Annotated in this window: 96 protein-coding genes, 1 tRNA gene, 3 rRNA genes and 1 pseudogene (1 of these 101 running past the window's edge); 71 read left to right on the top strand and 30 right to left on the bottom strand. The window is 72.3% G+C overall.

What is annotated here, in order from left to right; genetic code table 11:
* The 6 genes from dapE to BN3788_RS08955 all read left to right on the top strand — a co-directional run.
* Positions 1 to 1,073: the 3' portion of a succinyl-diaminopimelate desuccinylase gene (gene dapE, locus BN3788_RS08975; RefSeq protein WP_066586928.1), read on the top strand. 10 nt of this gene lie to the left of the window's left edge; 1,073 of the gene's 1,083 nt are visible here — the last part of the coding sequence; the start codon falls outside the window, past its left edge; it ends in the stop codon at positions 1,071 to 1,073.
* Positions 1,074 to 1,130: 57 nt separating this feature from the next.
* Positions 1,131 to 1,955 carry an LOG family protein gene (locus BN3788_RS08970; protein WP_066584777.1) on the top strand — a complete coding sequence of 275 codons (825 nt, stop codon included), beginning with the start codon at positions 1,131 to 1,133 and terminating at the stop codon, positions 1,953 to 1,955.
* A complete protein-coding gene (gene folP / locus BN3788_RS08965) occupies positions 1,952 to 2,881 on the top strand; it encodes a dihydropteroate synthase (protein ID WP_066584775.1) in 930 nt (309 codons plus the stop codon). Before BN3788_RS08970 ends, folP begins: the two co-directional genes overlap by 4 nt.
* A 34-nt stretch (positions 2,882 to 2,915) precedes the next feature.
* Positions 2,916 to 4,196, top strand: a complete 1,281-nt coding sequence (locus BN3788_RS19275) for a hypothetical protein (RefSeq protein WP_066584773.1) — start codon at positions 2,916 to 2,918, stop codon at positions 4,194 to 4,196.
* A gap of 157 nt (positions 4,197 to 4,353) precedes the next feature.
* Entirely contained in the window at positions 4,354 to 4,521 is a 168-nt protein-coding gene (locus tag BN3788_RS18610) for a DUF3117 domain-containing protein (protein ID WP_082812748.1), read from the top strand.
* Positions 4,522 to 4,583: 62 nt separating this feature from the next.
* Complete coding sequence (locus BN3788_RS08955; protein ID WP_390619918.1) at positions 4,584 to 6,143, top strand: leucyl aminopeptidase family protein; 1,560 nt, start codon at positions 4,584 to 4,586, stop codon at positions 6,141 to 6,143.
* 98 nt (positions 6,144 to 6,241) lie between these two features.
* Here BN3788_RS08955 and BN3788_RS08950 read toward each other — a convergent pair whose 3' ends face one another.
* The gene (locus BN3788_RS08950; RefSeq protein ID WP_066584759.1) at positions 6,242 to 6,874 is read right to left on the bottom strand and encodes an O-methyltransferase; all 633 of its coding nucleotides are present in this window, start codon (positions 6,872 to 6,874) and stop codon (positions 6,242 to 6,244) included.
* Between the two features lie 189 nt (positions 6,875 to 7,063).
* On the opposite strand from BN3788_RS08950, the gene sigE reads away from it, so the two are divergent.
* The 7 genes from sigE to BN3788_RS08915 all read left to right on the top strand — a co-directional run bounded on the left by sigE (position 7,064) and on the right by BN3788_RS08915 (position 13,214).
* Positions 7,064 to 7,669, top strand: coding sequence for an RNA polymerase sigma factor SigE (sigE, locus tag BN3788_RS08945; RefSeq protein WP_066584757.1), 606 nt, complete (start codon positions 7,064 to 7,066; stop codon positions 7,667 to 7,669).
* Entirely contained in the window at positions 7,666 to 8,631 is a 966-nt protein-coding gene (locus tag BN3788_RS08940; protein ID WP_066584756.1) for a zf-HC2 domain-containing protein, read from the top strand. The genes sigE and BN3788_RS08940 overlap by 4 nt, the downstream gene beginning before the upstream one ends.
* Entirely contained in the window at positions 8,628 to 10,019 is a 1,392-nt protein-coding gene (locus BN3788_RS08935) for a S1C family serine protease (protein WP_066584753.1), read from the top strand. The genes BN3788_RS08940 and BN3788_RS08935 overlap by 4 nt, the downstream gene beginning before the upstream one ends.
* Before the next feature lie 21 nt (positions 10,020 to 10,040).
* Positions 10,041 to 10,439 (top strand): twin-arginine translocase TatA/TatE family subunit, encoded by a 399-nt coding sequence (locus tag BN3788_RS08930; protein WP_066584743.1) that lies wholly within the window; start codon positions 10,041 to 10,043, stop codon positions 10,437 to 10,439.
* 34 nt (positions 10,440 to 10,473) lie between these two features.
* Positions 10,474 to 11,529, top strand: coding sequence for a tryptophan--tRNA ligase (gene trpS, locus BN3788_RS08925; RefSeq protein ID WP_390619915.1), 1,056 nt, complete (start codon positions 10,474 to 10,476; stop codon positions 11,527 to 11,529).
* Positions 11,526 to 12,167: a 2'-5' RNA ligase family protein gene (locus BN3788_RS08920; RefSeq protein ID WP_066584737.1), complete on the top strand. Its 642-nt coding sequence runs from the start codon at positions 11,526 to 11,528 to the stop codon at positions 12,165 to 12,167. Before trpS ends, BN3788_RS08920 begins: the two co-directional genes overlap by 4 nt.
* A 129-nt stretch (positions 12,168 to 12,296) precedes the next feature.
* On the top strand, positions 12,297 to 13,214 hold the full coding sequence (locus BN3788_RS08915; protein WP_234346578.1) for a YihY/virulence factor BrkB family protein: 918 nt from the start codon (positions 12,297 to 12,299) through the stop codon (positions 13,212 to 13,214).
* 80 nt (positions 13,215 to 13,294) lie between these two features.
* On the opposite strand, the gene BN3788_RS08910 is transcribed toward BN3788_RS08915, so the two are convergent.
* The 4 genes from BN3788_RS08910 to sdhC form a co-directional block, all read right to left on the bottom strand.
* Positions 13,295 to 14,062 carry a succinate dehydrogenase iron-sulfur subunit gene (locus tag BN3788_RS08910; RefSeq protein ID WP_066584734.1) on the bottom strand — a complete coding sequence of 256 codons (768 nt, stop codon included), beginning with the start codon at positions 14,060 to 14,062 and terminating at the stop codon, positions 13,295 to 13,297.
* The gene (sdhA, locus tag BN3788_RS08905; RefSeq protein WP_066584731.1) at positions 14,062 to 15,972 is read right to left on the bottom strand and encodes a succinate dehydrogenase flavoprotein subunit; all 1,911 of its coding nucleotides are present in this window, start codon (positions 15,970 to 15,972) and stop codon (positions 14,062 to 14,064) included. The genes BN3788_RS08910 and sdhA overlap by 1 nt, the downstream gene beginning before the upstream one ends.
* A 79-nt stretch (positions 15,973 to 16,051) precedes the next feature.
* Positions 16,052 to 16,504, bottom strand: a complete 453-nt coding sequence (sdhD, locus tag BN3788_RS08900) for a succinate dehydrogenase, hydrophobic membrane anchor protein (protein ID WP_066584728.1) — start codon at positions 16,502 to 16,504, stop codon at positions 16,052 to 16,054.
* Complete coding sequence (gene sdhC, locus BN3788_RS08895) at positions 16,504 to 16,884, bottom strand: succinate dehydrogenase, cytochrome b556 subunit (RefSeq protein ID WP_082812747.1); 381 nt, start codon at positions 16,882 to 16,884, stop codon at positions 16,504 to 16,506. The genes sdhD and sdhC overlap by 1 nt, the downstream gene beginning before the upstream one ends.
* A gap of 184 nt (positions 16,885 to 17,068) precedes the next feature.
* Here sdhC and BN3788_RS08890 point away from each other — a divergent pair, with 184 nt between their 5' ends.
* The 12 genes from BN3788_RS08890 to deoC all read left to right on the top strand — a co-directional run bounded on the left by BN3788_RS08890 (position 17,069) and on the right by deoC (position 29,936).
* The gene (locus BN3788_RS08890; RefSeq protein ID WP_066584727.1) at positions 17,069 to 18,184 is read left to right on the top strand and encodes a mannose-1-phosphate guanylyltransferase; all 1,116 of its coding nucleotides are present in this window, start codon (positions 17,069 to 17,071) and stop codon (positions 18,182 to 18,184) included.
* 58 nt (positions 18,185 to 18,242) lie between these two features.
* Complete coding sequence (locus BN3788_RS08885) at positions 18,243 to 19,436, top strand: amidohydrolase (RefSeq protein WP_066584724.1); 1,194 nt, start codon at positions 18,243 to 18,245, stop codon at positions 19,434 to 19,436.
* Positions 19,437 to 19,674: 238 nt separating this feature from the next.
* Positions 19,675 to 20,766 (top strand): BMP family lipoprotein, encoded by a 1,092-nt coding sequence (locus tag BN3788_RS08880; RefSeq protein WP_066584710.1) that lies wholly within the window; start codon positions 19,675 to 19,677, stop codon positions 20,764 to 20,766.
* Between the two features lie 122 nt (positions 20,767 to 20,888).
* Entirely contained in the window at positions 20,889 to 22,481 is a 1,593-nt protein-coding gene (locus BN3788_RS08875; protein WP_066584708.1) for an ABC transporter ATP-binding protein, read from the top strand.
* On the top strand, positions 22,478 to 23,740 hold the full coding sequence (locus BN3788_RS08870) for an ABC transporter permease (protein ID WP_066584706.1): 1,263 nt from the start codon (positions 22,478 to 22,480) through the stop codon (positions 23,738 to 23,740). The genes BN3788_RS08875 and BN3788_RS08870 overlap by 4 nt, the downstream gene beginning before the upstream one ends.
* On the top strand, positions 23,737 to 25,035 hold the full coding sequence (locus BN3788_RS08865; protein ID WP_066584700.1) for an ABC transporter permease: 1,299 nt from the start codon (positions 23,737 to 23,739) through the stop codon (positions 25,033 to 25,035). Before BN3788_RS08870 ends, BN3788_RS08865 begins: the two co-directional genes overlap by 4 nt.
* Positions 25,036 to 25,055: 20 nt before the next feature.
* A complete protein-coding gene (locus BN3788_RS08860) occupies positions 25,056 to 25,469 on the top strand; it encodes a cytidine deaminase (protein WP_066584698.1) in 414 nt (137 codons plus the stop codon).
* Positions 25,466 to 26,758: a thymidine phosphorylase gene (locus BN3788_RS08855; RefSeq protein ID WP_066584695.1), complete on the top strand. Its 1,293-nt coding sequence runs from the start codon at positions 25,466 to 25,468 to the stop codon at positions 26,756 to 26,758. Before BN3788_RS08860 ends, BN3788_RS08855 begins: the two co-directional genes overlap by 4 nt.
* Positions 26,755 to 27,705, top strand: coding sequence for a hypothetical protein (locus tag BN3788_RS08850; RefSeq protein ID WP_147525093.1), 951 nt, complete (start codon positions 26,755 to 26,757; stop codon positions 27,703 to 27,705). The genes BN3788_RS08855 and BN3788_RS08850 overlap by 4 nt, the downstream gene beginning before the upstream one ends.
* Positions 27,706 to 27,817: 112 nt before the next feature.
* Positions 27,818 to 28,123: a hypothetical protein gene (locus BN3788_RS19270; RefSeq protein WP_066584691.1), complete on the top strand. Its 306-nt coding sequence runs from the start codon at positions 27,818 to 27,820 to the stop codon at positions 28,121 to 28,123.
* Positions 28,124 to 28,158: 35 nt separating this feature from the next.
* Positions 28,159 to 29,265: an adenosine deaminase gene (locus BN3788_RS08840; RefSeq protein ID WP_066584689.1), complete on the top strand. Its 1,107-nt coding sequence runs from the start codon at positions 28,159 to 28,161 to the stop codon at positions 29,263 to 29,265.
* The gene (deoC, locus tag BN3788_RS08835; RefSeq protein ID WP_066584687.1) at positions 29,262 to 29,936 is read left to right on the top strand and encodes a deoxyribose-phosphate aldolase; all 675 of its coding nucleotides are present in this window, start codon (positions 29,262 to 29,264) and stop codon (positions 29,934 to 29,936) included. Before BN3788_RS08840 ends, deoC begins: the two co-directional genes overlap by 4 nt.
* A gap of 92 nt (positions 29,937 to 30,028) precedes the next feature.
* Here deoC and BN3788_RS08830 read toward each other — a convergent pair whose 3' ends face one another.
* Positions 30,029 to 31,915 carry a phospho-sugar mutase gene (locus BN3788_RS08830; RefSeq protein WP_066584685.1) on the bottom strand — a complete coding sequence of 629 codons (1,887 nt, stop codon included), beginning with the start codon at positions 31,913 to 31,915 and terminating at the stop codon, positions 30,029 to 30,031.
* Positions 31,916 to 31,920: 5 nt separating this feature from the next.
* A complete protein-coding gene (locus BN3788_RS08825; protein WP_066584683.1) occupies positions 31,921 to 32,784 on the bottom strand; it encodes a purine-nucleoside phosphorylase in 864 nt (287 codons plus the stop codon).
* Positions 32,785 to 32,881: 97 nt separating this feature from the next.
* On the opposite strand from BN3788_RS08825, the gene BN3788_RS08820 reads away from it, so the two are divergent.
* Positions 32,882 to 34,330, top strand: a complete 1,449-nt coding sequence (locus BN3788_RS08820; protein ID WP_066584680.1) for an NAD(P)H-quinone dehydrogenase — start codon at positions 32,882 to 32,884, stop codon at positions 34,328 to 34,330.
* Between the two features lie 16 nt (positions 34,331 to 34,346).
* Here the strand turns inward: BN3788_RS08820 and BN3788_RS08815 are convergent, their stop codons facing one another.
* The 4 genes from BN3788_RS08815 to BN3788_RS08800 form a co-directional block, all read right to left on the bottom strand.
* Positions 34,347 to 36,311, bottom strand: a complete 1,965-nt coding sequence (locus BN3788_RS08815) for an endonuclease/exonuclease/phosphatase family protein (RefSeq protein WP_234346577.1) — start codon at positions 36,309 to 36,311, stop codon at positions 34,347 to 34,349.
* Positions 36,312 to 36,464: 153 nt separating this feature from the next.
* A complete protein-coding gene (locus tag BN3788_RS08810; RefSeq protein ID WP_066584674.1) occupies positions 36,465 to 36,962 on the bottom strand; it encodes an NUDIX hydrolase in 498 nt (165 codons plus the stop codon).
* Between the two features lie 4 nt (positions 36,963 to 36,966).
* Complete coding sequence (locus BN3788_RS08805) at positions 36,967 to 38,760, bottom strand: acetyl/propionyl/methylcrotonyl-CoA carboxylase subunit alpha (RefSeq protein WP_066584669.1); 1,794 nt, start codon at positions 38,758 to 38,760, stop codon at positions 36,967 to 36,969.
* 191 nt (positions 38,761 to 38,951) lie between these two features.
* Complete coding sequence (locus tag BN3788_RS08800) at positions 38,952 to 39,641, bottom strand: Maf family protein (RefSeq protein WP_066584652.1); 690 nt, start codon at positions 39,639 to 39,641, stop codon at positions 38,952 to 38,954.
* 159 nt (positions 39,642 to 39,800) lie between these two features.
* Between BN3788_RS08800 and BN3788_RS08795 the strand changes: the two genes are divergently transcribed.
* A complete protein-coding gene (locus tag BN3788_RS08795; RefSeq protein WP_234346575.1) occupies positions 39,801 to 40,478 on the top strand; it encodes a vitamin K epoxide reductase family protein in 678 nt (225 codons plus the stop codon).
* Positions 40,479 to 40,558: 80 nt separating this feature from the next.
* Here BN3788_RS08795 and BN3788_RS08790 read toward each other — a convergent pair whose 3' ends face one another.
* The 4 genes from BN3788_RS08790 to BN3788_RS08775 are packed head-to-tail and all read right to left on the bottom strand — an operon-like array spanning position 40,559 to position 44,753.
* Positions 40,559 to 42,280 (bottom strand): DUF885 domain-containing protein, encoded by a 1,722-nt coding sequence (locus BN3788_RS08790; RefSeq protein ID WP_066586920.1) that lies wholly within the window; start codon positions 42,278 to 42,280, stop codon positions 40,559 to 40,561.
* Positions 42,281 to 42,316: 36 nt separating this feature from the next.
* Positions 42,317 to 42,610, bottom strand: coding sequence for an acyl-CoA carboxylase epsilon subunit (locus tag BN3788_RS08785; protein WP_234346574.1), 294 nt, complete (start codon positions 42,608 to 42,610; stop codon positions 42,317 to 42,319).
* The gene (locus BN3788_RS08780; protein ID WP_066584647.1) at positions 42,607 to 43,140 is read right to left on the bottom strand and encodes a hypothetical protein; all 534 of its coding nucleotides are present in this window, start codon (positions 43,138 to 43,140) and stop codon (positions 42,607 to 42,609) included. The genes BN3788_RS08785 and BN3788_RS08780 overlap by 4 nt, the downstream gene beginning before the upstream one ends.
* The gene (locus tag BN3788_RS08775) at positions 43,137 to 44,753 is read right to left on the bottom strand and encodes an acyl-CoA carboxylase subunit beta (protein ID WP_066584644.1); all 1,617 of its coding nucleotides are present in this window, start codon (positions 44,751 to 44,753) and stop codon (positions 43,137 to 43,139) included. The genes BN3788_RS08780 and BN3788_RS08775 overlap by 4 nt, the downstream gene beginning before the upstream one ends.
* A gap of 128 nt (positions 44,754 to 44,881) precedes the next feature.
* On the opposite strand from BN3788_RS08775, the gene BN3788_RS08770 reads away from it, so the two are divergent.
* Positions 44,882 to 45,751 (top strand): biotin--[acetyl-CoA-carboxylase] ligase, encoded by an 870-nt coding sequence (locus BN3788_RS08770; protein ID WP_066584641.1) that lies wholly within the window; start codon positions 44,882 to 44,884, stop codon positions 45,749 to 45,751.
* 15 nt (positions 45,752 to 45,766) lie between these two features.
* Positions 45,767 to 46,849 carry an adenylate/guanylate cyclase domain-containing protein gene (locus BN3788_RS08765; RefSeq protein WP_066584638.1) on the top strand — a complete coding sequence of 361 codons (1,083 nt, stop codon included), beginning with the start codon at positions 45,767 to 45,769 and terminating at the stop codon, positions 46,847 to 46,849.
* A 42-nt stretch (positions 46,850 to 46,891) separates the two neighbouring features.
* Here BN3788_RS08765 and BN3788_RS08760 read toward each other — a convergent pair whose 3' ends face one another.
* Positions 46,892 to 47,632, bottom strand: a complete 741-nt coding sequence (locus BN3788_RS08760) for an SOS response-associated peptidase (RefSeq protein ID WP_066584635.1) — start codon at positions 47,630 to 47,632, stop codon at positions 46,892 to 46,894.
* An 82-nt stretch (positions 47,633 to 47,714) separates the two neighbouring features.
* On the opposite strand from BN3788_RS08760, the gene BN3788_RS08755 reads away from it, so the two are divergent.
* Both BN3788_RS08755 and BN3788_RS08750 read left to right on the top strand, forming a co-directional pair.
* On the top strand, positions 47,715 to 48,992 hold the full coding sequence (locus tag BN3788_RS08755) for a multidrug effflux MFS transporter (RefSeq protein WP_082812886.1): 1,278 nt from the start codon (positions 47,715 to 47,717) through the stop codon (positions 48,990 to 48,992).
* Between the two features lie 55 nt (positions 48,993 to 49,047).
* Positions 49,048 to 49,674 (top strand): DUF1349 domain-containing protein, encoded by a 627-nt coding sequence (locus tag BN3788_RS08750; RefSeq protein ID WP_066584632.1) that lies wholly within the window; start codon positions 49,048 to 49,050, stop codon positions 49,672 to 49,674.
* A 39-nt stretch (positions 49,675 to 49,713) separates the two neighbouring features.
* Here BN3788_RS08750 and BN3788_RS08745 read toward each other — a convergent pair whose 3' ends face one another.
* The 4 genes from BN3788_RS08745 to BN3788_RS08730 all read right to left on the bottom strand — a co-directional run bounded on the left by BN3788_RS08745 (position 49,714) and on the right by BN3788_RS08730 (position 55,274).
* Positions 49,714 to 49,842, bottom strand: coding sequence for a molybdopterin oxidoreductase (locus BN3788_RS08745; RefSeq protein WP_066584627.1), 129 nt, complete (start codon positions 49,840 to 49,842; stop codon positions 49,714 to 49,716).
* A gap of 130 nt (positions 49,843 to 49,972) precedes the next feature.
* Positions 49,973 to 50,332, bottom strand: coding sequence for a hypothetical protein (locus tag BN3788_RS08740; protein ID WP_066584626.1), 360 nt, complete (start codon positions 50,330 to 50,332; stop codon positions 49,973 to 49,975).
* Between the two features lie 379 nt (positions 50,333 to 50,711).
* A complete protein-coding gene (adhE, locus tag BN3788_RS08735) occupies positions 50,712 to 53,477 on the bottom strand; it encodes a bifunctional acetaldehyde-CoA/alcohol dehydrogenase (protein WP_082812746.1) in 2,766 nt (921 codons plus the stop codon).
* Positions 53,478 to 53,642: 165 nt separating this feature from the next.
* Positions 53,643 to 55,274 (bottom strand): Na+/H+ antiporter, encoded by a 1,632-nt coding sequence (locus BN3788_RS08730; RefSeq protein WP_159066878.1) that lies wholly within the window; start codon positions 55,272 to 55,274, stop codon positions 53,643 to 53,645.
* Positions 55,275 to 55,460: 186 nt separating this feature from the next.
* On the opposite strand from BN3788_RS08730, the gene BN3788_RS08725 reads away from it, so the two are divergent.
* Positions 55,461 to 56,972: a mechanosensitive ion channel family protein gene (locus tag BN3788_RS08725; RefSeq protein WP_066584622.1), complete on the top strand. Its 1,512-nt coding sequence runs from the start codon at positions 55,461 to 55,463 to the stop codon at positions 56,970 to 56,972.
* 5 nt (positions 56,973 to 56,977) lie between these two features.
* Positions 56,978 to 57,859 (top strand): D-hexose-6-phosphate mutarotase, encoded by an 882-nt coding sequence (locus tag BN3788_RS08720; RefSeq protein ID WP_066584620.1) that lies wholly within the window; start codon positions 56,978 to 56,980, stop codon positions 57,857 to 57,859.
* A gap of 19 nt (positions 57,860 to 57,878) precedes the next feature.
* Here BN3788_RS08720 and ppk2 read toward each other — a convergent pair whose 3' ends face one another.
* From ppk2 to BN3788_RS08690, 6 genes are all read right to left on the bottom strand, one after another.
* Positions 57,879 to 58,784, bottom strand: coding sequence for a polyphosphate kinase 2 (gene ppk2 / locus BN3788_RS08715; protein ID WP_066584619.1), 906 nt, complete (start codon positions 58,782 to 58,784; stop codon positions 57,879 to 57,881).
* Positions 58,781 to 59,185, bottom strand: a complete 405-nt coding sequence (locus BN3788_RS08710) for a ribosomal maturation YjgA family protein (protein ID WP_066584618.1) — start codon at positions 59,183 to 59,185, stop codon at positions 58,781 to 58,783. Before BN3788_RS08710 ends, ppk2 begins: the two co-directional genes overlap by 4 nt.
* A gap of 37 nt (positions 59,186 to 59,222) precedes the next feature.
* Positions 59,223 to 60,656, bottom strand: a complete 1,434-nt coding sequence (locus tag BN3788_RS08705) for a cellulose binding domain-containing protein (RefSeq protein WP_199824760.1) — start codon at positions 60,654 to 60,656, stop codon at positions 59,223 to 59,225.
* A gap of 174 nt (positions 60,657 to 60,830) precedes the next feature.
* On the bottom strand, positions 60,831 to 61,301 hold the full coding sequence (locus BN3788_RS08700) for a hypothetical protein (RefSeq protein ID WP_066584617.1): 471 nt from the start codon (positions 61,299 to 61,301) through the stop codon (positions 60,831 to 60,833).
* A 105-nt stretch (positions 61,302 to 61,406) separates the two neighbouring features.
* A tRNA-Arg gene (locus BN3788_RS08695) sits at positions 61,407 to 61,482 on the bottom strand.
* A gap of 68 nt (positions 61,483 to 61,550) precedes the next feature.
* On the bottom strand, positions 61,551 to 62,204 hold the full coding sequence (locus BN3788_RS08690; RefSeq protein ID WP_066584615.1) for a FadR/GntR family transcriptional regulator: 654 nt from the start codon (positions 62,202 to 62,204) through the stop codon (positions 61,551 to 61,553).
* A gap of 231 nt (positions 62,205 to 62,435) precedes the next feature.
* On the opposite strand from BN3788_RS08690, the gene argS reads away from it, so the two are divergent.
* The 23 genes from argS (at position 62,436) to BN3788_RS19755 (ending at position 86,042) form a co-directional block, all read left to right on the top strand.
* On the top strand, positions 62,436 to 64,115 hold the full coding sequence (argS, locus tag BN3788_RS08685) for an arginine--tRNA ligase (RefSeq protein WP_066584613.1): 1,680 nt from the start codon (positions 62,436 to 62,438) through the stop codon (positions 64,113 to 64,115).
* Entirely contained in the window at positions 64,112 to 65,509 is a 1,398-nt protein-coding gene (gene lysA, locus BN3788_RS08680; protein WP_066584610.1) for a diaminopimelate decarboxylase, read from the top strand. Before argS ends, lysA begins: the two co-directional genes overlap by 4 nt.
* A 222-nt stretch (positions 65,510 to 65,731) precedes the next feature.
* Entirely contained in the window at positions 65,732 to 67,015 is a 1,284-nt protein-coding gene (locus tag BN3788_RS08675) for a homoserine dehydrogenase (RefSeq protein ID WP_066586909.1), read from the top strand.
* Positions 67,016 to 67,020: 5 nt separating this feature from the next.
* Positions 67,021 to 68,112, top strand: a complete 1,092-nt coding sequence (gene thrC / locus BN3788_RS08670; RefSeq protein ID WP_066584607.1) for a threonine synthase — start codon at positions 67,021 to 67,023, stop codon at positions 68,110 to 68,112.
* Positions 68,113 to 68,119: 7 nt separating this feature from the next.
* Entirely contained in the window at positions 68,120 to 69,058 is a 939-nt protein-coding gene (thrB, locus tag BN3788_RS08665; RefSeq protein ID WP_066584604.1) for a homoserine kinase, read from the top strand.
* A gap of 287 nt (positions 69,059 to 69,345) precedes the next feature.
* On the top strand, positions 69,346 to 71,427 hold the full coding sequence (rho, locus tag BN3788_RS08660) for a transcription termination factor Rho (RefSeq protein WP_066584602.1): 2,082 nt from the start codon (positions 69,346 to 69,348) through the stop codon (positions 71,425 to 71,427).
* A 167-nt stretch (positions 71,428 to 71,594) separates the two neighbouring features.
* Positions 71,595 to 71,807: a 50S ribosomal protein L31 gene (rpmE, locus tag BN3788_RS08655; RefSeq protein WP_066584595.1), complete on the top strand. Its 213-nt coding sequence runs from the start codon at positions 71,595 to 71,597 to the stop codon at positions 71,805 to 71,807.
* Between the two features lie 108 nt (positions 71,808 to 71,915).
* A complete protein-coding gene (prfA, locus tag BN3788_RS08650; protein ID WP_066584593.1) occupies positions 71,916 to 73,001 on the top strand; it encodes a peptide chain release factor 1 in 1,086 nt (361 codons plus the stop codon).
* Between the two features lie 2 nt (positions 73,002 to 73,003).
* Positions 73,004 to 73,948 (top strand): peptide chain release factor N(5)-glutamine methyltransferase, encoded by a 945-nt coding sequence (gene prmC, locus BN3788_RS08645; protein ID WP_066584584.1) that lies wholly within the window; start codon positions 73,004 to 73,006, stop codon positions 73,946 to 73,948.
* The gene (locus BN3788_RS08640) at positions 73,945 to 74,703 is read left to right on the top strand and encodes an L-threonylcarbamoyladenylate synthase (RefSeq protein WP_066584581.1); all 759 of its coding nucleotides are present in this window, start codon (positions 73,945 to 73,947) and stop codon (positions 74,701 to 74,703) included. The genes prmC and BN3788_RS08640 overlap by 4 nt, the downstream gene beginning before the upstream one ends.
* Positions 74,700 to 75,818: an MraY family glycosyltransferase gene (locus BN3788_RS08635; RefSeq protein ID WP_066584578.1), complete on the top strand. Its 1,119-nt coding sequence runs from the start codon at positions 74,700 to 74,702 to the stop codon at positions 75,816 to 75,818. Before BN3788_RS08640 ends, BN3788_RS08635 begins: the two co-directional genes overlap by 4 nt.
* A complete protein-coding gene (locus BN3788_RS08630; protein ID WP_066584575.1) occupies positions 75,815 to 76,300 on the top strand; it encodes a hypothetical protein in 486 nt (161 codons plus the stop codon). The genes BN3788_RS08635 and BN3788_RS08630 overlap by 4 nt, the downstream gene beginning before the upstream one ends.
* Before the next feature lie 91 nt (positions 76,301 to 76,391).
* Positions 76,392 to 77,207, top strand: coding sequence for a F0F1 ATP synthase subunit A (atpB, locus tag BN3788_RS08625; RefSeq protein ID WP_066586906.1), 816 nt, complete (start codon positions 76,392 to 76,394; stop codon positions 77,205 to 77,207).
* Between the two features lie 94 nt (positions 77,208 to 77,301).
* Positions 77,302 to 77,541: an ATP synthase F0 subunit C gene (gene atpE / locus BN3788_RS08620; RefSeq protein ID WP_066584573.1), complete on the top strand. Its 240-nt coding sequence runs from the start codon at positions 77,302 to 77,304 to the stop codon at positions 77,539 to 77,541.
* Positions 77,541 to 78,128 carry a F0F1 ATP synthase subunit B gene (locus BN3788_RS08615; protein ID WP_066584570.1) on the top strand — a complete coding sequence of 196 codons (588 nt, stop codon included), beginning with the start codon at positions 77,541 to 77,543 and terminating at the stop codon, positions 78,126 to 78,128. The genes atpE and BN3788_RS08615 overlap by 1 nt, the downstream gene beginning before the upstream one ends.
* Positions 78,128 to 78,943: a F0F1 ATP synthase subunit delta gene (locus tag BN3788_RS08610; RefSeq protein WP_066584568.1), complete on the top strand. Its 816-nt coding sequence runs from the start codon at positions 78,128 to 78,130 to the stop codon at positions 78,941 to 78,943. Before BN3788_RS08615 ends, BN3788_RS08610 begins: the two co-directional genes overlap by 1 nt.
* Positions 78,944 to 79,021: 78 nt before the next feature.
* Positions 79,022 to 80,650 carry a F0F1 ATP synthase subunit alpha gene (gene atpA, locus BN3788_RS08605; protein WP_066584566.1) on the top strand — a complete coding sequence of 543 codons (1,629 nt, stop codon included), beginning with the start codon at positions 79,022 to 79,024 and terminating at the stop codon, positions 80,648 to 80,650.
* 2 nt (positions 80,651 to 80,652) lie between these two features.
* Positions 80,653 to 81,546, top strand: a complete 894-nt coding sequence (locus tag BN3788_RS08600; protein ID WP_066584565.1) for a F0F1 ATP synthase subunit gamma — start codon at positions 80,653 to 80,655, stop codon at positions 81,544 to 81,546.
* A 61-nt stretch (positions 81,547 to 81,607) separates the two neighbouring features.
* Entirely contained in the window at positions 81,608 to 83,089 is a 1,482-nt protein-coding gene (gene atpD / locus BN3788_RS08595) for a F0F1 ATP synthase subunit beta (RefSeq protein WP_066584558.1), read from the top strand.
* 43 nt (positions 83,090 to 83,132) lie between these two features.
* Positions 83,133 to 83,423, top strand: a complete 291-nt coding sequence (locus tag BN3788_RS08590) for a F0F1 ATP synthase subunit epsilon (protein WP_066584556.1) — start codon at positions 83,133 to 83,135, stop codon at positions 83,421 to 83,423.
* 12 nt (positions 83,424 to 83,435) lie between these two features.
* Entirely contained in the window at positions 83,436 to 83,846 is a 411-nt protein-coding gene (locus tag BN3788_RS08585; RefSeq protein ID WP_066584553.1) for a DUF2550 domain-containing protein, read from the top strand.
* 1 nt (position 83,847) lies between these two features.
* A complete protein-coding gene (nucS, locus tag BN3788_RS08580; RefSeq protein ID WP_066584549.1) occupies positions 83,848 to 84,543 on the top strand; it encodes an endonuclease NucS in 696 nt (231 codons plus the stop codon).
* 77 nt (positions 84,544 to 84,620) lie between these two features.
* Positions 84,621 to 86,042 (top strand): N-acetylglucosamine-6-phosphate deacetylase, encoded by a 1,422-nt coding sequence (locus BN3788_RS19755; protein WP_147525092.1) that lies wholly within the window; start codon positions 84,621 to 84,623, stop codon positions 86,040 to 86,042.
* A gap of 380 nt (positions 86,043 to 86,422) precedes the next feature.
* Here BN3788_RS19755 and BN3788_RS08570 read toward each other — a convergent pair.
* Positions 86,423 to 88,831: pseudogene (locus BN3788_RS08570) on the bottom strand (beta-glucosidase); the annotation flags it as partial.
* A gap of 382 nt (positions 88,832 to 89,213) precedes the next feature.
* Here BN3788_RS08570 and BN3788_RS08565 point away from each other — a divergent pair.
* From BN3788_RS08565 to BN3788_RS08555, 3 genes are read left to right on the top strand one after another with little or no spacing between them, the layout of a single operon-like run.
* Entirely contained in the window at positions 89,214 to 90,887 is a 1,674-nt protein-coding gene (locus BN3788_RS08565; RefSeq protein WP_066584539.1) for an extracellular solute-binding protein, read from the top strand.
* Positions 90,884 to 91,891 carry an ABC transporter permease gene (locus tag BN3788_RS08560; protein ID WP_066584536.1) on the top strand — a complete coding sequence of 336 codons (1,008 nt, stop codon included), beginning with the start codon at positions 90,884 to 90,886 and terminating at the stop codon, positions 91,889 to 91,891. The genes BN3788_RS08565 and BN3788_RS08560 overlap by 4 nt, the downstream gene beginning before the upstream one ends.
* On the top strand, positions 91,888 to 92,883 hold the full coding sequence (locus BN3788_RS08555; protein ID WP_066584533.1) for a carbohydrate ABC transporter permease: 996 nt from the start codon (positions 91,888 to 91,890) through the stop codon (positions 92,881 to 92,883). Before BN3788_RS08560 ends, BN3788_RS08555 begins: the two co-directional genes overlap by 4 nt.
* Here the strand turns inward: BN3788_RS08555 and BN3788_RS08550 are convergent.
* Positions 92,873 to 93,898, bottom strand: a complete 1,026-nt coding sequence (locus BN3788_RS08550; protein ID WP_066584531.1) for a LacI family DNA-binding transcriptional regulator — start codon at positions 93,896 to 93,898, stop codon at positions 92,873 to 92,875. The two genes, BN3788_RS08555 and BN3788_RS08550, sit on opposite strands and share 11 nt — an antisense overlap.
* A gap of 287 nt (positions 93,899 to 94,185) precedes the next feature.
* Here BN3788_RS08550 and BN3788_RS08545 point away from each other — a divergent pair, with 287 nt between their 5' ends.
* The 6 genes from BN3788_RS08545 to BN3788_RS08520 all read left to right on the top strand — a co-directional run bounded on the left by BN3788_RS08545 (position 94,186) and on the right by BN3788_RS08520 (position 102,335).
* On the top strand, positions 94,186 to 96,243 hold the full coding sequence (locus BN3788_RS08545; RefSeq protein ID WP_315969750.1) for a beta-galactosidase: 2,058 nt from the start codon (positions 94,186 to 94,188) through the stop codon (positions 96,241 to 96,243).
* A complete protein-coding gene (gene yicI, locus BN3788_RS08540; protein WP_066584528.1) occupies positions 96,240 to 98,519 on the top strand; it encodes an alpha-xylosidase in 2,280 nt (759 codons plus the stop codon). The genes BN3788_RS08545 and yicI overlap by 4 nt, the downstream gene beginning before the upstream one ends.
* A gap of 162 nt (positions 98,520 to 98,681) precedes the next feature.
* Complete coding sequence (locus BN3788_RS08535) at positions 98,682 to 100,136, top strand: glycoside hydrolase family 1 protein (protein WP_066584525.1); 1,455 nt, start codon at positions 98,682 to 98,684, stop codon at positions 100,134 to 100,136.
* 84 nt (positions 100,137 to 100,220) lie between these two features.
* Positions 100,221 to 100,529 (top strand): hypothetical protein, encoded by a 309-nt coding sequence (locus BN3788_RS08530; protein ID WP_066584524.1) that lies wholly within the window; start codon positions 100,221 to 100,223, stop codon positions 100,527 to 100,529.
* A 63-nt stretch (positions 100,530 to 100,592) separates the two neighbouring features.
* Positions 100,593 to 101,411, top strand: a complete 819-nt coding sequence (locus tag BN3788_RS08525; protein WP_066584522.1) for an HAD family hydrolase — start codon at positions 100,593 to 100,595, stop codon at positions 101,409 to 101,411.
* A 93-nt stretch (positions 101,412 to 101,504) separates the two neighbouring features.
* Positions 101,505 to 102,335: an alpha/beta fold hydrolase gene (locus BN3788_RS08520; RefSeq protein WP_082812744.1), complete on the top strand. Its 831-nt coding sequence runs from the start codon at positions 101,505 to 101,507 to the stop codon at positions 102,333 to 102,335.
* Positions 102,336 to 102,364: 29 nt separating this feature from the next.
* Here BN3788_RS08520 and BN3788_RS08515 read toward each other — a convergent pair whose 3' ends face one another.
* Positions 102,365 to 102,796, bottom strand: a complete 432-nt coding sequence (locus BN3788_RS08515; protein WP_066584519.1) for a hypothetical protein — start codon at positions 102,794 to 102,796, stop codon at positions 102,365 to 102,367.
* 26 nt (positions 102,797 to 102,822) lie between these two features.
* Positions 102,823 to 105,063: a hypothetical protein gene (locus tag BN3788_RS08510; protein ID WP_187138373.1), complete on the bottom strand. Its 2,241-nt coding sequence runs from the start codon at positions 105,061 to 105,063 to the stop codon at positions 102,823 to 102,825.
* A 213-nt stretch (positions 105,064 to 105,276) separates the two neighbouring features.
* Here BN3788_RS08510 and BN3788_RS19265 point away from each other — a divergent pair, with 213 nt between their 5' ends.
* From BN3788_RS19265 to rrf, 6 genes are all read left to right on the top strand, one after another.
* Positions 105,277 to 107,253 (top strand): hypothetical protein, encoded by a 1,977-nt coding sequence (locus BN3788_RS19265; RefSeq protein WP_066584516.1) that lies wholly within the window; start codon positions 105,277 to 105,279, stop codon positions 107,251 to 107,253.
* Positions 107,250 to 108,248: a hypothetical protein gene (locus BN3788_RS08500; RefSeq protein WP_066584514.1), complete on the top strand. Its 999-nt coding sequence runs from the start codon at positions 107,250 to 107,252 to the stop codon at positions 108,246 to 108,248. The genes BN3788_RS19265 and BN3788_RS08500 overlap by 4 nt, the downstream gene beginning before the upstream one ends.
* A gap of 28 nt (positions 108,249 to 108,276) precedes the next feature.
* A complete protein-coding gene (locus BN3788_RS08495) occupies positions 108,277 to 109,224 on the top strand; it encodes a tetratricopeptide repeat protein (protein ID WP_066584506.1) in 948 nt (315 codons plus the stop codon).
* Between the two features lie 839 nt (positions 109,225 to 110,063).
* Positions 110,064 to 111,587: ribosomal RNA gene (locus BN3788_RS08490) — 16S ribosomal RNA — on the top strand.
* A gap of 404 nt (positions 111,588 to 111,991) precedes the next feature.
* Positions 111,992 to 115,106 (top strand): 23S ribosomal RNA (locus tag BN3788_RS08485).
* 78 nt (positions 115,107 to 115,184) lie between these two features.
* Positions 115,185 to 115,301, top strand: a 5S ribosomal RNA gene (gene rrf / locus BN3788_RS08480).
* The 16S, 23S and 5S rRNA genes sit together here, the layout of an rRNA operon.
* Positions 115,302 to 115,343 lie beyond the last annotated feature (42 nt).

Genomic DNA, 115,343 nt, shown 5'->3' with positions numbered 1-115,343 from the left:
TGGACCTGCACGCCGACCTGGTCACCCTCACCCGCGCGCTGTGCGACATGCCCTCGCCCAGCGGGCAGGAGCGGCCGCTGGCGGACGCGATCGAGGTGGCGCTGACGGCCGTCCCGCACCTGGAGGTGCTGCGCGACGGCGACGCCATCGTGGCGCGGACGCGGCTCGGCCGCCCTGCCCGGGTGGTCGTGGCAGGGCACATCGACACGGTTCCGGTGGCGGACAACCTGCCGACGCGGCTCATGGGCGAAGGTCTGCACGCGGAGATCTGGGGCCGTGGGACTGTCGACATGAAGGGCGGCGTCGCCGTCCAACTCGCCCTCGCGGCGCGGCTCGCGGAGCCGGCGCGCGACGTCACCTGGGTGTTCTACGACCACGAGGAGGTCGCCGCCGACCTGAACGGGCTGGGCCGGGTGGCCCGCTCGCACCCCGAGTGGCTGGACGGCGACTTCGCGGTGCTGTGCGAGCCCACCTCGGCGGGCATCGAGGGCGGCTGCAATGGGACGCTGCGCGTCGAGGTGCGGGTGCCCGGCGTCGCGGCGCACTCGGCGCGGTCCTGGACGGGGACGAATGCGATCCACGGCGCAGGCGAGGCGCTGCGGCGCTTGGAGGCGTACGAGCCCGCCGCCGTCGAGGTGGACGGGCTGGTGTACCGCGAGGGCCTGAACGCCGTCGGCATCCGCGGCGGCATCGCGACGAACGTCATCCCGGACGAGTGCGTCGTCACCGTCAACTACCGCTTCGCCCCGTCCCGGAGCCTGGCCGAGGCCGAGGAGCATGTCCGCGAGGTCTTCGCGGGTTACGAGGTGACGGTCACTGACGCCGCCGCCGGCGCCCGGCCCGGCCTGGACGACCCGACTGCCGCCGACTTCGTGGAGGCCGTGCTCGCGCAGACCGGCGGCGCCCCCGCCCCGAAGTACGGCTGGACCGACGTCGCGCGCTTCGCCTCGCTGGGCATGCCGGCCGTCAATTTCGGCCCCGGGGACCCGCTGCTCGCGCATAAGGACGACGAGCGCTGCCCCGCCTGGCAGCTCCAGGCATGCCACGACGCGCTGGGCGCCTGGCTCAGCTGAGCGGCTGGTCTGCCGGAGGCCTCCGCATCCCCCGGCAGACCTCCTAGAGTCGAGACCATGAGAAGTCACGACCGCGGAGCCAATGGCTCCGTCTACCGCAAGGGCCCGCTCCAGCTGCGCCGCGACCAGATCCCCGCCACCACCTCGGATGAGCGGCTGCTCTCCGGCGCCGACGGCGCCGGCTGGCTGCACGGCGACCCGTGGCGGGTGATGCGGATCCAGAGTGAGTTCGTCGAGGGCTTCGGCGCGTTGGCCGAGGTCGGGCCCGCGGTGAGCGTCTTCGGCTCCGCCCGGGTGCCGGCCGGGTCGCCGGACTACGTGATCGGCGAGGCCGTGGGACGTGGGCTCGCGGAGGCCGGCTACGGCGTCATCACGGGCGGCGGTCCCGGGATCATGGAGGCCGCGAACAAGGGCGCCAGCGAGGCGGGCGGCCTCTCCGTGGGCCTCGGCATCGAGCTCCCGTTCGAGCAGGGCATGAACCAGTGGGTGGACCTCGGGGTCAACTTCCGCTACTTCTTCGCCCGCAAGACGATGTTCGTGAAGTACGCCGAGGGCTTCGTGGTGCTGCCCGGCGGCTTCGGCACGTTCGACGAGCTGTTCGAGGCGCTCACGCTGGTGCAGACCCACAAGGTCACCGAGTTCCCGATCGTCCTGATCGGCACCGACTACTGGTCTGGCCTGCTCGAGTGGCTGCGGGGGCCGGTGCGCGAGCGCGGGATGATCGCTGCCGCCGACCTCGACCTGATCAACGTGGTGGACGACGCCGACGAGGCCGTCCGGATCGTCTGCGAGCGAGGCGCCGAGCTGCGCGCCGCCGAGCTCGCGGCCGTCGAGCAGACGACCCGCGCCGAGCGGGAGGCCTCCGAGAGCTCGGTGTCATGACCCTGGCGGGTGTGCCCGGCGCCGGGGCTGATCTGCGGCTGCGCGATCGGACGTTCGGCCCGGGCCACCCGCTGGTGATGGCGGTGGTCAACCGCACGCCCGACTCGTTCTACGCCGCTGCCCGGTTCGACGATGCGGGCGCCGACGCCGCGGTGGAACGGGCCGTCGAGGAGGGCGCGGACCTCGTCGACCTCGGCGGGGTCCGCGCCGGCCGCGGGCCGCGGGTGGGCGCCGACGAGGAGATCGCCCGCGTCATACCCCTGGTCGAGCGGGTGCGCGCCCGCCACCCGGACCTGCTGGTGAGCGTGGACACCTGGCGCGCGGATGTCGCGCAGGCCGCCGCGCGGGCGGGCGCCGACCTGATCAACGACACCTGGGCCGGACACGATCCCGCCCTCGTGGAGGTCGCGGCCGAGCATGGCCTGGGTGTCGTGTGCTCGCACACCGGGGGAGCGGCGCCACGCACCGACCCGCTGCGGGTCGCGTACGGCCCGTCGGCGGGCGCGGACCCGAGCGACGACCCGCTGGACGGCGTGGTGGACGACGTGGTCGCGACGCTGCGGGCGTCGGCGGCCCGCGCCGTGGCCCTCGGCGTCGACCCCGCGTCGGTGCTGGTCGACCCGACGCACGACTTCGGCAAGAACACGTGGCACTCGTTGCACCTGGTCCGTCGCACCGAGGCGGTGGTGGCCCTCGGCTACCCGACCCTGATGGCGTTCTCGCGCAAGGACTTCGTGGGGGAGGCCCTGGGGCTGCCGGTGGAGGAGCGGCTCGAGGGGACGCTCGCGGCGACCTCGGTGGCCGCGTGGCTGGGCGCCCGGGTGTTCCGGGCGCATGACGTGCTGGCCACCCGGCGCGTGCTCGACATGGTCGCGGCGATCCGGGGCGACCTCGCGCCCGCGCACGCCGTGCGAGGGCTGGCATGAGCGGACGACTGGCGCGCACGAGCGGAGAGGCTGGATGAGCGCAGACCTGACAGCACAGAGTCCCGGACGCGTGGCCGACGAGGACTCGGCGGCCACACCACGGCGCCGAGCCCTGGCCGATCCGCGGCGCTGGCCCGGCTGGGCACAGGCGCTCGGCATCTACCTCGCCGCCCGCGCGTTCTCCGCGGTGGCGCTCATCGTCGTGGCGCGCGGCCAGGTCGAGAACTACTGGACCCCCGCCAACCCCTCGTACCTGCGGTTCACCGGCCTGATGTGGGATGCCGGCTGGTACCGCCAGATCGCCGAGACCGGGTACCCCGCCGAGCTGCCGCGCGGTGAGGACGGGCTCGTCCAACAGAACCCCTGGGCGTTCTTCCCGCTGTTCCCGTACCTGGCCCGCGGGCTCATGCGGCTCACCGGGGCCGAGTGGTTCGTGGTCGCCCCGCTGCTCGCGCTCGTGCTCGGCGCGGTCGCCGCGGTGGTGGTCCGCCGGCTCGTGGAGCGCGGCGCCCCCCGCGCGGTGGCTGCCCGCCCCGGGCTGCCGCTGGCCGCCGTCACGCTCTTCGCGGTGTTCCCGACCGCCGTGGTCATGCAGATCGCCTACACCGAGTCGCTCGCGGTGCTGCTCGTCGCGACGACGCTGCTCCTGGTGGTGGAGCGCCGGTACGCCTGGGCTTCCGTCGCGGTGCTCGCACTGGGCTTCACACGGGCGGTCGCGCTCCCGATGGCCGCTGTCGTCGTGGTGCACGCGCTGGTGCGCTGGCGGGCGAGCCGGCGCGGCGAGGACCACCTGGGCGTGCGGGATGTGGTGGGCCTGGGGGTGCTGGGCGCGACGGCCGCGATCTCCGGCGTCGCCTGGCCGCTCATCTGCGGCTGGGTCACGGGCGAGCCGGACGGCTACCTGTTGACGCAGGGCTCGTGGCGGGGGGTCCGGGAGATCGTGCCGTTCGAGCCGTGGGGATACGTCTCGCGGTTCTGGTTCGGCGACGCCGCGCCGTGGGTGCTGATCGGCGGCTTCGGCCTGTTGGCGGCGTGCCTGCTGGTCCCGGCCGCGTGGCGGCTGGGCAATGAGCTGCACGTCTGGTCGGCGGCCTATCCGCTGTACCTCGCGGCCGCCATCGAGCCGGGGTCGAGCCTGGCCCGGTTCCTGCTGCTGGCGTTCCCGCTGGGCGCCGTCACGGCGGGCGTGGTGCGCCGGCCGACGCTCGCCCGGCGGGCCTGGCTTGTCGCCGTGGTGCTCCTGATGCTGGTGCTGCAGGTGGTGTGGATCGACTCGATGTGGCGGTTCACACCGCCGTCAGGGTGGCCCCCGTGACCGGTTCCGCACACTCGGCGCGCTGACCTGCCCGTGTGTCGAGCCGGGTGACCTAGAATGATCGCGGACATCCGGCCCCGCAGCTCGCAGCGGCGCGTGCTTCGGCACTCGCGCGACGATGTTCGGTCGGTCAGGAACGACGCGAAGGAGAGCCCGAATGGCCGCGATGAAGCCGAGGACAGGTGACGGCCCGCTCGAGGTGACCAAGGAGGGTCGTGGCATCGTCATGCGAGTTCCCCTCGAGGGCGGTGGCCGGCTGGTCGTCGAGCTGAATGCGACCGAGGCCCAGGAGCTGGGTGAGGCGCTGACCTCGGTCGTCAGCTGACGTTGGTCCGCCGAGAATCCCCGGGCGCCGGTATGACGCCCGGGCGTGAACTTCCTGCTGTCGTGCTCGCCACCGGTGCGGTGGCGAGCACGGAGCTGCTGAACGACCCCCGGGTCGACGCGCTCGCCCTGCCGGTGGCCCCGGCGGCTCCTGACGAGACCGACTTGCAGCCGCGCGCCGGCACTGCCGACGCGGCGGCCCGCTACGGGCTCGACCTCGCCGAGGTGGCCGAGCGCGCGCGGCTGAGCGGCGCGGCTGGCGAGGCCTACACCCTGCAGCTCCCGCGCCCCATCGGACGCGGGACGGACCTGCCATGGGCGGGGCTCCCCAACCATGTGGTGCTCGTGGGCGTCGGCTCCGGCACTCCTGACGAGTTGCGCCGAGCAGGCGCCGCCCTGGCCCGCGCGACCCGTGGGCTCGATCGCGTGGTGACCTCGATGGCCTCCGAGGGCGGCCCCGGCGCGCCGAGCGCCGTCCGTGCGCTCGTCGAGGGGTACCTGCTCGCCGCATATGACGTGCCCACGTCCGCGTCCTCCACCGACGAGGCGACGGCGAGGCGGCGCCCGGCGCGGGAGCTCGTGCTGCTCGGCCGCCACGGTGTCCGAGTCGCGAACGCTGTCGAGGACGCCGTCCGCGACGCCGCCGCCACGTGGCTGGTGCGCGATCTGGCGAACACGCCGTCCAGCACCAAGAACCCGGCCTGGCTGGCCGAGCAGGCCGTCCGGCTCGGCTCCGAGGCAGGGCTGACCGTGCAGGTCCGCGGGCCGAAGGAGCTCGCCGCCGAGGGCTTCGGCGGCATTCTGGCCGTTGGCGCCGGCTCGGCGTCACCGCCGCGGCTGGTCACCGTCGACTACACCCCGTCGGGGGACGCGCCCGCGCGCGGCCGCCGCCACGTGGTCGTGGTCGGCAAGGGGATCACGTACGACACGGGTGGGCTGTCGATCAAGCCGCGCGAGGCGATGGTCCCGATGAAGACCGACATGGCGGGCGCCGCCGTGGCGTTGGCCACCGTGCTCGGCGCCGCCGCTGCCGGGAGCCAGCACCGCGTGACCGCTGTGCTGCCGCTCGCCGAGAACCACTTCGGTGGAGCCTCGTACCGTCCGGGCGATGTGCTGCGGCTGTACGGCGGGCGCACCGTCGAGATCGCGAACACGGACGCGGAGGGGCGGCTCGTCCTGGGCGACGCGCTGGCCTGGGCCGACGCCGAGCTCGACCCCGACGTGCTCATCGACGTGGCCACGCTCACGGGCGCCGCGAGCCTCGGGCTGGGCCGCCAGCACGCCGCGCTGTACTCGGCCGACGAGCGGCTGATCAGCGCGCTCGAGGCCGCTGCGGCGGAGTCGGGCGAGGCCGTCTGGCACATGCCCCTCGTCGAGGAGTACCTGCCCGCGGTGCGCTCGCACGTCGCGGACCTGCGGCACGTGCCGATCGACGGCTCGGAGTTCGGCGGCGGGTCCATCACCGCGGCGCTGTTCCTGCGCGAGTTCGTGGGGAAGCGCACCTGGGCGCACCTCGACATCGCGGGCCCGGCGCGCTCCACATCCGACAAGCACGAGGTCACCGAGGGCGCCACCGGTTACGGCGCGCGTCTGCTGCTGCGGTACCTGGCCGCTCTGCGCTGAGCAGCGCAGCGCTGAGCAGCGCAGCGCTGGTCGGTGCAGTGCTGAGCTGCGCTGGTCGGTGCAGTGCTGAGGCGCGGGCGGTCAGGCCGCTCCGCGGGTCAGCGCTTGACGGCGGTGAGCAGCCCGTCGCCGCTGGGGATCATCGCGGGCAGCAGTCGCGCATCGTCGCGCACCATGCGGCCGACCTCGCGGATCACCGTGGTCACCTCGTCGCGGCGGGCCGGGTCGGCCACCCGGTCGTGCCAGAGCGCGTTGTCGATCGCGAGCACGCCGCCCGGGCGCAGCAGGCGCAGGGCCTGCTCGACGTAGGCCGGGTAGGACTCCTTGTCCGCGTCGACGAAGACCAGGTCGTAGCCGCCATCGGTGAGCCGGGGGAGCACGTCGAGCGCGCGGCCGGAGATCGTGCGGGTGCGGGTGCTGCGCAGGCCCTCCTCGCTGAAGGCCTCCTTCGCGGCGCGCTGGTGCTCGATCTCGACGTCGATCGTGGTGAGCACGCCCTCCTCGGGCATGCCACGGAGCAGGTACAGCGAGCCGACGCCCGCGCCCGTGCCGATCTCCACGACCGCCCTGGCCTGCGCCGCCGCCGCGAGCAGCCGCAGGACTGCGCCCGATCCCGGCAGCACGGGCGTGCAGCCGAGCTGGCCCGCCCGCTCGCGGGCGCGCAGCAGGGTGTCGTCCTCGGTCAGGAAGCCCTCGGAGTACACCCAGCTCTGGGCCTTGTCGGTCGAGATGGCAGCCTCCCAGGGCTCGTTGGCGATGCTCGGTGGTGATCGCAGTCGAGCGCCAGCCTAGTGCCGCGTCGACGGGGGAGCGGGAGGCGCCCCCGGACGCGTGGCCCCGACATTCGATGTTTTGGCGCGAGCCTGGGACACTAGGGGTCCTCGCACGCCGCCCAGGTGTGACGACCAGGAGGGACCTCGATGACAGGCTCCACGACCGAGCAGCCGTGGCAGGCGCCGTCATGGGAGCAGATCGTCCGGGACCACTCCGCGCGGGTGTACCGGCTCGCCTACCGCCTCACCGGCAACCAGCACGACGCGGAGGACCTCACGCAGGAGGTCTTCGTGCGTGTCTTCCGCTCGTTGTCGACGTACACCCCGGGGACCTTCGAGGGGTGGCTGCACCGCATCACCACCAACCTCTTCCTCGACCAGATGCGGCGCAAGCAGCGCATCCGCATGGACGCGATGGGCGAGGACAGCGACCGCTACCCCGCCGCCGAGGGGCGCCACTCGCCGGAGCGGGCGTATGAGCACGACAACCTCGACCATGACGTGCAGCGCGCGCTCGACGCGCTGCCCCCCGAGTACCGCGCCGCCGTGGTGCTGTGCGACATCGAGGGGCTGTCCTACGAGGAGATCGCGGTGACGCTCGGCATCAAGCTCGGGACGGTGCGCTCGCGCATCCACCGGGCGCGGGCACGGCTGCGGGTGTCGCTCGAGCACCGCGCGCCGGGCCGGTCGGAGGGCGACCTCGATCAGCCGGTGCTCGGCCCCGACGTGTTCGACGAGGCGGTGGCCCGATGACCACGCACCTGGGGACCCGGATCTCGGCGCTCGTCGACGGCCAGTTGCCGCCCGGCGCGACCGAGCGCGCGCTGGCCCACGTCGCGGTGTGCCCGGAGTGCGCCGCCGAGCTCGCCGCGGCACGCACGGCGCGCAGCGCGCTGGCGCAGGCTCGTGACGTGCGCCCGGCGCCCGACCTCACGGACCGGTTGCTCTCCCTGGCCGCCGGGCAGCCCGCCGACCCGCCGCCACGTCGTGACCCGTTCGCCTCGCCGGCCTCGTTGGGCGCCGACGCCAGGGCGGCGGCGTACACCGCTCCGCACGCGATCACCGGCGACTTGGCGCGGCGTGGGCCGGTGCGGATCGTCGTCGCGGCCGTCGCCGGCGTGGGCGTCGCCTGCGGCGGGCTGTTCCTGTTGGGCGACCAGCCCTCGGTGCTCCCGTCGAGCCACCCCGCCCAGGCGTTGATGCTGCTCGGCCATGAGTCGAGTGAGCGCGCCACGAGCCTCGCGGCCCTCGCCGCGGGCGCCGCCGGCGCGACGTCGCTGGCCGACGGGGTCGCGGCGGACGACGTGCTGGCCTCCCTGCGCGCCGACGGGTGGCAGTGCCCGGTCACGCTGCCCGACGGCTGGACGGTCACCGCCGTGCAGACCAGCGAGGACGGCTCCCGCCTGGAGGTGGACCTGTCCGGGCCCGGGGTCAGCGCGGTCCTCACCGAGCAGCCGGGGCGGCTCGACGTCCAGGCGCTCGACGGCGTGACGCAGATCGTTCTCGGTGACCGGACGCTGTACGTGCTCTCCGAGCAGCCCTGGCACGCTGCGTGGCAGGCTGGCGACCTCGTGGTCGAGGTGGTGGCCGCCTCCGACTCGGAGACGGTGCAGTCTGTGGTGGCCGGGTTCCCCGGTGGACGTTTCGACGACGGCCTGCAGGCCAGGATCAGCCGAGGATGGGACACCGTGACCCAGGCGTTGCAGCAGCGATGACCCACCCCGAGCAGCCCTTCGCGGGCCACACGCCGCCCGCTCCGGCGCCTGAGCCGTTCGCGGCGCCCACGCCTGTGCGATTCGCGGCGCCCCCGGCGCCCCCCAACCCGTTCGCCGCGCCCTCGCACGTCACGGCGCCGTACGGGCCCCCTCCGCCATCGGCTCCCGCGGCTCCGGCGCCCGAGCCCGAGCACATGCCATCGCTCGACGGCGGCGCGCGCTGGCCCGGGGACGGCTGGGACCACGGCGCCCCGACGCCGCCGCCCCCGTCCAAGCCGGCTCGGACGCGCCGCAACGGGCTGCCGCTGGGCTGGGTCGTCCTGCTGATGGTGATCGCGCTCGTGGCCGGCGCCACCGGCGGCGTCGTCAGCAGCCAGCTGCTCGGAGACGGCCGCCTCGCCGACGCGGGGCTGCCCGTCACGGTGTCGACAGGCGCCGGGGACCGCGCGCCCGAGAGTGTCGCGGGCATCGCCGCAGTGGTGCTGCCGAGCGTGGTGTCCATCCAGGTGGTCGGCCCGAACGGGACGTCGACCGGCTCCGGGTTCGTGCTGCGCCAGGACGGGTACGTGCTGACCAACCACCACGTCGTCGCCGACGCGACAGCGGCCGGGGCCACGACGGTGGTGCTGTTCGGGGACGGCACCGAGGAGCCCGCGACGATCGTCGGGCAGACCGCCGACTACGACATCGCCGTGCTCAAGGTGGAGCGCACCGGCCTGGTGCCGCTCGCGCTCGGCGACTCCGACCTCGCCGTCGTGGGCGACCCGGTCATCGCCGTCGGCGCGCCGCTGGGCCTTGAGGGCACCGTGACCACCGGCATCGTCAGCGCGCTGAACCGCCCGGTCTCCGCTGGCGGGAGCGACACGGACACGGCCTTCATCAACGCGATCCAGACGGACGCGGCGATCAACCCCGGCAACTCCGGCGGGCCGCTCGTCAACGCCGCGGGCGAGGTGATCGGCGTGAACTCGGCGATCGCGCAGCCGCCGGGCTCGTTCAGCGGCGCGAGCGGGAGCATCGGGCTCGGGTTCGCGATCCCCTCGAACCAGGCCCGGCGCACCGCCGAGCAGCTGATCGAGACGGGGACGGCGACCTACCCGATCATCGGGGTGCTGCTCGACCAGCGGTATGTGGGCGAGGGGGTCCAGGTCGCCGCAGACGCGCAGGGCGGGACCGCCCCCGTGACGCCGCGTGGGCCCGCGGACAAGGCGGGGATCCGCAGCGGCGACGTGATCCTGGCCATCGACGGGCGCCCGGTCACGGACCCCGACGAGCTCATCGTGGCGATCCGCGCGAAGACTCCTGGGGACACCGTGGTGCTGAGGGTCCGCACGGGCGACGACGAGCGCGACGTCCGTGTCGTGCTCGACGAGTCCTCGGGCTCCTGAAGCGGCGGGTAGCCTAGCCTCGTGCTAGACATCAACGGCGGTGAGTTCATCCTCCTGCTCGTCGTGGCTGTCCTGGTGATCGGCCCCGAGCGCCTGCCGAAGTACGCGGAGCAGCTCGGCCAGTGGGCGCGCCAGGCACGCGGGTTCGTGCAGGACACGAAGTCGCGCGTCGACACTGAGCTCGGTGACGATCTCAAGGACGTCGACTGGGCGGCCCTCGACCCGCGTCGCTACGACCCGCGCCGCATCGTGCGCGAGGCGCTGCTCGACGACCCGCCGCCGGCCAAGCCCGCGAGCACGCGGGTGCGGGCCTCTGCGGCGCCGGTCGCGGCCGCCGGCACCTCCTGGCAGGCGTCGACGCGCGACCCGGCCGTCCCCGCCGCAGGAGCATCCACTCCGTTCGACGACGAGGCGACCTGACCGGGTCAGACCCCCAGCTCACCCTTCCCCTGGCATGTCTGTGAAAGAGAGAACCGGTCGAATGGCACCCGCGACGCAGCGCCCCCGCATCTTCTCCGGAATGCAGCCCACCTCGGACTCGCTCCACCTCGGCAACTACCTGGGCGCCCTGACCCAGTGGGTCGCGCTGCAGGACTCCTACGACGCCGTGTACTGCGTCGTCGACCTGCACGCGCTGACCGTGGCCCCCGACCCGGCGGTGCTGCGCGAGCGCACCCGCCGCACGGCGGCCCAGTACCTGGCGGCGGGAGTGGACCCCGCCCGGTCGATCCTCTTCGTGCAGTCGCACGTGTCCGAGCACGCGGAGCTCGCCTGGTTGCTGTCGTGCCAGACGGGGTTCGGCGAGGCCAGCCGGATGACGCAGTTCAAGGACAAGTCGGCTCGGTTCGGCCAGGAGGGCACGACGGTCGGGCTGTTCACTTACCCCGTCCTCATGGCGGCGGACATCCTGCTCTACGACACGGCGCTCGTGCCGGTGGGCGAGGACCAGCGCCAGCACCTCGAGCTGACGCGCGACCTGGCCCAGCGGCTCAACACGCGCTTCGGCAAGGGCACCGCCGTCGTGCCGGACGCGCACATCGTCAAGGCGACGGCCAAGATCTACGACCTGCAGGACCCGACCGCGAAGATGAGCAAGTCCGCGGCCAGCCCGAACGGGATCATCGAGCTGCTTGACGACCCGAAGGTGGTCGCGAAGCGCATCCGCTCCGCTGTCACCGACGCCGAGCGGGAGATCCGGTACGACCCGGAGGCCAAGCCGGGCATCGCGAACCTGCTGACCATCTACGCGGCGCTCACGGGCCGCGACGTCCTCGCGATCGAGGCCGACTACCAGGGCAAGGGCTACGGCGACCTGAAGAAGGACCTCGCCGAGGTGGTCGTGGAGTTCCTCACCCCGTTCCAGGAGCGCGTGCACACGTATCTGGCGGATCCGGCGGCGTTGGACGACGTCCTGGCGGACGGGGCCGAGCGGGCGCGGGAGATCGCGCGCGGCGTGCTCGACCGGGTCCACGACCGGATGGGACTGCTGCCTCAGCGGGGCCGGGCATGAGGTTGCCGGCTCGCAGCGGCGACCAGGTGCGCATCGGCGTCGCGATCACGATCCCGGAGCCGTACGGGTCGCTGCTGCAGGCCGCCCGCGGCCGGTTCGGGGATCCCGCGGCGCCGTTCATCCCGCCGCACATCACGCTGCTGGGGCCGACGGTGGTGGAGCCCGGCGAGCTCCCCAACGTCGAGCGGCACCTCACCGAGGCCGCGTCACGGCACCGGCCGTTCGTGGTGCACCTGCGGGGGACGGGGACGTTCCGACCCGTGTCACCGGTGGTGTTCATCCAGGTGGTGGATGGGATCGCGAGCTGCGAGGCGCTGGAGCGGGAGATCCGCACGGGCCCGCTCGCCCAGGACCTGAGCTTCTACTACCACCCGCACGTGACGGTGGCCCACGACGTCGCCGAGCCCGACCTCGACCGCGCGTTCGCCGAGCTCGTCGACTTCGAGGCGTCGTTCGTGGTGAGCGCGTTCCACTCCTATGAGCACGGCGACGACGAGGTTTGGCGGCCGGTGCGGGGCTTCCCGTTGACCGGCGCCCTCACCCCCGCCGCGTCGACGACCCCCGACGCCTCGACTGCGCCCGCCGAGGCAACCCGGCCCGCCCACTCTCAGGATGCCCCGCAGCCCATCGACTCCTAGGGTCGGGGGATGATCGCGCAGTCTGACCCCCATGCGCCGATCGGTGCAGGTCAGGCGCATGTCAAGGCGTCCGCCACCGAACTGTCGAAGGCCTCGGCGGAGGGCCCCGCACGGGGTTTGCGCGGTCGGGTGGCAGCCCTGACGGCCTGGGTCGCCCGGGTGATCGCGTGGTGGAACCAGACGCGTGCGGCGCGTGCGAACGCGCGCTTCGGCGCGGCCGGCGGCGGCGTGCTGACGGGCGGGATCGCCTACTCCACGCTGTTCTCCGTCTTCGCGGGGCTGACCATCGGCTACACCGTGTTCATGGCCGTGCTGGGCAACAACGACGTGCTGCGCGAGGACGTGCTGGACGCGGTGGCGGCGAACCTGCCGGGCCTGGTGGACACCGGCTCGGGCTCCGGGCTGCTGGAGCCGGACTCCCTGCAGCTCAGCACCGGGCTGAACCTCACCGGGATCATCGCCGCCGTGGTGCTGCTGGTCAGCGCGACGTCGGCCCTGTCCTCGCTGCGCACCGCCGTGCGGGCCATGTTCGACGCCGGGAAGATGCCGGAGAACGCCTTGCTCGGCAAGGCGCGCGACCTGGCCGGCTTCGTGGGCCTGGCTTTGGCGGTGCTGCTCTCCGCGGTGCTCAGCGTGGCCGCGTCGTCCCTGGCCGACAGCGTGCTGCGGTTCTTCGGGGTGACGGAGGGCGCCGGCGCCGTCGTGCAGGTGCTCGTCGTCGCGGCGGGCTTCGTGGTGGATGTCGGCACGTTCATGCTGATCGTCTGGGTGCTCGCCGGCCAGCGGCCGCCGTTCCGTGACCTGCTGGGCGGGGCGCTGATCGCCGCCGTCGGGCTGGGGGCGATGCGCGTCGCTGGAACGTCGCTGGTGGCCAGGGGAGCGGACCGGAACGCCCTGTTGGCCTCGTTCGCCGCCGTGGTGACGTTGCTGGTGTGGGTCAACCTGATGTCGCGCATCGTGCTGCTGGCGGCCGCGTGGACGGCCGACCCTCCGGCCCTGGCCACGCCAGCCGACGATGACGACGGGGCCGCCGCGGTCTCGGCCTGAGCCCTCCCACGCGGCTGGCCCTGAAGACGACGAGAGCGCGACCCCCGTGGGACGGCGCTCTCGTCGTCAGAAGGCGCAGGTCAGAAGGCGCGGGTGATCATCGCCCGCTTGACCTCCTGGATCGCCTTGGTGACCTCGATGCCGCGCGGGCACGCCTCGGTGCAGTTGAAGGTGGTGCGGCAGCGCCACACGCCCTCCTTGTCGTTGAGGATCTCCAGGCGCTGGGCCCCGCCCTCGTCGCGGCTGTCGAAGATGAACCGGTGCGCGTTGACGATCGCGGCCGGGCCGAAGTACTGCCCGTCGGTCCAGAACACCGGGCAGGAGGACGTGCACGCCGCGCAGAGGATGCACTTGGTGGTGTCGTCGAACCGCTCGCGCTGGGCGGCGGACTGCAGGCGCTCCTTGGTCGGCGCGTTCCCCTCGGTGATGAGGAACGGCATGATCTCGCGGTAGGAGGCGAAGAACGGCTCCATGTCCACCACGAGGTCCTTGATCACGGGCAGGCCCTTGATGGGCTCGACGATGATCGGCTTGCCGGGGTTGAGGTCCTTGAGCAGGGCCTTGCACGCGAGCCGGTTGCGGCCGTTGATGCGCATCGCGTCCGAGCCGCACACGCCGTGGGCGCAGGACCGGCGGAACGTGAGTGACCCGTCGTGCTCCCACTTCACCTTGTGCAGGGCGTCCAGGAGGCGGTCCGTGCCGTGGGCCGTGACCGTGAACTCCTCCCAGTAGGCGTCGTCCCCGTGGGTGTCGGGCAGGAACCGGCGGATGCGCAGCGTCACGTCGAAGCTGGGGACCGCGCCGATCTCGGTGGTCTCGGAGACCGCGGCGTCGAGGGTGGCAGTCATCAGTACTTACGCTCCATCGGCTGGTACCGGGTCATGACCACGGGCTTGTACCCGAGGCTGACGTCGAAGGCGCCGGGCGCGGCCGATCCGGGCCCGCTGAGGATGTCGACGAGCTCGCCGCCCTGGTCGGCGGTCAGCACGGCGCCCTCGGCGGCGGGCGTGGACGCGGCGGCGATGGCGACGGCCACCGGCTCGGACGGGGCGAGGACGCCGGGGCGACGGCGGTAGGCCATCGTGTGCTTCATGTAGCCGGCGTCGTCGCGCTTCGGGTAGTCCTCGCGGAAGTGGCCGCCGCGGGACTCGTTGCGGTTGAGGGCGCCCACGACCACGACCTCCGCGATGTCGAGCAGGAAGCCCAGCTCGAGCGCCTCAAGGAGGTCGGTGTTGAAGGTGCTGCTCTTGTCCTGCACCGAGACGTTCGTGTACCGCTCCTGCAGCTCGCGGACGTCGGCCAGCGCCTGGAGCAGCGACTCCTCGGTGCGGAACACCTGCGCGTTGGTGTCCATGGTCTGCTGCAGGTCGCGCCGCACGTCGGCCACGCGCTCGCCGGACGGGCGCTCGCGCATCTCCAGGAGCTCGGCGACCACACCGCTCTCGGGGTCGTCGGGGACCTCGACCCAGTCGGCGGTTGCGGCGTACTGGGCGGCGGCGATGCCGGCCCGCTTGCCGAACACGTTGATGTCCAGCAGCGAGTTGGTGCCCAGCCGGTTGGAGCCGTGCACGGACACGCAGGCGACCTCGCCGGCGGCGTACAGGCCCTTGACCACGTCGGTGTTGTTGCGCAGCACCTCGGCGGTGATGTTGGTCGGCACCCCGCCCATCGCGTAGTGCGCCGTCGGGTAGACGGGGATGGGCTCGGTGTACGGCTCGATGCCCAGGTAGGTGCGCGCGAACTCGGTGATGTCCGGGAGCTTCGCGTCGATGTGCGCGGGCTCCAGGTGCGTCAGGTCGAGCAGCACGTAGTCCTTGTTCGGCCCGGCGCCGCGGCCCTCGCGGACCTCCAGGGCCATCGACCGGGCGACGATGTCGCGGGGCGCGAGGTCCTTGATGGTGGGGGCGTAGCGCTCCATGAAGCGCTCGCCATCCGAGTTGCGCAGGATGCCGCCCTCGCCGCGCGCGGCCTCGGAGAGCAGGATGCCCAGCCCGGCCAGGCCTGTCGGGTGGAACTGGAAGAACTCCATGTCCTCGAGCGGCAGGCCGCGGCGGTAGGCGAGCGCCATGCCGTCACCGGTGAGGGTGTGCGCGTTGGAGGTCGTCTTGTAGATCTTCCCCGCGCCGCCAGTGGCCAGGACCACGGACTTCGCGCGGAACAGGTGGATCTCCCCGGTGGCCAGCTCATAGGCGATGACGCCGCTGACGGCCACCTCCTCGCCCTCGGGAACGTCGCCGTCGACGAGGTCGTGGGAGAGCAGCAGGTCGAGCACGTAGAACTCGTTGAAGAACTCCACATCCTGCTTGACGCACTGCTGGTACAGCGTCTGCAGGATCATGTGGCCGGTGCGGTCCGCCGCGTAGCACGAGCGGCGCACGGCGCTCTCGCCGTGGTTGCGGGTGTGGCCGCCGAACCGGCGCTGGTCGATCTTGCCCTCGGGCGTGCGGTTGAACGGCAGGCCCATCTTCTCCAGGTCGAGCACCGCGTCGATGGCCTCCTTGGCCATGACCTCGGCGGCGTCCTGGTCGACGAGGTAGTCACCGCCCTTGACCGTGTCGAACGTGTGCCACTCCCAGTTGTCCTCCTCGACGTTCGCGAGGGCGGCGCACATGCCGCCCTGCGCGGCGCCCGTGTGGGAGCGCGTCGGGTAGAGCTTGGAGATGACGGCTGTGCGGGTGCGGCCGGAGGACTCGAGGGCGGCGCGCATCCCCGCGCCACCTGCGCCCACGATCACGACGTCGTACTGATGGGTCTGCATCGGTGTCGATGCCTCCTGTGGCGGTTCGGTGCGAGACGCGCCGGCGCCGCCCGCCGCGAGGGGCGGGCGGCGCCGGCGGTCAGGCGGAGCAGAACGAGGGGAGCAGGTTCGCCGGGCTCTCGGGCGGGCACGGGTCGAACGTGAAGATGACGAGGGTGCCGAGCACCACCACGACGACGAGCGACGCGACCAGGGCGGCCTTGAGCGCGAGGCGCACACCATCCCGTTCGGCGTAGTCGTTGATGATGGTGCGCACCCCGTTGGCGCCGTGGATCATCGCGAGCCACAGCATGAGCAGGTCCCAGATCTGCCACAGCGGCGACGCCCACTTGCCGGCGACGAAGCCGAAGTCGACGGCGTTGATGCCCTCGCCCTGCACCAGGTTGACGAACAGGTGCCCGAAGATGAGGACGATCAGGACGACGCCTGACACCCGCATGAAGATCCAGCCGTACAGCTCGAAGTTGCCGCGGGTGCTGGTGCGCCCGCTCCGGCGAACCCGCGGGGACCGCGGCTCGGCGATGGTGGTCATCAGGCACCCCCGAAGACGTGGCCCAGGTGGCGCGGCAGGAAGCCGGCCATGGTCACGAGGAACAGCCCTAGCACGACGTACAGCATGACCCGCTGGTACTTCGGTCCCTTGACCCAGAAGTCGACGAGCATGATCCGCACACCGTTGAAGGCGTGGAAGACGATGGCGGCGACGAGGCCGGCCTCGCCGAGGCCCATGATGGGGTTTTTGTACGTGCCGATGACCGCGTTGTACGCCTCCGGGGAGACGCGCACCAGGGCCGTGTCGAGCACGTGCACGAGCAGGAAGAAGAAGATGAGGACGCCGGTCACGCGGTGCGCGACCCACGACCACATGCCTTCACGCCCTCGGTAGAGCGTGCCGGCCGGTGCGGTGGGCACGTGGAGAGCCTCCTGGCAGTCGGATGAGGGACAGCACTGTCCTTTTCGCTGTCCACTCTAGTGACACGACGTCGCCGGTCGGGCGTGTGCGGGCCGTGGCGCAGGGGGTTGTGACGCAATGTGATCAAATCCACAGCGACCCGGGCGCGGCCGTCGCGCCGCTGGTCATGGCTACCCTGACCCGATGACTGACGTGATCCCCGGCTTCCACGCCGTTGTCCCGGCGGGTGGCGCCGGCACCCGGCTGTGGCCCCTCTCGCGCGCGGGCGCGCCCAAGTTCCTGCACGACCTGACGGGCACCGGGCGCACCCTGCTGCAGGGCACCGTCGACCGGCTGCTGCCGCTCACCGGAGACGGCGGCGTCATGGTCGTCACGGGCGCCCGGCACCGGGCCGCGGTGCAGGCGCAGCTCCCGGAGGTGCGCCCGCAGGACGTGCTCGCCGAGCCGTCGCCCCGCGACTCCATGGCCGCGATCGGCCTGGCCGCGGCCGTGCTCGAGCAGCGGCACGGCGATGTCGTCCTGGGGTCGTTCGCGGCCGACCAGGTGATCGACGGCGCGCAGGAGTTCGGCAGGGCCGTGCGCGAGGGCGTCGAGGCCGCCCGCGCGGGGTACGTCGTGACCGTCGGCATCGCGGCGACGGGACCGTCCACGGCGTTCGGCTATGTCCGCTCAGGCGCCCCGCTGGGCGTCGAGGGGGCGCCGGGCGTCCGCCACGCCCAGGGGTTCACGGAGAAGCCCGACGCCGAGACCGCCGCGGAGTACCTCGCCACGGGGGAGTACCGCTGGAACGCGGGCATGTTCATCGTCCGGGCGCGCACGCTGCTCGACCACCTCGCGACGCAGCTCCCCACACTGCACGACGGCCTCCGCGAGATCGCCGCGGTGTGGGACACCCCGCAGCGCGACGAGGTCCTCGACCGGGTGTGGCCCACGCTCACCCGGATCGCCATCGACCACGCGATCGCCGAGCCCGTCGCCGCCGCCGGCGGGGTGGCAGTGGTGCCGGGCGACTTCACCTGGGACGACGTGGGCGACTTCGCGTCGCTCGCCGAGCTGCTGCCCGCCCAGTCCGACGCGTCCGGCCGCACGCTGGGCGAGGAGTCGCTGGTGCTGCGCATCGACGCCGACGGCACGCTGGTGGTGCCGTCCTCCGGCCGCGCCGTCACGGTGATCGGCGTTCCGGGCGCGGTCGTCGTCGACACCCCGGACGCGCTGCTCGTCACGACTCTGGAGCGGGCGCAGCAGGTCAAGGCCGGCGTCGACGGATGGCGCGAGCGGGGGCGCGACGACCTGCTCTGAGCAGTGTCGTCGTCGGCTCGCAAGGCGGGGTCCCAGCCAGGCGGACTACCCTCACGGCGTGCCCGAAGACGCTTTCCACCTCGCTGACCGTGTCGCCGCCCTGCGCTCCGAGCTCGTCGAGTTCCGGCGTGACCTGCACGCCCACCCCGAGCTGTCGCGACTCGAGCAGCGCACCACCGCCAAGGTCGCCGAGCGCCTGCGCCTCGCGGGGCTCACGCCGAAGCTCCTGCCGGGCACCGGGCTGATCTGCGACATCGGGCCAGGGCTCGCCGAGGGCGACCGGCGCCGCGTGGTGCTGCGCGCCGACTTGGACGCGCTGCCGGTGATGGACACCTCGGGCGTCGAGTGGGCGTCGATCGTGCCGCATGTGGCGCACGCCTGCGGCCATGACGTGCACACCACCGTCGTGCTGGGCGCCGGCCTGGTGCTCGCCGAGCTGGCGGCGGCCGGGCAGCTCAGCCGCGGGGTGCGGCTGCTGTTCCAGTCGGCCGAGGAGGTGCAGCCCGGCGGCGCCCTCGACGCGATCGCCGAGGGCGTGCTGGACGGCGTCAGCCGCGTGTACGCCGTGCACTGCGACCCGCGCGTGGACGTCGGGCGGATCGGCACCCGCATCGGCCCCATCACGTCCGCCTCCGACGAGGTCACCGTGACGCTGCGCGGCGCGGGCGGCCACACCTCGCGCCCGCACCGGACCGGCGACGTCGTCTTCGCGCTGGGCCAGGTCATCACGCAGGTCCCGGCCGTGCTGGGGCGGCGGCTCGACCCGCGCTCGGGGGTGAACCTCACGTGGGGGGCGGTGCAGGCGGGCTCCGCGCCGAACGCGATCCCGGCGACGGGCACGGCGCGCGGCACGCTCCGCTGCCTCGACGTGCGGGCCTGGGAGCAGGCGTCGGCGGTGTTCCAGGAGGCGGTGCAGCAGGTCGTCGCGCCGTACGGCGTCGAGGCCGAGGTGCGCCACCTCCGGGGGGTGCCGCCGGTCGAGAACGACGAGCACAGCGTGGCGGTCCTCGAGGCGGCCGCGCGCGACGTGCTGGGCGAGGACGCCGTGCAGCTGACGGAGCAGTCGCTGGGCGGCGAGGACTTCGCCTGGTACCTCACCAAGGTCCCGGGGGCGATGGCGCGGCTCGGGACGCGGACTCCGGGCGGCCGGTCCTTCGACCTGCACCAGGGGGACTTCCGGGTGGACGAGCGCGCGCTGGACTCCGGCGTGCTGCTGCTGGCCCGCACCGCGCTGTCCGCGGCGGGCGACTGACGCGCGAATTGCCGCACCCTGCCCGCCCGCTGGGACGAGGCGTCCCGCATCGCGGCGCTTGATCCCAACTCCGTAACGGAACCTGGTTGCCTACCTCTCGGTAACGTGCCGGAAAGACAACCTCCGTAGAATGCGCGTGCGGGTGTCAACGGCGTGCCCGCCCCCCTCGCAGACGAGTAGGTCGCAGGGCGGTGAAGTCACGGCCAGCAGCATCTCGACCCAACAACAGGAGTGTCGCGTGAAGAAGATCATCCGTGTGGCTGCGCTCGGTGGGGCGCTCGCCCTCACTCTCGCGGCATGTGGCAGCGCGCCGGAGGACGACTCGACCGCGTCCGCCGGCGCGGAGAACGCCGACTTCAAGGCCTGCATGGTCTCCGACGAGGGCGGGTTCGACGACAAGTCCTTCAACCAGTCCGGCGCGGAGGGCCTCGAGCGGGCCAAGGAGGAGCTCGGCATCACCACCGCGCTCGTCGAGTCGCAGGACGTGACGGACTTCGGCCCCAATGTCACAAACCTGGTGACCCAGGGCTGCAACCTCGTGATCGGCGTCGGGTTCATGCTCGAGGACGCGATCGAGGAGGCGGCAGTCGCCAACCCCGACATCGAGTTCGCGCTCGTCGACTCCGGCTTCAGCGACGCCGACTTCAACCCGGTGACGTACGACAACGCCAAGCCGCTCCTCTTCGACACGCAGGAGGCGGCCTACCTCGCGGGCTACGCCGCGGCAGGCATGTCCACCACGGGCAAGGTCGCGACCTTCGGCGGCATCGCGCTCCCCTCGGTCACGATCTTCATGGACGGCTACGTCGACGGCGTCGCCAAGTACAACGAGGACAACGGCACCGCCGTGGAGGTCTTCGGCTGGGACAAGGCCGCGCAGACCGGCTCGTTCACCGGTGACTTCTCGAACCAGGCCAACGGCCAGAACCTCGCCAAGGGCTTCATCGACCAGGGCGTCGACGTGATCATGCCCGTGGCCGGCCCGGTCGGCCTCGGCGCGGCCGCGGCGGCCAAGGAGGCCGGTGACGTCCTGATCATCGGCGTCGACGCCGACTGGTTCGAGACGGCGCCCGACTACTCGTCGATCATCCTGACCTCGGTCATCAAGGAGATCGGCCAGGCGGTCTTCGACACTGTCGACCAGGCCGTCGCCGGGGAGTACACCTCCGAGGCCTATGTCGGCACGCTGGCCAACGGCGGCATCGGCCTGGCGCCGTTCCACGACTTCGAGGCCAAGGTGCCGAGCGAGCTCGCGGACGCGATCGAGGCCCTGAAGGCGGAGATCATCGCGGGCGACCTGTCGGTCGACTCGCCGTCCGCCAACAGCTGACGGCATCACCACCCACCGATGGCCCGGGCGGACAACGCCCGGGCCATCGGCCTGACCACCCGGCACGCACCCGCACTGGTCGCTAGTGTCGACCACCACGAACTTTGAAGGAGCCGGGGCACGTGAAGCTGGAACTGCGAGGGATCACCAAGCGCTTCGGCAGCCTGGTGGCCAATGACCACATCGACCTGGTGGTCGAGCCCGGCGAGATCCACGCCCTGCTGGGCGAGAACGGCGCCGGCAAGAGCACGCTGATGAACGTCCTCTACGGGTTCTACGAGCCCGACGGCGGCGAGATCCTCGTCGACGACGCCCCGGTGACCTTCACCGGCCCCGGCGACGCGATGGCCGCCGGGATCGGCATGGTGCACCAGCACTTCATGCTTGTGCCCGTGTTCACCGTCGCGGAGAACGTGGCCCTCGGGCATGAGCCCGTGCGCGGCGCCGGGATCATCGACCTCGCCGAGGCCCGTCGGCGGGTCCGCGAGATCTCCGACCGGTTCGGCTTCGACCTGGACCCCGACGCGCTCGTCGAGGACCTGCCCGTCGGCGCCCAGCAGCGCGTCGAGATCATCAAGGCGCTGTCCCGCGACGCCCACGTGCTGATCCTCGACGAGCCCACAGCCGTGCTCACGCCGCAGGAGACCGACGAGCTCATCGAGATCATGCGGCAGCTCAAGGCCGCCGGCACCTCCATCGTCTTCATCACCCACAAGCTGCGCGAGGTGCGCGCCGTCGCGGACCGCATCACCGTCATCCGGCGCGGCGCCGTCGTGGGCAGCGCGGCCCCGACGGCCTCCGAGCCCGAGCTCGCCGCGCTCATGGTCGGCCGCTCGGTGGACCTCGGGGTCGCCAAGGCCCCGGCCACGCCAGGCGAGGTCGCCTTGCAGGTGAAAGACGTCACGGTGATCGACGTGGCGGGCGTGCGCCAGGTCGACGACGTCAGCTTCGACGTCCACCGCGGGGAGATCCTCGCCGTGGCCGGGGTGCAGGGCAACGGGCAGACCGAGCTCACCGAGGTGCTCATGGGGCTGCTCGAGCCCGTGGCTGGCTCGGTGCTGCTGGACGGCGCGGAGCTCGTGGGCCGCCCGGTCCGCGAGGTGCTGCGCGCCGGCGTCGGCTACGTGCCGGAGGACCGCACCGCCGACGGGGTGATCGCCGACTTCTCCGTCGCGGAGAACCTCGTCCTCGACCTGTTCGACCAGGCGCCCTACGCGCGGGGCATCGCGTTCGACCCCGCGAAGGTGGCCGCCAGCGCGCGTGAGCGGGTCGTCGAGTTCGACGTCCGCACGCCGTCGGTGGACGCGTTCGCGGGCACGCTCTCCGGCGGCAACCAGCAGAAGGTCGTGCTCGCGCGCGAGATGTCGCGTCCGCTGCGCCTGCTGATCGCCTCGCAGCCCACCCGCGGCCTCGACGTCGGCTCGATCGAGTTCGTGCACAGCCGAGTTGTCGCCGAGCGCGACCTCGGCACGCCGGTGATCATCGTCTCCACGGAGCTCGACGAGGTCCTGGCGCTGGCCGACCGCATCGTCGTGATGTACCGCGGCTCCATCGTCGGGATCGTCCCGGGCGGCGCCGACCGCGACGTGCTCGGCCTGATGATGGCGGGCGTGCCGCTCGACGAGGCGCAGGCGCAGGTCGCGACACACCACACCACACTCGGCCAGGCGGACGCCGCGGCTGACACCGACCCCTCCGAGGAGGACCTCACGTGAGCGAGTCCGCTCCGCTGCGGGACGCGGCCGTCCCGGTCCCGGGAGACACCGGGGTCGAGCGGCCCCCGTCCCGTGGCCAGAACGCCCTCCGCGAGATGCTCGAGAGCAGCTGGCTCGTCACTGTGCTGGCGATCGTGCTCGCGCTGGTGATCAGCGCGGTGCTCATCGCGGCGGCCGACGCCGAGGTGCAGGCCGCCGCCAGCTACTTCTTCGCACGGCCGATGGACCTGCTCACCGCCGCGTGGACGGCGGTGTCCCAGGCGTACACCGCGCTGTTCCAGGGCGCCATCGTCGACCCGGGCGCCACGACGCTCGCCCGGGCCGTGCGCCCGCTGACGGAGACCATGACGGTGTCCGTGCCGCTGATCTTCGCGGGCCTCGGGCTGGGCATCGGCTTCCGCGCCGGCCTGTTCAACATCGGCGCCCAGGGGCAGATCATCATGGGCGCCGTCCTGGGCGGCTACATCGGCTTCACCTTCGAGCTGCCCGTGGGGCTGCACCTGCTCCTCGCCGTGATCGGCTCGGCGCTGGGCGGGGCCATCTGGGCGGGCATCGCCGGTGTGCTCAAGGCGCGCACGGGCGCCAACGAGGTGATCGTCACGATCATGCTCAACAACATCGCGATCTACCTGGTGGGCTACCTGCTCACCACGTCGGCGTTCCAGCGCGGGAACAGCAACAACCCGATCTCGCCGCCGGTCGAGTCCAGCGCGGTGTACCCGCTGCTGCTCGGCACGGGCTTCCGTCTGCACGCCGGGTTCCTGCTCGCGCTCGCCGCGGCCGTGGGCGTGTGGTGGCTGATGAACCGGTCGACGATCGGGTTCCAGTTCCGCGCCGTGGGCTCCAACCCGCACGCCGCCCGCACCGCCGGCATGTCCGTCGAGGCCAGCTACGTGTGGGTCATGGTGATCGCGGGGGCGCTGGCCGGGCTGGGCGGATCAGCCCAGGTGCTGGGCACCGAGAAGGTGCTCACCGCCGGCGTCGCCGCCAGCTTCGGCTTCGATGCGATCACCGTCGCGCTGCTCGGCCGCTCCAAGCCGTTGGGCACCGTGTTCGCGGGGCTGCTCTTCGGGGCGCTGCGCGCGGGCGGGTACTCGATGCAGGCCCGCACGGGCACGCCCATCGACATCGTGCTCGTCGTGCAGTCGCTGATCGTGCTGTTCATCGCGGCGCCGCCGCTCGTCCGGGCCGTGTTCCGGCTGCCCTCCCCAGGCGCCGTCAGACCCGGCGTCCTCGCCACCAAGGAGGCCGCAGCGTGAGCGCCGTGACCGCCCCCTCGCGGCCCGCCGCGAGCCCCGCCCCCGTGGGCAAGCCGCTGCCGCCGATCAACTGGAAGGCGCCGATCGGCTATGGCGTGACGGCCCTGGTCGCGCTGGTCCTCTTCGGGCTGCTGCCCGCCAGTGGCCGGACGACGACGTTCACGTTCGCGACGTCGAAGGACTTCTTCCAGATCGAGCCGCTGACGGTGCCGTCGAAGTCCACGGCGATCGTGCTCTCGCTGATCGGGCTCGCCCTCGCGGGGGTGTCCCTGTGGCTCCCCCGCAGCCGCCGCAAGACGGGGGTGTGGCTGCCCGCGCTGTTCGGCGTGGTGGTCATCCTCGCGTTCCTCACCTGGGCCGTCGCGGGCAAGGCGCAGCCGCTGCCGATCACCGGGCTGCTGCAGGGCTCGCTGTTCCTGGCCATCCCGCTGGTGTTCGGCTCGCTGGCGGGTGTGCTGTGCGAGCGCTCGGGCATCATCAACGTCGCGATCGAGGGCCAGCTGCTCGCCGGCGCCTTCGCGGCGGCGGTCATCGCCTCGCTGACCCACAGCGCGTACGCGGGCCTGATCGCCGCGCCCATCGCCGGCGCGCTGGTCGGCCTGATCCTCGTGTACTTCTCGGTGAAGTACCTGGTCAACCAGATCATCGTCGGCGTGGTGCTCAACGTGCTCGTCGTCGGCGTCACGAGCTACCTGTTCTCCACTGTGCTCAAGGTGAACGCCGCGACGTGGAACTCCCCGCCGAAGCTGCCGACCATCGAGATCCCGCTGCTCTCGCAGATCCCCGTGATCGGCCCGGTGCTGTTCCGGCAGACGGCGCTCGTCTACGTCATGTACGTGGTTGTGGCGCTGCTGCAGGTGATGGTGTTCCGCAGCCGCTGGGGCCTGCGCCTGCGCGCGGTGGGCGAGCACCCGAAGGCCGCGGACACCGTCGGCATCAAGGTCAACCGCACCCGGGTCCGCGCGACGATGCTGGGCGGCGCGGTCGCCGGGCTGGGCGGGGCGTTCTTCACCGTGGCCGCCGGGCTCGCGTTCGGCAAGGAGATGACGGGCGGCAAGGGCTTCATCGCGTTGGCCGCCATGATCCTGGGCCGGTGGAGCCCGACGGGCGCCCTCGCGGCGGCGCTGTTGTTCGGCTTCGCGGACAACCTGCAGGTGGTGCTCGGCATCATCGGCACCCCGATCCCGAGCCAGATCATGCTGATGACCCCGTACGTGGTGACCATCTTCGCCGTCGCCGGCCTCGTGGGACGCGTCCGCGCCCCGGCCGCCGAGGGCATCCCGTACGTCAAGTGAGCGACAGTGGAGTGAGTGACATGAGCCAGACCCCCCCGATCGACTGGGACGCCCTGCGCGATGCCGCGCGCGACGTCATGACCCGGGCCTACGTGCCCTACTCGAAGTTCCCCGTGGGCGTCGCGGCCCTGGTCGACGACGGCCGCATCGTGGTGGGCTGCAACGTGGAGAACGCGTCGCTGGGCCTGACGCTGTGCGCCGAGTGCGCGCTCGTCTCCGGCCTGCACGTCAGCGGCGGCGGGCGCCTCGTGGCCTTCGCGTGCGTGGACCAGCACGGCAACGCGCTGATGCCCTGCGGCCGCTGCCGACAGCTCCTTTGGGAGCACGGCGGCCCGTCGCTGCTGGTGGACACCGTCAGCGGCATCAAGCCGATGACCGAGGTGCTGCCCGACGCGTTCGGGCCGGACGACCTCGTGGAGAGGGCAGCCCGATGAGCGAGCAGTTCGACGCCGTCGACGTCATTCGCACCAAGCGCGACCACGGTCGGCTGAGCGAGGGGCAGATCGACTGGGTCATCGACGCGTACACCCGCGGCGCCGTGGCCGAGGAGCAGATGTCGGCCCTCGCGATGGCCATCCTGCTCAACGGCATGGACCGCGCGGAGATCTCCCGCTGGACGGCCGCGATGATCGCGAGCGGCGAGCGGATGGACTTCTCCGGCCTGTCCCGCCCGACCGCGGACAAGCACTCCACGGGTGGGGTCGGCGACAAGATCACGCTGCCGCTGGCGCCGCTCGTCGCCGTGTTCGGCGTCGCGGTGCCGCAGCTCTCGGGCCGCGGCCTGGGGCACACCGGCGGCACGCTGGACAAGCTCGAGGCCATCCCCGGCTGGCGCGCCGCGCTCAGCAACGACGAGATGATGCGGCAGCTCGAGGACGTGGGCGCCGTCATCTGCCAGGCCGGATCCGGGCTGGCCCCCGCCGACCGCAAGCTGTACGCGCTGCGCGACGTCACCGGCACCGTCGAGGCCATCCCCCTGATCGCCAGCTCGATCATGAGCAAGAAGATCGCCGAGGGCACCGGCTCGCTGGTGCTCGACGTGAAGGTCGGCTCGGGCGCCTTCATGAAGGACCTCGACCGGGCGCGTGAGCTCGCCCGCACCATGGTGGAGCTGGGCGTGGACGCCGGGGTGCGGACCGTCGCGCTGATCACCGACATGGAGACCCCGCTGGGGCTCACCGCGGGCAACGGCCTCGAGGTGCGCGAGTCGGTCGAGGTGTTGGCTGGGGGAGGCCCCGCGGACGTCGTGGAGCTCACCGTGGCGCTGGCCCGCGAGATGCTCACCGCCGCCGGGCAGCCGGACGCCGACCCGGCGGCCGCGCTCGCCGATGGGCGCGCGATGGACGTGTGGCGGCGCATGATCGCGGCGCAGGGTGGCGACGTGGACGCGCCGCTGCCTGTCGCGCGGGACACCGAGCAGGTCCTCGCGGCCTCCGACGGCGTGCTGACCGGCCTCGACGCCTACGCCGTGGGCGTCGCGGCGTGGCGGCTCGGCGCGGGCCGGGCCCGCAAGGAGGACCCGGTGCAGGCTGCCGCAGGCGTCGAGCTGCACGCGAAGCCGGGCGACCGGGTGCGCGCGGGGCAGCCGCTGCTGACGCTGCACACCGACACCCCGGAGCGCTTCGGCCGGGCCCGCGAGGCGCTTGAGGGCGCCGTGCGCATCGAGGCCGACGGCGCCGAGGTGGCCGTGCGCCCGCTGCTCATCGACCGCATCGGCGAGTGACGCCCACGAGCATGCAGCTCACGAGCGTGCTGCGCGCGGTGCGTGGGCGCACGGTCCCGCTCGAGCCGGCGGCGGCTGGCCAGGATCCGGCCGCCGTCCCAGCGCCGCGTCGGCCGCGCCGTCCGGGCGCCGACCTCGTGCGCGCCCGCGCCGTCGGCGCCGGGCTCGCAGAGGACGACGCCGTGGAGCTGGTCGCGCGCGTCGAGCGGCTCTCCGACCGGGAGGCGTGGCAGGTCGTCGACCCGCGGCGCCCCGCACGCGGCGCCAGCGTGCTGCGGTTCGGCACGGCCGCCGCCCGCCAGGTCGACGAGACGTCCTGCGGCGCGGCGGTGCTGGCGATGCTCGCCGCCCACGGGAACCCGGCTGTGGCGCTGTGGCTGGTCACGGGTGAGCACATCGGCGAGACGCCTTCGGCGCTGGACGGCGTCGCGCCCGCCTCCGGGCCGGCCGGGCGCCTGGCGGGCCTGCAGGCCGCGCTGCATGTGCGCAGCACGCGGCGCGCGGTGCTGGGGGCCCTGCCCTGGCCGACAGCCCTCGGCACCCCGCCGTGGGGGGCCGCGCGCGTCGCCACCGAGCTGTGCTCCGGGGTCGGCGCTGTGCACGGCGTCGGAGGGACGGGGATCGCCTATCGGTCGGTGATGCTCGACGACACCCGGCACGACGAGGTGCGCGCCGTGCTGGCCCGCATCCGGCGCGCGCTCGCGCACGGGGTTCCCGTGCCGCTGTACACCGGGGGCGACGCCTCATCCGGGCTGGCCGCCGCCGTGCCCCGTCACGTCGTGCTCGTCACCGGTGCGGATGCCACCAGCCTGCGGGTCTATGAGCCGTCGACCGGCCAGGAGCACGTGGTGGCCGAGGACGCTGTGCTCGCCGGGGGGACGCCGCGCGCGGCCTACGGCGGCTGGTCGCACGTGTGCTGGGCGCTGCTGCCCGTGCGGCGCGCCTGAGGGCGCTACGTGCGCGTTCCGCCGGGAATGCCCACTCTGTCCTGTTGGCACAGGGCTCCGGGGCGGTCCACGATGGAAGCGCACGAGCCGTCCTCATCCCCCGGGAGGAACCATGAGCACCGTGCCCGGCCAGGACTCCTGGCGTGACGCAGGCCTGACGCAGCCCAAGTTGCAGGACACCACCGAGGCGGACCCGTCGCCGTTCGAGCTCGACGAGCTCGACGACGCGGAGGCCGCCGAGGAACTGCGCGACGACGAGGCGGGCACCGACGTGACTGTCGTCGACCCGGCCGCCGGCGTCGTCGAGGAGTACCGCCCCGACGCCCCGCGGCCCGACCTCGAGGACAAGGCGAACGTGGCGGACGTGACCGAGCAGGCCCGCGAGGTCCCGCCCGACGAGCGCGACGACTACCCCTGATCGGAGTAGTCCCCACCGACCACTACGGTGGGACCATGACCCTCGCCGCCGACCAGATCGCCGTGCTGCCCAAGGTGCTGCTGCACGACCACCTCGACGGCGGGCTGCGCGCCGCGACGATCGTGGAGCTGGCCCACGAGGCCGGCCACGAGCTGCCGGCCACCGACCCCGACGCCCTCGCGCGCTGGTTCGGCGAGGCTGCCGACTCGGGCTCGCTGGAGCGCTACCTGGAGACGTTCGCGCACACCGTCGCCGTCATGCAGACGGCGGACAACCTGCGGCGCGTGGCCCGCGAGGCCGTGCTCGACCTGGCCGCCGACGGGGTGGTCTACGCGGAGCAGCGGTACGCCCCCGAGCAGCACCAACAGGGCGGCCTGAGCCTGCAAGAGGTCGTCGACGCCGTGCAGGAGGGCTTCGCCGAGGGCGTCGCGCTCGCCGCCGAGGACGGCCGCGAGATCCGCGTCGGCACGCTGCTGACAGCGATGCGGCACGCCGACCGCGGTGACGAGATCGCGGCGCTCGCGCTGGCGAACCGCGACAGCGGCGTGGTCGGCTTCGACATCGCCGGCGCCGAGAAGGGCTTCCCGCCCTCGCGCCAGGCGTCCGCGTTCGGCTCTCTGCGCGCGGCCAACTTTCCCGTCACGGTGCATGCCGGCGAGGCGGACGGCCTGCAGTCCATCGCCGAGGCGGTGCACGTCGCCGGAGCGCAGCGGCTCGGGCACGGTGTGCGGCTGATGGACGACATCACGGTGACGACGGGCCCGGACGGCGCTCCCGACGCCCGGCTGGGCCGGCTGGCGCAGTGGGTGCTCGACCGGCAGATCCCGCTCGAGCTGTGCCCCTCGTCGAACCTCCAGACCGGCGCCGCGACGTCGATCGCGGAGCACCCGGTGACGATCCTGCGCTCCTTGGGCTTCGCGGTCACGGTGAGCACCGACAACCGCCTGCAGTCCGGCACGTCGCTCACGCGCGAGTTCGCCCTGCTGGCAGCGGAGGCGGGCTGGACCCTCGACGACATGCGTGACGTGACGGTCACCGCCGCCCAGAGCTCTTTCCTCGCGTTGCCCGAGCGGCGCGACTTGATCGACCGGGTGATCCTCCCGGCCTATTCGCAGAACGGCAGCGGGAGGCACCGCGCATGACCACGAACATCGACCCGACGACCCTGGCCCAGTACGTCGACCACACGCTTCTCAAGCCGGAGGCCACCGCTGACGACGTCGCGGCGCTCGTCGCCGAGGGGCAGCGCCTGGGCGTGTACTCCGTGTGCGTCTCGCCGTCGTTCCTGCCGCTCGACGCGGGCGACTTGAAGGTCGCGACGGTGTGCGGGTTCCCGTCCGGCAAGCACCACAGCGAGGTCAAGGCCGCCGAGGCCGCCCGTGCGGTGGCGGACGGCGCCGACGAGGTGGACATGGTCATCGACGTGGGCGCGGCGAAGGCCGGGCAGTTCGCGTCGGTGCAGGCGGACATCGCCGCCGTGCGCGCGGCCGCCCCGGCGCCTGTGGTGCTGAAGGTCATCATCGAGTCGGCGGCGCTGAGCGATGAGGAGATCGTCGCGGTGTGCCAGGCCGCCGAGGCCGCGGGCGCGGACTTCGTCAAGACGTCCACGGGCTTCCACCCGGCCGGGGGCGCCACCGTGCACGCCATCGAGCTGATGCACGCGACAGTGGGCGGCCGGCTCGGCATCAAGGCGTCGGGCGGGGTCCGCACCAGCGCCGACGCGCTCGCGATGATCGAGGCGGGCGCGACGCGCCTGGGCCTGTCGGGGACCGCCGCCGTGCTGGCCGGCCTGGAGGCCGACTCCGGCTACTGAGCCGGCGGCACGACGCACACGCGAAAGCCGGCGGCCCCCATCGCGGGGGACCGCCGGCTTCTCACGTCACGCCCTGGCGCGGAGATGGCCTGTCAGAGCCCGAGGGCGGCCTCGAGGTCGCGGCGCACCGCGTCGAGCCGCTCGCGCGCGTGCTGGCGCGCGCTCATCATCTTCGCCTCGCCGGCATGCTCGCCGACCTCGACGATCGCCTCGAGGTAGCACTTCACCTTCGGCTCCGTGCCGCTGGGCCGCACGATCGCCCGGGTGCCGTCCTCGGCGAGGAGCCGCAGCCCGACCGTCGGGGGGAGCCCGCCGCGCTCGGCGTCGGTGCCCGCCTCCAGGTCGACGACCTTCGTCACGGGAGATCCGCCCAGCGTGGCCGGGGGGTTGTCCCGCAGCCGGGCCATCGTCGCGGGGATCTGCGCGAGGTCCGTGAAGCGCGCCGAGAGCTGGTCGGTGACGTAGAGGCCGTGGTCGCGGGCCAGGTCGTCCAGCACGCCGATCAGGGTGCGGCCGTCGGCCTTGAGCGTCGCGGCGAGCTGCGCGATGACCAGGGCGGCGGAGATGCCGTCCTTGTCCCGCACATGCGCCGGGTCGACGCAGTAGCCGAGCGCCTCCTCGTACCCGTAGGACAGGCCGTCGACACGGGAGATCCACTTGAAGCCCGTGAGGGTCTCCTCATGACGTGCCCCGGCGGCCTGCGCGATCTGCGCGAGCAGCCGCGAGGAGACGATCGAGTTGGCGAAGACGAGCTCGCGGTCGTCCGGCGTGCCGGCCACGAACGTGCCGGAGCCGCCGATGGCGCCCGCGGCGAGCGCGCCCAGCAGCGCCCCCACCTCATCGCCCCGCAGCATCCGCCAGCCGTCCGCCGCGGCCGTGCCCGGCCCCCGGTAGGTCCGTGAGCCGGGATCGTCGACGGCCACCGCGCACCTGTCGGCGTCCGGGTCGAGGGCCAGCACCAGATCCGCGTCCCGGTCCCGCGCGAGGCCGAGCGCGTAGTCCATCGCTCCCGCCTCCTCGGGGTTGGGGAACGCGACGGTGGGGAAGTCGGGGTCGGGATCGGCCTGCTCGGGCACCAGCGTGACGTCGCTGAACCCGGCGGCGGCCAGCACCCGGTGGGCGACGGCCCCGCCCACGCCGTGTAGCGGCGTCAGCACGACCTTGAGGTCGCTCGCGCGGGTGCGGGCCTGCTCGCTCGAGTCGGCGAGCGTCAGCACTGCCGCGACGTACGCGTCGAGCACCTCGGGCCCTAGCACCGTCCAGCCCGAGTCGGCGCGCGGCACCGACGCGACGGACGCGACCCGGGCGATCTCGGCGGCGATCTCCGCGTCGGCGGGCGGCACGATCTGCGAGCCCTGCGCGCCGCCGGCGGCGACCCGGCCGCCGAGGTACACCTTGTAGCCGTTGTCCTGCGGCGGGGTGTGGGTCGCCGTGCCCATGACGCCGGCGTCGGCGCCCCGGGGGCGGGCCGCGAAGGCCCGCACAGGGGGCGGCAGCGGCGCCGGGGGCAGCAGTGCCTCGATGCCCGCGGCCGGCATGACGGCGGCGGGGTCCCGGGCGAAGGCGGCGGGGCGGTGCCGCGCGTCGTAGCCGATCACGACGCGCGGCGCGGGCCGGGCGGCGGGGAGCTGGGCGCGCAGGTAGCCGGCGAGGCCGGCGGCGGCCCGGATCACGACGGCGCGGTTCATCCGGTTGGGGCCGCCCGCGATGGCGCCCCGCAGGCCGGCGGTGCCGAACTGCAGGGTGCCCGCGAACCGGTCCTCGAGCTCGGCGCGGGCGCGCTCGACCTCGCTCACGAGCTGTTCCTGCTCGGGCGGGAGGTCGCTGCCGGGGACTCGCCCGGCCTCGACCTCCTCAAGGGAGCGGCCGGCGGTCGCGAGCAGCTCCGCGAGCTCGGCGGCGGTGGTGGGGTCCGGATCGTCAGCGATCCAGGCTCGCACCCTGTCCTGCACCTGGGGCCATGCGTCGGCGGTCGCCATGTCGCTCAATCTACCGACGGCGTCGCCGACGCGTCGTCCAGGCGTCGCACGATCGAGGCGAGGAGCGCGCTGATGCGCGGGCCCGCGGCCTGGCCGGCCTCGATGACCTCCGCGTGGGACAGCGGCACCGGGCTGATGCCGGCGGCGAGGTTCGTCACGAGGGAGAGCCCCAGCACCTCCATGCCGGCCTGGCGGGCGGCGATGGCCTCGAGGGTGGTGGACATGCCCACCAGGTCGCCGCCCATGCGGCCGGCCATCGTCACCTCGGCGGGGGTCTCGTAGTGCGGCCCGCGGAACTGGACGTAGACGCCCTCGTCGAGGCTCGGGTCGACAGTGCGGGCGAGGTCGCGCAGGCGCTCCGCGTACAGGTCGGTGAGGTCGACGAACGTCGCGCCCTCGAGCGGCGACGTGGCCGTGAGGTTGATGTGGTCGCGGATGAGCACGGGGGTGCCGGGCGCCCAGTCGGGGTTCAGGCCCCCGCAGCCGTTGGTCAGGACGATGGTGTGCGCGCCCGCGGCGGCGGCCGTGCGGACGCCGTGCACCACGCGGCGCACCCCGCGTCCCTCGTACAGGTGCGTGCGGGAGCCGATGACCAGGACGTGGCGGTCCGGTGCCCCGTCCTCCCCGGCGACCCGGATGGAGCGGGTGGTGCCGACGTGGCCGGGCACCGCGGGGGCGGAGAAGCCGGGGATCTCGTGGCTGGGGACCTCGGCCACTGTCTCGCCCAGGAGGTCGGCGGCGCCGCCCCAGCCGGAGCCGAGGACGAGCGCGATGTCATGGCGCTCGACGCCGGTCACCCGTGCCAGGTGCTCGGCCGCGAGGCGGGCCACGTCGAAGGGGTCGGTGCGGGGATCGTCGAGTTCAGACATGTGTCGAGGCTAGTGGCCGTCCGGCGGCTTCCCGTCAGCGACGCGGCGTGGGCGCCACCCGACCTGCGTGGATGGGCCAGAGCGGCACAATGGGGGCGTGAACACCCCCATTCATGACCTGCAGGCCAGCCGCGTCGTCGTCGTGGGAGGGGGCCCGGGCGGTTACGAGGCGGCGCTCGTCGCGCGGCGGCTGGGCGCGCAGGTCACGGTCGTGGAGCGGACCGGGCTCGGCGGCGCCGCGGTGCTCACCGACGCGGTCCCGTCGAAGACGCTGATCGCCACCGCCGAGTGGATGACGATCGCGGACCGCGCGCCCGACCTGGGCATCCGGCTCGACGTGCCCGGCGCCTCGGGCGCGGCGGCAGACGGCCCGAAGGAGTCGGAGCGCCACCGCGTCGACCTGGACGAGGTCAACGCCCGCGTCCTCGCGCTCGCCGCCGCGCAGTCGCAGGACATCCGCGCCCGGCTCGACCGCGAGGGCGTCCGGGTGGTGATCGGCAGCGCGCGACTGGACGGGCCGCAGCGCGTCGTCGCGCAGGAGGACGGCGGCGGGGAGCACGCCTTCGAGGCGGACGTGGTGCTGGTGGCCACCGGCGCCACACCCCGCGTGCTGCCGGAGGCGCGGCCGGACGGGGAGCGCATCCTCACGTGGACGCAGCTCTACGACCTGAAGTCGCTGCCAGAGCAACTCGTGGTGGTCGGCTCCGGCGTCACCGGGGCCGAGTTCGCCGGCGCGTACGTCTCGCTGGGCTCCGACGTGGTGCTGGTCTCCAGCCGGGACCGGGTGCTCCCGGGGGAGGACGCCGACGCCGCCGCGCTCATCGAGGAGGTGTTCCGCAGCCGCGGCATGACGGTCATGTCCCGCTCGCGCGCGCAGTCCGTCCGGCGCACCGCCGACGGCGTGCTCGTCACGCTGGCCGACGGCAGGACGGTCGAGGGGTCGCATGCTCTGATGGCTGTCGGGTCGACGCCCAGCACCACCGGGCTCGGGCTCGAGGAGGCCGGCGTGCGGCTCACGCCCAGCGGGCACATCGAGGTCGACAAGGTCTCGCGGACGTCGGCGCGGGGCGTGTACGCCGCCGGTGATGTGACGGGGGTGCTGCCGCTGGCCTCGGTGGCGGCCATGCAGGGGCGCATCGCCATGTCCCATGCGCTTGGCGACGCCGTGGTCCCGCTCGCGCTGCGCGGCGTCGCGGCGAACATCTTCACCGCGCCCGAGATCGCGACGGTCGGGTCCAGCGAGGCAGGGCTGCAGGCGAGCGGCACGCCCTACGTGACGAGCATGCTGCCGCTGACCCGCAACCCGCGCGCCAAGATGCTCGGCCTCAAGGACGGCTTCGTGAAGCTCTTCGCCCACCCCACCGGGCAGGTGCTCGGCGGGGTGGTCGTCGCGCCCCGCGCCAGCGAGCTGATCTTCCCGATCACGCTGGCCGTGTCGCACCGGCTCACGGTCGACGACGTGGCCAGCGCGTTCACGGTGTACCCCTCGATCACCGGGTCGATCGCCGAGGTCGCCCGCATGCTGCATCACGTGCAGGAGGGCTAGGGGGCGTTCGAGGGCCTCAGCCGGCGGCCCGGACGCGCGCCACGATCGGCAGGTGGTCGGAGGACCCCTCGCCGGTGAGCACCCGCACGTCGCTGAACTCGACGCCCGCGCCCAGCACCCAGTCGATGCGCACCTGCGGGTCGTCGCTGGGGAAGGTCAGCGCGTCGGGGTCGCCTGCGGAGTCCACGGCGCTGGTCCAGCCGTCTGCCGCGAGCAGCTCGATCTCCGGCCAGCCCGGCTCCGCATTGAGGTCGCCGGCGATCACCGCGGGCTCGTCGCCATGCGGCTCCGCGGCCAGCAACGCCTCGAGCTGATCGATGCGGGTGGGGGTGTTCTCGTCGCGGTGCTGCAGGTGCACCGACGTCACCCGGATCGGCGAGCCGTCGGCCAGCGTCACGGTGGCCGTGGCGGCGGAACGCTGCTGCGGCCCGGCGCCGATGGGCAGCTCGGTGACCTGCCGGTCCGTCAACGCCGAGCGCGACAGCAGCGCATTGCCCATCTGGGCGTCGGCGGCCGGCGAGTAGACGAACTCCATGCCGAGCCGGTGCGACAGCCAGGTGGCCATGTCGACGCCCCCGCCCAGCACCCACCCCCGGGAGACCTCCTGGAGGGCCACGACGTCGGGGTCGTGCTCTTCGATCACGGAGGCGATGCGCTCGAGGTCCACGGCCGTGGCCGGCTCGACGCCGTAGTGCAGGTTCCAGCTCAGCAGCACGAGCTCGTCGGAGCGCGCGCGGTCTTGGCTGGCGGACGCCGGGCTGGAGACGGCCCAGCCGACGAGGGCGAGCAGCACTGCCGGGATCACGAGCAGGCGGACGGCGTTCGCCCGCACGGGGTTGGCGCGGGGGGCAGCGGGCTCGGGCGCGGCGGTCTCAGGGTCGGTGCCCGGCAGCGGGGGCATCCGACGGCGTAGCCCGCCGCAGGCCAGCGCCACCCCGGCGGCCACGATCACCCAGGCGTTGTCGAAGCCCAGCGGCACGTCATAGTCGACGAGGTACAGCGCGAGCGGGATGATCAGCCCGAGCCCGACGAGGGAGGCCGCGAGGCTGACCCGCAGGCCGCCGCGCGGGGCGGGCCGGCGCACGCTGAGCGCTGTCACCAGCGTCACCGGGGCCGCGACGCCGAGGGCCCCGATGGCCACGAGCGTGCCCGTGCCCTGGGTGAGGAACGCCGCGACCAGGGCGAGTGGCACGGTGACGGCGGCCAGCACCCGGGTCTCGCCGTTGAGCCGCTGCGGGTCGAGCATCATCCACACCGCGACGGTCGAGGCGCCGACGACCACGAGGCCGGCGACGTCGAGTCGGGCGCCCGACTGAGATGCCGCGAACGCGGGGTTCGCCAGCACCATGACCGCGATCGCCAGGAAGGGGCCCAGCACCCACAGCCGTCGGGGGCGCGCCTCCACAACGTCACGGCGCACGACGCGGGCCACGGCGACGGCCCCGCCCACCAGCGCGATCGTGATCAGCCAGCCCAGCAGGCCGTGCCTCCAGTACACGTCCCACGTGCCGAGCACGAGCTGCAGTCCCGAGGCGAAGCCCGTGCCGACGGCCAGCGCCACCGCCGCCGCGCGCGCCCCGTGCGGGCGCCCGGCGACGAACGCCACGGCGAGCATGAGGACGGCGACGGCCACTGCCGCGGTGGCCAGGCCGACGGCGAACCGGGCGCCGCCGTCGAGGGCCTGCGCGGCGAGCCGGGCCACGGCCAGCACGAGCGTGCCCGCCAGCACCGTGCGGCCGGAGGGGGAGCCGGAGGTGAAACGCCGGGTCGCGAGCAGCAGTGCCGCGACGACCAGGCCGACGGCGGCGTAGGTGGTCAGCGCGGTGACGCCGGCAGTGACCACGCCCGAGGCGAACGCGCGGTCGAGCAACGGGCCGCTGGCGCGCACCGCCTCGATCGTCAGAGTGGACAGCAGGGCGATCAGGACGACCCGGGTGGGCGTCCCGACGTCGGGCGGGCTGGTGCGGTCGGGGGTCGTCACGGCCGCCACGGTACCCCGCGACGCGGGGTGGGCCTCGACTCTCCTCACGCCTGGGCGTCATGCCCGCAGCCCTCGCCATTGGCTCCCGCCACGCTGCGCCGTCCCTGGTCAGCCGCGCGGAGCGCCGCCCCGGACGATGGCGCGAGCTCCGTGTCAGCCGTCGAGGCGGCGGCGCAGCGAGGGCCACGCGCGGGCGAACTCCGGGAGCAGCGGCAGCAGGGTGACATCGTCCACGGGCGTCCAGCCGACCTCGAGGCTCTCGGAGTCCGTGGGGCGCGGCTCGACAGGGCCGACGGCCGTCGCCAGGACGGTGGTGTAGCTCCACGGGCCATGGTCGAGCACGTGCTCGTCGAGCACCCGCACCGAGGCCGGGTCGATGCCCGCCTCCTCCTGCGCCTCGCGCAGCGCGGCCTCGACGGCCGTCTCATCGGGCATCCGGGCGCCGCCCGGCACCCCCCAGGTGCCGCCCTGGTGGCTCCAGACGGCCCGATGCTGCAGCACCACGTCCGTCGCCAGGCCGTCAGGGCCCCGGCGTGCGAGCAGCAAGCCGGCCGCGCCGTGCAGCCCCCAGTGCCGACGGCCGCAGGCGCACTCGACCCACCCATCGCCAGGCTGCGGGTGGTGCGGCCTCCTGAGGTCGTCGGACCTCATGCGATCAGCCGACGATGTCGCAGATCGCGGTGCCGGCGCTGACGCTCGACCCGACGCCGGCGGACAACCCGGTGACCCGTCCGGCCCGGTGGGCCAGCAGCGGCTGCTCCATCTTCATCGCCTCGAGCACCACCACCAGATCGCCCGCGGCGACCTCGGCGCCGTCGGCCACCGCGACCTTGACGATCGTGCCCTGCATCGGCGACGCCAGCGTCACGCCATTGGAGCCGGTCGCGCGGGCGGCCGTGCGCCGCACCGGGCGCCGGCTCGCGGTGGACGGGCGCCCGACGCTGCGCGCCAGCGACGCCGGGATGACGACCTCGAGCCGCTTGCCGCCGACCTCGACGACCACGCGCTCCAGCGCGACTGCCTCGTCGCCGTCCTCCTGCGGGGAGCCGTTGGACGCGGCGGGGCGCTGCCCGACGAGGCCGGGCAGCCGGTCGGCGAACTCCGTCTCGATCCAGCGGGTGTGCACCTGGAACGGCGTGGACGGGGCGGCGGGCGCGAACGCCTCCTCCTCGAGCACCGCGCGGTGGAACGGGACCACTGTGGGGATGCCGACGATCTCGAGCTCGGCGAGCGCGCGGCGGGCCCGCTCAATGGCCTGCACCCGCGTGGCGCCCGTGACGATGAGCTTGGCGATCATCGAGTCGAAGGCCCCGGAGACGGTGTCGCCCTCGACCACCCCGGAGTCGACCCGCACGCCCGGGCCCGACGGGAAGCGGAGTGTGGACAGGCGTCCCGGCGCCGGCAGGAACCCGGCGGACGGGTCCTCGCCGTTGATCCGGAACTCGATCGAGTGCCCACGGGTCTCGACGTGGTCGTAGCCGAGCGGCTCGCCCGCCGCGATGCGGAGCTGCTCGCGCACCAGGTCGACGCCGCTGATCTCCTCGGTGACCGGGTGCTCGACCTGCAGTCGGGTGTTGACCTCCAGGAACGACACGGTCCCGTCGGCGCCCACGAGGAACTCGCAGGTGCCGGCGCCCACGTAGCCCGCCTCACGCAGGATCGCGACGGAGGAGGTCACGAGCTGCTCGCGCTGCTCAGCGGTGAGGAACGGCGCGGGCGCCTCTTCGACGAGCTTCTGGTGGCGGCGCTGCAACGAGCAGTCGCGCGTCGAGACCACCACGACGGTCCCGTGCTCGTCCGCGAGGCACTGGGTCTCCACGTGCCGGGGGGAGTCGAGGTAGCGCTCGACGAAGCACTCGCCACGGCCGAACGCCGCGGTGGCCTCACGCACGGCGGACTCGAACATCTCGTCGATCTCCGAGGCGTGGCGCGCGACCTTGAGGCCGCGGCCGCCGCCGCCGAAGGCCGCCTTGATCGCGACGGGCAGGCCGTGCTGCTGCGCGAACGCGTGGATCTCGCTGACGTCGGCCACCGGGTCGGGGGTTCCCGGCACCAGCGGGGCGCCGGCGCGCAGCGCGATGTGGCGGGCGCTGACCTTGTCGCCGAGCTGCTCGATGGCGGTGGGCGGCGGGCCGATCCACACCAGCCCGGCGTCGATCACCGCCCGCGCGAAGTCGGCGTTCTCGGCGAGGAAGCCGTAGCCGGGGTGCACCGCGTCGGCGCCGGAGCGGCGTGCCACGTCGAGGAGCTTGCCGATGTCGAGGTAGGTCTCCTGGGCGCGGGAGCCGTCGAGCGCGAAGGCCTCGTCGGCGACGCGGACGTGCAGCGACTCCCGGTCCGGGTCGGCGTAGACGGCGACGGAGCCGATGCGGGCGTCCCGGCAGGCCCGGGCGATGCGCACGGCGATCTCACCGCGGTTGGCGATGAGGACCTTTGAGATGGCGGGCACGGCTCACCGTAACGCGCGCGGCCCTGGCATCTCTGCCGTGCCACGCATCCCGGCGGAAGATTGGGGAACTGCCCAGCCAGGCCACGGGGCAGTTGTAGGGATCCCACGAGGACATGGGCGCGGTGTCCGCTCCGTCGGGTGCGGATTGTCAGATGCGGACAAACGCCCGGCTCAGGCAGGCCCCCGGTGGCTCAGGCCGGGATCGTGCCCGCCCGCCACAGCGACGGGATGGTCACGCCGACCTCGGCCAGCAGCTCGCGCAGCAGCGGCAGGCTCAGCCCCACGACCCCGTGGTGGTCGCCCTCCACCGCCGTGACGAACGGGCCGCCCAGGCCGTCGAGGGTGAACGCGCCGGCCACCGCGAGCGGCTCCCCGGTGGCGATGTACTGGTCGATCTCGGCATCCGACAGGTCCGCGAAGTGCACGACCGTCGACGAGACCGCCCCGAGCGTCCCGCCGGTGCCATCCCCGCCCTCGGACTGCGGCGTGCGCTCGTCGATCAGCCAGTGGCCCGTGTGCAGCTCGCCGGCGCGCCCGCGCATCGACCGCCACCGCTCCACCGCGTCCTGCGCGTCGCGCGGCTTGCCGAGCACCTCGCCGTCGACTTCGAGCAGCGAGTCGCAGCCCAGCACGAGCAGGCCGCCGGTCGCGTCGTCATCGGCTGCGCCGTCGTCGGCGAGCGCCCGGGCGACGTCCTCCGCCTTGGCCTGCGCGAGCACGAGGACCGCATCCGCCGGCTCCAGGTCCCCGAACCGCTCACGCGCCGCCGTGAGCACCGCGTGCTCGTCAACCCCGGAGACGCGGACGATCGGGTCGATCCCGGCGGCGGTCAGGGTCGCGAGACGGGCGGGGGAGGCGGAGGCGAGCAGCAGTCGGGTCACGGCCTGGGAGCCTAGCCGCCCCGCCTGCGCCCACCGCCGTCGCGGGGTCATGGTGGAGCACAGGCCCCATCGTTATCGTCTGGGGGCCGGCCCGCGGTCGAGATGGGGACGTACGTCCCCGTTCTGGCCGCCGGAACACCACAATCATCGGAGAGAGCCGTGCCATCCCGCCCCGACCCCGAGGACCTCGACGACATGAGCGACCTGATGGAGGCCGAAGCGCGGCCGGTGAACCGGCTGCGAGCGCTGCGCCACTCCCGTGGCTGGATCTTCGGCACGATGCTGTTCTCCGCCCTGATCAGCCTGACCGCGTCGTTCGTGCTCTCCGTCGACGCGATCGCCCTGGCCGCCGACCCGGGCGCGGAGCTGTCCTGCGACATCAACTCGGTGGTGAGTTGCGGGGCGGTCGGGCTGTCCTGGCAGGCCAGCCTGCTCGGGTTCCCCAACGCGTTCCTCGGGCTCATCGCGGAGTCCGTGGTGATCACCATCGCCGTGGCCAGCCTCGGCGGCGTGAGGTTCCCGCGCTGGTTCATGTTCTCGGCGCAGATCGTCTACACGATCGGCCTGGTGTTCGCGTACTGGCTGTTCCAGCAGTCGATGATGGTGATCGGCTCGCTGTGCCCGTGGTGCCTGCTGGTGACGCTGTCCACCACGCTCGTGTTCTCCACGTTGACGCACTACAACATCCGGGAGAACAACCTCTTCCTCCCGCCGCGCCTGCAGCGCAGCGCCAGGGAGTTCGTGGACAGCGACAACGACGTGATCGTCGTGGCCGCCTGGCTGGTGGTGCTGGTGGCGCTGGTGCTGCTCAAGTACGGCGCCGCGCTGTTCGCCTGACGGGCCGCCCTCCCCGGCCCGCATGACAGCAGCGCCCGGTCCCTGTGCGGGGCCGGGCGCTGCTGTGTGCGCTGGGAGTGTCAGACGAGGGCGGAGCGCAGCACGTCGAGCGGCAGTGCCCCCAGGCCCAGCGCCCGGGCGTGGAACTCGCGCAGGTCGAAGACCTCGCCGCGCCCGGTGGCCGCCTTCGCGGAGTCATCGCGGGCCTGCTCCCAGAGCCGCTGGCCGATCTTGTACGACGGCGCCTGGCCCGGCCAGCCCAGGTAGCGGTTGAGCTCGAAGCGCACGAACTGCTCGGGCATGTTGACGTTGGCCTTGAGGAACTCCCACGCCTTGTCGGCGTCCCACGTGCCGCCGCCCCAGCGCTCGGGGGCCTGCAGGCCCAGGTGCACGCCGATGTCGAGCACGACGCGGGCGGCGCGCATGCGCTGGCCGTCAAGCATGCCGAGGCGGTCGCCCGGGTCGTACATGAAGCCGAGGTCGGCCATGAGGCGCTCGGCGTACAGCGCCCAGCCCTCGCCGTGGCCCGAGACCCAGCAGCTCAGCCGGCGCCACGAGTTCAGCGTCGCCCGCTGGTGCACGGCCTGGCCGACCTGCAGGTGGTGGCCCGGGACGCCCTCGTGGAAGACGGTGGTCTTCTCGCGCCACGTGTTGAACGTGGTGACCTCGGGCGGCACGGACCACCACATGCGGCCCGGGCGCGTGAAGTCGTCGCTGGGGCCGGTGTAGTAGATGCCACCGTTCTGGGTGGGGGCGATCATGCACTCGAGCGTGCGCACCGGCGCCGGGATGTCGAAGTGGACCCCGTCGAGCGCCGCGATGGCCGCGTCGGACGTCTCCTGCATCCAGGCCTGGAGCGCCTGCGTGCCGTTGAGCCGCCGCGACGGGTCGGCGTCGAGGACGGCCACAGCCTGCTCGACGGTGGCCTCGGGGCCCGCGATCTGCGCGGCGACGCGCTCCTGCTCGTCCACCACCCGGGCGAGCTCCTCGAGGCCCCACTGGTAGGTCTCCTCGAGGTCCACCGTGGAGCCCAGGAAGTAGCGCGACCACAGCGAGTAGCGCTCGCGGCCAGCCGCGTCGGCCACGGGGGCCTGCGGCGCGAGCTCGTCGGCGAGGAAGGACGTGAGCGTGGCGTAGGCCTGGCGGGCGGCCTGCGCGCCGAGCTCGAGCTCGCCGCGGATGGCCTGGCACGCCGCCGAGCCGTCCAGCGCCGCGTCGACCGCCTGCCCCTGGACGAAGCTCGTGAAGAAGGACGTGGACGGGTCGGCGAGCTCGGCGGCCTGGGCGACGGCCTCGCGCACCTGGCGCACCGCGGCGACCTGGCCCCGGCTGGCGGCCTCGCGCAGCGACGCCACGTAGCCGTCGACGGCGCCGGGCAGGGCGTTCAGTCGCGCGGCGATGTTCTCCCACGCCTCCGGGTCGCCCGTGGGCATGAGGTCGAAGACGTCGCGCAGGCCCTGGACCGGGGAGGCGATGTTGTTGAGGTCGGCGAGGAGCTCCCCGGCGTCGTGCAGCTCGAGGTCGAGGCCCAGGCGCTCGCGCATCGCGGCGACCGTCACCTCGTCCACGGCGTCCGAGGGGGCGTGCGCGTCGAGGGCCACCAGCGTCGCCCGGGCCGCCTCGGCGCGGGCCTCGTGGCCGGCGGGGGACAGGTCGGTCATCTCATGGTCGTGGCCGGAGATGCCCATGGACGTGGCGCTGAGGGGGTCGAGCTGGGCGCCGAGCGCGACGTGCGCGTCCGCGATGGCGTCGATGGGAGACGGGTCGCGATGACCCTGCTGTCCGTTGAGCGAGGAGGTCATGGTCACCGCGGCACCTTATCGCGCAGCCGGCTCAGCTCAGGGGTGCAGGCTCCAGCGCCAGGCGTCGGCGCCGGGCGCCGATCCCCGCCCCGCGCCCCGTAGCGTGCGGGAGCGGTCGGCCCAGGCGGAGACGGCCGGGCCCACGCCCGCGTGCTCGTCGTGGGCGTCCTGCGACCGCGCGGCGGCGAGCCCCGCGACGAGCGCGGCCAGCTCGGACTCGTCCGGCTCGCCGCGCACCACGTGCACATGCGGCGCCGAGAGGACGAGCGTGGCCTCGGGCAGCACGGAGGGCAGCACCGAGGGCAGCCCGTCGGGCAGGGCAGGGCTCACGCGTCGTCGCCCTCGTCGTCCTCGTCCAGGTCGAAGACCACGGGCACGCCGCGCGAGGTGCCCCACTCGCTGACGTCGAAGCCGCTGCCGATCAGGCGCTGGGCGATCTCCTCGCCCGCGTCGTCGACGATGCCGAGCACCGAGTCCATCGACAGGTCGCTGGTGCCCTGCGGCGGGCCCACCACGAAGCCGAGGTGGAACGTGTCGGTGCGGGTGTGCGGCGCGGGCTCCTCGTCGTCGTCCCACGTCATGCCGGTGAGGTCGGAGTGCAGCCCGAGGCGCTCGTGCAGCAGGTCGTACAACGCGGCGTTGAGGCCCGCCACGCGCGACTCGAGGGCGAGGATGCGCGGGTCCTCATCGGCCTCATGCGCCCCGAACTCGGCGCGCACGCCCACGGCCGTGTCCACGTAGTCGCGCAACGCGGCGCCCAAGTCGTCGACCACGGCCCGCAGCTCGCTCGGGTCGACGCCCGTCAGCGGGTCGCTGCCATGCGCCGGGTGGTCGTGCTCATGTCCCTCGTTGCCGCTCACAGGGGGATGTTCCCATGCTTCTTGGGCGGCAGGCTCGCGCGCTTGGAGCGCAGCAGCCGCAGGGCCTTGGTGATCTCGCTGCGGGTCTGCGCGGGCGCGATCACCGCGTCCACGTAGCCGCGATCGGCGGCGTCCCACGGGTTCACGATCGCCTCCTCGTACTCGTGGGTCAGCCGGGCGCGCTCCGCCTCGACGTCGCCGCCCGCGTCCGCCACTGCCTTGAGGGCGCCGCGTTGCAGGATGTTCACCGCGCCACCCGCCCCCATGACCGCGATCTGCGCCGTCGGCCACGCCAGGTTCACGTCCGCGCCGAGCTGCTTGGACCCCATGACGATGTACGCGCCACCGTACGCCTTGCGGGTGATGACGGTCACGAGGGGGACTGTGGCCTCGGCATACGCGTAGATGAGCTTCGCGCCGCGCCGGATGATGCCGTTCCACTCCTGGTCGGCGCCGGGCAGGAACCCGGGCACGTCCACGAACGTCACGACGGGGATGTTGAACGCGTCGCAGGTCCGCACGAACCGGGCGGCCTTCTCGGCGGCGTTGATGTCCAGGGTGCCGGCCATGGACAGCGGCTGGTTGGCGACCACGCCCACCGGGCGCCCCTCGACGTGGCCGAAGCCGATGAGCACGTTCTGCGCGTACAGCGGCTGCACCTCGAGCAGCACGCCGTCGTCCAGCACGTGCTCGACGACGGTGCGCATGTCATAGGGCTGGGCGTCCGAGTCGGGGATGAGCGTGTCGAGCTCGAGGTCCTCCGCGGTGACGGACACCTCCGTCTCATGCGGGAACGACGGCGGGTCGGTGAGGTTGTTCTGCGGTAGGTAGGACAGCAGCGAGCGCACGTAGTCCAGCGCGTCGTCCTCGTCGGCGGCCAGGTAGTGCGCCACCCCGGAGCGGGTGTTGTGCGTGGTGGCGCCGCCGAGCTCCTCGAGGCCCACCTCCTCGCCGGTGACCGCGCGGATCACGTCCGGCCCGGTGATGAACATGTTGGAGGTGCCGTCCGCCATCACGATGAAGTCGGTGAGCGCGGGGGAGTACACCGCGCCGCCCGCGCTCGGGCCCAGGATCAGGGAGATCTGCGGGATGACGCCCGAGGCGGCGACGTTCCGCCGGAAGATCTCCGCGAACTGGGTCAGGGCCGCGACGCCCTCCTGGATGCGCGCGCCGCCGCCGTCGCTGATGCCGATCAGCGGCACGCCGGTGCGCAGCGCCAGGTCCATCACCTTGGTGATCTTCTGGCCGTGCACCTCGCCCAGGCTGCCGCCGAAGACCGTGAAGTCCTGGGAGTACACCGCGACCGGCCGGCCGTCGATCGTGCCGTGGCCCACCACTACGCCGTCGCCGGCGATGCGCCGCTTGTCGAGGCCGAAGTTCGACGAGCGGTGCCGCACGAGCGCGTCCATCTCGGTGAACGAGCCCGGGTCCAGCAGCGCCTCGACGCGCTCGCGGGCGGACTTCTTGCCGCGGGCGTGCTGCTTCTCCGCGGCGGCCCGCGCGGCGTCGTCACCTGCCTGCCGGCGCTGCTCGAGGTCGGCGAGGCGGGCGGCGGTGGAGCCGGGGACCTGGTCGGTCGTTGCGCCAGGCGAGGTCGGATCGGTCTGCGTCACCCGACCGAGACTAGATGTCCGCGCGTGTCCGGCACGTGCAGTCCGGTCACGGGGATGTGCGCGTCGTGTCGTCGGGTTCCCACAAGCGCCGTCTGGGCGCCCGCTGCCCGGCGAGACATGATGGCCCCATGGCTGAACAGACTGAGCGCCGGCCGCTGCGCGCCTCCGTCCTACGCGACCTGCTGCTGGCCCCCGCGGGCCCGCTGCGCCGCGTGGAGGTGGTGGAGCGCACCGGGTCGACCAACACCGACCTGGTCGCGGCGGTCCGCGCCGACCCCGCCGCATGGCCTGACGGCAGCCTCCTCGTGGCCGACCACCAGGAGCACGGCCGGGGCCGCGCCGGCCGCACCTGGGAGACCCCGCCGCGCGCGGCGCTGACGGCGTCGTTCGCGCTGCGCCCCAGCGGCCCCCCCACGAGCTACGGGTGGATCCCGCTGGTCGCCGGGCTCGGCGCCGTGCACGCGCTGCGCGCCACCGCCGGGGTGGCAGCGGCGCTCAAGTGGCCGAATGACGTGATGGTGCATGCGGCGGATGGCAGCGAGGTGCCGGGCTGGGGGACGCTGCGCAAGCTCGGCGGGGTGCTCACCGAGCTGGTGCGCACGCCCGAGGGCGACGTGATCGTGCTGGGCATCGGCATCAACGTCTCGCAGGCCGCTGATGAGCTGGTGGTGCCGAGCGCGACGTCCCTGCGGGTGGCGGGCGGCGGCGAGCAGGACCGCGAGCTGCTGCTGGTGGCGCTGGTGTCCTCGCTCGCGGACACGCTCGACAGGTGGCGCTCGCACGGCGGCGACGCGGAGGCCTCGGGGCTCGCCGAGGAGGTCGCCGCGGTGTGCGCGACGCTCGGCGACCGGGTGCGGGTCGAGCTGCCGGGCGGCCGCGAGGTGCTCGGTGTGGCCCGCCGCCTCGATCACGAGGGCGCGCTGGTGGTGGTGGACGACAACGGGGCCGAGCACCAGGTGCTGGCCGGTGACGTGCGTCACGTGCGCGCAGGCGGGTGATCTACTCTCGACCTCGTGGCGGGTGAAAGAGTCGAGCACGACGCAGTGGGAGAGCCGGGGCGTCCGTCGACGCTGGACGAGCTGGACGACGAGCTGCTCGGCGGCCCGCGCACGCTGACGCTGCGGGACCTCGCCGAGCAGGTCGGCATCGACCTGGACCTCGTGCGGCTGTACTGGCAGACGCTGGGCCTGCCGCACCCGTCGGCGGATGAGGTGGTCTTCACCCAGCAGGACGCGGCGGCCGTGGGCCGGTGGGCCGATCTGCAGCGCTTGCACGGGGTGGACAGGCGCACCGCGATCTCCCTGACCCGCGCGCTGGGCCACACGAGCGACCGCCTGGCGCTGTGGCAGGTCGAGGCGCTCGTGGAGGACCTCGCCCGACGGCACAGCCTCGACGACATCTCGGCGCGGCTGCTCGTGCTGGACCAGCTCGCCGACATCGCGCCGCTGCTCGAGTCGCAGCTCGTGCACTCATGGCGCCGGCAGCTCGCGGCGATCGCCGGGCGGCTGTCCGCGGAGTTCGCCCACCAGCGCGACGAGCGCCCCGACCCGGCGGCGCTGCCGCTGGCCCGTGCCGTCGGGTTCGCCGACATGGTGTCGTTCACGCGGCGCACCGCGGGCCTGGGCTCCACCGACCTGAGCGAGTTCGTGCAGCGCTTCGAGACGGTCGCGCGGGACGTGGTCACCAACGCGGGCGGCCGGGTGGTGAAGACCATCGGCGACGCGGTGCTGTTCGTCGCGGACGACGTGCAGACGGGCGCGCGGGTGGCCTTGGGCCTGGCCCGGGTGCTGGGCGGGGACCTCGACGTCGAGCGGGAGAAGGGCGCCGGCGGGCTGGCCGAGGGGGCGCGCGGGGTGACGCCGGTGCGCGTCGGGTTCGTGTGGGGGCGGGTGCTGTCCCGGTTCGGCGATGTGTTCGGGCCGTCGGTGAACCTCGCGGCGCGGCTCACGGACATCGCGGAGCCGAGCACGGTGCTCACTGACGGCTCGACGGCCGCGCTGCTGGCCTCCGACCCGCGGTTCGCGGCGGAGCAGCAGCCGACCCGGGACCTCGCGGGCATCGGGCCGATCGCGCCGGTGCTGCTGCGCGAGGCCTGAGCGCGCGAGGCTTGAACGCGAGGCTGAGCGCGCGACCGTCGGTCAGCCCTGCGTGGCGGACGGCTCCTCGGGCTCGATCAGCTCGGGCCCGTTGTTGCCCACCTTGTTGACGCGTGTGGAGACCTCCGTCGCCACGAGTGTCGGGGCGGGGGCCCGCAGCAGGTCGGCCGCGTCGTCGGCGCCCACCGCCGGGTCGAGCCACGCGTCCCACGCCTCGGGGCGCAGCATGAGCGGCTGCCGGTCGTGGATGTGCGCGAGCGGCTCGCTGGCGTCGGTGGTGATGACGGTGGTGGTCACGAGCCAGCGGCTCGGGTCGTCGGGGGCCTTGGCGGGGTCGCGCCAGAACTCGTAGAGGCCGGCGAGGGCGAGCGGCTCATCCTCGGCGGGGTGGATGTAGAACGGCTGCTTGGCCTTGGTCAGCGCGCCCGGCCCTGGACGCTGCCACTCGTAGTACCCGTCGGCGGGCAGCAGCGCGCGGCGCTGCGCGAAGGCCTTGCGGTAGGAGCCCTTGTCCAGCAGGGTCTCGGCGCGCGCGTTGATCATCCGGTTGCCGATCGAGGGATCCTTCGCCCAGGACGGCACGAGCCCCCACCGCGCCGCCTGGAGTTGGCGGCTGATCTCGCCTGTCTCGCGGTCCGCGCGCTCGACGACCATGCGCACCGGATCGGTGGGCGCGACGTTCCAGGACTCGGGGAGCAGGCGCGCGTCCTGTGCCACCTCGGCGATGCGGAACGCGTCTTCCAGCGCTTGGACCCGGCGGAAGGAGGCATATCGACCACACATCACCCCAGTGTGGCGGATGGCTCCGACACGAGCGGGCGAATCGATTCGCAAGAGGTCGGCCGTCGATGAGAGCATGGCCGCGATGACCAGCCGCTCCACCCCTGCCCTGCCCCCTGAGCCCACCGGCGCGCCCGCGGCGCCCGGAGGCGCGCCCGGCGCACCCGCCTACGTCCCCAACGCCAAGTACGTGCCCCTGCTCGGCGCGATGTGCGCGCTGCCGGCCGTGTCCACCGACCTCTACCTGCCGTCGCTGCCCGACGTCGCACGCGACCTCGGCGCCACCGCCACCGGCGCCCAGCTCACCATGACCGGCATGCTGCTCGGCGGCGCCGTCGGCCAGCTCGTCATCGGCCCCGCCTCCGACCGGCTCGGCCGCAGGCTCCCGGTGCTCATCGGCGTCGCGCTGCACGGGGTCACCTCCCTGCTGTGCGCCATCGCGCCCGGCATCGTGCCGCTCATCGCGCTGCGCGTCCTGCAGGGGTTCTTCAACGCGTCGGCCTCCGTCGTCGCGATGGCGCTCATCCGCGACCGCTTCGTCGGGTCGGACGCGTCCCGGCTGCTGTCCCGCCTCATGCTGGTCATCGGCGTGGCGCCCCTGTTCGCCCCGACGATCGGCGGCCTCATCGCCGGATTCGCCGGCTGGCGAGGGGTGTTCGTCGCACTGGCGGTGTTCGGGGCGGCGCTCTGGGTGGTGGTCTGGCGGCGGATGCCGGAGTCGCTGCCCGTCGAGCGACGCCGGGACGGCGGGCTGCGGGCCGCGATCGCCGGTTACGCGACGCTGCTGCGCGATCGGCACTTCGTGGCGCTCGCGGTGCTCCCGGGCCTCGGCGCCGCGGTGCTCATGAGCTACGTGGTCGGCTCGCCGTTCGTGCTGCGCGAGGGCTACGGCCTCAGCGCGAACCAGTTCGCGCTCGTCTTCGCCGTCAATGGCGTCGGGCTCGTGCTCGGCGCCCAGGTCAACGCGTCACTCGTGCGCAAGTACGCGCCGATCCGCATCATCCGGATCGTGCTGCCCATGTCGTTCGGGCTGACCGTCCTGCTGCTCGTGCTCGCGCTCACCGGCGCCGGCGGGCTGCCCGCGCTGCTCGTCGTGCTGTGGATGCTGCTCGCGCTGGTCAACTTCACCCCGCCCAATGCGTCCGCGCTCGCCCTGGGCCGGCACGGGGCGATCGCGGGCACCGCGGCGGCGTTCATCGGCGCGACGCAGGCCGGTGTGTCCGGCACCGTCAGCCCGCTGGTGGGCGTGCTCGGCGGCGACACCCTCGCGATGGCGATCGTCATGGCCGGCTCCGCGGCCGTGGCGCTGCTCGTGCTCGTGCTCGCCACGCCGGCCTACCGCTCGGGCGGCTGGACCACCTAGGAACCTCCCGCGCGGCGCCGTCGTGCGGTCCCCGACACCACGTGAGAGTGACCCCATGACCACAGCGCAGCACGTCCCCGGCCTGCCTTTCCCGCTGACGCCCTCGGCGGGCTCGTCCTGGGCCGTGGACAACGCGGCCGGCACGGTGCGGGTGACTGCCCTGCCGCACAGCGACATCTTCGTCGACCCCGGCTCCGGGTCCGCGCTGAACGCGGAGTCGATGCTCAACGCCGTCACGCTCCTGGGCGCGCCGCCCGCCGGCGACTTCCAGCTCAGCGCGCGCGTGAGCGTCGACTTCGCCGCCACCTTCGACGCCGGCGTCCTGCTGCTCTGGGTCGACGAGCGGCACTGGGCCAAGTTCTGCTTCGAGTACTCGCCCGACGCCGAGCCGATGGTCGTCTCCGTGGTGTGCCGCGATGTGGCCGACGACGCGAACGGGTTCGTGGTGGACGGGCGGTCGGTGTGGCTGCGCGTCTCCCGGATCGACCAGGCCTTCGCCTACCACGCGTCCCTCGACGGGGAGGTATGGCGGCTGATCCGCTTCTTCGCGCTCGACGACCCGGCTGGCGCGCTGCAGCTCGGCTTCGAGGCGCAGTCGCCCACCGGCGACGGGTGCGCCATCGCCTTCGACCAGGTGGCGTTCACCCAGGCGCGGCTCGGCGACCTGCGCGACGGCTCCTGAGCCGCGACGAGCAACGCCACGTGCTCACGGGCGTGGGCGCTAGACGCCCACGCCCGCCGCGGCGGTCAGGCCGCCCAGGACCAGCAGGCCGAGCGACAGCCAGGCGCTGAGCACCCACCAGTCGACGTGGCGCCGTCGTGCGACGCGCTCAGCCCGAGGGACTCCCATGCCCTCTGATCGGCAGGCGAGGGCGCTTCCGTGACACTTCGGGCCGCATGAGCGTGCACGCGTCTGGGTGAATCCGCCGCGGGCGGACGTCCACTGCGGCCACTGCGCGGTTGTGCTCTGGGTGCTCGGGCTACTGGGCGCTCGCCTGCTCGACCTTCTGGCGTAGCTCGTCGACCCGTGCGGACAACTCGTCCAGCGCCGCGCGCGCCGTGCCGTCGGCAGCCCCGGCGGCCTTCTCGACGTCAGCGCGGGCGTCCTCCAGTGCCGTCTCGGCCGCGGCGAGCTGCTCCTTCGCCGTCGCGGAGCCGTCAGTCGCCGCCTCGTCGAGCGCGGCGGACGCGTCGTCCATCGCCGAGCTCGCACGCGCCACCGCGTCCTGTGCGGAGTCGCGGGCGCTCGCGTCGAGCTGCTCGAGCTCGGCGCGGGCGTCCTCGGCGGCCGTGCGCGCCTTGGCGAGGCCGTCACGCGCGGAGTCGACAGCGGCGCGCACCTCGTCGACGGCGCCCTTCGCCTCCTCGACGGCGGTCTGGGCGCCGTCTCGCGCCTCGTCGATGGTGGTCGAGGCCTCGGCGCAGCCCGCGAGGGCGAGGGCGAGGACAGCAGCGGCGGCGGCCGCGAGCGGGCGGATAACAATGTCATGCTAAACAATGAGAGAGTCTCCTATAGCTTTGATTACGAATTATGACAAGTCGAACGGCAACTACTGGTGTCTGTATTTGGTGCGTGAGACGACTACATGGATGAATCGCGCGCGTGAGGACGTCGGCAGCGTCAGATGGATATAGGAGACAGGCACAGCGCCCCGCCGCGTGCGACACGCGGGCGGGGCGCTGTGAGGGTGACCGGGCGGGCCGGTCAGTGGCGCGTGGTCAGGAGGCGGCCGGCGCGTTGTCGGCTGCGGCCTCCGCCGCGGGCTCCTCGGCTGCCGCGTCCGCTGCCGCTGCCTTCGCGGACGACGCCTTCGCGGGCGCCGCCACCGGCTCGCGTCGGCTGCGGACCTCCTCCAGCGAGGTGCCGTAGTACGCCGCCGCCATGATGTCCTTCATGTCGGCGAGCATCGGCATCCGCGGGTTCGCCGGGGCGCACTGGTCCTCGTAGGCGCCCATCGCGACCTCGTCGAGGCGGCCGATGAACTCCTGCTCGTCCACGCCCTGCGCCTGGAACGAGGCCGGGATGCCGACCTTCGCCCGCAGCGACTCGACGGCCAGCGCGTACGACTCCACGCCCTGTTCCGGCGTCTCGGCCGGCAGGCCCAGCGTCTGGGCGATCTGCTGGAACCGCTCCGGGGCGACGTAGTGCTCGTACTTCGGCCAGCTCGTGAGCTTGGTCGGGATGGTGCCGTTGTAGCGGATCACGTGCGGCAGCAGGGTCGCGTTCGTGCGGCCGTGCACCAGGTGGAACGTGGAGCCCACCACGTGCGCCATGGCGTGGACGATGCCCAGGAACGCGTTGCCGAACGCCATGCCGGCGATCGTGCCCGCGTTGTGCATCTTCTCGCGGGCGTCGGCCGTGTCCGGGGCGCCCGGCTCGCCGTTCACGCTGGCGGCCAGGTTGTCGAAGATGAGCCGGATGGCCTGCAGGGCCATGCCGTCCGTGAAGTCGTTCGCGTAGACGCTGACGTAGGCCTCGGTGGCGTGCGTCAGGGCGTCGAAGCCGGAGTCGGCGGCGAGCGAGCGGGGCATCTTCGCGGTCAGCACCGGGTCGATGATCGCGACGGTCGGCGTGAGCGCGTAGTCGGCCAGCGGGTACTTCTTGCCCGCGTCAGGGTCCGAGATGACGGCGAACGGCGTGACCTCGGCGCCCGTGCCGGACGTGGTCGGGATGCACACGAGCTTGGCGAGCTCTCCCAGCACCGGGAACTTGAACGCGCGCTTGCGGACGTCGAAGAACTTCTGCTTGAGGTCGGAGAAGACGATCTCCGGGTGCTCGTACAGCAGCCACATGACCTTCGCGGCGTCCATGGGCGAGCCGCCGCCCAGCGCGATGATCGTGTCGGGGCGGAAGTGGCGCATCTGCGCGGCGCCCGCCTGGACGGTGCGCACGCTCGGCTCGGGCTCGACCTGGTCGATGATCTGCAGCGCGACCTTGTTGGGGCGGCGGTTGAGGACCTCGATAATGCGGTCGACGAAGCCGAGGGTCGTCATGGTCGAGTCGGTCACGATGGTCACGCGCTCGACGTCCGCCATGTCCGCGAGGTAGCGGATCGCGTTCGGCTCGAAGTACGTCTTGGCCGGGACCTTGAGCCACTGCAGGTTGTTGTTCCGGCGGCCGATGCGCTTGATGTTCACCAGGTTGACCGCCGAGACGTTGTTGGAGACCGAGTTGTGGCCGTACGAGCCGCAGCCGAGCGTCAGGGACGGGATGAAGGCGTTGTAGATGTCTCCGATCCCGCCCAGGGAGGACGGCGCGTTGGCAATGACGCGGATCGCCTTGACGCGGCTGCCGTAGACCTCGGTCAGCTTCTCGTCCTGCGTGTGGATCGCGGCGCTGTGGCCCAGCCCGTCGAACTCCACCATCTGCTCGGCGTACGAGATGCCCTGCTCGGTCGAGCCGGCGCGCAGCACGGCGAGGACGGGGCAGAGCTTCTCGCGGGTGAGGGGCTCCTGCGGGCCGACACCGCTGACCTCGGCCAGGATGATCGACGTCTCGGCGGGGACTGTGAAGCCGGCGTGCTCGGCGATCCAGGCGGGCGACTGGCCCACGACCGAGGCGTTGAGCTTGGCCTCGCCGCAGTTCTTGCCCTGCGCCTGCACCCCGAAGATGAACTTCTCGAGGAGCGCCTTCTCCTTGGCGTTCACCCGGTACGCGTGCAGCGTGGCGAACTCGGCCATCGCGGCGTCGTAGATCTCGTCGTCCAGGATCACGGCCTGCTCCGAGGCGCAGATCATGCCGTTGTCGAAGGCCTTGGACAGCACCACGTCATTGACCGCGCGCTTGAGCTTCGCGGACTTCTCGATGTAAGCGGGGACGTTTCCCGCGCCGACGCCGAGGGCGGGCTTGCCACACGAGTAGGCGGCGCGGACCATCGCGTTCCCGCCGGTGGCGAGGATGAGGGCGACGCCCGGGTGGTTCATCAGCAGGCCGGTGGCCTCCATCGACGGCTGCTCGACCCACTGGACGCAGTGCTCCGGGGCGCCAGCGGCCACGGCCGCGTCGCGCACGACCTTGGCGGCGGCCACCGAGGACGCCTGCGCGCTCGGGTGGAACGCGAAGATGATCGGGTTGCGGGTCTTCAGCGCGATGAGCGCCTTGAAGATCGCCGTCGACGTCGGGTTCGTCACCGGGGTCATCGCGCAGATGACGCCCACGGGCTCGGCGATCTCGGTGATCCCGCTCAGGTCGTCGCGGCTGATCACGCCGACGGTCTTGAGCGAGCGCATGGAGTTCGTGACGTGCTCGCACGCGAAGATGTTCTTCACGGCCTTGTCCTCGAACACCCCGCGGCCGGTCTCCTCCACGGCGTGGCGTGCCAGCTCGCCGTGCTGGTCGAGCGCGGCGACGGCCGCCTTCTTGACCAGGTGGTCGACGTCTTCCTGAGTGAATCGCGCGTACTCCGCGAGGGCCTTCGCGGCGTTGGCGACGAGTCCGTCGATGGCGCCGCCGATGCTGGCGTCGGGGCGGGCAGTTGTGCTCACGGGAGGTTCTCCCTCGGGTCGCGGTGAGTGTGAGAAGTCGCCGTTGACCTCGGTTCACACGTTAGGAGGCGAAAAGTCATGGGACCTGTGCCCAAGGTCCTGATTTTTACGCGGACTTCGCCGTGTTCGCGCACGGCGAGCGGCGTGGCCCCAGCAGGCGCGGGCTCAGAGCCGGGTGACCCACGAGGCGGACATCCGCCCTTCCTCGAGGTCGAGCTCGCGCAGCACCCGCTGCATCACCGCCTCGTCCAGCTCACCCGAGTCGCGGCGCTCCACGAGCACCTCGCGCTGCGCGGCGATGACCTCGCGGCGCAGCGCCTGCGCGCGCCGTCCAGGCCAGCGCGAGGCGCCCTCGACGGCCCGGTCCGGGTCCAGCAGCTCGGCCGCGGCGCGCCCGCGCGCGTTCAGGGCGGCGACCACGGTGGAGATGACCCGGTCCGCCCGCTCATCGCCCAGCTGCGCGGCGATCTCCGGCCGTCGTCGCGCGATGACCTGCTGCGCGGCCTCGGCTGTGGCCACGCGCACCTGGGCCTCCTGGATCGCGTCCTGCCGCCGCTCCGATCCGGAGCCCACGTCGAGGCGCCGGATGACCCCGGGCAGGGTGAGGCCCTGCAACAGCAGTGTGCCGATCGCGACGGCGTACGCGACGAGCTGCAGCGTCGCGCGCTGTGGGAAGGCCTCGCCCGCCAGTGTCGTGGGGATCGCCGCGGCGGCGGCGAGCGTGACCACCCCGCGCATCCCCGCCCACGAGACCACGAGGGACTCCCTGCGGGTCAACGCGTCGTCAGCGGTGCGGTGGCTCCCGCGCATGCGCACCCGGTCCATCCCGGCGGTCGCCAGCACATAGGCCGGGCGCACCAGCATCGCCACCGCGAGGACCACCACCGCGAGGAGCGCCGCCTGGCCGAGCCCCTGGTCGGAGGCGTTGACGTCGGCGATGAGCCACTTGAGCTGGATGCCGATCAGCGCGAACGTGAACGCCTCGAGCAGCAGGTCGACAGTGGACCACACGGGCTCCTGGTAGAGCCGCGTCGCGTACCCGGCACGGGGTGACGTGGAGGCAAGGAGCAGGCCCGCCGCGACGACCGCGAGCACACCAGAGCCACCGATCGCCTCGGCGCCCCAGTACGCCGCGAACGGGGTCAGCACCCCGATGGCCGAGGCCACGACGGGGTCGTCGAGCCGGAGGCGCAACTGGTGCAGCAACCACCCCAGCACGAGCCCCACACCGACCCCTGCGACCACGGCCACGGCGAACACCTGCAGGCCCTCGCTGAACGACCACACGCCCGTGGCCACGCCCGCGAGCGCGACCTTGTAGAGCGTCAGCGACGTGGCGTCGTTGATCAGGCTCTCGCCCGTCAGCAAGGTCATGACCCGTCGCGGCAGCCCGAGCCGGCGGCCCACCGCAGCCGCGGCCACAGCGTCGGGGGGCGCGACGACGGCGCCGAGGACGAGGGCCGCGGCGAAGGGGAGAGCGGGGGCCAGCAGCCATGCGGCGACAGCGACGGCGAGCGCCGAGACCAGCACGAGCCCGACGCCCAGCCGGGTGATGGAGTTCAGCGAGCGGCGGAAGTCCTGGTACGACGTCGCCAGCGCCGCGGAGAAGAGCAGCGGCGGGAGCACGAAGTCGAGGATCAGCTCAGGGTCGACCTCGAACCGCGGAACCCCGGGGACGAACGAGGCGACGAGCCCCGCGGCCACGAGGACCAGCGGCGCCGGCCAACCCTGCCGGCGGCACAGTGCCGTGATGAGCACTGCGCCCGCCACGAGCGCGAAGATCTCGATCACGTGCATCCACATCAGCCTCTCGATCGACCCGGGAAGTCGAGACGACGGTAGGGCGCGAGCCTGTGACCTCGCCGAGAGCAGGCAGGGAGCCCGTGGCGCCGGGCCGGTGAGGGCGCCACGACGCGAGGTCGGCGCCCATCGTCAACGTGCTGGCTTCGGACGAATCGGGCGCGAGTGTCTACCCTGGTCCGCGTGCCCCCCGTCCTGAGCGTCCTCATCGCCGTCATCGTGGCCTTCGTCGCGGAGATCTTCGTCGCCACGTTCGCCCACCGCGCCGCGCGCCGCGCGCCGCTCGCACTCGCCGTCATCGCCGTGAGCCGCCGCCCGCTGAAGGCCGTGCTCGGGGCAGCAGCCGCGTGGATCGCGCTCGGCGTGACAACCGAGGCCACCCCCGCGATCCATGCGCTGGAGACCGCGCTGCTCGTCACCGTCGTCCTCGCTGTCGCCTGGCTGCTCGGCGCCGTCGCGCTCCGCTTGGAGGACGCTGCGCTGGCCCACCACCAGGCCCGCGCCGCCCTTGCGCGCGAGCAGGACCGGGACGGCTCCGACCCGGACGCCCTCGCGCTCCAGACGCGGGTGCGCTCGCTGCTGCGGGGCGCGACCCGCGCCCTGTTCTGGTGCCTGGGCGTGGGCTCAGCGCTCCTCGTCTTCCCGATCATGCGACCCGTCGGCGTGGGGCTGCTCGCGCTCGTGGCCGTCACCGGTGTGGTGCTGGGCCTCGCCGCCCGGGAGCTCCTGGCCGACGTCATCGCCGGGGTGCGCATCGCCTACACCGACTCCGTGCGCGTCGAGGACGTCGTGGTCGTCGACGGCGCCTGGGGGCTGGTCGAGGCCGTCACGCTCACCACCGTGACGGTGCGCCTGGCCGACGGGCGCCGGGTGGCGCTGCCCGCCGCGCAGGTGGCCACCGGACGGTTCGAGAACCGCACCCGGGGAGCCGCCGACGCCGTGGTGGGAACCGTCGAGCTCGACGTCGACAGCGGGATCGACCTGGCCGACCTGCGCGCCGCGCTGCAGCACGTGCTCGACGGGACGCGACTGTGGGACGGGCGCGTGGGACACCTCCAGGTGACAGGGGTCGTGGGCTCCCACGTGCGGGTCCTGGCTGCGGCCAGCGCCTCCGAGGCGGCGACGCTGCTCGAGCTCCGCGAGCATCTGCGCGAGGAGCTCGTGGGCTGGCTGCTCGGCGTCCAGGCGACCTCTGCGGTGGCCGGCCGGTCCGGCGCCTGGTCGGGTGCCAGCGGCGCGGCGGCGTCGAGCGCGTGGCGGCAGACCGCTGCCGCGATCGCCACGCCGACGCGCGGCGCCGAGCCCCAGCGCGCGGCGGAGCCGGTGCGAGCAGCGGAGCCAGTGCGGGCCGCTGAGCCGGTGCGCGCCGCGGAGCCGCCACGTGATCACGGAGCGGCACGCCTGCCCGAGCGGCGCAGCGCCATGCCGCAGACGCCTCCGCCCGCACAGGCGCTGCCGGCCTTCCTCGAGGACCAGGCAGTGCCCACGCTCGCGCGGCGCACGCCCACGGCCCCGCCGTCAGGGCCCTGGACCGGGGGAGGGGCCGGAGTCGACCAGACCCAGGTGCTCGACCCGGCACAGGTCGCGCACCTGTACGACGAGGCGCCCCGCGACGCCGACGCGGGAGCCGCCGAGACGCAGGTGTTCGACACCTCTGAGCGACGGTCCAGCCGCCGCGAGCTGCGGGACTACTGAGCGAGATGTCCTCCCTGCCGCAGTCGGTGACCGTCTCGCCGGGACGTGGGGGCCTCCCGCGCGTGCGCGTGGCCGGGCCCGCCGCATCGGGCGAGATCTACCTCAACGGGGCGCACGTCACGTCCTGGCGCCCGGACGGCCAGGGCGACGTGCTGTGGATGAGCGCCGCGAGCGGGTACTCGCCGGGGCAGCCGCTGCGCGGAGGCATCCCGCTGTGCTTCCCGTGGTTCGGGGCGCACGCCGCCGATCCCGCCGCCCCCGCGCACGGGTTCGCGCGCCGCACCGCGTGGGACCTGCTGGGCGCCGAGGAGGACGGTGACGACATGCGGGTCCGGTTCGGGCTGCACGACTCCGCGGCGACGCGCGCGGGAGCGTGGCCGCACCGGTTCGAGGCCACCTGCACCGTGACGATCGGGCCCTGGTTGTCGGTGACGCTCGACGTCGTCAACCGTGACGACCGGGACGTGGTGGTCGAGGAGGCGCTGCACACGTACCTCTCCGTCGGCGATGTGCGCGAGGCGCGTGTCACTGGGCTGGAGGGCGCGTGGTACATCGACAAGCTCGCGGCGCCGGAGCTGGTCGCACAGGACGGCCCGATCCGGTTCACCGCCGAGACCGATCGCGTCTACCTCGGGACGCGCGCGACAGCCCTCGTCGAGGACCCGTCCCGCGCGCGGGCGGTGACGGTGGCCAAGTCCGGCTCCGCGTCCACGGTGGTGTGGAACCCGTGGGCCGCCAAGGCCGCCGCCATGCCCGACTTCGGCGACGACGAGTGGACGGGGATGCTCTGCGTCGAGACCGGCAACGTGGGCGTCGACGCGGTGCGGCTGGCGCCCGGCGAGGGCCACCAGATGACCGCCCACGTGGGGCTCGCGCCGCTGGCCTGACCCCTCGTGGGAGAGCGCGTCAGGCGTACCGCTCCGGGTCGCCCATCAGCTCGGCCACGTGGTCCGTGACGTACGTGGACATCTCCCGGGGTGGGCGCACGTACCCGCTGGACGCGGCGGGGCGCTCCGGCAGCACCACCTTCTCGTGTGGCACGTCGGTGTACGGGATCGTGGAGAGCAGGTGGGCGATCATGTTGAGCCGGGCGTGCTTCTTGATGTCCGACTCGACGATGTACCACGGGCTCGCGGGCACGTCGGTGTGCACGAGCATCTCGTCCTTCGCCCGCGAGTAGTCCTCCCAGCGGTGGATGGACTCCAGGTCCATCGGGCTCAACTTCCACTGCCGCACCGGGTCGCCGAGGCGTGAGCGGAACCGCTTGAGCTGCTCGTCGTCGGACACCGAGAACCAGTACTTGCGCAGCAGGATGCCGTCCTCGACGAGCATCTGCTCGAAGATCGGGGTCTGGCGCATGAACTGCGCGTACTCCTGCGGGGTGCAGAACCCCATGACCCGCTCGACGCCCGCCCGGTTGTACCAGGACCTGTCGAACAGCACGATCTCCCCGGCAGCCGGCAGGTGCTCGATGTACCGCTGGTAGTACCACTGCGTGCGCTCGCGCTCGGTGGGCGTGGGCAGCGCCGCGATCCGCGCGACCCGGGGGCTGAGGTACTCGGTGATCCGCTTGATGGTGCCGCCCTTGCCGGCCGCGTCCCGCCCCTCGAAGATCACGACGACGCGCGCCCCTGTCGCCTGCGCCCAGAGCTGCAGCTTCACCAGCTCGGCCTGGAGGCGGAACAACTCGGCCTCGTAGACGGCGTTGGGGATCTTCGCCGGGCGCGCGGCCGCGCCCTTGGCCTTCTTGCCAGACCTCTTCGCCCGGGTCTGCTGCGCGGCGGTGGACGCGTCGTCCGACGTCTTCGTCATGTCCGCAAAGTACCGCTGGCGGCCGCGCGACGCAGGGCCCACGTGTCGGCGGCCCCGGCGAGCAGCGCGCCCACCGCGTAGGCGGGCAGGTCATGGGCGGTGAACGTGGTGCCGAGCACGTACCGGGCCGGCTCGAACACGTCGACCACCAGCGCGGGCACGCCCGTGAGCTGCGCGAGCTCGACGACGGCGCACACGCCGAGCGCCACACCGGCCAGGACCGGGACCCGCCATGACGGGCGCGCCGCGCCGAGGAGGACGTACACGAGCGCCGCGTACAGCACGCCGCCGAGCAGGTCCCCGGGCAGGCCCTCGACGGCACGGGTGACGACGAGGCCTGCCGCGACGACGACGGGCACGAGGAGGAGGAACGCCGTGCGGCGGCGCGGGGGGTGGGGCACACCGGCACCCTAGGCCGACGGCCGCCGCCTCACCGCCTCACAGCCCGTAGCGCGGCTTGAGGTGCCGCCACCAGTCGCGGAGCATCCACGCGTCGAACTGCGTGATGCGGGGTGAGGAGCCGGCCAGCATCACGAAGCTGTTCTGCCCCGTCGGCGTCCAGTCATAGAAGTCGTCCAGGCCGAACGTGTGCCCGATCTCGTGCTGGAGGATCGTCACGTCCGGGCTGCCCAGGGCACCGACGAAGTACTCGCTGCCCATGCGCTGGCCCCAGTCGCCGCCGGCGCCGCCGCCCATGCCCTTGGTCAGCCACAGCGACTGGTCGTAGTGCCGTTCCGCGCCGCCGGGGTAGACGCCGTCCTGGTGGAAGAACCGGCCGCGGCTCTCGGCGCACTGCGGCGCGTTCTCGCGGATGTCGTTGACGTAGATGTCGACGCTGTTGTCGGTCCACTGCAGCAGGCTGCGGTCACGCACCGCCCAGCCGACCACGGTGATCTTCACCTGGTCGTAGGGCCAGCCGTTCCAGCGCTGGCCGTTCTCACGCAGCGTGTCGAACCACTTGGCGTACTGCTCGGCGTACTTCGCGTGGATCTGGTCGCGCAAGGCGGCGCTGACCGGCTGGTCGGAGTCCCAGCGCACGCAGATGTTCAGGTAGCCCCCGTTGGCCATGACCTGGTCCCAGCCGTAGTTCTTGAAGGCGTAGAGGTTGCCGTTGTTGTAGGTCTGCTCCTGATGGGCCCAGACCTGGTCCAGGGCCTGGGACATGCTGGCCGGCGGCGACCAGGGGGCGGAGGTCGGCGTCGGGGTGGGCGTCGTCGTGGGAGTGGTGGTGGGCGACGTGCTCGGGCTCGGCGTCGGGGAAGGCGTCGGGGACGGCGTGGGCGTCGGCGTCGGCGAGGCCGACGGGGTCGGCGTGCGCGTCGGGGTGGCGCTGGGCCCGGCGGTCGTGGGTGTCGCGCTGGGCGTCGTCGTGCCGGGGGCGACGCCGTTCACCGTGCAGGCGACCCCGTTGAGGCGCACGTCGGCGGGCGTCGACACCGCGCCGGTATGGGTGGCGTTCCAGCCGATCGTGGCGGAGCCCCCGGCCTCGATGACGCGCGCCCAGGACGGCTGCGTCACCGTCACCTGCGCGCCGCTGGAGGTGAAGTCGCCGAGCCACCCCTGGGTGAGCCGCTCGCCCGAGGCGAACCGCCACGTCAGGGTCCAGCCGTCCAGGCGGTCACCCGTGTTGCGGATGACGGTGGAGCTGGTGTGCCCGGTGTTCCACTGCGCGGTGGTCGAGAAGTCGACGGCGCACCGCACGGCCGCGGACGCGAGCGTGGCGCCGGCCACCCCCGCCCCCACGAGCGTCACGGACGCGGCGACGAGCATTGCGGTGACCCTGCCGCGGCGCAGTCGGCGTGCCTGGCGGGCTTGCCGCACACGGCGGCGGATCTGCGAGCGGGAGGCGCGGGGCGGGGTGCTCGTGTCCATCGGGGGCTCCTGTCCGGCGTGGCCGAGCGCCTGTGCTCGGTGGACGTCGCCGGTGGGGCAGTGGGGCGGTGGGGCAGTCGGTCAGGCAAGGGCTTTCCCAGCGGCTCGCCGAAAGTAACAGGAGGATCACGGCCGCTGGTGGAGTGTGAGGCGATTCTCATCGAGCCCGCGCAGTCAGCCCTCGAGGACGACGCCCTCGAGCACTTCGTCGATCTCGGTGACCCGGTATCCCTCGGCAGCGCTGCCGGTGAGCGCCATCTCCAGGGTCACGTCGGGCTGGATGTTCTCACCGGTCCACGTGCAGACGAGCCCTGTCAGCACCGTCCCGCTGCCCTCCGCGCAACCGTTGAACGTCATCACAGGCTCAGCCATGACGGTCGGCAGCCCGTCGGTCACCCCCTCGGCGCCGTGCGCGCGCTCCAACGCCTCGTCATCGGTGATCCACGCCTGGTACACACATGCGGCCGCGTGCTCGGGGGCAACCGGGTCCGCCGGCTGCATCGGGCACTCGACGGCCTGGCCGGGCGAGGGTGAGGGCTCCTCGGTGGGCCCGGTGCCGGCGGCCGGCCCCGACGCGCACGCGGCCGAGCACAGCACGACGACAGCACAGGACTGGGTGGCGACACGGCGGCGGATCGCGCTCATGCGCCGCAAGATAGCGGTGGCGGACGCGCGGGTCGAGAGTGCGCGTCCGAGGGGGACGGCAGGCACGACGAAGGCCCGGTCCCCGAGGGGGCCGGGCCTTGCCTGTGGTGCCCGCGAAAGGACTCGAACCTTCGACCTTCTGCTCCGGAGGCAGACGCTCTATCCACTGAGCTACGCGGGCGTGCGCAAGTTGCTGGCGCAGGTCCCGAGACTACCAGCAACCACGGCCTCGACCGCCAGCCGGCTCCGTCAGGAGACGTCGATGAGGCGTGAGAGGTAGGTGTCGACCTCGGTCATGGCCGCGACGTCGTCGCCGGCGGTGATGGCCGCGACGAGGTCGTCGTGGCCGGGGTCGTCGTCGACCGGGCGCTCGAAGTTGAAGCGGATGTTCTCGGTGATCGCGTCGAGCAGGCTCTCGTAGAGCGAGAGCAGCACGGGGTTGTGCGCGGCGCGCGCGATCGCGAGGTGCAGGGCCAGGTCGGAGGCCACCATCGCGTCCAAGTCGCCCAGCGAGTAGGCGGTGGCCCGCTGGTCGCGGAGCTGCTCGAGCGCCGCGACGTCGGCGGTGGTGCGGCGGCGGGCGGCGAGCCGGGCGGCCTCCACCTCGAGGCTGCGCCGGACCTCGACCACGTCGCGCTGGTGCGCGTCGGCGATCTGACGGCCCATCGTCACGGCGAGCTCGGACGTGGACAGCACATACGTGCCGGAGCCCTGGCGTCGGGCGAGGAGCCCAGCGTGCACGAGCGACTGCACCGCCTCGCGCACGGTGTTGCGGCCCACGCCCAGCAGTTCGGCGAGGGCCGGCTCGGGCGGGATACGGGTGCCGACGGGCCACCGTCCCGAGGTGATGCGCTCGCGGATCCCATCGACAGCGGTGTCGATCAGTCCAGTGCGTCGCCGCATGTGTGGAGTCCTCCCTCATCGTCGCCCTGACCGGGGCGACCGCTGTGCGGACGTCGTTGTCGGCACGTGGTCGGAGCAGTCAACACCGCCGACGCCGTCGGCCGCCAGACCAACGTCCCATGTCTGCGCAGGCCCGGCCACGTGAGGCGCGGCACACAGGGGCGCAAAGGCGGCATCGCGTGCGGCGGATATCTGTGCGGGGCACCAGGCAGGCCTCGCTACCCTGGTGTCGTGACCCCTGCTGAGCTCTCTGCTGCCCTCCGTGACGCCCTCGTGGCGGCGGTCGCCGACGGCGCCTTCGCCCTCGACCCCGCCGACATCCCCACCACCGTGCACGTGGAGCGACCCCGGCAGCGCGAGCACGGCGACTGGGCGACGAACGTCGCGATGCAGCTCGGCAAGAAGGCGGGCACGAACCCGCGCGCGTTCGCGGAGGAGCTGGCCACCCGCCTCAAGGCCGCGCCCGGCGTCGCGAAGGTCGACGTCGCGGGCCCCGGCTTCCTCAACATCACCCTCGACACCGCTGCTGCGGGCGAGCTCGCGCGCGGCATCGTCGACGCGGGACCGGCCTACGGGCGCTCCGAGGCGCTCGCGGGCGAGAAGATCAACCTCGAGTTCGTCTCCGCGAACCCGACGGGCCCCATCCACATCGGCGGGGTGCGCTGGGCGGCCGTGGGCGACAGCCTGGCCCGGGTGTTGCAGGCCGCGGGCGCGGACGTGACCCGCGAGTACTACTTCAACGACCACGGGTCGCAGATCGACCGCTTCGCGCAGTCGCTGCTGGCCCGCGCGCTCGGCCGGCCCGCCCCGGAGGACGGCTACGGCGGCCAGTACATCGGCGACATCGCCGACGCCGTCATCGCGCAGGCGATCGCCGCCGGCGACCCGGACCCGCGCACGCTGCCCGAGCCCGAGGCGCAGGAGGTCTTCCGCAGCCGCGGCGTCGAGCTCATGTTCGGCGAGATCAAGGCCAAGCTGCATGACTTCCGCGTCGACTTCGACGTGTACTTCCACGAGGACTCGCTGCACGAGTCCGGCGCCGTGGAGCGTGCCGTCGAGCGGCTGCGCGAGCTCGGCCACATCTTCGAGGCCGATGGCGCGCTGTGGCTGCGGACCACGGACTTCGGTGACGACAAGGACCGCGTCATCATCAAGTCCGATGGCGAGGGCGCCTACATCTCCGGCGACCTCGCGTACTACCTGGACAAGCGCGAGCGCGGCTTCGACCGGGCGATCATCATGCTCGGCGCGGACCACCACGGGTACATCGGCCGCATGATGGCCATGGTCGCGGCCTTCGGGGACACCCCGTGGGTCAACCTGGAGATCCTGATCGGCCAGATGGTCAACCTGATGCGCAACGGCGAGCCGGTGCGGATGTCCAAGCGCGCGGGCACGATCGTCACCATCGACGACCTGGTGGACGCGGTGGGCGTCGACGCGGCCCGGTACTCGCTGGCCCGCTCGGCCGCCAACTCCAGCCTGGACATCGACCTGGACCTGCTGGTCACCGCCTCGAACGACAACCCCGTCTACTACGTGCAGTACGCGCACGCCCGCACGGTCAACGTGGCGCGCAACGCCGCCGACTCCGGCGTCCGGCGCGAGGACGGCTTCGACGCCGCGCTGCTCGACCACCCGTCGGAGACGGTGTTGCTGGGCTCGCTCGCGGAGTTCCCGCGCATCATCGCCCAGGCGGCCGAGCTGCGTGAGCCGCACCGCGTGGCCCGCTACCTCGAGGAGCTCGCGGGCAGCTACCACAAGTGGTACGACCAGCGCCGCGTCATGCCCTTCGGTGACGAGGAGGTCACGGACGTGCACCGCACGCGGCTGTGGCTCAACGACGCGACGCGCCAGGTCCTCGCCAACGGCCTGGACCTGCTGGGTGTCAGCGCTCCGGAGCGGATGTGAGCACGCCTGCTGCGGCGGCTGCCGGGACCGCCCTGGGCCAGCCCTGGTCCAGCGGCGCCACGCGCACGCCCGACGGCGCGCTCAGCGTGGCGGGTCTCGACCTGCGCGCCCTCGCCGCGGAGCACGGCACCCCCGCCTACGTGCTCGACGAGGCGGACTTCCGCTCCCGGGCGCGCGGCTACCGCGAGGCCTTCGAGCACGCGTTCGCCGCGATCGGCACGGGTGTCGACGTGTATTACGCCGGCAAGGCGTTCCTGTCCGTGGCGGTGGCCCGCTGGGCGCATGAGGAGGGCCTGCGGGTCGACACCGCCACCGGCGGCGAGCTCGCGGTGGCCCTCCGCGCCGGGATCCCCGGCGCGGACATCGGGCTGCACGGCAACAGCAAGTCCGACGCGGAGATCGACCGCGCCCTGGAGGCGGGGGTCGGGCGGATCATCATCGACTCCCTCGGCGAGGTGGAGCGCATCGCCGCGGCGGTGCGCTCCCGGGGCGGCGAGCCGGCGCCCGTGATGGTGCGGGTGACCACCGGCGTGCACGCGGGCGGCCACGAGTACATCTCCACGGCGCGTGAGGACCAGAAGTTCGGCCTGTCGATGGCCGCGGCCCATGACGGCGCGGCGAGCCCCGCGCTCACCGCGTTGCGCCTGGTGCTCGACCACCCCGAGCTGCGCCTGCTGGGCATCCACTCGCACATCGGCTCGCAGATCCTCGACCCGTCGGGCTTCGAGGTCGCCGCGCACAAGGTCATGGGCCTGCGCGCGGAGCTCGCCGCGCAGACCGGCGTCCTGGTGCCCGAGGTGGACCTGGGTGGCGGCTTCGGCATCGCCTACCTTCCGCAGGACGTGCCGCTCGACCCCGTGCGGGTCGCGAAGGACCTCGCCTCCGCCGTCCAGGGCGCCTGCGGCGAGCACGGCACCCCGCTGCCGCGGATCTCGATCGAGCCGGGCCGCGCGATCGTCGGCGCCAGCACGCTCACGCTGTACACGGTCGGCACCGTCAAGGACGTGACGGTCGGCGACGGGCCCGAGCCGTTCACGCGGCGCTACGTGTCCGTGGACGGCGGGATGAGCGACAACCTGCGGCCTGCGCTGTACGGCGCGCAGTACCACGCCGAGCTCGCGTCGCGCATGGGCGACGAGGCCCCGGTGCTCGCGCGCGTGGTGGGCAAGCACTGCGAGAGCGGCGACATCGTGGTGCACGAGGTGCGCCTGCCGGGCGACGTCCGCACCGGGGACCTGCTGGCCGTGCCCGCCACGGGCGCCTACGGGCGGTCCATGGCGTCGAACTACAACCACGTGCCGCGCCCGCCCGTCATCGCGGTGCGCGACGGCGCGGCGCGGGTGATCGTGCGGCGCGAGACCGAGGCGGACCTGCTCGCGCTCGACCTGGGCTGACGCGCTCGACGGCCGCCGCGCCCAGTACCCGGACCCGCGTCCGGGTGCCGGGGGCGGCGCACTACCCTGAGGTCGCCGAGCGACGACCTCGCTCGCTTCCGACCCCTCCGGTCCTGGACCGGCCCCCGAAGGAGGCGCCTGACCGTGGCAGTGCCCCAGCAGCCCCAACCTGATTCCGTCGCGTCGACGTCGACGTCGACGTCCACCGAGACGGGCCGGGCGCTGCGCGTGGCCGTGCTCGGCTGCGGTGTCGTCGGCACCGAGGTCGTCCGGCTCCTCACCACGCAGTCGAGCGACCTCGCGGCCCGGGTGGGCGCCCCGCTCGAGCTGGTGGGCATCGCGGTGCGCGACACGTCCGTCGAGCGCGACGCCGTGGTGGACCGCGCGCTGCTCACGGACGACGCCGAGGGGCTCGTCGAGCGGGCCGACGTGGTCGTCGAGGTCATGGGCGGCATCGAGCCCGCCCGGACGCTGCTGCTGCGCGCCATCGAGCACGGCGCCGCCGTCGTCACGGCCAACAAGGCGCTGCTCGCCCAGGACGGCCCCACGCTGTACGCGGCCGCCGACGCCGCCGGTGTGGACCTGTACTTCGAGGCCGCCGTCGCGGGCGCCATCCCGATCGTCCGCCCCGTCCGCGAGTCCCTGGTGGGCGACCGGGTGCAGCGCGTGCTCGGCATCGTCAACGGCACCACGAACTACGTGCTGGACAAGATGTCCACCGAGGGCCTCGACCCGGACGCCGCCGTCAAGGAGGCGCAGGCGCTGGGCTACGCGGAGGCCGACCCGACGGCCGACGTCGAGGGATATGACGCCGCCGCGAAGGCCGCGATCTTGGCGTCCCTTGCCTTCCACACCCGCGTCTCGATTGACGACGTCGACCGCGAGGGCATCAGCGGCATCACAGCCGACGACGTGGTCTGGGCCGAGCGCACGGGCTACGCGATCAAGCTGCTGGCCATCGCCGAGCGCAGCGACGAGGGCGTCCAGGTGCGGGTGCATCCCGCGCTGGTGCCGCTGACCCACCCGCTGGCCGGTGTGCGGGGCGCCTACAACGCGGTGTTCGTCGAGGCCGAGGCCGCCGGCGAGCTCATGTTCTACGGCCGTGGCGCCGGTGGCGCCCCCACCGCGTCGGCGGTGCTCGGCGACGTCGTCTCGGTGGCCCGCCACCGGGTCCTCGGCGGCAAGGGCCCCGTGGAGTCGTCATACGCGGCGCTCGCGGTGCTGCCCGCCTCGGCGGCCCGCACCCGGTACCAGGTCCGCATCGACGTGGACGACCGGCCGGGCGTGCTGGCCACCGTCGCGGCGGTCTTCGCCACCCATGGCGTCTCGATCGAGGCGATGCGCCAGGCGCCCGCCCCGCTCGGCCCCGACGGCGTCGGGTTCGCCCGCCTGATCCTCACGACGCACCAGGCGTCGGAGGAGGCGCTCGCCGCCACTGTGGCGGCGGTCGCCGGCCTCGACGCGGTGCGCCGCGTCATCTCCGTGCTGCGAGTCGAAGGAGCCTGAGCCCGATGGCACACCAGTGGCGAGGGATCATCGCCGAGTACGCCGACCGCCTGCCCGCCCACCTCAAGGAGCGGGTGGTGACCCTGGGGGAGGGCGGCACGCCGCTCGTCGCCGCGCCGGCCCTCTCGGAGCGCACGGGCGCCGAGGTGTTCGTCAAGGTCGAGGGCATGAACCCCACGGGCTCCTTCAAGGACCGCGGGATGACCACGGCGATCTCGTCGGCCGCGGGCCGCGGCGCCAAGGCCGTGGTGTGCGCCTCGACGGGCAACACGTCCGCCTCGGCCGCCGCATACGCCACGGCGGCGGGCATGCTCTGCGTGGTGCTGGTGCCGGACGGCAAGATCGCGATGGGCAAGCTCAGCCAGGCCATCGCGCACGGCGCCAAGCTGCTGCAGGTCGACGGCAACTTCGACGACTGCCTGGTGGCGGCCCGCAAGCTCGCCGAGGTCTACCCGGTGGAGCTCGTGAACTCCGTCAACCCGGACCGTATCGAGGGCCAGAAGACCGGGGCCTTCGAGATCGTCGACGCGCTCGGCGACGCCCCGGACATCCACGCGCTGCCGGTGGGCAACGCGGGCAACATCACCGCGTACTGGAAGGGCTTCCGCGAGTACGCTGGCCTGGACGCGGGCAGCGACCTGCCCGCCGTCGCGACGCGCACCCCCGCGATGTGGGGCTTCCAGGCGGCGGGCTCCGCGCCGATCGTCGCGGGCCACCCGATCACGCATCCCGAGACCATCGCGACGGCCATCCGGATCGGCAACCCGGCCTCGTGGCAGCAGGCCGAGCAGGCCCGGGACGCCTCGGGCGGGCTCATCGAGGCCGTCACCGACGAGCAGATCCTCGCGGCGCACCGCATTCTGTCGAGCGAGGTCGGCGTCTTCGTCGAGCCCGCCTCGGCGGCGGGTGTGGCCGGCATCCTCATGCTCGCGGAGCAGGGCCGGGTGCCGGCTGGCGCGCGCATCGTGGTGACGGTGACCGGCCACGGCCTCAAGGACCCGCAGTGGGCCCTGCGCAACGCCGACGGCTCCGACGTGACGCCGCAGCGGGTGACGGCCGACGTCATGTCGATCGCCGACGCGCTCGAGCTCGGCTGAGCAGCCCATGATCCTCGGCCACGACCAGGCGCGGGTGCGCGTCCCGGCGACCAGCGCGAACCTGGGCCCCGGCTTCGACTCGCTCGGCCTGGCCCTCGCGCTGCACGACGACCTCGAGGTGCGGGTCCAGCCCGCCGGGGTGCGGGTGCAGGTGACCGGGGAGGGCGCCGGCGAGGTGCCCGACGGCGAGAGCCACCTGGTGCTGCGCGCGCTGCGGATGGCACTCGACCACGTGGGCGCCGAGCAGCCCGGGCTGGCGCTGACCTGCGTGAACCGCATCCCGCACGGCCGGGGCCTCGGCTCCTCCGCGGCGGCTGCCGTGGGCGGGCTGCTGCTCGCGCGCGCCCTGCTGGCCGACCCCGCGGCACTGGACGACGACACCGTGCTGGCCCTGGCCACCCGGCTCGAGGGCCACCCGGACAACGCGGCGCCCGCGTTGCTGGGCGACGCGACGATCGCCTGGATCGAGGACGCCCACGGCTCCCGCCAGGCCCACGCGGCGTCCTACCCGGTGCACCCCGACATCGTCCCCGTCGTCCTGGTGCCCGAGGCGCGGCTCTCCACGCAGCACGCGCGCAGCGTCCTGCCCGCTGTGGTGGCCCACCGCGACGCGGCGTTCCAGGCCGGCCGCGCGGCCCTGCTCGTGGAGGCGCTGAGCCGCCGCCCCGACCTGCTGCTGCCCGCCACCGAGGACCGCCTGCACCAGGAGCACCGCCGCGAGGTCATGCCGGAGTCCCTCGCGCTGGTCGACGAGTTGCGTGCGCTCGGCGTGGCCGCAGTCGTGTCGGGCGCGGGCCCGACGGTGCTGGCGCTGACCCGTCGAGCGGGCGGGGGCACCGACGCCGACGAGGCGCTCGCCGGGGTGGCCGCCGCGCGCACCGACTCCTGGCGGATGCTCCGACCGGGTGTGGACTCCGGCGGCGCGCAGACGCGATCGGGCGCCTGACAACGGCGCCCGTTCAGCCCTTCGGGTGAACGGTGTTTGTGCGGTCTTCGGGATTCGGCGCGGTGTTACGATGATCGAGTTCCCTGGCCTCGTGCCTTCACGCCATGGCCACGCCACGCGCGTTCAGCCGCACAGTTCTGTTGAGAACTGACGAGTCGGGAACGATCCAGCCCACGTGCTCAGACGTCGTCGTACGCACGTGCTGCATCTCCACACCGATCCGGCTGCAACGGCCGGGCGTAGGCCGCGCCAGAGGCGCCGCCACCGACGAGGGGGAAGGGTCCTTCGTGACTGACACCATCGAGGCCGCCGTGAGCAAGAACTCCGACGGACCCAGCACCACTGGCGCGATCTCCGCACTGCGCCTGCCCCAGCTCCAGGCGCTCGCCGCCGAGCTCGGGGTCACCGGCACGTCGAAGATGCGCAAGAGCGATCTCGTCGAGGCCATCAAGGCCAAGCGCGGTGGCTCCGCGCCGAAGTCCGCGGCGCGCCGCGCCGAGCCCGTCGAGTCGCCCCAGACCCCGGCCGTGCCCGAGATCCGCGTGGACGTCGAGCAGGCGCGCGCCCCGCGCACCACGTCGTCCGCCGACGCCCCCGCACGCCGCCCCGACATCGCCGCCGAGCTGCAGGCCGTCGAGCGCACACTCGACCAGCGCATCGCCGCCGGCGAGACCCGCGACGACCGTGCCGCGCGCGCCGCCGACGCGGTGGGCTCCGTGACCGGAGAGCGCCGCTCGCGGCGCTCGGGCCGAGGCGCCGGCGCCCCGCGCGTCGAGGCCGGCGAGGCAGCGGTCGACGCCGCCCCGCGCCAGGACGCAGCCGAGCAGGCCGAGGCCGGCCACCAGCGCGGCGCCGAGCGCGCGGAGCAGGCCGGGCAGCACCGCGAGGGCGGCCAGGGCCAGCGCCAGCAGCGTGAGGGCCAGCAGCGTGAGGGCCAGCAGCGTGAGGGCCAGCAGCGTGATGGGCAGTCGCGTGACGGCCAGTCGCGTGACAGCCAGCAGGGCCAGCAGCGCGATGCCCAGCAGGCGCAGAACGGCCAGCAGCGCGAGCACGGCTCGCAGGATGACGACGAGCGCGGCGGCCGTCGTCGCCGCTCGCGTGACCGTTACCGCGACCGCGACCGCAACAAGGGCCGCACGCGTGGCGGCCGTGGCCCCGGCGGCGACCTCGCCGGCTACGAAGAGGTCGAGGTCAGCGCGGACGACGTGCTGCTGCCCGTCGCGGGCATCCTCGACATCCTCGACAGCTACGCATTCGTGCGCACCAGCGGCTACCTGCCGGGCGCCAACGACGTGTACGTGTCGCTCGGCCAGGTCAAGAAGGCCGGCCTGCGCCGCGGCGACGCGATCACCGGCGCCGTCCGCCAGCCTCGCGAGGGCGACCCGCAGCCGCAGGGCAACAGCGCGCGCTCGAAGTTCAACGCGCTGGTCCGCCTGGACACGGTCAACGGCATGTCGCCCGAGGAGGCGCGCCAGCGCCCCGACTTCTCGAAGCTCACGCCGCTCTACCCGCAGGAGCGCCTGCGCCTGGAGCACGACCCGAGCCAGGTCACCCCGCGCGTGATCGACATCGTCGCGCCGATCGGCAAGGGCCAGCGTGGCCTCATCGTGTCGCCGCCGAAGGCCGGCAAGACGATCATCATGCAGCAGATCGCCAACGCCATCACGACCAACAACCCTGAGGTCCACCTCATGGTGGTGCTCGTGGACGAGCGGCCTGAAGAGGTCACCGACATGGAGCGGACGGTCAAGGGCGAGGTCATCGCCTCGACGTTCGACCGCCCCGCCTCCGACCACACGATCGTCGCCGAGCTCGCGATCGAGCGCGCCAAGCGCCTGGTCGAGCTGGGCCAGGACGTCGTCGTGCTGCTCGACTCGCTGACCCGCCTGTCGCGGGCCTACAACCTCGCGGCCCCGGCCTCGGGGCGCATCCTCTCGGGTGGTGTCGACGCCTCGGCGCTGTACCCGCCCAAGCGGTTCTTCGGCGCGGCGCGCAACATCGAGCACGGCGGATCGCTCACGATCCTCGCCTCGGCGCTCGTGGAGACTGGGTCCAAGATGGACGAGGTCATCTTCGAGGAGTTCAAGGGCACCGGGAACATGGAGCTTCGGCTCACCCGCTCGCTCGCGGACAAGCGCATCTTCCCGGCGGTGGACGTCAACGCCTCGGGCACGCGCCGCGAGGAGATCCTCATGTCGCCGGACGAGCTCAAGATCGTCTGGAAGCTCCGCCGCGTGATGGGCGCCCTCGACCAGCAGCAGGCCATCGAGCTGCTGCTCGGCAAGTTGCGCGAGACCAAGTCGAACGTCGAGTTCCTGCTCCAGGTGCAGAAGACGACGCCCGGCATGGGCGGCCCGAACGACACGTGAGCCGTCGAGCGTGCCCCGTCGTGCGCGGCGGGGCACGCTCCGGCCCAGGTCAGCCGGAAGATTTCGGGGCCTGGCGCAGTTCTGGCAGAATGACCCCTCGGTCTGCGGTTCACGGGGGCGCACATGCGCTTGCCGACCCGGAGGCATCCCAGTCAAGGAGAATCCCTGTGAAGTCTGACATCCACCCCGCATACGTGGTCACAGAGGTGACCTGCACGTGCGGCAACTCGTTCACGACGCGCTCGACCGAGCCCTCCGGCCAGATCCGCGCCGACGTGTGCAGCGCCTGCCACCCGTTCTACACGGGCAAGCAGAAGATCCTCGACACCGGCGGCCGCGTCGCCCGCTTCGAGGCGCGCTACGGCAAGAAGGCCAACTAGTCCTCCTGCGCCGGTGGGACGGTTCTCGTCACGACGAGTCCTGTCCCACCGGCGTTGTCGTGCCTGCCGACCGGTGGGCGCGAGGGCACGGACGAGAGGAGACCGGCGATGACGGAGCAGTTCGGGGCCGCTGAGACCCTTCTCGAGGAGCACGCGCAGATCGAACGGCAGATGGCCGACCCGGATGTGCATGCCGACGCCGGGCGGGCGCGGACGCTGGGCCGCAGGTACGCCGAGCTCGGCCAGGTCGTGGCCGCGTACCGCACCTGGCGCGCCGCCGCCGACGACCTCGCGGACGCCACCGAGCTCGCGGAGACCGACGACGCGTTCGCCGCTGAGCTGCCCGAGCTGCAGGCCGCGGCCGACGCCGCCGCCGAGCGCCTGCGCCGGGTGCTCATCCCGCGTGACCCGGACGACGCGCGCGATGTGATCCTCGAGATCAAGGCGGGGGAGGGCGGCGAGGAGTCCGCGCTGTTCGCCGGCGACCTGCTGCGCATGTACCTCCGCTACGCGGAGCGGCGCGGCTGGCGCACCGAGATCCTCGAGAGCACCGAGTCCGACCTGGGCGGGTACAAGGACGTGCAGGTCGCCGTGAAGGCGCGCGGGGTCACCGACCCCGCCCAGGGCGTCTGGGCGAGCCTGAAATACGAGGGCGGGGTGCACCGCGTGCAGCGGGTGCCCGTGACCGAGTCGCAGGGGCGCATCCACACCTCGGCCGCCGGCGTGTTGGTGCTGCCTGAGGCGGAGGACGCCGGCGAGGTCGAGATCGACGCCCATGACCTGCGCATCGACGTGTTCCGCTCGTCGGGCCCGGGTGGGCAGTCCGTCAACACCACCGACTCCGCGGTGCGGATCACGCACGTGCCCACCGGCATCGTCGTCTCGATGCAGAACGAGAAGTCGCAGCTGCAGAACCGCGAGCAGGCGATGCGGGTGCTGCGGGCCCGGCTGCTCGCCGCGCAGCAGGAGGAGGCCGCCGCCGCGGCCAGCGAGGCGCGCCGCTCGCAGGTGCGCACCGTCGACCGCTCCGAGCGGATCCGCACGTACAACTACCCCGAGAACCGCATCGCCGACCACCGCACCGGGTACAAGGCCTACAACCTCGACGCGGTGCTCGACGGCGACTTGGAGCCGGTGGTCCGCTCGGCTATCGAGGCCGACGAGGCGGCGCAGCTCGAAGCCGCGGGGCACTGAGCATGGAGCCGCTGCCGGACGCGCTGCCCGACCTGTTGCCCGACGCGTTGCGCGTGGCCGAGAAGTCGCTGGCCGCCGCGGGGGTGCCGAGCCCCCGGGCCGACGCCGAGCTGCTGGCCGCGCACCTGCTCGGCCTGGAGGCCGGCCGGGCGATGAGCCGCGGCGAGGTGCAGTCGGCGGCGATCCTCGGCCGCGCCACCCCGGCGGGGCTCTCGGAGCTCATCGCACGCCGGGCCGCGCGCGAGCCGCTGCAGCACCTGGTGGGCACGGCGGCGTTCCGCGGGCTCGAGCTCGCCGTCGGCCCCGGGGTGTTCGTGCCGCGTCCCGAGACCGAGCCGGTCGCCGAGCATGCGGTCGCCGAGGCGCTGGCCCTGCTGGCGGGAGGCGGCGCAGCCCGGGTCGTCGACCTGTGCACGGGGTCCGGCGCCATCGCGCTGGCCGTGGCCCATGAGGCGCCCGGCGCCGAGGTGCACGCCGTGGAGCTCGACGCCGCAGCGCACGCCTGGGCGGCCCGCAACGTGGCGGCCGTCGCGCCCGGGGTCCGGCTGCTGCGCGGCGACGCCCGCACCGCGCTGCGCGAGCTCGACGGGACTGTCGACGTGGTCGTGTCGAACCCGCCGTATGTGCCGCCGGGCGCTGTGCCGGTGGATCCCGAGGTCGCCGAGCACGATCCGGCCGTGGCGCTGTACGGGTTGGGCGCCGACGGCCTGGAGGTGCCGCGCGGGATCACCGCGGCTGCCGTGCGCCTGCTGCGTCCGGGCGGGCTGCTCGTCATGGAGCACGCCGAGGTGCAGGACACCGCCGCGCGCGCCATGGTCGCCGCGACCGGAGCCTTCGACGGCATCCGGACCGACGTGGACCTCACGGGCCGCGCGCGCATGGTGGTGGCCCGCCGCCGGGTCGACGGTGCTGCGGGGTCCGTCGGCATGGGAGACTCGCAGCCGTGAGTCTGATCCGCATCAAGGACGCGACCGACCCCAGCACATGGGGACCTGCCATCGACGAGGCAGTGCACACCATCTCGCGTGGCGAGCTCATCGTGATGCCCACCGACACCGTCTACGGCGTGGGCGCCGACGCGTTCACCCCCGAGGCCGTGCAGGCGCTGCTCGACGCCAAGGGCCGTGGGCGGCAGGCGCCGCCACCCGTGCTCATCCCCGATGTGCGCACCCTCGACGGCCTCGCCATCGACATTCCCGACGGGGCCCGGGATCTGGCCGAGGCGTTCTGGCCCGGTGGCCTGACCCTGATCCTGCGGGCGCAGCCGTCGCTGGCCTGGGACCTGGGCGAGACGCACGGCACCGTCGCGCTGCGCGTGCCCGACCACCCCGTCGCCCTGGCGGTGCTGCGGCGCACGGGGCCGCTCGCCGTCTCCAGCGCCAACCTGACCGGCCGCCCGGCCGCCGTCACCGTCGAGGACGCGTACAAGCAGCTCGGCGCCGTGGTGCCGGTCTTCCTCGACGGCGGGCAGGCGCCGGGGCAGGTGGCCTCGACGATCATCGACGCGACAGGCCCGACGCTGCGGATCGTGCGCGCGGGCGCGCTGAGCCTCGCGCAGCTGCGCGAGGTGGCCGCCGTCGAGGACCCGTCCGAGGCGACGCCCGACGACGCAGCCCCGAACAGTGCGGCCCCCGACACTGTGGCCCCCGACGCCGCGGCCCCCGAAGCCGCCGACTCCGCGGAGGGTGAGCGCGAGAGGTGAGGGCCTACCTCCTGGTGCTGATCGTCGCGGCGGCGGTGACGTACCTCATGACGCCGCTCGCCCGATGGTGCGCGCTGCGCTGGGGGGCCATCACTGCGGTCCGCGACCGCGATGTCCACGCGATCCCGACCCCGCGTCTGGGCGGCCTGGCCATGCTCATCGGGCTGGTGGTGGCGTTCATGATGGCCAGCCGCCTGCCGTTCCTCTCCGACGTGTACGCCGACCCGGCGCCGTTGCTCGGCATCGTCGGCGGGGCGGCGCTCGTGTGCCTGCTCGGGGTCGCTGACGACATCTGGGACCTCGACTGGCTCACCAAGCTGATGGGCCAGATCCTCGCGGGCGGCATCGTCGCCTGGAGCGGCGTCCAGCTCTACCAGCTGCCGATCGCCGGGGTGATGGTCTACTCCGGGCGCACCACATTCCTGCTGTCGGTGCTGACCGTCGTGGTCGCGATGAACGCGGTGAACTTCGTGGACGGCCTCGACGGGCTCGCGGCCGGCGTCATCGCCATCGGCGGCACGGCGTTCTTCCTCTACTCGTACCTGTTGACCGTCACGGCCGGCTCGATGGACTACTCGAGCCTGGCGACGCTGGTGATGGCGGTGCTGGTCGGCATCTGCCTGGGGTTCCTGCCGCACAACGTGTACCCCGCGCGGATCTTCATGGGGGACTCGGGCTCGATGCTGCTCGGCCTCGTCTTCGCGGCCGCCGCCATCCGGGTCACCGGCCAGATCGACCCGTCAGTGGTGTCCACCCGGCAGTTCTTCCCCGCGTTCCTGCCCATCCTGCTGCCTGTCGCGGTGCTGATGCTCCCGCTGCTCGACATGGGCCTGGCCATCATCCGCCGGGTCGGCAAGGGCAACTCGCCGTTCCACCCGGACCGCATGCACCTGCACCACCGGCTGTTGGGCATCGGCCACTCGCACCGCCGCGCGGTGGGCATCATGTACATCTGGACGGCCGTCTTCGCGTTCGGCGGCGCCGCCCTGGTGGTCGTGTCCACGACCATGGCCCTGTGGGCGCTCGGCATCGGCGTCGTCGTCGCCGTCCTGCTCACCCTCGGCCCCCTGCGCGGCAAGCGTGCCGCGCCCGTCAGCTCGGGAGACCACGCGTGACCACCACACCCCAGTCCCAGCCCCTCACACCGCGGAGCGAGCGCACCGCGGCGGATGACGTGTTCCGCGCCGCGCTGCGCGGCATGCTCGTCCTGCTCGCCCTCGTCACGGTGCTGGGCGTCGGCATCGGCGCGCTCGTCGCCGGCACGCCCGGCGTGTGGGGCGCGCTGATCGGGGTCGCCCTGGTGCTCGTCTTCTCCGGCACCACCGTCCTGTCGATGCTGCGCACATCCGGGTCCAGCCCGGCGACCATGGCCGCCGTGGTGATGGGCGCATGGCTCGGCAAGATCGTCGTGGTGATCGTCGTCCTGGCGATCCTGCGGGACATGGACTTCTACAGCCGGGGCGTCCTGGCCATCGTCGTGGCGGTCGGCGTGATCGGCTCCGCGCTGCTCGACTACCGCGCCGTGGCCAACGGGCGAGTGCCCTACGTGGAGCCCGTCTCGCAGCAAGACGGACGTTCAGACAACAGTCAGGCATAGGTTAGGCTTCAATCATCCATGACGGCCTGGTGCCGACGGCGTGCCCGCATCGACGCGGTTGGCCGGCACCGTCGAGCACCGGGAGAGCGCCCTGTCCAACGTAGCGACGATTCTCCGCCTCGCCTCGGCTGAGGGCGACAGCGGTTTCCACGCGCCCTCGATCGTGGACTTCTTCCCCGCCCCGATCTTCTTCGAGGGCACGATCTTCGAGTTCAACCGCCTGCAGCTGGTGCGCGTCGTGGCGGCGCTGGCGCTCATCATCATCTTCGTGGTCGCGGCCCGTCGCGCGAAGGTCGTCCCGGGGCGATTCCAGAACGCCATCGAGTTCATCCTGAACTTCGTGAAGGTCAACGTCGCCGAGGACATCCTCGGCAAGGAGAAGGCGCCGAAGTACACGGCGCTTCTCACGACGATCTTCTGCGCGATCCTCGCGTTCAACCTCACGGGCGTGATCCCCGGGCTGAACATCGCCGGGACGTCGCTGATCGGCCTGCCGATCGTGCTCGCGCTGTGGGTGTACGTCATGTACCTCGGCGCCGGCGTCAAGGCGCACGGCGTGGGCGGCTTCCTCAAGAACAGCCTCTTCCCACCCGGGGTGCCCCCTTTCTTGTACGTGCTGCTGACGCCCGTCGAATTCCTGACGGTGTTCGTCCTGCGGCCCGCGACGCTGGCCATCCGACTCATGGCCAACATGGTCGCCGGGCACTTGATGCTCGTGCTCTGCTTCTCGGCCACGCAGTACTTCCTCTTCGAGGCCGCTCCCGGGATGAAGGCGTTCGGCGCCCTCACCCTCGTGGGAGGGTTTGCCATCACGCTGTTCGAGCTCTTCGTCGCAGCGCTGCAGGCCTACATCTTCGTCATCCTCGCGGCTGTGTACATCAGCCTGTCGATCGAGGACGAGCACTGATCTCTCGCTGACCCGCCGGGGATCCGGGCGATCCCCACCACTGAATGAGCGCTCGGCCATCTGGCCGGGCGCCCAACGGAAGGAACGAGCAACCGTGGCACTTGCGGAAACCACCACCGTCCTCGCCGAGCTGCAGGGCAACATCGCGACCGTCGGCTACGGCCTCGCGGTGCTCGGCCCGGGCATCGGCCTCGGCATCCTCATCGGCAAGACCGTCGAGGGCATCGCGCGCCAGCCCGAGGTCGCCGGCCAGCTGCGCACCACCATGTTCATCGGCATCGGCTTCGTCGAGGTCCTCGGTCTGCTCGGCCTCATCACCGGGTTCCTGTTCTGATGTCTGTCGCGGCACTGTCCGCGGCTGTCCTGACGGCCGCGGAGACGACGGGGGAGCCGGAGGGCATCGAGCTCCTGCTGCCTGCCCCCTACGACATCCTGTGGTCGACGGTCGTCCTGGTTGTCCTCGCGCTCGCGTTCTACAAGTACGTGCTGCCGAAGTTCAACGCGGTGCTCGACGAGCGCACGGCCTTGATCGAGGGCGGGATCGCGCAGGCGGAGACCGCGCAGGCTGAGGCCGACGCGGTGCTCGCTGAGTACAAGCAGCAGCTGCAGGACGCCCGCGCCGAGGCGGCACGCATCCGCGAGGAGGCGCGCGCCGAGGGCGGACAGATCGTGGCCGAGCTCCGTGCGAAGGGGAACGACGAGGCAGCCCGCCTGGTCGAGACCGCGCATAAGCAGATCGAGGCGGAGCGCCAGCAGGCGTCCGTGTCGCTGCGGGCCGACGTCGGCTCGCTCGCGACGCAGCTCGCGTCGAAGATCGTCGGCGAGTCGCTCGAGGACGAGGCGCGCCGGTCGCGCGTCGTCGACCGCTTCCTCGACGACCTCGAGGCCAGCACCACGGCGAACGCCGGTAAGGGGAACTGATGCGCGGGACGAGTCAGGTGTCGCTGGACGCCGCGGAGGCCCGGTTCGAGCCGGTGCTGCGCGCCGCTGGCGCCCAGGCGTCGACGTTGGGCGAGCAGCTGTTCGCCCTGGTGGACGCGCTGGACTCATCCGGCTCGCTCCGGCGGACGTTGGCCGACCCGTCGATTGACGGCGACGCCAAGGCCCGGCTGGCCGGTCAGCTCCTCGCTGACGCGGACCCGCGCACGGTCGAGGCCGTCAGCGGCCTCGTCCGCTCGCGCTGGTCCGCCGACGCCGACCTGGCCGAGGCGGTCGAGCACCTCGCGTTCCACGCGGTGCTCGCCTCGGCGCAGGCCTCTCCCGGCGGCCTGGAGCGCGTCGAGGAGGAGCTGTTCACACTCGGCAAGGCGCTCGCCGGGCAGCGGGAGCTGCGCCGGGCGCTCTTCGAGGAGAAGATCGGCGCCGCTGGACGCGGCGCCGTGGTCGACGAGCTGCTCGGCGGCCAGGGCGCCCCGGCGACCGAGATCCTGGCGCGGCGCGCCGCGACAGCCCCCCGGGGCCGGCGCTACGTGGCCACGCTGAACCACCTCTCCGACCTCATCGCCGACCGCCGCAACCGCCAGGTCGCCACGGTCACCACGGCGGCGGGGCTCAGCGACGCCCAGCGCGCGCGGCTGACCCAGATCCTTGAGCAGGCCTACGGGCATGCGATGCAGCTCAACGTGATCGAGGACCCGAACGTCATCGGCGGGCTGCGGGTCCAGGTGGGTCCCGAGGTCGTCGACGCGACGGTCCTGTCCCGGCTTGCCGATGCCCGACGACGACTTGCCAGCTGACGCCCGCGTCCGTCCGACGCGCCGTCCCGAGAACGTGTTCGACCGCACGCAACGTGCAGTCATGACAGGAGAAGAGCAATGGCTGAGCTGACGATCCGGCCGGAGGACATCCGGTCCGCTCTGGACAGCTTCGTGAAGTCCTACGAGCCGAGCGGCGCGGTGACCGAAGAGGTCGGGCGCGTCACGCTGGCAGGCGACGGCATCGCGCAGGTCTCGGGTCTGCCCGGCGCGATGGCCAACGAGCTGCTCCGCTTCGAGGACGGCACGCTCGGCCTGGCGCTCAGCCTCGACGTCCGCGAGATCGGCGTCGTCGTGCTCGGCGAGTTCACCGGCATCGAGGAGGGCCAGGAGGTCCGCCGCACCGGCGAGGTGCTCTCGGTGGCGGTCGGCGATGGCTACCTCGGCCGCGTGGTCGACCCGCTCGGCCAGCCCATCGACGGCCTGGGCGAGCTCGCGACGGAGGGACGCCGCGCACTGGAGCTGCAGGCCCCCGGCGTCATGGACCGCAAGAGCGTGCACGAGCCGCTGCAGACCGGCCTCAAGGCCATCGACGCGATGATCCCGATCGGCCGCGGCCAGCGCCAGCTCATCATCGGCGACCGCCAGACCGGCAAGACGGCCATCGCGGTCGACACGATCATCAACCAGAAGGCCAACTGGGAGACGGGCGACCCGACCAAGCAGGTCCGCTGCATCTACGTCGCCATCGGCCAGAAGGGCTCGACGATCGCCGCTGTGCGCAGCGCGCTCGAGGAGTCCGGCGCGCTCGAGTACACGACGATCGTCGCGGCCCCCGCGTCCGACCCGGCCGGCTTCAAGTACCTGGCCCCCTACACCGGCTCGGCCATCGGCCAGCACTGGATGTACGGCGGCAAGCACGTCCTCATCGTCTTCGACGACCTGTCGAAGCAGGCCGAGGCCTACCGTGCCGTGTCGCTGCTGCTGCGGCGCCCGCCGGGCCGCGAGGCGTACCCCGGTGACGTCTTCTACCTGCACTCCCGTCTGCTCGAGCGTTGTGCCAAGCTCTCGGACGAGCTGGGCGGCGGCTCGATGACGGGCCTGCCGATCATCGAGACGAAGGCCAACGACGTCTCGGCCTACATCCCGACGAACGTCATCTCGATCACCGACGGCCAGATCTTCCTCCAGTCGGACCTCTTCAACGCGGACCAGCGCCCCGCCGTCGACGTCGGCATCTCGGTGTCCCGCGTCGGTGGCGCCGCACAGGTCAAGGCGATGAAGAAGGTCTCCGGCACGCTGAAGATCGACCTCGCGCAGTTCCGCTCGCTCGAGGCCTTCGCGATGTTCGCCTCCGACCTGGACGCGGCCTCCCGTGGCCAGCTCACCCGTGGCGCGCGCCTCATGGAGCTGCTCAAGCAGGGCCAGTACAGCCCGTACCCGGTCGAGGACCAGGTCGCGTCGATCTGGGCCGGCACCAAGGGCAAGCTCGACGACGTGCCGATCGACGACGTGCGCCGCTTCGAGGCCGAGCTGCTCGAGAGCCTGCGTCGCAACACGAGCGTGCTGAGCACGATCGCCGCGACCGGCAAGCTCGACGACGACGTGGAGAAGGAGCTCGCCACGGCGATCGACGACTTCCGCGCCGGCTTCCTCAAGGGTGACGGCACCCCGCTCATCGGGGGCGAGGCCGCTGACGAGGCCGCGCCCGTCGAGCAGGAGCAGATCGTCCGACAGAAGAAGGGCTGAGAGTGGCCGGCAGCCAGCGGGTCTACCGGCAGCGCATCCGGTCGACGCAGTCGCTGAAGAAGATCTTCCGGGCGATGGAGCTCATCGCGGCCTCGCGCATCGGCCGGGCACGTGAGCGCGTCACGGCGGCGACGCCGTACGCGCGGGCCATCACGCGCGCCGTCTCGGCGCTCGCGACCCACTCGACGGTGTCGCACCCGCTGCTCAGCGAGCGCACTGACACCAACCGGGTCGCGGTGCTCGTGATCACCTCGGACCGCGGCATGGCGGGCGCCTACTCGGCGAGCGTCATCCGCGAGACCGAGCGCGTGGTGGAGCGGCTCGAGAAGGCGGGCAAGGAGGTCGTGCTGTTCGCGACCGGCCGTCGCGCGGTGTCGTACTACACGTTCCGTGGTCGCGCGCTGGGCGGGTCGTGGGTTGGCAACTCGGACGCCCCGACGTCCGAGGTCGCCGACGAGATCGCGAACACGCTGCTCAGCGCGTTCGAGGCCGACGCGGACGAGGGCGGCGTCGGCGAGCTGCACGTGGTCTACACGCAGTTCGTCAACATGGTCACGCAGCGCCCCCGGGTCATCCGGATGCTGCCGCTCGAGGTTGTCGAGGGTGTGGCAGAGCCCGGCGCCAACGAGGTGCTGCCGCTGTACGACTTCGAGCCCAGCCCTGAAGAGGTGCTGGACGCGTTGCTGCCGCGGTACGTGCGCAGCCGGATCTACAGCTGCCTCCTCCAGGCGGCTGCGTCGGAGCTGGCCTCCCGGCAGCGGGCGATGCACACCGCCACCGAGAACGCCGAAGACCTCATCCGCATGTACACGAGGCTGGCCAACCAGGCGCGCCAGGCCGAGATCACCCAGGAGATCAGCGAGATCGTGTCGGGAGCCGACGCACTCGCCTCCTGAACAGACTGCACCACCATTCCCACGCCGGAGCATGCTCCGGTCGAGCGAAGCGAGGCCAGACATGACCGCCACCACCGTCGACGCCACGGCGACCGACTCCGGCGCGCCCGGAGTGGGCAGGGTCGCCCGCGTGATCGGCCCCGTCGTGGACATCGAGTTCCCGTCGGACCAGATCCCCGAGATGTACAACGCCCTCACGGTCGACATCGACCTGTCCGCCCAGGGCGAGGGCGAGGGCGCCTTCACGATGACGCTCGAGGTCGCCCAGCACCTGGGTGACTCGCTCGTCCGTGCGATCGCCCTCAAGCCCACCGACGGCCTGGTGCGCGGCGCCCTGGTCACCGACACGGGCGCCCCGATCAGCGTCCCCGTCGGCGAGATCACCAAGGGCCACGTGTTCAACGTGACCGGCGAGGTGCTCAACCTGGCCCCGGGCGAGAAGTTCGAGGTCACCGAGCGCTGGCCCATCCACCGCAAGCCCCCGGCCTTCGACCAGCTCGAGTCGAAGACGCAGATGTTCGAGACCGGCATCAAGGTCATCGACCTGCTCACGCCGTACGTGCTGGGCGGGAAGATCGGCCTGTTCGGCGGCGCGGGCGTCGGCAAGACGGTCCTCATCCAGGAGATGATCCAGCGCGTCGCGCAGGACCACGGCGGCGTGTCGGTGTTCGCCGGCGTCGGTGAGCGCACCCGTGAGGGCAACGACCTCATCGTCGAGATGGAGGAGGCGGGCGTCTTCGACAAGACCGCCCTCGTCTTCGGCCAGATGGACGAGCCGCCGGGCACGCGTCTGCGCGTGGCCCTGTCCGCGCTCACGATGGCGGAGTACTTCCGCGACGTGCAGAACCAGGACGTGCTGCTCTTCATCGACAACATCTTCCGGTTCACGCAGGCCGGCTCCGAGGTCTCCACGCTGCTCGGCCGCATGCCGTCCGCGGTCGGCTACCAGCCGAACCTCGCCGACGAGATGGGCATGCTTCAGGAGCGCATCACCTCGACGCGTGGGCACTCCATCACGTCGCTGCAGGCCATCTACGTGCCGGCTGACGACTACACCGACCCGGCCCCGGCCACGACGTTCGCGCACCTCGACGCCACGACCGAGCTCAGCCGTGTGATCGCCTCGCGTGGCCTGTACCCGGCCGTCGACCCGCTGGCCTCCACCAGCCGCATCCTCGACCCGCGCTACGTGGGCCAGGCGCACTACGACACGGCCACCCGCGTGAAGTCGATCCTGCAGCGCAACAAGGAGCTCCAGGACATCATCGCGATCCTCGGCGTCGACGAGCTCTCCGAGGAGGACAAGACGGTTGTGGCGCGTGCGCGCCGGATCGAGCAGTTCCTCTCGCAGAACACGTACATGGCCGAGAAGTTCACGGGCGTCGTCGGCTCGACGGTGCCGGTCGCGGAGACCGTCGAGGCGTTCTCGAAGATCGCGGACGGCGAGTTCGACCACGTGGCCGAGCAGGCGTTCTTCAACATCGGCGGCCTCGAGGACCTCGAGCGCAACTGGGCGCGGATCCAGAAGGAGTACGGCGTCTGAGGACGTCGCCTTCCCCCGTCCCCCCACCTGTGAAGGAGTGAGCGTGGCAGAGCTCGAGGTCGACATCGTCGCCCCCGACGGCAAGATCTGGTCGGGCACGGCGCAGCAGGTCAGTGCGCCTGCCGCCGACGGCGAGATCGGCATCCGTGTGGGCCACACCCCGTTGCTCTCCGTGCTGCGGCGCGGGGAGCTGCGGGTCGCGGGCGCCGGCGGCGCGCCCAAGCGCTGGATCGTCGAGGGTGGGTTCCTCTCTGTGGACGCCGACAATGTGACGGTCGTCGTCGACTCCGTCGAGCAGGTCTCGGGCGGCCCCTCCGCCCCGACCTCGCACTGACGGCAGGCGAGGATGGGGCTGTGGCTCGGCCTGATCCTCGGCGGGCTGCTGCTCGCCGCGTTCGTGGTGGCCGTAGTCTGGACCTCCCGGATGCGCACGCTGTCAGGACGGGTGGGGTCCTTCGAGTGCGGTTCCCGCATGAACAAGGACCTGCCCGCTGGTTGGAAGGCCGGGATCGGCCAGTACGGCGCTGAGCGCCTCTACTGGTGGCGGTCCTGGTCGCTCGCGCTACGGCCGTCGCAGTGCTGGTCTCGCACCGCACTGGTGATCGTGTCGCGTGAGCCGATGGACGAGCCCGGGCGGGTGCTCGTCACCTGCCAGGCGGGTGACGAGTCGTTCGAGCTGACGATGTCACGCGAGGCCTACGCCGGCCTCACCTCATGGATCGAGGCGGCTCCGGCCGCAGTGGGCAGGGTGATCTGAGTTGCGACTTGTCGTCGCACGCTGTGCCGCGCGGTATAGCGGCCGGTTGAACGCGCACCTGCCTGAGGCGACGCGCCTGCTGGTGGTCAAGGCCGACGGCAGCGTGCTGCTGCACTCCGACGGCGGCTCGTACAAGCCGCTGAACTGGATGAGCCCCCCATGCGTCCTCGCGGTGCGCAAGGTGGACGATGCGGCGCGTGAGCGCGGCGTGACCGAGGTGTGGCACGTCCAGCACACCAAGAGCGACGACCGGCTCGAGATCGAGTTGTTCGAGGTGCTGCACGACTCGGCGCACGACCTGGGCATCGACCCCGGCCTGGTCAAGGACGGCGTCGAGGCGCACCTGCAGGAGATGCTGGCGGCGCAGATCGACCTGCTCGGCGCCGGCCTGACCCTGGTCCGACGGGAGTTCCCGACGGCGATCGGGCCCGTCGACATCCTGGCGCGGGACGCCAGCGGCGGCACCGTGGCCGTCGAGATCAAGCGGCGCGGGGACATCGACGGGGTCGAGCAGCTCACGCGCTACCTCGAGCTGCTGAACCGGGACCCGCTGATCGCCCCAGTGCGCGGGGTGTTCGCCGCGCAGGAGATCAAGCCGCAGGCGCGCGTGCTGGCCCAGGATCGCGGGATCGGCTGCCTCGTCCTCGACTATGACGCGATGCGCGGAGTCGACGACGTGGACTCGCGCCTGTTCTGACCGGCTCCGCTCGACGTGGTGACGCTTCCTCGGCCGGTTGCCGGACAGCCACGGCTCCGTCGCGGCAAGATGGCCCGATGAGCACTCCCCGCGGCGCTGAGCCTGCCGACGCCCAGCCCGCCGACGCCCAGCCCGCCGATGCCCAGCCGGTCGTGGTCGAGCGTGGCCAGGTTGTCAGCCCGCGCGGTGTGATCGCGGACGGCGCCGTGGTGATCGACGGTGAGCGGATCGTGTGGGTGGGCGATGCCGCTGAGGCGCCCCCCAGGTGGGCGGACGCGGTCGCGGCGACGGTGGTCGTCCCCGGCCGGAGCGTCCTGCCGGGGCTCGTGGACCTCCACAACCACGGCGGGGGCGGCGTCGGCTTCCCGGATGCCACCACGGTGGATGAGGCCCGGCGCGCGGCGCGTGAGCATCTGCGGCATGGCACCACGAGTGTCGTCGCCTCGCTGGTCACGGCCCCGCGCGACGTGCTGCTGGCCCGCACGGGCCTGCTGGCGGATCTGGTGGACGAGGGTGAGATCATCGGCATCCACCTCGAGGGCCCGTTCCTCTCGGCGCGGAGGTGCGGCGCGCAGGACCCGGGCGCGATGACGCCCGGGGACGCGGGGCTCGTCCGTGAGGTGGCGGTCGCCGCGCGCGGCGGGTTGGCCACGATGACGGTGGCGCCCGAGGCGCCGGGCGTGGTGGACGGCGGTGACGACGCGGTGGCCGCACTGGTGCGCGCCGGTGCGCTGCCATCGTTCGGCCACACCGACGCGAGTGCCGAGCAGGTGGACGCGGGCGTGGTCCGGGCGCGGGCACTGCTCGCGGGGCACGTGGGGGCGCTGTCGGCGCGGCCGACGGCGACGCACTTGTTCAACGGGATGCGCCCGCCGCACCATCGGGACGCGGGCCCCGTGGCCGCCTGCCTCGCGGCGGCCGCGCGGGGCGAGCTGGTGGTCGAGCTCGTCGCGGATGGCGTCCACTTGGACGCGGCCACGGTGCGCGCGGTGTTCGACCTGGTGGGCCCGGGCGCCGTGGCCCTGGTGACCGACGCGATGGCCGCCACCGGCATGCCGGACGGGGACTACGAGCTCGGCGCGCTGGCGGTGCGCGTCCAGGGCGGCGTCGCGCGGCTGGCCTCGCCCGACGGCGTCGACGGGGACGGCGGCGGGGCCATCGCCGGGGGCACCGCGCATCTGCTGGACGTGGTGCGCGCGACGGTGCTCGGCGGCGTGCGGCTCGTCGACGCGGTGCTCGCCGCCGCGACCACCCCGGCGGAGGTGCTCGGACGCCCGGACCTCGGCGCCTTGGAGGCAGGCAGGCGCGCCGACGTGCTGGTCGTGGATGACGACCTGCGCCCGGTGCGGGTGCGACGTGCGGGACGGGTCGTTCAGGGCGTCACGGACAGCTCACCCGCGCGGACCGGCCCGGTGAGCACGACGCGCACGTCGACCACTTTGCCGGCCAGCGTCTCCCAGCCGAGCCCGGCGGCCACGGGCTCAGCCGACCAGTCGTAGCGGCCGCCCTTGGTGGGCGCCTCGGCCGTGCCGGCGAGCTGCCAGGCCGTGTCGTCCTCCGACGCCAGCCGAGGGGAGTCGGTGCTCTCGCGCACCTCGACCCGGGCGTGTGCTGGGCCCGGCCCGGTGCGCGCCAGCGTCACCCGCATGCCCTGTGCCCCTTGCGCGTCCACGGACCGCAACAGCACCCAGCCGCTACGGCGGCCAGGGGCGGGCTGCACCGCGTCACCGGCCTCCCGGGTGCGCTCGGCGAGGGTCGTCGCGTCCTGCTCGTCGTAGTCGGCCAGCCGGAGCACGGCGCCGAGGGCGGCGCGGGGCGGCACGGGCTCGCCGCTGACGCGCAGTTCAGCGCGCAGCGGCTGCTCGGCGCTGGACGGTCCGGCGTGCAGCTCGTGTCGGCCGGGCTCCACCACGTGCTGGTCGCGGCTCACATCCCAGATGGCGAGCTGCTCCATCCGCACGATGAGCTCGACGGTGCGGATCTCGCCGGGGGCGAGCGTCGCCCGGGTGTGCGCGACGAGCCGTCGGCGGGGGACGGGCAGCCGGTGGCCGGGTGACGCGGCGTACACCTGGACGAGCTCGTCGACCGCGCGGGCGCCGCGGTTGGCGACGGTGACGTGCGCGTGGACCTGCCCGTCGGGGTCCACGTCCGTGGTGTCCAGGGTGAGGGCCGTGTACTCCACGTCGGTGTAGGACAGCCCGTGGCCGAAGGCGTACAGGGCTGGGTGCTCGGCGTACCAGTAGGTCGACTTGGCCTCGATGACGTCGTAGTCGAGCAAGTCGCCCACATGCGACTCGTCGGCGGGCCAGCCCTGCGCAAGCCGGCCGCTGGGCTCGACGTCGCCGGCGAGCACGTCGGCCAGCCCGTTCCCGAGCTCCTGGCCCCCGTGCGAGGTCCACACCACTGCGGCGGCGTGGTCGGCGATATCGCCGAGCACGTACGGGTAGGACGACACGACGGTGAGCACGGCCCGCGGGTTGGCCTCGCGCGCGGCGCGCCACAGCTCGGCCTGCTCGTGGGGGAGCCGGAGGTGGGGCCTGTCCTCGGTCTCACGGCCCAGCAGGTGGGGGTCGTTGCCGACGGCGACCAGCACGACGTCCGCGGCGGCGGACACCTCGGCGACGTGCGCGTGCCCGTGGCGCACGGTGCGCAGCGTGAACCGCTCGGCGTCGGCGAGCTCGGCGGCGTCGGCGGCGAGCAGCCCCTGGCCGTGCTGCACGCGGAGCCATCGCCCGCTGCCCAGGTGCCGCAGCGACCAGGCGCCGTCGTCGTGGCGGTGCAGGCGGAAGCTCTCCTGCGCGACCCAGCCGCCCACCCGCCCGGCGGCGGCGCGGATCACCCAGCCGCCGCCCGACCACAGCAGGCCAGTGGCCACCGCGCGCAGCGTCACGATGCCCTCGCCCCCGGCGGTGACGTCGGTCTGGGCCTCGGGGCCGGCGGCGGGCCCGTCGGCGAGGGGGGCGCCATCGACGCCCGGGCGCAGGTATCCGCCGGTGCTGGTGGAGCGCAGCGCGATGCGATCGGCGCCGTCGGCTGTCCGCACCGCGCCGGGGAACCGCGCGGCGAGCGCGCTGGCGATGCCCGCCAGATACGGGGGCGGCCCCGAATACCAGTCGTGCAGCACCCGGTCGGCATGCGGCCCGACCACGGCGATCCGCTGGCCGGTGGCCAGGGGGAGCACGCCGTCGTTGGCGAGGAGCACCACGGACCGGGCGACGGCCTCGCGGGCGAGTGCGCGGTGCTCGGGCAGGTCGATCTGGTCGGGGCCGATCCCGGCGTAGGGGTCGAGCTCAGGGTCCAGCTCGCCGGTGGCGAGGCGCAGCTCGAGGTGGCGCAGCGCGGCCTGGTCGATGTCCGCCTCGGTGATCAGGCCGCGCTCGAGCGCGGCGGCGATCCGGGTGGTGGTGGGCCCCGCGTCGGCGTCGTTGTCGGTGAACGAGTCGACACCGGCGCGCAGCATCGCGGCGTGGCCGGTGACGTGGTCGGGGTAGAACCGCTCGAAGGTGACAAGGTTGCCGGGCGCGGCGGCGTCGGAGACGACGAGCAGCGAGGCGGGCGACCAGCTTCGCAACTCGTCGAGCAGCTCGCGGGCGACGTGGTTGGGCCTTCCGTTGACGAGGTTGTACGAGGGCATGACGGCGCCGACGACACCCGCCTCGATGGGGCCGCGGTAGGCGGGGAGCTCGTACTCGCGCAGCACGCGGGGCCGCAGGCGCGAGCTGGTCAGCGCGCGATCGGTCTCGTTGTTGTAGGCGAGGAAGTGCTTGAGGGTGGGGACCGTGCGCCAGAACACCGGGTGGTCGCCGCGCAGCCCGCGCGCGTAGGCGGTGGCGAGCTCGGCGGTGAGGTGCGGGTCCTCGGAGTAGCCCTCCTCGTTGCGCCCCCAGAGCGGATGACGCAGGGGGTTCACCACGGGCGCCCAGGCGTTGAGGCTGACGGCCGGGTCGGCGGCGTGCTTGGCGCGGAGCTCGACGCCCACGACCTCGCCCACCCGGGTGAGCAGCTCGGTGGACCAGGTCGCCGCGAGGCCCACGGGCTGGGGGAACACGGTGGCGGTCCCGAGCCACGCCACGCCGTGCAGCGCCTCGGCGCCCGTGTGGAAGGCGCGCAGCCCGAGCCGCTCGACGGCGGGGGCGTGCTGGTGCAGCAGGGCGATCTTCTCGTCGAGGGCGAGCTCGGCGAGCAGCGCGCGGGCGCGTGCGGCGCGTGCGGCACCGATGGCCGCGGGGTCGGTGGGGGAGTCGGCCGCCAGGTCGTGCTGGTCGGGCTGGACGTCGTCGTCGGCCACGCTGGTCCTCGGCTTCGGTGCGCTGATGGTCGGATGTTCTCGGCGCCAGTGGCGACCCTGTGGTCGAACCGTTTCGACGATGAGTTCTGCTGGCGGCCTCCGCACACCGTACGCGAAGTCGGCTCTTTCGGACCGCTGAAAGGGAGCAACTGCCAGGAAGATGACAACTTGGTCACGGCGCGACCGGGGTGTTGCGGGACCGAAACGGCTGCCCTAGAGTCGGCCCGTCGAACCGCTTCGATGTTGATTCGTCGAAGCGTTCATCCGAGCCACCCGGTCGTCTGATCACTGCTGATCGGCTCCGGAGCACCACGCCGGCGTGCCCCCGCGCACGGCGGTCTCCTCGCAGTCGTGCGTTTCCACAAGGGAGTGAAGGGCGCTGATGAACACCACCACACACCTCCGCAAGGCCAGCCGGGTCGCGGACGTCCCCGTCGAGCGGAGGTCCTTCCTCGGGATGGTCGCCGCGGGCGCGGCAGTCGTCGGCGTCCCCGCGCTGCTGACCGGCTGCGGGAGCTCGGACGCGCCCCAGGGTGGGGAGGCGGCCGGGGTCAAGCTCGAGGACGCGATCCCCTCGTACATCCCGCAGGAGTACGTCGAGCCGGACTTCCCGAGCGTCAACGGCTCCACCCCTGGATTCGCGAGCCTGCCCGACGCGCTGGTGCAGTCGGTGTCAGCACCGCCCGGGAGCGGCGCGACCTTCGTCGCGATGACCCCGCTGTGGGGGACGATCCCACCCACCAAGGGCAACAAGTACTACGAGGCGGTCAACGAGGCGCTCGGCTCCACGGTCCAATTCCAGATCGCCGACGGCAACACCTACGGCGACAAGCTCGCCACCGTGCTCGCCTCGTCCAAGGACGTGCCCGACTGGGTGTGCGTGCCGAACTGGAACCTCCCACCCCGCTTCGCCTCCGAGATCGTCGGCAACGTCTTCCAGGACCTCACGCCGTTCCTCGCGGGCGACAAGGTCAAGGACTACCCGAACCTCGCGAACATCCCCTCCGACGTGTGGAAGTTCTGCGTGTTCAACGGCCGCCTGTACGGACTGCCGATGCCCGGCGAGGTGCTCACGGACGCGACCTTCTACCGGCAGGACGTGCTCGAGCAGCTCGGTATCTCCCCGGACGTCAAGAACGGCGAGGACCTCATCGCCCTCGCCCTCGAGCTCACCGACACGGGCTCGGGCCGCTGGGGCGCCGAGGACCTGTGGACCACCGCCGCGATCATCCACGCGGTGCCGCCCAAGTGGCGTCTCGACGGCGACAAGCTCGTGCACCGGATCGAGACCGAGGAGTACCGCGCGGCCCTCGCCTGGAACGCGAAGCTCTTCGCCTCCGGCGCCGTGCACCCCGACGCGGTCGCCGGACAGGACGGCGACGCGAAGCAGCGGTTCCAGTCCGGCAAGTCGCTGATCATGGCCGACGGCTTGGGGAGCTGGAACGAGGCACTGCGCGACAACCTCGGCGCCAACCCCGCGTTCTGGCAGCAGCCCTTCGCGCCGTTCGCCGGCGACGGCGGCACGCCCGTGCTGTTCAAGGGCAACCCCGCCAACATCTACTCGTTCCTCAAGAAGTCCGACGACGAGGACCGCATCAAGGAGCTCCTCGCGCTGGCGAACGTGCTCGCGGGACCCTTCGGCACCACCGAGTTCGACCTGGTCAACTACGGCGTCGAGGGCGTGCACTACACCAAGGACGCCGACGGCCTGCCCGTGCCCACAGACCTGGCGGCCACCGAGGTGCAGCCGACGTACATGTTCCTGGTCGGCGGTCCCATCGCGAACGCCAAGGTGCAGTACCCCGGCTACGTCGAGGCGGCCTCCGCCTGGCAGGCCGACGCCGCCCAGTACCTCACCGACCCACTGTTCTTCGGCCGGCAGATCGCCGAGCCGCAGCAGTACGCGTCGATCGGGCAGCCGTTCCAGGATCTCGAGAAGGACATCTCGCGCGGCCGCAAGTCCCTGGACGACCTCGAGGACGCCGTGCAGACCTGGAAGTCCTCGGGCGGTGACGAGCTCCGCGCCTTCTACCAGGACATCCTGGACAAGGAGTGACGGTCCCGCTGCTGCATCGCCGGCGCCCCAAGGCGTCGGACGCCGAACGTCCCGACGGCGCGGCTGCCACCGCGCCGTCGGGGCAGCCCCGCCGCCTCAGCAGGCGTGCGCAGATCGCCCGCGACCGCTCGCTGCTGATCATGGTGCTGCCCGCCGTCGTGCTGCTGGCGGTGTTCGCCTACGTGCCGATGTTCGGCAACATCATGGCGTGGTCGTCCTACTCGCCCTACCAGGGCTTCTTCGGGAGCCCGTGGATCGGCTGGGAGAACTTCGAGCGGGTGTTCAGCAACCCGCTGTTCCTCAACGCGGTCGGCAACACCCTGGCCATCACGGCCTTCCAGCTCGTGTTCTTCTTCCCGGTGCCGATCTTCCTGGCGCTGCTGCTCAACAGCGTGCTGTCCCCGCGCATCCGCACGACGATCCAGTCGATCGTCTATCTGCCGCACTTCTTCTCGTGGGTGCTGGTGGTGACCCTCTTCCAGCAGATGTTCGGCGGCGCCGGGCTGCTGAGCCAGAACCTGCGACAGCACGGGTACGAGGGCTTCGACCTGATGACGAACCCGGACACGTTCCTGGTGCTCATCACCATGCAGTCGGTCTGGAAGGACGCGGGCTGGGGCATCATCATCTTCCTCGCGGCCCTGAGCACCGTCTCGCCGGAGCTGTACGAGGCGGCGGCGGTGGACGGCGCGAATCGGTGGCGGCGGATGTGGCACATCACGCTGCCCGCGCTGCGGCCCGTGGTCATCCTGCTGCTCATCCTGCGCCTGGGCGACTCGCTCACCGTCGGGTTCGAGCAGCTCATCCTGCAGCGCGCCGCCGTGGGGGTGGGCGTCTCGGATGTCATCGACACCTTCGTCTACTACCAGGGCGTGGTGTACGGCGACTGGAGCTTCGCCGCGGCGGCGGGCCTGGTCAAGGGGGTCGTCAGCCTCGCGCTCGTCCTGGGGGCGAACAAGCTGGCGCACGTCTTCGGCGAGTCGGGAGTGTACAAACGCGCATGAGCGGACAGGTCTCACAGCTCACGCCGGGAGCGGCGCCCACGCCCCCCGTCGTGCCCTTCGGGTCAGAGCGCCCGGCCCGGCCACGGCCGAGGCGCCCCACGCACCGGCCGGCCTGGGAGGAGCCGCCCTCGAAGGCCGGCGCCGTCTCGAAGTTCGTGATCCTGGCCGTCGTGGTGCTGACCGTGGTGTTCCCGCTCTACACGGTGGTGCTCACCAGCGTGTCGACGCAGGCGGAGACGATCCGCGCCGGCGGGCTCGTCACCATCCCGGGCGAGATGACCCTCAACGCGTACACGCAGATCCTGTCCGGCGGGGTGGTGACGCGGGCCGCGCTGGTCAGCGTCGGCATCACGGCCGTCGGCACGGTGCTGTCCACGGTGGTGTCAGTGCTCGCGGCGTATGGGCTGTCCCGGCCGGGCTCGTTCATGCACCGGCCCATCCTGTTCGTCTTCCTCATCACCATGTTCTTCGGCGCCGGGCTCATCCCGACGTATCTGCTGGTGAGCGGCCTCGGCCTGATCAACTCGTACTGGGCGCTGATCCTGCCGGGGGCGGTGTCCGCGTTCAACGTGCTGATCCTGCGCAACTTCTTCATGGGCGTGGAGCCGGCGATCCTCGACGCGGCGCGCATCGACGGCGCGGGGGACTGGCGCATCCTGCGCGCGATCGTCCTGCCCATGTCGAAGGCCGCGATCGCCGTCGTCGCGTTGTTCTACGGGGTCGGCTACTGGAACGCGTTCTTCAACGCGATGCTCTACATCAACGACAACGAGAAGTGGCCCATCCAGATGGTGCTGCGCTCATACGTGCTGCAGGGCGTCTCGCTGCCGGGCGGCGGCACCGGCACTGTGGACGTGGCGACGGGCGTCGTCACTGGGCTGCCAGTGCAGATGGCTGTGATGGTGCTGGCCGTGGTGCCAATCCTGCTGGTCTACCCGTTCGTGCAGCGGCACTTCACCAAGGGCGTCATCTTCGGCGCCATCAAGGGCTGAGTTGGCCCTGACCTGCCGGGGCGGGCGCGCTGGTGGCGCGGGCCGTGAGCACGGGCGCGAGCAGCCGGGTCTCCGCGGGCTGCTCGCCCTCGACGCGGGCCATCGCCATCTCCACGGCCACGCGGCCGATCGTGTGGGCGGGGATGTCGACGGAGGTCAGCGGCGTCGGCTGCCCGATGGCGACGTCCTGGGGGCAGATGGCGACGACGGAGACGTCGTCGGGCACGCTGCGCCCACGCTCGCGGAGGGTGGCGACCACGGCTGGCAGCGCCACCTCGTTGTGCACGACGACGCCGGTCACGGCGGGCATCCTCGCCAGCACGGCGTCGACGGCCTCGACGGCGCCGTTGTGCGAGGACTCGCACGACTGGACGGTGCTGGTCAGCCCGAGCGCGGCGGCCTCGAGGGTGAAGCCGCGCAGCATCCGGTCGGCGTAGGAGGTGTGCCGCTCGAGCACGGCGCGCGGGGAGCCGATCAGGGCGACGTGGCGGTGTCCGAGCTCGGCGAGGTGGCGCACCGCGACGCGACCTGCGGCCTCGAAGTCCAGGTCGACGCAGGAGAGCCCTGCGGGGTCCTGGGGCAGGCCGATGAGGACGGTGGGCTGGCGCAGCCCCACCAGCACGGGCACGCGGGGGTCGTCGGCCTCGACGTCCATCATGATCAGCGCGTCCACCATCGAGCCGTCGGCCACCCGCTCGAGGCCTGTCGTGTCGTCCTGGGTCAGCAGCAGCACGTCGTGCTCGAAGGCCCGCGCGCTGGTGACCACCCCGGTGACGAACTGCATGATCACGTTCACGTTGACGTCCGCGCGCAGCGGCGCCATCAGGGCGAGCACCTGGGTGCGGCTCGACGCGAGCGCCCGGGCGCCGGCGTGGGGCCGGTAGCCGAGGTCGCGAATGCTGCGCTCGACCCGCTGGCGGGTGGGCGCGGAGATGGGCCGCTTGCCGGAGAGCACGTAGGACACGGTCGACGTGGAGACTCCTGCCGCTCGTGCCACGTCGTCGATGGTCGCCATGGGGCGCCCCCTTCTGATCTCGCCCTGACGACGAGTCTCGCCCTGACGGCGAGTGGTCGGCCGGGGTCGCTGCGTCCCGGCTGCGGACACTTTAGCGGGGCGCGGGGAGTCGACGGTGGTGCCTCGGCCCGGACGAGTGAAGCAAGCGCTTCGACGATGAATTACCACCCGTTCAGTCCATGGATGCGGGGGATACCTGCTGGACGCGCTCACTTTCGGGGGTTAGCGTGTTGAACCGCTTCGATGATTCGCCGAACGCGACGGACACTGGTGACGACGGGGGCAACGTGGACATCACCACGCAGGGCCGGATGGGCGCAGCGGCGCCAGGGCCAGCGGGAGCCCGGCCGGGCCTCGACGCCCTGACCCGCGACCTCGGGATCCTGTACGGCGGCGACTACAACCCCGAGCAGTGGCCGCGCGAGGTGTGGCGCGAGGATGTGGCGCTCATGCGCGAGGCCGGGGTCAACCTCGTGACGCTCGGCGTCTTCAGCTGGGCCCGCCTCGAGCCGCGGCCCGGCGACTACGACTTCGACTGGCTCGATGAGGTGCTGGGGCTGCTGCACGCGGCCGGCATCGCCGTCGACCTGGCCACGCCCACCGCCTCGCCGCCCCCGTGGCTCGGGCTCCGGTGGCCCGAGGCCCGCGCGGTGACGAGGGACGGGGTGCGGCTCAGCCATGGCTCGCGCAACCACTTCTGCCCGTCGTCCCCGGTCTACCGCGAGCGGTCGCTCGCCATCGCCCGGGCGCTCGTCGAGCGCTACGGCGCCCACCCGGCCGTGCGCATGTGGCACATCGGCAACGAGTACGGCCAGGTGTGCCACTGCGACCTGTGCGGGGCCGAGCTGCAGGCCTGGCTGCGTCGCCGCCACGGGACCATCGCCGAGCTCAACCGGGCGTGGGGCACGTCGTTCTGGAGCCAGCGCTACGACGACTGGGGCGAGATCGTCCCGCCGCGCGCCGCCCCCTACCTGCTCAACCCCTCGCAGGTGCTTGACCACCAGCGGTTCGTCTCCGACCAGCTCCTGGCGCTCTACCTGGAGCAGCGCGACCTGGTGCGGCAGCTCGCGCCCGGAGTCCCCGTCACCACCAATCTCATGGGCTTCCACCGCGCCACCGACTACTGGCGCTGGGCGCCCCACGTCGACGTCGTCGCCGACGACGTCTACGGCGACCCGGCGGACGCGCAATCGCCGGCGATGCTGGCGCTGACCCACGACCTGATGCGCTCGCTGGCGGGCGGGGGCCCGTGGATGGTCATGGAGCAGGCCGCCGGCGCCGTGAACTGGCGCGCCCACAACGTGCCCAAGTCCCCCGCGCGGATGCGCCTGGACTCGCTGCGCGCCATCGCCCGCGGCGCCGACGGCTCCTGCTTCTTCCAGTGGCGGGCCTCGGCCTTCGGCGCCGAGCGGTTCCACTCGGCGCTGCTGCCCCATGCCGGGCCCGACACGCGCCTGCACCGGGCGGTGCGCGCGCACGGCGCGGAGCTCCGCCTGCTGGCGTCGGTGGTGGGGGAGCGCGTGGAGGCGCGCGTGGCGATCGCGTTCGACTGGTCGAGCTGGTGGGCCGCCGAGGAGCCCGCCCAGCCCTCCGACCGGCTGCGCGTGATGGACCAGGTGCGGGCCTACTACCGGCCGCTGTGGCAGGCGGGCGTCGCCGTCGACGTCGTGCATCCTGGCTCCGACCTGTCCGGCTACGACCTGGTCGTCGTCCCGCAGCTCTACCTCCTCGAGGACCCAGATGCGCAGAACCTGCGGGGCGTCGTCGAGCGCGGCGGCGTGCTGCTGCTCGGGCCGTTCTCCGCTGTCGCGGACCGCGACGGGCACGTCCGCCAGGGGCGGTTCCCCGTGCCGTTCGCCGACTTGGTCGGCGCGTCCGGCGAGGAGCAGTGCCCGCTGCCGGACTCTGGCGCCCCGGTGGCATCGGACGCCATCTGGGACTTCACCGCGCACATGTGGGCCGAGCGCCTGCGCCTGGAGGGCGGCGAGGCGGTGGCCGAGTTCATGGGCGCCGACCTCGAGGGCTGCCCCGCGATTGTCCGCCACCCCCACTCGTCGGGCGGCGAGGCCTGGTACGTGGCCGCCACGCCGCCGCAGCAGGTGCTCGACGAGGTCGTGCGGCAGTGCGCCGAGGCGGCCGGGGTGCGCGGCGTGCTGGACCACCCGCCCGACGGTGTCGAGGCCGTGCGCCGCGGCCCCGTGCTGTTCCTGTTCAACGCGGGCTCCGAGGAGCGCAAGGTCGTGCTCCCGGGCTCGTTCCACGACCTGCTGACCGGCGCCCACCACGCTGGCACGGCGCATCTCCCACCCGAGGGCGTCGTCGCCTTGATCGAGAGGACCTCATGAAGTTCACCGATGGCTATTGGCAGGTCCTGCCGGGCGTGAGCATCCTGCGGCCGCAGGCGGTCGACGACGTGGTCGCCGGCGCCGACACGTTGACGCTGTACGCGGCGACGGGCCCGCTCGCCACGCGAGGCGACACGCTCAACCGCCCGCTCATCACCGTGTCCTTCCACACGCCGATGGACGACGTGGTGGGGGTGACCATCGAGCACTTCCAGGGCGGCGTCGAGCGCGGCCCCAGGTTCGAGCTCGCGAGCGCGGTGGCCGACGTCAAGGTCGCCGGGCCGGAGCTGACCGGCGAGCCGGTGGCGACGTTCCGCTCGGGGGGGCTGACGGCGCGGGTCGCGACCGAGGGGGAGTGGACCGTCGACTTCCAGGCCGACGGGCGCACGCTGACCACGTCGACGCCGCGCAGCGTCGGAGTGATCACTGACGCAGAGGGCCGCCACTTCGTCCGCGAGCAGCTCACGCTCGGCGTCGGCGAGCATGTCTACGGGCTGGGCGAGCGGTTCGGCGCGCTGGTCAAGAACGGCCAGACCGTCGACATCTGGAACGCCGACGGCGGCACCGCCTCCGACCAGGCCTACAAGAACGTGCCCTTCTACCTGACCGACGCCGGCTATGGGGTCTTCGTCGACCAGCCCGAGCGCGTCTCGTTCGAGGTGGGCACCGAGGTCGTCTCGCGCGCGCAGTTCAGCGTCGAGGGCCAGTCGCTGCGGTACTACGTGATCTACGGGCCCACGCCCAAGGACATCCTGCGCAAACTCACGGCGCTCACGGGCCGCCCGGCGCGGGTGCCCGAGTGGTCGTACGGGCTGTGGCTCTCCACGTCCTTCACCACGAGCTACGACGAGGCGACTGTCACCAGCTTCATCGACGGCATGGCCGAGCGGGACCTGCCGTTGTCGGTCTTCCACTTCGACTGCTTCTGGATGCGCCAGTTCCACTGGTGCGACTTCGTGTGGGACCCGGCCACGTTCCCCGACCCGGCGGGCATGCTCGCGCGGCTCAAGGCCAAGGGCCTGAAGATCTGCGTGTGGATCAACCCGTACATCGCGCAGCGCTCGGCGCTGTTCGCGGAGGGGCGCGAGCGCGGGTACCTGGTGACGAACCCGGACGGCTCGGTGTGGCAGTGGAACCTGTGGCAGGCGGGCATGGCGCTCGTCGACTTCACGAACCCCGAGGCCACGGCCTGGTACCAGGGCAAGCTGCGGGCGCTGCTGGACATGGGCGTCGACGCGTTCAAGACGGACTTCGGCGAGCGCATCCCCACCGACGTCGTCTGGCATGACGGCTCCGACCCGGCCGGGATGCACAACTACTACACGCACCTCTACAACAAGGCGGTCTTCGAGCTGCTCGAGGAGGAGAAGGGCGCGGGGGAGGCGGTGTTGTTCGCGCGCTCGGCCACCGCGGGCGGGCAGCAGTTCCCGGTGCACTGGGGCGGGGACTGCGAGTCGACCTTCGTGTCGATGGCGGAGTCGCTGCGCGGGGGCTTGTCGCTGGCGATGTCGGGCTTCGGGTTCTGGAGCCACGACATCGGCGGCTTCGAGGGCACCCCGGACCCGGCGGTGTTCAAGCGCTGGCTCGCGTTCGGGCTGCTGTCCTCGCACAGCCGGCTGCACGGCTCGGACTCCTACCGGGTGCCGTGGGCGTTCGACGAGGAGGCGGTGGACGTTACCCGCCGGTTCACCCGGCTCAAGCTCTCCCTCATGCCGTATCTGGCGCGCATCGGCGCGCAGGCGCATGAGGAGGGCGTGCCGGTGATGCGCCCGATGGCGCTCGAGTTCCCCGAGGACCGCGGCACGGCGGCCATCGACACGCAGTACATGCTGGGCGACGCGCTGCTGGTCGCCCCCGTGTTCAACGCCGAGGGCGACGTGGAGCTGTACGTGCCGGAGGGCGTCTGGACCGACCTGCTGACGGGCGATCAGGTCACGGGCCCGCGCTGGGTGCGCCAGCGGCACGGCTTCGACTCGCTCCCCCTGCTGGTGCGGCCCGGGACGGTGCTGCCGGTCGGCGCGCGCTCCGACCGGCCGGACTACGACTATGCCGACGGTGTGACGCTGCACCTGTTCGAGGTGGAGGACGGCCACCGCTCGACCACCTGGGTGCCGGGGCTCGGCGGCACGGGCGGCGCCACGTTCACCGTGACGCGCCTCGGCGGCCTGGTGCGCGTCGAGGCCACGGGCGCAGGCCTGCCATGGTCCGTGCAGGTCGTGGGCGGCCCGCGCGGCGAGGCGCCCGCTGGAGTCGGGGTGGTCGAGCTGCGCCTGTGAGGCCAGGGCGCCGACGGGGTCTGCGCGGAGCGATGGAAACGCTCCCGCAGACCTCGCGGTCACGCTCCCACTGTTGTATCGTAACGATTCGATCGGTAGCCTGGCCTGCCGGTTGAGAGGCGCCAGCGACGGCGCCGGACGCCCCTCCACGAAGGATCGACGATGACCACCTCGCGCCCGTCCGGTCGGCAGTTCCCCGCCGACTTCCTCTGGGGCTCCGCCACCGCCTCCTACCAGATCGAGGGGGCGACCACCGAAGACGGCCGCGGCCCGTCGATCTGGGACACGTTCTCCCAGACGCCCGGCAAGGTGCTCAACGGCGACACCGGCGACGTGGCCGTGGGCCACTACCACCGCACCGCCGAGGACGTCGCGCTGATGAAGGCGCACGGGCTCGACGCCTACCGGTTCTCCGTCGCCTGGCCGCGCATCCAGCCCACCGGCTCCGGCGCCGTGAACCAGAAGGGCCTCGACTTCTACTCGCGGCTCGTCGACCAGCTCGTCGAGGCCGGCATCGACCCCGTCGTCACGCTGTACCACTGGGACCTGCCGCAGGCCCTCGAGGACGCCGGCGGCTGGCCCGCCCGCGACACGGCCTACCGGTTCGCCGACTACGCGGCAGTGGTCGCCGGGGCGCTGGGCGACCGCGTGAAGATCTGGACCACCCTCAACGAGCCGTGGTGCTCCGCCTACTTGGGCTACGCCTCGGGCGTGCACGCGCCGGGCCGGGAGAACCACGCCGACTCCCTCGCCGCCGTGCACCACCTCAACCTGGCCCACGGCCTGGGCGGGCGCGCGGTCCGCGAGATCGTCGGCGCCGACGCGCAGATCTCCATCACTCTCAACCTGCACGTCACCCGCGCCGCCAGCACCGCCCCCGAGGACGTCGACGCCAAGCGGCGCATCGACGGCCTGGCCAACGGCGTGTTCCTCGGCCCGCTGCTCGACGGCGCCTACCCGGCCGATGTGCTCCAGGACACCGCGTCGGTCACCGACTGGTCCTTCGTGCAGGACGGCGACCTGGAGATCATCAACAGCGGGGTCGACGTGCTCGGCGTCAACTACTACTCGACCGGAATGGTCCGCAAGTCCGACGCCCCCCGCGTGCCGGGCGACGGCAGCCCCGGCCCGGATGGCCACAAGTCCTCGCCGCTGAGCCCGTGGCCCGCCACCGACGACATCGAGTGGATGGCCATGCCCGGCCCGCACACCTCGATGGGCTGGAACATCGACCCCGACGGCCTCACCGAGCTGCTGCTCGACCTGCACGACGCCTACCCGGGCCTGCCGCTGGCCATCACCGAGAACGGCGCCGCGTTCGACGACGAGCTCTCCGCAGACGGCCGCGTGCACGACGAGCGCCGCGTCAGCTACCTGCACGACCACATCGACGCCGTCGGCGCGGCCATGGACAAGGGCGTCGACGTGCGCGGCTACTTCGTGTGGTCGCTGCTCGACAACTTCGAGTGGGCCTACGGGTACGACCGCCGGTTCGGCATCGTGCGCGTGGACTACGACACTCTCGAGCGGACCCGCAAGGACTCCTCGTACTGGTACGGCGAGCTCGTCCGCACCGGCAAGATCCCGACCGTGGAGTCGGCGCCCCGCCTGGGCTGACCCCGAGCGCCACGGCCGCCCACCCTGTCCCGCCGACAGGGCGGGCGGCCGTTCGCATGCGCGGGACTGAGAGAGGATGGACCCGTGCCCAGCGGACGTCGATCGACCAAACGGCCCTACGGGACCGAGCACGTCCCGCTCGACCCCGACCGCCTGCGGGGCGGCCGCCGCACCGAGGCCGGGTCGGACGGGGAGTGGACGGTGCAGGACGTGCGCGGCTCTGACCGTCCCTACCGCTGCCCCGGCTGCGATCAGCTCATCGCGCCCGGCACCGCGCACGTCGTCGCCTGGGCCGCCGACGGGATGTTCGGGGCCGAGGCCGCGCTCGACGACCGCCGGCACTGGCACAACGCGTGCTGGGCCGCTCGAGGCCGTCGCGGGCCACGCCGCTGAGCCACCCGCCGCTGAGCGGAGGGTCCCCGGTCCGGCCGCGCCGTGGCGGCTAGGGTCGGCCAGGTGCACCCCCGCGTCCCCCGCCTCATCGCCACCGACCTCGACGGCACTTTGCTGCGGTCGGACGGCGCCCTCTCGGCCCGTACCCGCGACGCGTTGCGCGCCGTCGAGGACGCCGGGATCGGCGTCGTCTTCGTCACCGCGCGTCCGCCGCGCTGGGTGGACGAGCTGCGCGCCGCCGTGGGCGGGCACGGGGCCGCGATCTGCGCCAACGGCTCGGCCGTCTACGACGTGCACGAGCGCAGCGTGCTGGTGGACCGCGGCATGGGCCCCGAGCTGGTCGCCGAGCTCGTCGACGACCTGCGGCGGGCCGTCGCGGGGGCGTCGTTCGCCGTCGAGAGCATCCACGGCCTCGCCGCCGAGCCGGGCTTCGGCGCCAACGCCGCCCCGCCGTGGGACGCCGCGCACACCGTCGACGTGACCCACGCCCTCGCCGGCTCGACGCTCAAGCTGCTCCTGCGCTCCACGGCGCTCGGGCCCGTCGAGCTGCTCGAGCACGTCCACGCGGCACTGGCCGAGCGCGCGATCGTCGCCGACTCGGGCGCCCAGGGCCTCGCGGAGATCACCGGCCCCGGGGTCACGAAGGCCTCGACCCTCGCGCACTGGGCCGCCGGCCACGGCATCGAGGCGGCGGACGTGTGGGCGTTCGGCGACGCGCCCAACGACCTGCCGATGCTCGCGTGGGCGGGGGAGTCCTTCGCGGTGGCGAATGCCTACCCGGCAGTGCGCGCCGCGGCGTCGCGGACCTGCGCCTCGAACGATGACGACGGGGTCGCCCGGCAGCTCGAGGCCGCACTCGAAGGCCTCGCCCGGCGCGGATAGGCTCGTCGACGCTGCCCACACCTGGTCCGGCCCCGTCATCGGCGCCGAGCCCGACGCCGCGGCCGGCCCGGCGTCCGACACCGAGGAGACCGTATGACCGCCACCCCAGGCGACGCGCCCATCCCCGCGCTCGCGGTCCGCGAGCTGCGCGGCGGCACGGCCGGCTCCACGCCGCTGGTGCTGCTGCACGGCTTCCCGGTGGACTCGCGCATGTGGGAGTCCACTGTGGCCCAGCTCCCCGGCGACCGGACTGTGCTGGGCGTCGACCTCCCCGGCCTCGGCGGCTCGGCCGATGTCGACCTGCCCACCCCGCCCGCGCTCGAGGCCGCCGCCGACGCGGTCGCGCTGGCCCTCGCCGAGCGGGGCATCGACCGTGCTGTCGTGGCAGGCCTGTCGATGGGCGGCTATGTCGCCCTCGCGCTGCTGGAGCGCCACCCCGCCCTGGTGGCCGGGCTCGGGCTGCTCGACACCAAGGCCACGGCCGACGACGACGACGCGCGGGTGAACCGGCTCCGGATCGCCGACGCCGTGGAGGAGACGGGCTCGGTCGCCGAGGTGCTGCCGATGGGGACAGCCCTGCTCGGCGAGTCCACCCGTGCCGCCCGCCCGACGCTCGCCGCGACCCTGACCGCGTGGATCGAGGACCAGCAGCCGACCGGCGTCGCCTGGTCCCAGCGCGCCATGGCGGCGCGGCCGGACCGCAGCCACCTGCTGCGCGCCTTCGAGGGGCCCGCGATGGTGCTGGTCGGCGACGAGGACCAGGTCACGCCCGCCTCGGTGGCCGAGCCGATGGCGGCGGCGCTGCCCGCCGCGCAACTCGTGGTGGTGGTGCGCAGCGGGCATATGACCGCCGTCGAGGACCCCGCCGCAGTCGCGGCGGGACTGGGCGACCTGGCCCAGCGCGTGGACGCGGCCGACGCCTGATCCTGCCCGCCCGACACCTCGGCTGACGCTCAGCGACCCGGGCCGTCGCCCAGCGCGCGGGCCAGCGCGATCGGCAGGGCGAGCGACTCGCCGTCCTTGCCGCCCGCGCCGATCACCAGCGGCGGGTCCCGCGGCGGCACCGACGCGCCGCGCAGTGCCGCCTGCAGCGACGCCGGGACGCTCAGCACGTAGAACTCGCCGTCGACGCCGACGGCGACGCTCTCGTCCCGGCGCAAGTACCACCCGCGCAGGTGGGTGCGGTACCGGTGGCGCCCGTCATAGCTGCGGGCACGCAGCGGCGCCGGCTCGACGCCGCGTTCGCGCGCCTGGCGCACGAACGCGGCGATCAGCGTGCGGGCACGGTCGGACTCGGCCACCCGGCGCCGCTCGAGCGCCTCGGCATGCACTGCGGCGGCCTCGCTGCGCTGCTCACGCCAGCTCGCCGCGTCCGGAGTGCTCATCCGTGGACCTCCTCGCCGTGCCGGGATCAGCCGTCCGAGGGCTTGGCGCCGTCCGCGGCCTTGCTGCTCTCAGCCGGCTTGCTGCTCTCTGCCGGCTTGCTGCTCTCTGCCGGCATGGACTTGGCGCCACCAGCAGTCTTCGCGCTGTCGGCAGGCTTGGCGCTGTCAGACGGCTTGTCGGCCGCCTTCCGCGTGCCGTTGTCCGAGGCCTTGCCCGCCGGCTTCGCGTCGCGAGCCACTGCAGGCTGGGCGACTGCGGGCTGGGACGCCGTCGAGGCCGCCGAGACGGGCGCCGGACGCACCTTGCCCACGGGGCGCACGGACCGCAGCGTCCCCGTGCTCGCGGGCGGGGTGGGCTGCTCGGTCCGCGTCGCGGCGGGGCGGTCACTCTGCGCCGCGGCGAACTGGGCCTCGGCCTTCTCGGCCTGCTCCAGGGTCTGACGAGTGGGGACGGGGTCGTTCCCCAGCAGGTTCCGCAGCTCGTCCAGGTAGGACGTGATCGACTCGCGCTGGCGGTTGAGGTCCTCGACCTGGCGCTGGGCCGACGTGCGCTCGCGCTCGGCCTCCGTCATCGCCTCGGTGAGCTGCTTCTCGGCGTGCTCACGCGCCTCGGCGACCACGCGGTCCGCGTTGCGGCGCGCGTTGCTGAGCAGCTCCTTCGCGTGGGCCTCGGAGTCGGTGCGGACCTTCTCCGCCTGCTGGAGCGCCTTCGCCACGCGCTGCTCGGCCTCGCTGGCGTGCGCCTCGGCGTCCCCGACCAGGCGCTCGGTCTCCCGGCGCGCCGCCTCGTGCCGCTCGGCGTCGGCGCGCTCGGCTGCCTCGCGGCGTGCCGCGATGGACAGCTCGGCGTCGGTCAGCGCCTCCTCCGTCTGCCGGACCAGCGCGTCGGCGCTGGCCTTGGCCGTCGCCGTCATCTCGGCGACAGTGCGGTGCGTCTCGGTGAGCTGGCGCTCCACCTCGACACGGGTGCTCTCGCGCAGCTCGGCGGTCTCCCGCTCGGCCTGCTCGCGCAGCTCCGCGACCTCGCGCTGCGCGGTGTCCCGCAGCTCGGTGGTCTCGCGCTCGGCGGCGGCGCGCAGGTGCTGCGTCTCGTGCTCGGCACGCTCGCGCAGCTCGGCGGTCTCCCGCTCGGCCTGGGCGCGGACCTCCACCGAGTAGTGCTCGGCCTCCAGGCGCATCGAGGTGATGGACTGCTCGGCCTCCGACCGGGCGGCGGCGACCTCGTCGGCCGTCGCGGCGCGCAGCTCGCCAGTCTCCCGCTCGGCGCTGGCCCGCACGTAGCCGGCGTACTGCTCGGCCTCGGCGCGCAGCGCGGTGACCTCGGCGGCGACGCGCTGCTCCAGGGCGGCGGTCTCGCGCTCGGCCTTGGAGCGGACGTTGTCGGCGTACTCGTGCGCCTCGGCGCGCAGCGACGTGACCTCGGCGGCGATGGCCTGGCGCGCCTCGGCGACCTCGGTGGCGGCGACCGAGCGCTGCATCGCCGCGAACCGCTCGGCGTCGGCGCGCATCGCGGCGATCTCGGCGTCCGCGCGCTGCCGCAGCGCTGTGGTGTCGGCCTCGGCCCCCTGCCGCAGGTCCTGGGCGTACCGCTCGGCCTCGGCGCGCTCGGCGCTCGTCTCGGCCTCGGTGCGGGTGCGCAGCTCGGTGGCGGCGCGCTCGGTGGAGATGCGCAGCTCGGTGGCCTCGCGCTCGACGGTGGCCCGCAACGTCCCGAGCTCGCGCTCGAGCGTGCTCCGGCGCTCGCTCTCCTCGGTGGTGATCGCGCTCTGGATGCGCGCGGCCTCGCGCTCGGCGGAGCCGACGAGCTCCTCGGCGCGGCGCTGGGCGGCGGCGAGCGCGCTCTCCGCCTCGGCGTTGGCGGTGCTGCGGACCTCCTCCGCCTCCCGGCGGGCCGTCCCGAGCAGCTCGGCGACCTCGTTCTCGGCACGGGCGCGGAGCTGGCCCGCGGCGAGCTTGGCCCGCGCCAGGGCGTCCGAGGCCTGCGCGTTGGCCTGCTGGACCACGTCGGAGGACTGCTCCTCGGCCGAGCGCAGCAGGTGCTCGATGCGCGAGCCCAGGCCGGAGTAGGTGGGACGCTCCGCCTCACGGAGCTGGCGGTGCGCCTCCGAGAGCTCCCCGGCGACCTGCATGGTGCGGGAGTCCAATGACTCGACCTGCGCGCGAGCGTCCGCCAACGCCTTCTCCAGCGCCTCGATCCGGGCATCGACCGGGGCTCGTTCGTAGCCACGGAAGTTGACGACGGGGAAGGGTGAACGGTCCTCTGCCACGGGGGATCCTCCTGGGCGCTTGAGCGCCGGTCCGGGACGGCCTCGATCAAGGCTCGGCACGGTCGGCCGGTAGTCCGGCGCCAGGATACTGGCCGGTTACGGGGGAGTCCTCCACATCGCCGGGCGGCGAGCCGGTTCCGGGGGTGACGGGTTCGTCCGGAAGCATCCAGCGCCCTCGTCTACCCTGGCGGTCGACGTTCGGGAGGATCCTGCGTGCTCCATCGACTTACTGCCGCCATTCTCAGCGCCCTCGGCCTGCTCGTCATCGGCCTCGGCGTCGCGTCCGCGACGGTGTGGCGGGGCGACGACGTGCTCGTGGCCTCGGCCACCCCCCAGGGGGACGCCCATCTGCTCGTGGCCGACCCCGGCGTGCTCGATCTTGCGGATCCGGTCACCGTGACGGTCGAGGCCCCGGGCGACACGCCGGTGGCCATCGCCGTCGGCCGCGACACCGATGTGTCGGGCTGGGTGGGGGAAGACGCGCACGTGCGCGTCACCGGCCTGTCCAGCTGGGACCAGCTCCGCACTGAGGACGTGGCAGGCACGGGCGCCGCCGATGACACGGCGACTGACGAGGGCACCGCGCCTGAGGAGAGCACCGCGCCTGAGGAGAGCACCGCGCCTGAGGAGAGCACCGCGCCTGAAGACGGCGCGACCGAAGACGGCGCCGTGCCCGAGGACGGCGCTGTGCCCGAGGGCGACGCCGCGGCCGAGGGCGCCGACGAGGCCGTGACGGCCGCCGACCCCCGTGGCTCCGACCTGTGGGTGGCGGAGGCGACGGGGAACGGCACGGCCACGCTCACCTGGGAGGACCAGCCGGGGCGCTGGAGCCTGCTCGTGGCGAGCGTCGGCTCTGACGCCCCCACCCTGACGCTGTCGTGGCCGCGCGCCGTGACCACGCCGTGGCTCGTGCCGGCACTGGTCGTCGGCGGCCTCCTGATCGCCGCTGGCCTCTTCCTTGGCGTGCGGCAGTGGCGGCGCGCCCGCCGCGGCCAGGCCGAGCCCGAGTGGCACCCCGTCTTGACCGGCGCCATCCCCGCCATCACGGGCACCGTGGGCTCGCGCGGATCCACCGCCGGGCTCACGCGGCGACAGCTCCGCGAGCTCAGCTCCGCTGGCGCCGCAGCGGCTCCCAGCCGCCAGGGCGCCGACCGCGCTCATGACGCCGACTCCACTGCCGCGGAGGCCCCGACGTCCGACAGGTCGCCCATATCGGCCCCGTCGGCGCCCAGCTCTCCGGCTGCGACCCCCGCGCGCGCGACATCCGGCGCGCCCGCCGACGCCGCATCCGTCGCCGGCGCGACCTCGGCGGGACCTGCACGCCCCGCTTCCGCCGGCCACGACGGTCAGGCTCCAGCGGGCCGCCTCGACGCGAATCCCACGGGGCCCGGCCCAGCCCACGTGCCCGGCCCCGCGACACCGTCGTGGCTCTCTCGGCGTGGGCCCGATCGCGCCGATGCGACTACCACAGGCCATCGCGCGCAGAGCCCGGCGCCGTCGGCGGCCACGCCCTCACCAGCGTCACCCGCCGCGCCGTCACCCGCTGCGCCGTCACCCACCGCTGCTTCGGACGACCGGCCCGCGTCGCGTCGGCCGTCGTGGCTGCTCGGCCGCCCGGCCGACGAGGCTCCTGCCGCGGCGGCCGTGCCGCTGCCTTCCCATGTGAGCGGGGCGGCGGCCCCGTCCGCGCGGCCGGCAGGCCCTGACGTCCCTGCCGGGAGCCCGTCCGCCCTGGACGACGCCACGCCCGACCCGCGCCGTCGACGCGAGATGCCGACGCTGGGCAGCCGTTGGGTCTCCCGCGGCGCCCGGCCCTCGTCGCCGGTGCCCGAGCCCTCGGAGCCGGGCCAGCCCGGCGGGACGACCCGCCCGCTGTCGCGCGCCGAGCTCCGTCGGGCAGGAGTCGACGGCCCCCGGCCGGCAGCCGAGCCGCGGGGCGTGTCCGCCGGACCCGCCTGGGGCGCCGTGCCCCCGACGGGCAGCCGTCCCGACGCCGCCGACACCCGCGGCCCCGGTGGCCCGGCCGGCTCGACCCCGTCCGCCGCCCAGCCCAGCTGGTCCCACGTCGGCGACCCCGAGGGCGCCGCGCCCCGGGGCGACGCCTGGCGCCGGGCCTGGGGCATCCCCGGGGGCATCACCCCCGCCGACGACGAGCCGGGCCGCGACCCGGAGGAGAGTGAGCACAGATGACCTCCCGGATCCGCCGCGCCCGCGCCGGGGCCGTGGTCCTCGCGGGCTGCCTCGCCCTGGGGGCGTGCTCGAGCCCGCTCCCGCAGCCGCAGCCGGAGGCGGCCCAGGCCGTGGCGCCTCCGGTGCTGACCGCCGCGCAGTCCGAGAATGTCCTCACTCGTCTGGGCGAGGTCTTGGCCGAGGCGGACGCCGCGCTCGACCCGGCCCTGCTCGCCGAGCGGGTCACGGGACCGGCGCTGGCCGCCCGCACGGCTGAGTACGTCCGGGCCACCGCGACCGCGGGGGCCAAGTTGCCCACCGTGCTGCCCGTCGCGGCGCAGTCGAGCATCGTGCCGGACACCACCACGTGGCCGCGCACCCAGCTCGTCGTGACGGAGCAGCCCGAGGACCTGCAGGCGCCGCGCATCCTGGTGCTGCAGCAGGCGTCGCCTCGCGAGCCCTACAAGTTGTGGGGCTGGGCGCGGTTGGGCGGCGGCGTGCAGATGCCGCGCACGGCAGACATCGAGATCGGCAGCAACCCGGTGGCGCTCGACGACGAGACGCTCGTCGTGAAGCCGGCAGACCTGGTCGCGCAGTATGTCGACGTGCTGACGAACGGTGACGCGTCGCCGCATGCCGCGACGTTCGCCTCGGACTTCTTCCGCACGACGATCGAGGGTCGGCGCGCGGAGTCGCAGGCGAGCGTGGAGGCCGTCGGCACGGCCACCGAGACGTACACCCCGGTGGGCGATGTCATCGCGCTGTCCACGGCCGACGGGGGAGCGCTCGTGGTGGCCGAGATGAGCACGGTGACGACCCTGGCGATCACGCGGGGGAGTCTCACGCTCACCGACCCGTTCGAGGTGGCGTTGGCTGGCAAGGCCAGTGTCGGGAACAATCTCTCCAGGACGTGGTCGGACGTCATCGTCTTCTACGTGCCGCCCACAGGCTCGGTGACGACACAGGTCCAGGTGCTCGCCGCCGAGCACTCCCTCACCGCCGTCACCGGCGAGTGAGCCACACGCCCACGCAGGAGAACTGACGATGAGCCAGCCGCCGAGCCAGCAGCCGCCCCTCGATGTCCGGGGCGCGATCGACCTCTCGGGTCTCGCGCGCCCGTCCACGCCGCCGCCGGGCGCCCCGGGCGGCCCGCCCGCCCCGGGTCCGTACACGGTGGACGTCGACGAGGCCAGCTTCCCCGCGCTCGTCCAGTCCTCGACGCAATACCCGGTCGTGGTGCTGCTCTGGGCGGCGTGGAGCGAGGTGAGCACGGCGCTGGCCCGCGACCTGGGGGCCCTCGCCGCCGAGCATGACGGCAGGTTCCTGCTCGCGCGCATCGATGTCGAGGCCAACCCGCAGGTGGCACAGGCCTTCCAGGCGCAGTCGGTGCCGATGGTCGTCGCGGTGCTCGCCGGTCAGCCGCTCCCGCTGTTCCAGGGCGCCCTCCCGATGGACCAGGTCCGCGGGGTGCTCGACCAGGTCCTCGCCGCCGCCGCGGCAAACGGGATCACCGGGGTCGCGCCGCTGGCCGACCAGGCCGCCCCGGCCGACGTGCCGGCCGAAGAGGAGGAGCCGCCGCTTCCCCCGCTGCACCAGGCCGCCTTCGACGCGATCGAGCGCGACGACCTCGCTGCAGCCCAAGAGGCGTACACGCAGGCGCTCCAGGAGAACCCGCGCGACGACATGGCGCGGGCTGGCCTCGCCCAGGTCGGCCTGCTCGAGCGGACCCGTGACGCCGACCTGGCCGCTGCCCGCGCCGCCGCTGCCGCGAACCAGTCCGATGTCGCCGCCCAGCTCCTGGTCGCCGACCTCGATGTGCTGGGTGGGAAGGTCGAGGACGCCTTCGCGCGCCTGATCGACGTCGTCCGGGTCACCGCGGGCGACGAGCGCGAGGCCGTGCGGCAGCGACTCGTCGACCTGTTCGAGGTCGCCGGCGGGGACGACCCCCGGGTGGTGGCGGCCCGGCGAGCGCTCGCGAACGCGTTGTACTGAGCGCGCGGCCCTGTGCGGGCCGACGTGGTGGAGGGGCCGGCGCCCGCGCGATCTACGCGTCCAGCGCCGGCCCTTCGACGTTCCGGCTGCTCAACGACCTGGATGCGCCCGTGACTCAGATCACGGCTTGCTCGCTTGACGCTCGGCGCGACCCACTCGTAATGTTCTGGATGTCGCCCGGCAGGGAGGAACGGACACGAGGAGAGATCCTCGGAGGCCGGTCCCGCGGAGCGGCCACCCAGGTGTCATCGAGATCGCGACCATGTCGTGGTCTCGGAACGATGCCCGGTCAGAGACGCGGTCTCACCCCGAGGATCAGCCGGAAGCGGCGGGTTTGACGGAGGGAAGCGGCTCGGCTAAGTTTGAACGGTTGCCTCCGAGCGAGCAGCGGACACCGAGGGAAGGACCTCGGCGGCCGATCGCCGGAGCAGCCACCCACACACCACGATCGCAGCGGTCTCGCCGCTGTGAGAGTGTCGCGCTGGGAACGGAGGAGCTCCTCCAGTTCGGTGCCTCGAATGAGGGACTTGACTGAGGGAAGCATCTCCGGTAGGTTAGAACGGTTGCCTCCGGGCAGGTTGCGAGGCCTGCAGGATGCGCGTCTGTTCCTTGAGAACTCAACAGTGTGCCAAGTAGTCGATGCCAAGATGGTTCATCGTCTGGTGGTTCCCCGCTTTTCGGTGGGGGGTTGCTGGTTGGTGAGTCTTGGTTGACTGAGTGTGTCGTCCACCCCGTGGGTGGCATGCTCGAATCAGCCGAATTAACTGGTCCTGCTTTCGAGTGGGGCTGTTTCGTGTGTCGGTTTCCTTGCCGCTTCGGTGGCAGGGTGCCATGAGACATCTACGGAGAGTTTGATTCTGGCTCAGGACGAACGCTGGCGGCGTGCTTAACACATGCAAGTCGAACGGTGATGACAGGGCTTGCCTTGTCTGATCAGTGGCGAACGGGTGAGTAACACGTGAGTAACCTGCCCTTGACTCTGGAATAACCGCGGGAAACGGCGGCTAATACCGGATACGAGACGCACAGGCATCTGTAGCGTCTGGAAAGATTTATCGGTCAAGGATGGGCTCGCGGCCTATCAGCTTGTTGGTGGGGTGAAGGCCTACCAAGGCGACGACGGGTAGCCGGCCTGAGAGGGCGACCGGCCACACTGGGACTGAGATACGGCCCAGACTCCTACGGGAGGCAGCAGTGGGGAATATTGCACAGTGGGCGGAGGCCTGATGCAGCGACGCCGCGGGAGGGATGACGGCGTTCGGGTTGTAAACCTCTTTCAGCAGGGAAGAAGCGAAAGTGACGGTACCTGCAGAAGAAGCGCCGGCTAACTACGTGCCAGCAGCCGCGGTAATACGTAGGGCGCAAGCGTTGGCCGGAATTAGTGGGCGTAAAGAGCTCGTAGGCGGTTTGTCGCGTCTGCTGTGAAAACCTGAGGCTCAACCTCGGGCTTGCAGTGGGTACGGGCAGACTAGAGTGCGGTAGGGGTGACTGGAATTCCTGGTGTAGCGGTGGAATGCGCAGATATCAGGAGGAACACCGATGGCGAAGGCAGGTCACTGGGCCGCAACTGACGCTGAGGAGCGAAAGCATGGGGAGCGAACAGGATTAGATACCCTGGTAGTCCATGCCGTAAACGTTGGGCACTAGGTGTGGGGCTCATTCCACGAGTTCCGTGCCGCAGCAAACGCATTAAGTGCCCCGCCTGGGGAGTACGGCCGCAAGGCTAAAACTCAAAGAAATTGACGGGGGCCCGCACAAGCGGCGGAGCATGCGGATTAATTCGATGCAACGCGAAGAACCTTACCAAGGCTTGACATACACCGGAAAAGTGCAGAGATGTGCTCCCCGCAAGGTCGGTGTACAGGTGGTGCATGGTTGTCGTCAGCTCGTGTCGTGAGATGTTGGGTTAAGTCCCGCAACGAGCGCAACCCTCGTCCTATGTTGCCAGCGGGTCATGCCGGGGACTCATAGGAGACTGCCGGGGTCAACTCGGAGGAAGGTGGGGATGACGTCAAATCATCATGCCCCTTATGTCTTGGGCTTCACGCATGCTACAATGGCCGGTACAAAGGGCTGCGATACCGCGAGGTGGAGCGAATCCCAAAAAGCCGGTCTCAGTTCGGATTGGGGTCTGCAACTCGACCCCATGAAGTCGGAGTCGCTAGTAATCGCAGATCAGCAACGCTGCGGTGAATACGTTCCCGGGCCTTGTACACACCGCCCGTCAAGTCACGAAAGTCGGTAACACCCGAAGCCGGTGGCCCAACTCGCAAGAGGGGGAGCCGTCGAAGGTGGGACTGGCGATTGGGACTAAGTCGTAACAAGGTAGCCGTACCGGAAGGTGCGGCTGGATCACCTCCTTTCTAAGGAGCATCTGGCCAGGTCTCTTCGGGGGCCGGGTCCAGGCCCATGTCCCTGGCCGAACGAGCCGGGGGTGGAGCTCAAGGGTGGAACATCGACTATGGCCGGCCGCGATGCGGCCTCCTTCTAGTACGTCCCGGGCTTGCCCGGTTCTGGAACGCGGGGGGTCGTGTGAGGGGTGGGCTTGGCGCACTGTTGGGTCCTGAGGGAACAGCCGGAAGGTTGTTGTCTCGGGTTGCCCCGCTGGCTCGTCTTCGGATGGGTTGCGGTGGGGTGGCTGGATACGGGTCCGTGTGATCGGTCGAACCGCCCAGGTGTTCTTGGGCAGGCGCCGGTGTCAGCACGGGGATCGTTCGTAGCTTGAGAACTGCACAGTGGACGCGAGCATCTTTGTAGAAATTATTGTGGTCAAGTTTTTAAGGGCACAGGGTGGATGCCTTGGCACTAGGAGCCGATGAAGGACGTAGTAGCCTGCGATAAGCCTCGGGGAGTTGGCAAACGAACCGTGATCCGAGGATCTCCGAATGGGGAAACCCCGCTGGAGTCATGTCCAGTGACCCGCACCTGAATATATAGGGTGTGTGGAGGGAACGTCGGGAAGTGAAACATCTCAGTACCGACAGGAAGAGATATTCCGTGAGTAGTGGCGAGCGAAAGCGGATCAGGCCAAACCGTATGCGTGTGATAGCCGGCAGGCGTTGCGTGTGCGGGGTTGTGGGACCTTTCAGCTGGTTCTGCCGAATCAGCAGGGAGTCAGAAAGCCGCGTTATAGTCGAAGGGCATTGAAAGGCCCGGCACAGAGGGTGTGACCCCCGTAGACGAAATGACGCGGCCTCCCGAAGGGGATCCCAAGTAGCACGGGGCCCGAGAAATCCCGTGTGAATCCGGCAAGACCACTTGCTAAGCCTAAATACTACCTAGTGACCGATAGCGGACAAGTACCGTGAGGGAAAGGTGAAAAGTACCCCGGGAGGGGAGTGAAATAGTACCTGAAACCGTGTGCCTACAATCCGTTGGAGCCTCCCTAGCAGGGGTGACAGCGTGCCTTTTGAAGAATGAGCCTGCGAGTTAGTGGTACGTGGCGAGGTTAACCCGTGTGGGGAAGCCGTAGCGAAAGCGAGTCCGAATAGGGCGATTCAGTCGCGTGCTCTAGACCCGAAGCGAAGTGATCTAGCCATGGGCAGGTTGAAGCGCGGGTAAGACCGCGTGGAGGACCGAACCCACTTGGGTTGAAAACCGAGGGGATGACCTGTGGTTAGGGGTGAAAGGCCAATCAAACTTCGTGATAGCTGGTTCTCCCCGAAATGCATTTAGGTGCAGCGTCACGTGTTTCTTACCGGAGGTAGAGCTACTGGATAGCCGATGGGCCCCACAAGGTTACTGACGTTAGCCAAACTCCGAATGCCGGTAAGTGAGAGCGTGGCAGTGAGACTGCGGGGGATAAGCTCCGTAGTCGAGAGGGAAACAGCCCAGACCACCAGCTAAGGCCCCTAAGCGTATGCTAAGTGGGAAAGGATGTGGAGTTGCACAGACAACCAGGAGGTTGGCTTAGAAGCAGCCACCCTTGAAAGAGTGCGTAATAGCTCACTGGTCAAGTGATTCCGCGCCGACAATGTAGCGGGGCTCAAGCATACCGCCGAAGCTGTGGCATTCACACAATAGCTCAGCCCCCTTGTGGGGTTCAGGCGTGTGGATGGGTAGGGGAGCGTCGTGTGGCGAGTGAAGTCGCGGGGTGACCCAGCGGTGGACGCCACACGAGTGAGAATGCAGGCATGAGTAGCGAAAGACGGGTGAGAAACCCGTCCGCCGAATGACCAAGGGTTCCAGGGCCAGGCTAATCCGCCCTGGGTAAGTCGGGACCTAAGGCGAGGCCGACAGGCGTAGTCGATGGACAACGGGTTGATATTCCCGTACCGGCGAAGAACCGCCCATACCGACCCCGGTGATGCTAAGCGCCCGAAGCCGTCCATCGTCCCTTCGGGGACACCGGGCGGGGGAGCGCGCGACCCGAGCCGGCAGTAGGTAAGCGCATTAACAGGGGTGACGCAGGAAGGTAGCCCAGCGTGGCGATGGTAGTCCACGTCCAAGGTTGTAGGGCGAGAGGTAGGCAAATCCGCCTCTCACATAGCCTGAGAACTGATGGTGACCGCGAATGCGGGATGATTGGGTGATCCTATGCTGCCAAGAAAAGCCTCGGCGCGAGGTTCTAGCCGCCCGTACCCTAAACCGACTCAGGTGGTCAGGTAGAGAATACTAAGGCGATCGAGAGAATCGTGGTTAAGGAACTCGGCAAAATGCCCCCGTAACTTCGGGAGAAGGGGGGCCCGAAGCGTGATCCCACTTGCTGGGGGAGCGTGGACGGCCGCAGAGACCAGGGGAAAGCGACTGTTTACTAAAAACACAGGTCCGTGCGAAGTCGCAAGACGATGTATACGGACTGACGCCTGCCCGGTGCTGGAAGGTTAAGAGGACGGGTCAGCCGCAAGGCGAAGCTCAGAATTTAAGCCCCAGTAAACGGCGGTGGTAACTATAACCATCCTAAGGTAGCGAAATTCCTTGTCGGGTAAGTTCCGACCTGCACGAATGGCGTAACGACTTTCCCGCTGTCTCAACCGCGAACTCGGCGAAATTGCACTACGAGTAAAGATGCTCGTTACGCGCAGCAGGACGGAAAGACCCCGGGACCTTTACTATAGCTTGGTATTGGTGTTCGGTGCGGCTTGTGTAGGATAGGTGGGAGACTGTGAAGCCGGCACGCCAGTGTCGGTGGAGTCAACGTTGAAATACCACTCTGGTCGCTCTGGATATCTAACCTCGGTCCGTCATCCGGACCAGGGACAGTGCCTGGTGGGTAGTTTAACTGGGGCGGTTGCCTCCTAAAATGTAACGGAGGCGCTCAAAGGTTCCCTCAGCCTGGTTGGCAATCAGGTGTCGAGTGCAAGTGCACAAGGGAGCTTGACTGTGAGACTGACAGGTCGAGCAGGGACGAAAGTCGGAACTAGTGATCCGGCGGTGGCTTGTGGAAGCGCCGTCGCTCAACGGATAAAAGGTACCCCGGGGATAACAGGCTGATCTTGCCCAAGAGTCCATATCGACGGCATGGTTTGGCACCTCGATGTCGGCTCGTCGCATCCTGGGGCTGGAGTAGGTCCCAAGGGTTGGGCTGTTCGCCCATTAAAGCGGTACGCGAGCTGGGTTTAGAACGTCGTGAGACAGTTCGGTCCCTATCCGCTGCGCGCGCAGGAAACTTGAGAAGGGCTGTCCCTAGTACGAGAGGACCGGGACGGACGAACCTCTGGTGTGCCAGTTGTTCCGCCAGGAGCACGGCTGGTTGGCTACGTTCGGAAGGGATAACCGCTGAAAGCATCTAAGCGGGAAGCCTGCTTCAAGATGAGGTTTCCATGGGGACTAGTGCCCCGAGAGGCTCCCAGCTAGACCACTGGGTAGATAGGCCGGATGTGGAAGGCAGGACGAAAGACTGCTGGAGCTGACCGGTACTAATAAGCCGATGACTTCACCACACTACATTGCTACGCGTCCACTGTGCGGTTCCCGAGATACGAACGGGAATCATCCCGAGATTCATATCTCCATAGAGTTACGGCGGTCATAGCGAGGGGGAAACGCCCGGTCCCATTCCGAACCCGGAAGCTAAGCCCCTCTGCGCCGATGGTACTGCACTCGCCAGGGTGTGGGAGAGTAGGTCGCCGCCGGAACATCATTCAGAAAGAGCCACCCCTATGGGGTGGCTCTTTCTG

Source organism: Cellulomonas timonensis (genome assembly GCF_900046455.1).
Lineage (GTDB): Bacteria > Actinomycetota > Actinomycetes > Actinomycetales > Cellulomonadaceae > Cellulomonas_A > Cellulomonas_A timonensis.
This window is presented reverse-complemented; position numbering and strand designations above follow the sequence as displayed.

Coding starts and splice junctions, on each gene's coding strand:
- sdhD (WP_066584728.1), bottom strand. CDS start 16,504: ATGACCACCATCGCCGAGCCGCGGTCCCCGCGGGTTCGCCGGAGCGGG.
- BN3788_RS08550 (WP_066584531.1), bottom strand. CDS start 93,898: ATGGCGACCATCGACGACGTGGCACGAGCGGCAGGAGTCTCCACGTCG.
- BN3788_RS08745 (WP_066584627.1), bottom strand. CDS start 49,842: ATGGGAGTCCCTCGGGCTGAGCGCGTCGCACGACGGCGCCACGTCGAC.
- sigE (WP_066584757.1), top strand. CDS start 7,064: ATGACAGGCTCCACGACCGAGCAGCCGTGGCAGGCGCCGTCATGGGAG.
- BN3788_RS08770 (WP_066584641.1), top strand. CDS start 44,882: ATGGCTGAACAGACTGAGCGCCGGCCGCTGCGCGCCTCCGTCCTACGC.
- BN3788_RS08750 (WP_066584632.1), top strand. CDS start 49,048: ATGACCACAGCGCAGCACGTCCCCGGCCTGCCTTTCCCGCTGACGCCC.
- BN3788_RS08855 (WP_066584695.1), top strand. CDS start 25,466: ATGAGCGAGCAGTTCGACGCCGTCGACGTCATTCGCACCAAGCGCGAC.
- trpS (WP_390619915.1), top strand. CDS start 10,474: ATGTCTGTGAAAGAGAGAACCGGTCGAATGGCACCCGCGACGCAGCGC.
- BN3788_RS08825 (WP_066584683.1), bottom strand. CDS start 32,784: ATGTCTGAACTCGACGATCCCCGCACCGACCCCTTCGACGTGGCCCGC.
- atpA (WP_066584566.1), top strand. CDS start 79,022: ATGGCTGAGCTGACGATCCGGCCGGAGGACATCCGGTCCGCTCTGGAC.
- BN3788_RS18610 (WP_082812748.1), top strand. CDS start 4,354: ATGGCCGCGATGAAGCCGAGGACAGGTGACGGCCCGCTCGAGGTGACC.
- BN3788_RS08705 (WP_199824760.1), bottom strand. CDS start 60,656: ATGGACACGAGCACCCCGCCCCGCGCCTCCCGCTCGCAGATCCGCCGC.
- BN3788_RS08555 (WP_066584533.1), top strand. CDS start 91,888: ATGAGCGGACAGGTCTCACAGCTCACGCCGGGAGCGGCGCCCACGCCC.
- BN3788_RS08890 (WP_066584727.1), top strand. CDS start 17,069: ATGACTGACGTGATCCCCGGCTTCCACGCCGTTGTCCCGGCGGGTGGC.
- BN3788_RS19275 (WP_066584773.1), top strand. CDS start 2,916: ATGAGCGCAGACCTGACAGCACAGAGTCCCGGACGCGTGGCCGACGAG.
- BN3788_RS08520 (WP_082812744.1), top strand. CDS start 101,505: ATGACCGCCACCCCAGGCGACGCGCCCATCCCCGCGCTCGCGGTCCGC.
- BN3788_RS08565 (WP_066584539.1), top strand. CDS start 89,214: ATGAACACCACCACACACCTCCGCAAGGCCAGCCGGGTCGCGGACGTC.
- BN3788_RS19270 (WP_066584691.1), top strand. CDS start 27,818: ATGAGCACCGTGCCCGGCCAGGACTCCTGGCGTGACGCAGGCCTGACG.
- BN3788_RS08720 (WP_066584620.1), top strand. CDS start 56,978: ATGTCCTCCCTGCCGCAGTCGGTGACCGTCTCGCCGGGACGTGGGGGC.
- BN3788_RS08970 (WP_066584777.1), top strand. CDS start 1,131: ATGAGAAGTCACGACCGCGGAGCCAATGGCTCCGTCTACCGCAAGGGC.
- thrB (WP_066584604.1), top strand. CDS start 68,120: ATGATCCTCGGCCACGACCAGGCGCGGGTGCGCGTCCCGGCGACCAGC.
- BN3788_RS08585 (WP_066584553.1), top strand. CDS start 83,436: ATGGGGCTGTGGCTCGGCCTGATCCTCGGCGGGCTGCTGCTCGCCGCG.
- BN3788_RS08500 (WP_066584514.1), top strand. CDS start 107,250: ATGACCTCCCGGATCCGCCGCGCCCGCGCCGGGGCCGTGGTCCTCGCG.
- prmC (WP_066584584.1), top strand. CDS start 73,004: ATGGAGCCGCTGCCGGACGCGCTGCCCGACCTGTTGCCCGACGCGTTG.
- BN3788_RS08515 (WP_066584519.1), bottom strand. CDS start 102,796: ATGAGCACTCCGGACGCGGCGAGCTGGCGTGAGCAGCGCAGCGAGGCC.
- thrC (WP_066584607.1), top strand. CDS start 67,021: ATGGCACACCAGTGGCGAGGGATCATCGCCGAGTACGCCGACCGCCTG.
- sdhA (WP_066584731.1), bottom strand. CDS start 15,972: ATGCAGACCCATCAGTACGACGTCGTGATCGTGGGCGCAGGTGGCGCG.
- BN3788_RS08535 (WP_066584525.1), top strand. CDS start 98,682: ATGACCACCTCGCGCCCGTCCGGTCGGCAGTTCCCCGCCGACTTCCTC.
- folP (WP_066584775.1), top strand. CDS start 1,952: ATGACCCTGGCGGGTGTGCCCGGCGCCGGGGCTGATCTGCGGCTGCGC.
- BN3788_RS08700 (WP_066584617.1), bottom strand. CDS start 61,301: ATGAGCGCGATCCGCCGCCGTGTCGCCACCCAGTCCTGTGCTGTCGTC.
- yicI (WP_066584528.1), top strand. CDS start 96,240: ATGAAGTTCACCGATGGCTATTGGCAGGTCCTGCCGGGCGTGAGCATC.
- BN3788_RS08755 (WP_082812886.1), top strand. CDS start 47,715: ATGACCAGCCGCTCCACCCCTGCCCTGCCCCCTGAGCCCACCGGCGCG.
- BN3788_RS08730 (WP_159066878.1), bottom strand. CDS start 55,274: ATGCACGTGATCGAGATCTTCGCGCTCGTGGCGGGCGCAGTGCTCATC.
- deoC (WP_066584687.1), top strand. CDS start 29,262: ATGACCACGAACATCGACCCGACGACCCTGGCCCAGTACGTCGACCAC.
- BN3788_RS08690 (WP_066584615.1), bottom strand. CDS start 62,204: ATGCGGCGACGCACTGGACTGATCGACACCGCTGTCGATGGGATCCGC.
- BN3788_RS08610 (WP_066584568.1), top strand. CDS start 78,128: ATGCGCGGGACGAGTCAGGTGTCGCTGGACGCCGCGGAGGCCCGGTTC.
- BN3788_RS19755 (WP_147525092.1), top strand. CDS start 84,621: ATGAGCACTCCCCGCGGCGCTGAGCCTGCCGACGCCCAGCCCGCCGAC.
- atpD (WP_066584558.1), top strand. CDS start 81,608: ATGACCGCCACCACCGTCGACGCCACGGCGACCGACTCCGGCGCGCCC.
- BN3788_RS08615 (WP_066584570.1), top strand. CDS start 77,541: ATGTCTGTCGCGGCACTGTCCGCGGCTGTCCTGACGGCCGCGGAGACG.
- BN3788_RS08860 (WP_066584698.1), top strand. CDS start 25,056: ATGAGCCAGACCCCCCCGATCGACTGGGACGCCCTGCGCGATGCCGCG.
- ppk2 (WP_066584619.1), bottom strand. CDS start 58,784: ATGACGAAGACGTCGGACGACGCGTCCACCGCCGCGCAGCAGACCCGG.
- BN3788_RS08790 (WP_066586920.1), bottom strand. CDS start 42,280: ATGACCTCCTCGCTCAACGGACAGCAGGGTCATCGCGACCCGTCTCCC.
- BN3788_RS08830 (WP_066584685.1), bottom strand. CDS start 31,915: ATGGCGACCGCCGACGCATGGCCCCAGGTGCAGGACAGGGTGCGAGCC.
- prfA (WP_066584593.1), top strand. CDS start 71,916: ATGACGGAGCAGTTCGGGGCCGCTGAGACCCTTCTCGAGGAGCACGCG.
- BN3788_RS08910 (WP_066584734.1), bottom strand. CDS start 14,062: ATGACTGCCACCCTCGACGCCGCGGTCTCCGAGACCACCGAGATCGGC.
- BN3788_RS08940 (WP_066584756.1), top strand. CDS start 7,666: ATGACCACGCACCTGGGGACCCGGATCTCGGCGCTCGTCGACGGCCAG.
- BN3788_RS08495 (WP_066584506.1), top strand. CDS start 108,277: ATGAGCCAGCCGCCGAGCCAGCAGCCGCCCCTCGATGTCCGGGGCGCG.
- BN3788_RS08935 (WP_066584753.1), top strand. CDS start 8,628: ATGACCCACCCCGAGCAGCCCTTCGCGGGCCACACGCCGCCCGCTCCG.
- BN3788_RS08760 (WP_066584635.1), bottom strand. CDS start 47,632: ATGTGTGGTCGATATGCCTCCTTCCGCCGGGTCCAAGCGCTGGAAGAC.
- BN3788_RS08810 (WP_066584674.1), bottom strand. CDS start 36,962: ATGAGGTCCGACGACCTCAGGAGGCCGCACCACCCGCAGCCTGGCGAT.
- BN3788_RS08840 (WP_066584689.1), top strand. CDS start 28,159: ATGACCCTCGCCGCCGACCAGATCGCCGTGCTGCCCAAGGTGCTGCTG.
- BN3788_RS08920 (WP_066584737.1), top strand. CDS start 11,526: ATGAGGTTGCCGGCTCGCAGCGGCGACCAGGTGCGCATCGGCGTCGCG.